This window comes from Streptomyces adelaidensis, from assembly GCF_016598475.1.
GTDB lineage: Bacteria > Actinomycetota > Actinomycetes > Streptomycetales > Streptomycetaceae > Streptomyces > Streptomyces adelaidensis.
In genome coordinates this window covers 1-112,596 of sequence record NZ_JAEMUX010000019.1, presented here as the reverse complement: position 1 = coordinate 112,596, position 112,596 = coordinate 1, and the positions used below count along the sequence as shown (strand labels likewise).

The window sequence follows — 112,596 nt, the reverse complement described above, 5'->3', positions numbered from 1 at the left end:
GGCCTGCTCACCCTGAGCGGCGGCGACCCGCTGAACGCGAGTTCCTGGGTCAAGAGCGCGGAGCCGGCCTTCCAGCGCGATGACGCGGCCGACGTGTACGGTCCGGGCCACAACGGCTTCTTCCGGTCCCCGGACGGCACCGAGGACTGGATCGTCCACCACGCCAACTCCTCCTCGTCCCAGGGCTGCGGCACCACCCGTACCACCCGGATCCAGAAGATCACCTGGAACGCGGACGGGTCACCGAACCTCGGCGTGCCGGTGGCCACGGGCAGCGCGCTCACCGTCCCGTCCGGCGAGCCCACGGTGACGTACTACCGGCTGACCAACCGCAACAGCGGCAAGGTCATGGACGTCCAGGCACCCAACACCGACGACGGCGCGAAGATCGGCCAGTACGCCTCGAACGGCATGCCCTGGCAGAAGTGGCGCTTCGTCGACGTGGGCGACGGCTACTTCCAGATCGAGAGCCTCAACAGCGGCAAGTGCCTGGACGTCAGCGGCGTGTCCACCGCCGACGGCGCCGGCCTCATCCAGTACCCCTGCCACTCCGGCCGGAACCAGCAGTTCCAGTGGGTCGCCGCCGACGGATACAACCAGCTCGAAGCCCGCCACAGCGGCAAGTGCGTCAACGTCGTCGGCGCCTCGACCGCGGACGCCGCCCCGCTCGAACAGCGAACCTGTGGCACCGCCACCAGCTCCCAGTGGTCACGCACGTGAAAGCCAGAGAAAGACAGGAAACGCCCATGCGCGCTCTACTCTCCAGACTGTCGGCGATATTGGTCGCCGCCTGTCTGCTCTTCACCTCCCAAGCCCTGATCACACCCGAGCGGGCCGCCGCCGCCGACCCGGGCTACCTGATGGTGCACTTCACGGGGGAGGGGTCGACCAATCAGCAGATGTACCTCTCGCACAGCACGGACGGCGTCAACTGGTCCGACCTCAACGGTGGCGGCATGGCCCTGCGCTCCACGGTCGGCACGAAGGGCGTGCGCGACCCCGCACTGGTGCGTTCTCCCGACGGCAGCAAGTACTGGATCATCGCGACCGACCTGTGCATCGACTGCGGGCAGACGTGGAGCTCGTCCATCAACAACGGCAGCCGCAACCTCGTGGTGTGGGAGTCGACCGACCTGGCCACCTGGTCGGCGCCGCGGCTGCTGAACGTCGCCGGCGCGATCCCCGACGGGCGCAACGCGTGGGCGCCGGAGGCGATCTGGAACCCGGCGACCAACGACTACGTCCTGTACTGGGCGACGAACGTGCCTCTCAACGGCGTGACGAAGCACCGCATCTACTACGCCCGCACCAGCGACTTCCGCACCATCACCACCCCGCAGACCTACATCGAACGCCCCGGCGCGCAGGAGATCATCGACACCCAGATCATCGAGGTGCCGTCCGGCGTCGGTAACTACCGCTACGTACGGGCCTCCGGCGACGGCCAGATCACCCTCGAAGGCAGCGACTCGATCCTCGGTACGTGGACCAACCTCGGCAACCTCTCCGGTATCGGCCTCACCGGGTCGATGGTCGAGGGCCCGATGTGGATGAAGTTCAACGGCACCAACAAGTGGGGCCTCTACCTCGACCAGTACGCCTCGGGCGGCGGTTACATGCCGGTCCTGACGACCGACCCGTCCAACCCCGCCGCCTACCAGAAGCAGACGTCGGGAAGCTACAACATGGGCGGCACCAAGAAGCGCCACGGCTGGATCCTCAACCTGACGGCCGCCGAGGAGACCCGCGTCCTGGCCCGCTTCGCCAACACCCCGGCCAACCGGCTCCAGTCGTACAACTTCCAGGACCGGTACGTCCGTCACAGCAACTTCGACGTACGCATCGACCAGAACATCACCAACGACGACGCCAAGTTCAGGCTGCGGCCCGGACTGGTCGGCTCCGGCACCGTCTCCTTCGAGTCGGTGAACTTCCCCGGGTACTTCCTGCGGCACTCCGGATTCGACTTCCAGCTCGTCCACAACGACGGCACCAGCCAGTTCGCCCAGGACGCCACCTTCAACAAGGTCGCCGGCCTCGCCGACGCGACATGGTCGTCCTTCCAGTCCTACAACCACCCCGACCGCTACATCCGCCACTACGCGTACGAGCTGAAGCTCGAGCCGATCACCAACGCGACGGGGCGCGGCGACGCCACCTTCCGCGTGACGAGCTGACCCGCACCGACAGCGATGCCGGCGCCCACCCTCCAGCGGGGAGGGCGCCGGCATCCCGCCCGTGAGCCATCCGGTACGCAGGATCCTGCGTCCGAGTATTTCCGTCCTCAGTGCCCAGGGTCCACATCACCGGGGGAGAGTGCCGTCGGCCGGAGCGCTGGTCCCCGCCCGGCGGTGGTGACCTACGCACGCAAGCGCTCAGCGGCCCGCCGCAGGGTCCAGCGGGTCCAGCCACCGCGGCGCGGCGTGAGGCATTTCTGATCTCCTGGTGCGGATCTCCTACGCGCCACTCACGCATCCGGCGGCCATGGGACGTCCAGGACGTGGACCATGCCGCCGTGCGGCGGCGTCGGCTGCACGGCGGTGATCAGCCGCCGAAGGCGGGTGCGTTGTCGTGTGCCCAGTCGGCGAAGGTGAGTGCGGGCCGGCCCACCAGGTCTTCCACCGTGCTGGTGGTGGGGCCCGGCCGGTCGGCGTAATCGGCGAGAGAGCCGAGCAGCCGGGCGGGGATTTCCTCGGGCAGCCCCTGGGCGAGCATGCCCTGCCGTACCTGCTCGGGCGGGAGCTCCTGGAAGGACAGCCTCCGGCCTGTGGCGGCGCCGATGAGCCGTACCTTCTCGACCTGGTCCAGTGACTGCGGCCCGGTCAGTGTGTGGACCGCCTTCATGCGAAGGCTGCCCCGCAGAGCGCGTACGGCGACCGCCGCGATGTCGGTCTCGTGGATGGGAGAGGTGGCGGCACGGCCGTACGCACCGCGCACCACGTCACCGGCCCTGATCTGGGGTGCCCAGGCCAGCGCGTTGGCGGCGAAGTCGGCCAGGCGGAGGATCGTCCAGTCCAGGCCCGAGCGCATGACGAGTTCCTCGGCCTGCTCGAACTGGGCGGCGAAGCGGGCCTCCCCCGCCGGGTACTCCACGGTGGTGGCCGACAGCAGCACCGCGCGCCGTACGCCTTGCTCGGCGGCGAGCCTCAGCAGTTCGCCGAGGCCGGGACCGGCGGCGCGCGGGCTGATCTGCAGTGCTTCCACTCCTTCCAGCGCCGCCTCGATCCACTCGGGGTGGAACAGGTCTCCGCGGACGGCTGCCACACCGTCGGGGAGCGGGGCCTCGCCGTTTCCACGCGTGACCGCGGTGACGGCCGTGCCCTCCTGCGCCAGCTGGTTCATCACCTGACGTCCTACGACGCCATTGGCTCCGGTGATCAGGATCATGATGGTTACCCCTTCGCTCGATGCGCGGATGTGTTGGGGCGAGGTGCGGTCACCACGCGACGGGGCCGAGGCGGTCGATGAAGATCCCGGTCGGGCCGTCCGCGTCGAGCGTCGCGAGTCCGACGATCGAGTCGGTGCCTTCGGTGACTGTCAGCCGGCCGGTGCGGTTGTTCCGGATGTTGATCAGCACGTCCAGCCGGTCGGTGTGCTCGCGGACGAGTCGTACGGCGTCGGCCACCGACGTGTCGGAGGTGACGTCCAGCGGGACCATGACCACCTTGGCGCCGAGTCCCTTGTTGGCTCCGGTGATCAGCACTGAGGTCCGTACCGAATCGATCATGTCCATGTCAGCATCCGTTTCGAGAGGCGGATGGTGGGTGAGTTGCCGCCGACGTGCCTACGCCACCGGCGCTTTGGGCGGCGGGGAGCCCGCGAGCGGGGACGAGTCCATGTACCTGACCTCGTAGACGCGTTCGCTGAACTTCCAGCCGTCAGGGGTGCGCTCGTAACGGTCGTGGTAGAGGGCGTAGTTCAGGTGCGAGCTGCCGTCACGCATCCGCCCGAACTCCTGGATGTACGCACGGCCGACCGCGGTGTCGCCGTCCAGCCGGATGACGCCCGGATGGACGTTCTGCACGAAGAACTCCCAGAGCCCCTGCCCCCATTCGATCCCCGCGCGGATCTCCTCCTGGCCGGCGAACTCCTTGTCGATGTGCGGCCAGCGCATGGCGCCCTCGGGAGTGAACAGCGATGCGACACGGTCGTAGTCGCGCATCATCACCGCGTCGGTGATCTCGGCGCGCAGCGCCTCGATCTCGAAGCGGTCAGCGAGGGCCTGCATGTCACTCATCGATACCCTGCCTCGTCGACGATGGGTCAGGCGCGCTCCGCCTGCCCGGTGGGGTCTGTGTTTCCAGCATCGATGCAGGTCAGCGACCGAACAAGATAAGATTCGTGGGGCTATCCATAATGCGGGGGTTATGTATGGAGCTGCGCGAGATAGAGATCTTCCTGACGTTGGCCGAGGAACTGCACTTCGGCCGCACCGCCGAGCGGCTTGGTGTGTCCCAGGCCCGCGTCAGTCAGGCCATCAGCAGGCAGGAACGTCGCCTCGGCGTCGCCCTGTTCCACCGCACCAGCCGACGTGTGGCCCTGACGCCCGTCGGCCGACGCCTCCGCGAAGACCTCCAGCAGGCCGTCGACCTCCTCCACGCCGGGCTCGCCCGGGCCCAAGCAGCCGGGGCGGGCGTGGGCCAGACGCTACGGCTGGGCGTGTTCGGTCACGCCGGACACGAACTGCGCCCTCTCGTCGACGCGTTCCGCACTCGCTGTCCCGGCAGCGACATCCAGTTCGGTGAGATCAACGGCAGCGATCCGTTCACCGCCTTGCGCACCGGCGAGCATGACGTCCACGTGCTGTGGCTGCCCGTCGCCGAGCCGGATCTCACGGTGGGACCCACCGTACTGACCGGAGTCCGCGTGCTGGCCGTGTCGGCAGACCATCCACTGGCCGCACGCGGCGCCGCGTCGCTGGAGGACCTCGGAGACAACCGCGTCGTCGACTTCGGTCCCAACGCCCCCGAGTACTGGGTGGCGTCCATGGTCCCCACGCGTACGCCGCTCGGCCGACGCGTCCCGCGTGGGCCGGTCGCCCGGACCTTCCACGAGATCCTTTCGCTGGTCGCCTCCGGGGAGTGCGTCCAGCCGCTGGGCGAAATCGCCGCCCGATACAACAACCCCCCTGGCATCGTCTTCCTGCCCGTCCACGACGCCCCCACCCTCCAATGGGCTCTCACCTGGCGGTCAACCGCCGACAACCCGACCATCCGCGCACTGGCCGAAACGGCCGCGGACCTCGGCCCCATCGCGTTGTGACACCGTTGGGTCAGGCCCTCCTCTCCGCGTGGCAGGTGCGGCCCGGACGACGGCCGGACAGGGGGCTTCCGGCTGATGACCATCTCTGCTCGTCATGCCAGCCGTCGATGGCGGTGATGCGGTCCAGCGCTGCCTGCTGCTCGTCTCCGTCACGGCGCCGTGCTCGTCTTCGAGACGTTCGGCCAACTCCCGCAGTCGGTCCATGGCGTCCTGATGAGCGGCGGCGGCCGCGATGTAGCCGGACACGTCACGCGCGTCAACGCGCTCCTTGATCGACTCCACCAGTAAAGGGTGCGGTGGCGTAGTGGACCGCTGGTGGCCGTGAGCGTACGCCGCCGTTGATGTCAGCCGTGGATGTCAGGCAGGCCGAGGAACGATGCTCACTGCGCGGTAGGTGTAGCCGTCCTGCTTGAAGCCAGGGGCTTCCCACCGGAGATCGACACGTTGTCCCGGCGACAGCGTATGGAAGCCCTTCGTCTGGATGTCGGCGTAGTGGCCCCAACAACCGCCGGGCGTCTCGGGAGAGTCGAGTACCCCCCACCCTTCCTCGTCGTGCCACTCACGGACAGTCGCAGTCACCATGGACGGAATCTTACGGCTGCCTCTACGCCGACGCGCCCGGCACCTCAGCTTGGGAAGCTCGGGTCATCTACGGGTGGCTGCTGGGCTGACATGCGGCGGAGCGGCTACGGGGCCTGACTGATCGGCGGCCTGGCCCCGCCATTGCCCGTGGTTCCCCGCACGATCTGGCACGGTTCTGGCACAGCGACTCGTCGACCGATCTTCAGCGAGCTGGGGAGTCGACGGACGGGGCCGCCGCTGGGCCCCACCGGGCACGGCCCCTACGCCCCTCCGGCGAACGGATTGCCGTGTCCGGGAAGCTGCCCGCCCGGCGGCACATACCGCAGCCGCCCGCTCGGGTCGATCGCCGGTGTGAACCCGGCAGCCTGCAGTTGAGTGGCGTACTTGGCTCTGTAACGTCGGCTGTAGACGAGCAGGACGGGCAGCAGGGCCATGAGCGCGGCCCAGACGATGCCGACGATGGCGACCGCGGCGGTGTCCGCTCGCAGCCTGAAGCAGATGGCCGCGGCGGACGCGGTGAGGAAGAAGACCAGTAGCCCCATCCGCAGCTTGTCGGTGTACTGACTGCCGGTGTCGACCACCATGCGGGCCTTGAGGAGATCGATCGCGTCCGGCACGACGGGCGGCAGCGCTATACCCTCGCCGGCGTCGGGGTACCGCGCCCGGTTCTGCGCAGCGCGCTGCCGGCCCTGCGGGCTGAGGTCGGGCACGATGAACAGGGCGAACTTGTTGTCACCGGTCAGCTGCAGGTCCGCGTACTCGTACCCGAACTGCTCGGCGATGAAGGCGAGTCGGGCGAGGCGCTTCCATGACCACGCGGAAACGGTCATCTGAACGGGCTCCCCGCTTGCCATCTCCCGCAGCATCTTCCGTACTTTCCTCTTGCTCACTGGCGCCCCCTGTCACTCACAGTCCCATGCAGTCTGCCACTAGCGACATGCTCATGCCGGACAGGGCGGAACCGGATCGGCGCGGCCCTGGCAGCCGCCACTGGGCGTGCCTCGCGCGGCGGAGCACCTTTGAGCCGGCGACGGTGTCCTGAGCCCGGATGCCCTGTGCTCGCCAGTCGGTAGGAGCCGTGCAGCTCCACAGCCACTTGATCCGGCTCATGCCGCCCTGCGTCGGGCCGTCCGCTCACGCATCGCTCACGCATCGCTCACGCATCGCTCACGCATCGCTCACGCGCTGCCGGCTGCTCTGCAGCGCGTGGGTCAGATCTGGCCGAGGTCGATCTCCACCGGGAAGGGGGCCGCTACCTTCAGGACGCCGGTGAACACGTCTCCGTCCCGGTAGGTCTTCGTCGCGGGGTCGAGAACGTAGGTGTACACGAGGGGAACGCCTGTCGCGGCCTGCTCGATCCGCCAGTAGAAGCCGATGCCTGCCTTGGCGTACTGGTCGACCTTCACGATCCGGTCGGTGGTCTCCGAACCCGGCGACACCACCTCCGCGACCAGCAGCACGTGCTCAGGACGGGTGGGGTTGATGTCGATCGTGTCTGCGCGGTACACGACGACGTCCGGGCGGCGATTGGTGAGCGGGACGTCTTGAAGGCGGACGTCGAAGTCCGTGTCGGCGTTCCACTCCGGGCCCGCGGTGGCATCCAGGGAGTTCGCCAGAATCCGGGCCAGACGGTTGTGCCGCTTGGACGCACTCGGACTCACGACGACCATCCCGTCCACGATCTCGATACCGGCGCACTGCTCTTCGGACCAGGACTCGTACTCTGCCGCCGTGATCTGCTCATGCATCCACGCAGGGGCCACCATCTCGGCCGTCATGAAGCACCTCCCGGACGCTGTTCTGCGGACCCGATCCCACTGGACTCAGCGTACTGTTTGACGTCCGTCCGGCATGCTGATCTCGCTCACACCCCTCCCCGTCGGCTGGCATCCGATCAGCCGGCCCACGACAAGTGAGGAGGCGGCGCGGTGGATTGTCACCAGGGGACGGAACAGGTCGGCGGCACCTCTGACCTGGTGACCAACGCGAGGAGCGCGGCAGCGGCCGGCCCGGCGCTCTGCTGATCGCCGGCGGCGTGGGGGATCACGTCGGTGCCGGGCCATGCTGGAGGAGGCGACTGGCGACGCCGTCGTGCTGTACCGGGTTCGCAGCGAGGCCGACGCCGTGCTGTTGAACGAGGTACGCCACCTGATCGCGCGACGGGACGGACGGCTGTGCATGCTCACCGGCAGAATCGGCGAGCGCGGCGCCCCACCGCCGTTCGGCTCGGACAGCCTGCACCACATGGTCCCCGACATCACCGAACCAGACGCGTACGTCTGCGGCCCGCCCGCCATGACCACGGCCGTGCTCGTCGGCCTACGAGACGCGCAGGTCCTCGCGAGACAGGTACATGCCGAGAAGTTCGGCCTGCCCCGAACCGGAAAGGGGCCCGACGCCAGACCTGCGCATACGGACCCGCTACAAGCCGAGCACTACCCGTCGCTCACGCAATCGGCCCCGGACGAGGAGTCCAAGGCCGAACAGAGCGCCTCCCCAGGGGAGAAACCCCAGGTCAGCGACGTATCGCGCTGTGCCCCCGGCAGGATTCGAACCTGCGACACCCGCTTTAGGAGTTTTCCCTGGGTGGGGCTGTGGCCTGCGTAAACGTCTGCTGCTAGCTGTCTTGCCTGGGGAAACTCCACTCGGCGGTTCTCACGTGTTCGCGAGGCTTCCCGGCCTCATGTGTGCCGAATCCGTTCTGGACGGGCTGGCGGCAGCGACCTTTTCGGGCGGGTGGAGGTGGCAGCGCGGCATGGGGCGGCGCAGCTCCGAGGTCCGCGGCGGCTTGCGTTATGTACTTGGAGGTATATACCGTTGATTGCATGACGGAGCGGTGGGAGATCGAGATCGAACCCGAGGTACGGGATTGGCTGGAGCTGCTTCCGTTCCGCCTCTATCGGCGGGTCGAGGACAAGACGGACCGACTGCTGGACGAGCCGACGACCCTCGGCGAGCCGTACTCGCGGCACCTGGGTGGCAAGCTACGTGAGCTCCGCTTCGAGTTGGACGGCGAAGCCGTACGCATTCCGTACTGGCTCGCGCCCGGGAAGCGGATCGTGCTGCTGACGGTCTTCCGTAAGACGAGGATGCGTGAAGCGGCGGAAGTCGAGCGTGGGCACCAGGCCCAGAAGGTCTGCGAGGCCGAGCATGGCCATGCCGAGCACAGGTACGAGCGGCGCAAGGAGAGCTGATGAATCACAGCACGTGGAGGACGCGCCGGATCCGGCAGCTTGCGGGCGAGGCGGTGGAGTACGACCAGGAGTACGTCGACGCGCGGCTGGCCGGCGATCTTGGGCAGGCGGTCTACAACCGTCGGATCGAGCTCGGCCTGTCCCAGGCGGAGCTGGCAGAGCGGGCCGGGATGACTCAGCCCCAGGTCTCCCGGATGGAGGGCGGCGACACCGTACCGACTCTCCCGCTGCTGCGGCGCTTGGCCAAGGCCCTGGACGGCACACTGAACCTGACCATCGACGAAGGCGACTCGCATGTCACCTTCACCCCGCACGCCGCCTGAGCCTCTGGCAAGCGGCCGTCGGCCCTGGATCCCGAAGGGCACCTACGAAAGTCCGTAGGTGCCCTCTTCTCTCTGTGCCCCCGGCAGGATTCGAACCTGCGACACCCGCTTTAGGAGTGGGGTCGAATCTCTGCCGGGTGGTGCTTGGTTGTGCCGCGTGGTGCTCTTCTGCCTGATCGGCGCTGCGTGGCACGGCCGGCTCATCCGACTCAGGACTGCTCCTGTTACGCAGTCCGCTCACGCGCCGCTCACGCATCCGGTGACCGTGGGGCGTCCATTGGCGGACCATGCTGGGGCGCGGAAGGCTGACCTTCTCCCGTGAGTGCACCGGGGGAGTAGCATCTCTCCGACTCCCATCCTGTAACTAACGTTAATGTTGCCAACTGTGATGTTAGTATCTGCGGGTTGCGTGGCACTGGGGAGGCAGCATGGCAGATTTCGTGGGCAGGCGGCACGAGCTCGAGACACTGGATCGCGAGCTCGGCAAGGTGACGGCCGGGGTCGGTGGGGAGCGGCCCGGGCGGTGCGTGATGCTTCGAGGGCGCCGCCGGGTGGGTAAGTCGCGGTTGGTGGAGCGGTTCGCCGAGAGGTCCGGTGCGCCGTTCCTCTTCTTTGCCGCCACAGGAGCGTCGCCGGGGGCGGACCTGGAGCGGCTCGGCCAGGATGCGCGGTCGTCCAGCCTTCCGCTGGCGAATCTGCTGTCCGCGGCCCGCCCGGCGAGCTGGGATGCGGCCTTCGACGTACTGGCGGCGGCACTGCCGCACGACCGGGCGAGCGTGGTGGTCATGGACGAGGTGCCCTATTTGATGGATGCGGAGGGCGCCTTCGAGGGCATGCTTCAGCGGGCCTGGGACCGCGTGCTGGAGAAGAAGCCGGTTCTCCTGGTGCTCATCGGTTCCGACCTGTCGATGATGGAGGCGCTGAACAGCTACGGACGCCCGTTCCATCAGCGTGGACGGGAAATGGCGCTGGGTCCGCTCAACCCGGCGGAGGTGGGCGAGATGCTCGGCCTCGATCCTGCCTCGGCCTTCGATGCGGCCTTGATCACCGGTGGACTGCCTCTGATCTGTGCGGAGTGGACGCGCGGCGCCGGAATGTGGGAGTTCCTGCAGGCGGCGCTCAGCGATCCGGTCTCGGCCTTGCTGGTGTCGGCGGAGCGCTCGCTTGCTGCGGAGTTCCCCCAGCAGGTCCAAGCCCGCACCGTCCTCTCGGCGATCGGCAGCGGTGAGCGGACGTTCTCCAATATTGCCCGCGCCGCCGGCGGGATCGGGGCGACCCCACTACAGCGGTCGCTGGGGATCCTTGTGGACAAGCGGGTGATCGCGGCGGAGCTTCCCGTGTCCACGCGGCCTTCGAAAGATCGTCGCTACCGGGTCGCGGATCCTTACCTCCGCTTCTGGCTGAAGCTCCTGGGTCCGTCGATGGACGAGATCGAGCGGGGCCGGGGTGACTTGACGCTGCGGCGCATCCGTGAAAGCTGGACCAGCTGGCGTGGCAGGGCCATTGAACCTCTGGTGCGCGAGGCGCTGGCACGGCTGCTGCCCGACGCGAACCTCCCCGCCGCCCCCGCCATCGGCGGGTACTGGACCCGTACCAACGATGTGGAGATCGACATCGTGGGAGCGGACCGCGCGCCGATCGCCAAGGAGCTGGTGTTCGTCGGCTCGGTGAAGTGGCTGGAGAACTCCCCGTTCGACCGGCACGATCTCGCGGCTCTGCACCGGCACCGCGCCGCGCTCACGCCTGCTCCCGTGCCTGTGATCGCTGTCTCGCGCAGCGGGACCGACTGCGCGGGGCTCGACGCTGCGTACGGCCCGGCGGAACTCCTCGCGGCGTGGCCCTCCTAGCATGCCGGAATACGTGCGGGTGCCAGGTGCCCATGGCCTGTCGCCCCAACATGGGTCGGCCGAGCCTCCGGCCCACTGCGACGGTGACGTCCTCCCGCTCACGCAAACGGCCCCAGACGAGGAGCCCGAGGCCGAATAGAGCGCCTCCCTGGGGGAGAAACCCCAGGTCAGCGGCGTAATGAGTTGTGCCCCCGGCAGGATTCGAACCTGCGACACCCGCTTTAGGAGAGCGGTGCTCTATCCCCTGAGCTACGAAGGCGGGGCTTGGGCGAAACCTTGCGCGGAACTCGGTGTACGGGTCGTGGCCAGGTCTCTCGGGCAAGCCCTGAGCGACCTGGGGCAGGTACTGCGGCGAGGTGGTGGGCGGAGCCCGCGTGACGCGCCGCAGCGCCCGCCGGGGCGCTCGATCCACAGGGTACCGGATCGGGGCTGCGACGGGCGCTGGTGTCTCGGAGCGGGGCGGAGGGGGCGGTCAGGCCGTGTGGCTGAACGTGGGGGCTCCCTCCTGGTGCGGTGCGCGGCCGGTCGAGTTCCGGGCGAGGACGAAGCCGGCCGGACACCCCGCCTCACCATCGGCCCCTGGTGGCCGAAGACCGTCCTGGACAGCCGGAACGGCCCTGGTCACACCGGGTGCGGCCGGGTTCCGCCGCCGGGGCGCTGAAGCAACTTCGGGTGGCTGCCAGGCCTCGACGCACTGGCGTCAGTCGGCACGCTCCAACAGCCGGTCAAGAGGGGCGAGGGAGGTTCGCCTGGCTGGTGGTGTGCATCTCACCGGGTATCTCCGGGCGCCAGAGATCCGGAGCCTGCGCCATCACGTCGGAGGGAGCCAGTTCCTGGCCCTTTCCCTCAACGGCAGCCACGGCCACCGTGGCCGACCGCAGTGTCCGGTCGATCTCGGACGAGACCTACATCGGCTGGAGCGGCGGCACGACCCTCGACAACGACCAGACGTACGTCCGTCTCGACGGGCCGTCCGCCTGGGTCGAGTTCTCCAACCAGTCCGGCGCTTCCACCGACGGCATCCACCAGCACACGATCTTCCGGGACGAGACTGCTGACTACGGCTGGGAGTGACGGTGTCCGGGACACACGCCGTGCGCCGACTCCTGGGTGTGCTCGCGCTCGCGGCAGTGATGCTGGTCGGCGGCCCGGTGCCGTCGGCCGGCGCCCATCCGATGAGCACCTCCGCTGTGCTGCTCGACGTCCACGAGGACCGCGTCGAGGGCGAGGTGCAGCTGCCCATCGACCGGCTGGCGATCGCAGTGCACCGCGAGCTCACGCCGGACAGTGTTCTCGGCGCCGACCGGTCTTTCCTGGAGCGGTACGCCGCCGAGCACATCGCCGCCGGAGGAGCCGACGGCACGTCCTGGACGGTGGCGCTCGGGACCCCGGCGGTCCGTACCATCGACGCGACAGCACACCTGGTCTACCCGCTGACGATCCGCCCACCGGACGGCCGGGTCACCGACTTCGACCTGAAGTACGACCTCGTCGTCGAGGAACTCCTCACCCACCGGGTCATCGTCACCGTCCGGTACGACTTCGATCGAGGCATCCTCAAGTCGGACGACGCCGAGACCCTCGGAGTTCTCGACTGGGACACCAAGAGCTTGAACGTCCCGGCCGGCGAGGGCTCATGGCTGCGGGGCTTCGTCACCACCGCGGGCCTGGGGATCGAGCACGTGGGCGAGGGCGCCGACCACCTGCTCTTCCTCCTCATGCTGCTCATACCGGCCCCGCTGGTGGAGGCACGCGGCCGATGGCGTACGCAGGAGGGGGAAGTGAGCACATTGGACACTGGATCGGATTCAGGGTCAAGGCTGCGTCTCATTTGCTGCCGCCTGCTCCGCCTCGCGCTGCTCCCACCAAGTGCCGCTGATTCGCTGCCAGTTGGCGCGGAGATCGAGGAGCAGGAGGCGGGCTCGCTCGCCGCTCCAGTCCGGCGGCAGCAGCGTCGGCGGTAGTCCCGGGTCGGCCAACAGCAGCCGCCGCCACTGATAGTTGAGGTGCAACAACTCGGCGAGCGCGTCGCCCGGTGTCTGCGGTCGGCTGTCGACGAACCGCTTGACGAAGGACTGGTACCGGTCGTTCAACTCCTGCACGTCCCATGCCTGGGCGGCCAGTCGGTGGCGTTCTCGGGGATCGTCGAGACGGGCGTGCAGCAGGGTGCCCGTCACCTGGTCGCCCAGGGAGCCCAGCACCCGGGGGGCCTCGTCCGCGTGCGAGGCGTGCGGACTGATCCACAGGTCCGGCCCGAGGGAACCGAATCCGGCCCAGCCCAAGGCGGTGTGCAGACGGCGCCGCAGCCGCCGGTCGCCCTCCGCAACGCTGGTGAGCAGCAACAGCCACTCACCGTCCCAGTCGTGCTCCGGCCCGGACGCGAACAGCCGTGCCTCGGCGGCGAGCAGATCCTCGCGGCCTCTCGGGGTGAGCTGCCACCGAGCCCGCCGGCCGACCCGCTCCGAGACCAGCACGCCGTCCAGGGCGCAGCGGCTCAGGGCCTTCCGGACGGCCTTGTCCTCGAACCCGACCAGGCCCAGGGCATCCACGAGGGTCTGCGTCCAGGCTCCGGCACCCTCGTCCAAGGCGTACTCACCCAGCACGAACAGCAGATAGGCATGGGCACTCGGCCCTCGCGGCGCGTCCGACGCCACGCCACCACTCGCCGTTGGTTCACCTTCACGGATGTCACCGAGCCCAGGTACCAGCCTCGCCACGTCGTCCTCCTCATCCCCTGCACTCCCCGCACGCGCTCACGCGGTTCACAGCACCCGGAGTTCTGGCAGGTGGCGGAACCGCAGTGGTACCTGGGTACCACTGCGGTCCCAAAGTGTCTCCCGTGGTCCCAGGGGTGGGACTGGTCGTGGCTCATAAGTTGGTGACACGGCCGACGAGCGCACGGAAGTCACGCAGAGACAGGGATCGACGCAGCCATGATCGAAGTACAGGAACTGACCAAGCGCTACGGCGACAAGACGGCGGTCGACGGTTTGAGCTTCGCCGTCAAGCCTGGTCAGGTGACCGGGTTCCTCGGGCCCAACGGGGCCGGGAAGTCCACGACGATGCGCATGATCATCGGCCTGGACCGGCCGACCAGTGGAACGGCGACGGTGGGCGGCAAGCGGTATGCCCGGCACGCCGCGCCCTTGCAGGAGATCGGCAGCCTGCTGGAGGCCAAGGCGGTCCACCCGGGTCGCAGTGCCTTCGCGCATCTCAAGGCCCTGGCCCTCACCCACGGCATTCCGCGTCGCAGGGTGGATGAGGTCATCGAACTGGCCGGTCTGCAGAAGGTCGCCCACAAGCGGGTCGGCGGGTTCTCCCTGGGGATGGGCCAGCGGCTCGGTATCGCGGCGGCGCTGCTGGGCGACCCGGAGATCGTGATGCTGGACGAGCCGGTCAACGGGCTGGATCCGGAGGGTGTGCTGTGGGTGCGCAACCTCCTGTCCTCGCTGGCCGACGAGGGTCGTACGGTGATGCTCTCCTCCCACCTGATGAGCGAGACCGCGTTGATCGCCGACCACCTGGTGATCATCGGCCGGGGCAGGATGCGCGTGGACACCACGGTCGAGGCGTTCATCGAGCAGGCGGGTGGCCGGGGTGTGAAGGTGTCCACCGCCGAGCCGGAGCGGTTGCGGCCGCTGTTGACCGGAGCGGATGTCACCGTCACGTCCACCACCGCCGAGGAGCTGGTGGTCAGCGGACTCGACTCGCGGCAGATCGGTTCGATCGCGCTGCAGCACGGGATCCTGGTCTACGAGCTCACGCCGCAGACGGTGTCCCTGGAGGAGGCGTTCATGGAGATCACCAGTGACGCCGTGGAGTACCAGAGCGCTCCCGTCGAGACCGCCACACAGAGGAAGGCCGCCTGATGACCACCGCAACCACTGACACCGCGGGCCGCACCTCGGCCCGGCCCACCTACAAGGTCACGCTGCTCGGAGTGCTCCGCTCGGAGTGGAGCAAGTTCTGGTCCCTGCGCTCCAGCTGGATCACCCTCGGTCTGGCCCAGGCCATGGTGATCGTCATCGGGACGCTGGCCTGCGCCGCCTACAGTCCGGGTTCCGGCGGTGAGAACGGGCCGCCCATCGGCGACAGCGCGCTCGGCCTGGCCCTGACCGGCGTGACGCTCGCCGCGCTCGCCGTCGGTGTGCTCGGCGTCCTGGTCGCGGCCGGTGAGTACAGTACGGGCATGATCCGCTCCACGCTGGCGGCCGTGCCCAAGCGGCTGCCGGTCCTGTGGTCCAAGGCCCTCGTGTACGGCGTGGTCGGCACGGCCGCGGCCACGATCGCCGTGCTGGGCGCGTTCCAGCTGGGCGGACTCACCCTCATGGACACCGACATCGCGCTCGGCTTCGGGGACGACGGTGTGCCGCGTGCGCTGTTCGGCGCGGGCGTCTACCTGGGCCTGGTGGGGATGTGGGGCGTGGCCCTGGGCGCGCTGGTCCGCTCCACCGCGGGCGGCATCGCCGTGCTGGCGGGTCTCCTGCTGATCGTGCCCGGTCTGGCCTCGCTGCTGCCGGACTCGCTCGCCGACAACATCACCCCGTACCTGCCCAGCAACGCGGGCAGCGCCATGTACGCCCTGGAACAGTCGTCGGATCTGCTCTCCCCCGGTGCCGGGCTGGTCGCGCTCGTCGGCTGCGTCGCCGTGACGCTGGCCGGGGCCGCGTACCGACTGGCCCGGACCGACGCCTGAGTGCCCGGGCGGGCGACCGATGACCACTGAGAGAGAGCCCGGGGCGGCCGGCCACCTCCCTGCCGCTCCCGAACCGCTGTCCCCGCCCCTGGGGCTGGAAGCGGCCTGGGCGCATCCGCTCGTGGGCCGTCTGCTGCGCGCCCAGCGCCTGCTGCGCCGGACCGACGGGCGCCACCCCTGGCTGCTCGATTCCCTGATCGTCTCCCTGGCCGCCACCGTGGCCCTGCTCGACGCACTGCTGGGGCGCGACAAGGGCCCGTTCGGCGCTGTGACCGGCCGCACCGATCTCTCCCTCGGCCTCCTGCTCGCGGTCACTGTCGTGCTCGTCCTGCCCCTGTGGTGGCGGCGCCGGGCGCCGACCGTCGTCTTCGCGCTCGTGGCCGTGGGGGCCTGCGTGCCATGGGTGCTGGATCTGTGGGTCCTGGCGGGAGTGAGTCTCCTCGTCGCCCTCCACAACGTGGCGCTGCGCGGCTCCTTGCGTGTACTGGGCTGGGCGGCCGCGGTCACCTGCGCCCAGATGTCCGTGGCGGTGTGGTTTCTTCTGTCGGCGGACGATCCTTGGGCGGCCCTGGTGATGCTGCTGAGTCAGGAGACCGCAGCCATCGCCCTGGGCCTGACTCTCCGCACCCGGCGGATCTACCTGGCGGCACTGGAGGACCGGGCGGCCCGGCTGGAGATCGAGCGGGACCAGCGGGAACGGCTCATCGCGGCCGCCGAACGTTCTCGCGTCGCCCGCGAGATGCACGACATCGTCGGCCACAACCTCGCCGTCATGGTCGGCCTCGCCGACGGCGCCGCCACCCTCGCCGCCAGCCAGGGTGAACATGCCGCCGAGCCCCTGCGCATCATCGGCGACACCGGCCGCCAGGCGATGGGCGAACTGCGCCGCGTACTAGGTGTGTTGGGCTCGAAGCCGGACGACGCGCCGCTCGGCCCGCAGCCCGGCCTCGCCGACCTGGACACCCTGCTGGCCCGGGTGCGCGCCGCCGGGGTGAGCGTCTCCTACCGGACGGAGGGCGACCTCTGCGCTCTGGGCAGCGGCGTGGAGCTGACCGTCTACCGCATCGTCCAGGAATCCCTGACCAACACCCTCAAGCACGCCGGGACCGATGCGGCGGCCCAAGTGACCGTGGCCGCCGGCCCGGACGGGATCCGGGTACGGATCACCGACACGGGTCCACCCCTGGGCCCCCGGCACGGGCCGACCGAGAGCGACGAGAACACCTCCGGCGGACACGGATTGGTCGGCATCCGCCAACGGTCCGAGATGTACGGCGGGACGGTCACCGCCGGACCGCGCGGCGACGGCCCCGGCTGGATCGTGGACGTCACCCTTGAGGCACCCTCCACCCCCCTTCCCACGCCAGGAGACCAGGCACCATGACCACCGTGCTGATCGCCGACGACCAGCCTCTTCAGCGGCTCGGCTTCCGCATGCTTCTGCAGGGCACCCCCGGGATGGCCTGCGTCGGCGAGGCGAAGCACGGCGCTGAGGCCGTCCGCATGGCCGCCGAGCTGAGTCCCGACGTCATCCTCATGGACGTCCGGATGCCCGGCATGGACGGCATCGAGGCCACCCGGCGGATCATCGCCGCGGGCGGCCGTACCCGCGTGCTCATCCTCACCACTTTCGACCTCGACGAGTACGCCTACGCCGGGCTGCGTGCCGGAGCCAGCGGTTTCCTGCTCAAGGACGCCGGCCCCGAGGAACTCGTCGCCGGAATCCGGGCGGTGGCGTCCGGTGATGCCGTGGTCGCGCCCCGGCTGACCCGGCGTCTGCTCGACGCCCATGCCCACCAGGTCCTCTCACCCGCCGCCGCCCCCGAACCACAGGACGACCCCCGGCTGCGCATGCTCAGCGAGCGCGAACACGAGGTCCTGCTCGCCATCGCCAAGGGCTGGACCAACACCGAGATCGCCGAACGGCTGGTTCTCTCGGAGTCCACGGTGAAGAAGCACGTCGGCCGCGTCCTCGCCAAGCTCGGCGCCCGTGACCGTATCCAGGCGGTGATCACCGCTTACGAAGCGGGGCTGGTACGCCCCGGCGCTTGAACTGCTCGGCAGATCGAGTGAGTTCGAGCAGTAGCCACCCCACGACCGGCTCCGATCGACGCGGAGCGGAAGACCGGGGAATCCGCCAGTCAGGCCCGTCAGGTCCGTCACGTCGCGGAGAACCCGTCGAAGCCGGCGGCCTCCTCGCGGATCTCCCGGGCGTCGGCGGGCAGCAGCCACCCCGTGTGCTCCAACTGGTTGGCCTGGCGGACAACCCGCTTCACATATGTGCCTTTACTGCCGTAGAGCGCTTCGAGTTCGTCCGCGGAAAGGTTCTCCTGGGCACCGGCACCGGTGCAGATCGAGTAGCGCTGCTCGTGGAGGCGGCGGCCGACCTGGTCCGACGGGAGCTGGTGTCGCGGGTCGAGGACGACACCGACACCTCGCGGGGCACTGTGGCCCTGGCCCGGCACTTCGCGGAACACCGCTCCTTCTACCGCGCGATGCTGACCGGAGCCTGCGCCTTCGACATGACCAGAACGCTCAACGCCCTGTTTGTCACGCTCAACCAGAACGTGCTGCGGGAGTTGCTCGGCGGGATGGAGGAGACCGCGGCACGGGACATGGCCCTCTTCCTGGCCGGCGGGGTCGGCGCGGTGGTCAACGACTGGCTGATCGAAGGGGCGGAACCTCTCGACCCCGAAGAACTGGCGGGCCGCCTGCTCCACCTTGAGTCTGCCCTCGCCTCCATGCCCCGTATCCGAGACGACGGAGAGTCCACCCGATGAACCTGACCAGCCACTTCCTCCAACGCCTGCTGCACCTTCCCCCGCCCCTCACCAGAGACGTGACCGTCGAGCACGACCTGCGCGTGCCGGTGCGCGACGGAGTCGAACTGTTGGCCAACCGCTGGCGGCCGAAGTCCGGAGGAGACGGCCTGCCGACCGCGCTCCTGCGCTCGCCGTACGGCAGGACCGGCATGATCGCCATACAACTCGCCCGGCCCCTGGCCGAACGCGGCTTCCAGGTGCTGGTGCAGAGCACGCGCAACACGTTCGGCTCCGGCGGCGACTTCGATCCGCTGCGCCGCGAGCGGGAGGACGGCCTGGACACCCTGGACTGGTTGGTCAAGCAGCCCTGGTGCGGCGATTCGGTCGTCCTGTTCGGCGGCAGCTACCTCGGCTTCGTCCAGTGGGCGGTCGCCGACGCCGTCCCCCGCAGGTCAAGGCGATCATCCCCTCGGTCTCCGAATCCGCCTTCACCCTGGAACAGCTCCGCGCGGACGGCTTCGCCCTGGAGGCCCCCTTCGGCTGGGGTGTCCAGGCCGCCGGGACGGAACGCCCCAGGGCGCGGCTGCGGCAGTTCCTGGAGACGGGCAAGGTCCGGAAGGCCATGCGGACGCTGCCGCTGAACGCTGCCGACACGGCGGTCCTCGGATACCCGTCCCCGTATTTCCAGAACGTCCTCGACCACGACGACGAGTCACCGTTCTGGAAGGTCGTGGATCGCAGCGACCAGGTCAAGGACATCGCCGTGCCGGTCAGCACGGTCGGCGGCTGGTACGACATCTTCCTGCCGGGCCAGCTCCGCGACTACCGCGCGCTCCCGGACGCGGGGCGGACCGCACGGGTCACCATCGGCCCCTGGGCCCACATCTCCATGGGCGTGGGCGGCGCGGCGGCCGCAGAGGCCCTCGACTTCGCCCTGCCCCTCACCCGCGGCGAACAGCCGCCCGAGCGCCCTCCGGTACGCCTGTACGTCATGGGCGAGGAGAAGTGGCGTGACGTCTCGTCCTGGCCGCCCCCGGGATACGAGCCGCGACGCTTCCACCTCCAGTCCGGCCGCGCCCTGGCCACCGAACCTCCGGCCGCGGTCTCAGTCCCCGACGGTTACCACTACGACCCGGCCGATCCCACCCCTGCGGTCGGTGGCGTCCGCATGGCCTTCGGCGTGAAAGCCGGCCGCGTCGACAACAAGGAGTTGGAGGCCCGGTCCGACGTACTGACCTACACCACGGCCGAGTTGGAGAAGGACGTGGAGGTGATCGGCGAGGTGAGCGCGGAGATCTTCTTCTGCTCCAGCCTGCCGCACGCCGACGTGTTCGTCCGTCTCTGCGACGTCGACGAGAAGGGCCGCTCCACCAACGTGTGCGACGGCCTGACCGGCCTCACCGGCGCCGACGAGATCTCCCGGGCCCAGGTACGGCTGTGGCCGACGGCGTACCGCTTCAAGCGCGGACACCGCATCCGCGTCCAGGTCTCCAGCGGTGCCTTCCCCCGCTACAACCGCAATCCCGGCACCGGCGAACCCCGGGCCACCGCTACCACCCTCCGCGCCGCCGACCAGTTGGTCTTCCACGACCCGGAGCACCCCTCCGCCATCGTCCTCCCCGTCCGAGAGACGGACTGAGGCGTCCGAGCCGACGCCTGGCCACCCACCAGAGGGCACCGGCAGTGCGGAACACCCGCCGCCTTGCCCGAGATGTCTCCGCGTTCCCCGCGACGCGACCGGGTTTCGTGTCTGCCGCCGACTGCCCGTGACGGAGTCGGGACCGACGAAGCGGACGCGGAGGACGACCGACGTGATGGGCGTACAGCGCCTGTCCGACATTTTCACCGAGGCACTGCCGACGGGCGCGCACTCGCGCCCTGCCATCGCCGAAACCGCTGGGGTCCCGCCTTCGCCTGATCCCGTGGACGAGCCAGGCCGGTACCAGCCGCTCACCACCGGCCCGGAGCTGGAGGTCGCCCGGCGCCCTACGGCGAGGAGGCCGGGATCGCCCAGGTGCGCCGGGCACCGGGTTCCTGAGGTTCCCTCACAGAGTCCCCATGTCGGGCAGAACCATGCCGCGTAGCAGTCGGCTGATGGTCGCGTGCGATACCCCCGCTTCGTCACCCAGGGCCCTCAGTCCGATCTCCTTAGGGGCAGGCGTCAATGAGCGACGCATGGAGCAGCTCCGCGACAGTCTCACCGGGCTCCGGGAGATCACCGATCCCTACCTCGACCGGTGGAGCCGTCCCCTGCTGATCCTGACGAAAGGCGAGTCCGAGGTGCCGGCGTCTCGTTGGCTCTCGGTGACGCGGCGATCGAGCGTTACCGGCTCATGGCCGAACGCGGCCCAGGAGAGGGAGCGCGCGGCCTGTGGACCGCCGCCGGAGCGGTCCCCGGCGCACGGATCGCCGACGTGGGAACACGTCGAAGGCGGGGCTGTTCGACGCCGCGGTGGCGGACGCGCTCGCGGAGTTCGGCAAAGCCTTCGATGAGCGCCTGCTGCGCTTCGATGAGCGCCTCCTGCCCTTTGGCGAGCGCCTCCTGCGAATTCGCCCCCTCAGCCGTCAGTCCCGCCCAGGGGCTCCCGTACGCAGGCCGTCCATGACCAGGTCCCGGAGGCGGGCGGCCTGGGACTGCCAGTCGCCGTTGACGTCGATCTGCCAGATACCGGCGATGGCCAGGATGAAGTCGTCGGCGGTCACGTCGGGGCGGATGGTGCCGGCCTCATGGTTGGCCACGAGCAGGGCTTCGATCGCCGCGACCACCGGCGCGTAACCCGGCTGCGCCGAGGCGGTCGACGTGCCGATGGTCTGGCGCATCGCGTCGGCGAGACCCACCTTGGCGACGGCGAAGCGGGCCAGGCTGTCCATCCACTCGCACAGGGCCTGGTCGGGCGCCTTGGTCCGGAGCAACTCGGCGGCAGCGTCGGTGAGTTGCTGAACCTCGTGGCCGTACACCTCCAGGATGAGCGCCTCACGGTTGGGGAAGTTCCGATAGAACGTGCCCTGCCCCACCCCCGCCTTCTTGGCGATCGCACTCAGCGGCGCGTCCGCCGAATGCGACAGCTCGACCAGCGCCACCTTCAGAATGCGCTCCCGATTGCGCTGCGCGTCCGAGCGCTGAGGCCCGTCGATCCTCAACTCCACTCACTCTCCTCCTGGGTTCACATCCCAAGTAGTGGACAGTAGTCCGCTAGTCCGCTCAGGAGTACCATAGCGGCGGATCCGCCCAGGGGCAGTGGTCCGCTCCCGGCCTTCGTCCCCAGTCAAACGTGAGGGCGACAGCGGCGAGACGGTTCCTGCCGTCGGCCCGGTGCGCCGTAAGCAGGACGTGACGTCCACGGGGTGTCGAACCGCCCCAAGGCGGACCGCCGCCATGAGCATCGTCGTGGTGACGGGCGTGACCGCCGGAATCGGTGTGCACGCGGCCCGTCATCTCGTCGGCCGCATCGCCGTTCCCGAACACCGACGGCGCGGTGCCGGTGACTGCGAGGCGACCTGAGCCGACCTCAGTTCTCCAGGACGAAGATCGGCTTGTGGCCGGCCCGGTCGGAGGTCAGCACGTCGGGGATCTCGTCCCAGTCGTGGATTGAGCTGGTGACCAGCTCGGGGTGGAGCGTGCCGGCGGCCACCGCCTCCAGGATCGGGGTCATGTTCGGCCGCGCGTGCCCCTTGCCGATGTGGAAGTCGGCGCCGAGCGGACCGGCGATCTCCTCGGCGACGAACCGGCCCAGGGTGCGCCCGTCGATCCGCCGGACCAACTCGCCGAGCAGATGACCGTAGTTGAAAAGGTGGTAGCCGGACGCCGTGCCCGGAGGCCACCACGGCGCCTGGGCGGCCAGCCGGGCCGTCGACACCGGTACGTCGAGAACGTCCGCGACGGTCACCGGCCGGTCCCACCCCGAGACGCCCGAAGTGTGCGACAGCAGGTGCCGGACCAGCACACCTTCCTTGCCGCGCGCTGCGAACTCCGGCCAGTACCGGGCCACCGGGGCGTCGACATCGAGCAGTTGGCGCTCGACCAGCAGCAGCGCCGCCAGGGACGTGACCGTCTTCGTGCACGACCAGACGTTGGTGATCGTGTCACGCCGCCACGGCGCCGTACGGCCCTGGTCGGCCCATCCGCCCCACAGGTCGACCACCGGCTTCCCGTCCACCAGGACCGCGATCGAGACGCCGAGTTCGTCGCCGGTGTCGAGGTTCCCGGACAGCCGCGCGGCCAGCTCCGCGAAGGGCTCGTCGCACACTCCGTGCAGATCCGCCATGGTCGGCCTCCGGTCCGGATGTCGTCGCCGGCCGGCCGCACCGACGCGCGGGGCACACCGCGCAGCTCGCGACGGAGACTCGCGCGCGCGATGTCGGCGGCGTCCAGCAGATAGGTCTGGCGCATCCGCCACGGGGCGCGGTGGCCCTGCCGGGGGAAGCTCTGGACGCCCCGTTGGACGTAGCCGGACGCCAGCTCGATCATGGGCCGCTCCCGGACGCCGGACTCGGCGGGCGGGGTGACCGCCGCGAGTTCGGCGCGGCGCATGTGGTTGAGGACCCGGCACACCAGCCGCGCGGTGAGGTCCGCCCGTATCGTCCAGGACAGATTGACGTAGCCGAAGCAGAGCGCGAGGTTCGGCACGTCGCTGAGCATGGTGCCCCGCCACGGCAGGTGGCGCGCGGGCTCGACCGGCTCGCCGTCGACGCTCACCGCGATGTGACCGAACGCCAGCATGCGCAGCCCGGTCGCGGTCACCACGATGTCGGCCGGCAGCACCCTGCCCGACCGCAGCCGTATCCCCTCGGCGATGAGATTGCGGTGCAGCAGTCCCAGACCCGCGTCGATAGTCTGCGGCTCGTAGGGAATATCCGGATGCAGCATCCGGTATTCGACGGCGCCCACCCCCGCATAGTGTTCGGGATCCTGCTCACGCGACAGACGAATGCCCTGGTTGTGTACGAACAGGAATCGCGATGCGCAGTCCAGCCCCTCTCCGACGGTGTCGCAGTTCCCGACCGCCAGAGCCAGCGGGCCGAGCATCGACATGTCCTGGTAGGCCGCCAGACGCAGCCCGAAATCCGGACAGTTCAGTTTCTTCGTGGCGCGGCGCAGCATCCGCCCGGCCGTCACCGCGGGCAACAGCCCGTGCTCGGAATCCAGATCACCGGGCGAAACGCCGAACTCGGACAACAGCCGCGCCCCGTCGCCCCCGAGGTCGTCGATCAGACGATCGATGCCGCGGATCGCAGCGGCTCGGATCTCCATCTGTATGTGCCAACCGTATCGGCGCCGGGCATTCGTGAACGATGCCGAGGTGTGAGTTCTCCCAGCCGGTCCCGGGCCGCCGAATTCGTTTCTCCCGGCCGCCTCGCCGGGCCTAGCATTGCCGCCGTTGTGCCGAATGATGTTCGGAATTTCGAACCGGTGAGGGCGTGATGCCGTTGTCCGCGGTGATCGAGGCGCGTGGGCTGTCCAAGGTGTTCCAGACGACGGTGCGGCGGCCCGGACTGGGCGGAGCGCTCAGGTCGCTCGTCAGTCCGCGGCGGGTGGCCAAGGTCGCGGTGCAGGATGTCGAATTCAGTGTGGGCAAGGGGGAGTTGCTCGCACTGCTCGGTCCGAACGGGGCCGGGAAGTCCACCACCATCAAGATGCTCACCGGGATTCTGACGCCCACCTCGGGCGAGGCGCTGGTCGCGGGGGTCGTGCCGCACCGGGACCGGGAGCGCAACGCCCACAACATCGGGGCCGTGTTCGGACAGCGGACGCAGTTGTGGTGGGATCTGCCGGCCCGGGAGTCGTTCGCGATTCTGCGGGACATCTACGGGGTTCCGGAGGGCCAGTACCGGGCCAGGATCGAGGAGTTCGACGGGCTGCTCGAACTCTCCGAGTTCTGGGACACCCGTGTCCGGCATCTGTCGCTCGGGCAGCGCGTCCGCTGCGATCTCGCCGCCTCGCTGCTGCACGACCCGCCCGTCGTCTTCCTCGACGAGCCCACCATCGGCATGGACGTGGTGGTGAAGGAGCAGGTACGGCGGTTCCTGCGGCACCAGGTCGAGGAGCGGGACCGTACCGTCCTGCTCACCACGCACGACATGACCGAGGTCGAACGGCTCGCCGAGCGGGTCGTGCTGATCAACCACGGCCGGATCGTGCTCGACGGCTCCCTCCACGAGATCCGGCGCCGCTTCGGCGGCACCTGGCAGGTCCGGGCCACCCTCGCCGACCCGGCCGATGTCGAGGAGATCGGGCGGAGCGAGGGAACGGGCGGCCCTGTCGCACTGCCCGGCTTCGCCGGCATCGGTGTGCTGCGCCGGGAGGGGCCGCGCGTCGTGTTCGGGCCGGTCGGGGCGGACTCGCCCAGCGTGCACGAGGCTCTGAAGGTGATCATCGGACGGTTCCGGGTCGCCGACCTGGCGCTGGAGGAGAACGACCTCGAGGACGTCATGCGCGCCGCCTACCTCAGCGACGTACCGGCCCAGGAGCCGGCCGCCGCCTCCACCTCCGCCTCCGCCTCCGCCCCCGCCCCCGCTTCCCAGGGCGGTTGAGCCATGACGGCCAGGACCACGCAAGCCCCCGCCCCCGCCGCCCCCACTGCCTTCGCGACCGCCGTCTCGCGTGCCCGGCGCATCGCGTGGATCACGCCCCGGGGCGAGCTGCTCGCCCCGCCCCGAATGACCGCCACCGCCGTACGGCTCCTCGTCCAGGTGTGCCTGGTCGTGTACCTCTGGCGGGGGCTGTACGCGAACACCGACTCCAGCGCCGGGCTCGACGAGACCCAGGCCGTCGGCTACGCCGTACTGGCCGTGCTCGCGAACCGCATCCGCGGCCTGGACCGGCGCGCGGGCCGCGACACGGTGATCCAGCATCTCCACTTCGGGACGATCGTCTACTGGTACCTGCGGCCGATGAGGCCCCAGCGCTACTACGCCCTGCGCGCCCTCGGCGACCAGCTGTACGGCTTCGGCTGGGTGCTCGCCGGATACGTGCTGTCCCTCGCCGTCGGTGTCGTCGCCCCGCCCGCCTCCCTCTCGGTGGCCGGGGTCTTCACGGTGAGCATGCTGCTCGGCCAACTCGTCCTGTACTACGTGATGATGCTGGTCGACCTGCTGTGCTTCTGGACGCTGCGCAACGAGGCGGCCCTGCTGATCCTCGTCTTCGCGCAGAACCTGCTCTCCGGTGTGTACGCGCCGCTCTGGTACTTCCCGGACTGGTTCATCACCCTGAGCATGTTCCTGCCGTTCCAGGCGACCCTCGGCGTACCGCTCTCCATCTACGTCGGGCGGATCGGCGTCGACGACGCCTTCGGCCAGATGGCGATCCAGGCCGTCTGGATCGTGCTGCTCGCACTGCTCACCCGCCGGCTCTGGGACCGGGCCGGCCGCCGCGTCGTGGCCCAGGGAGGATGAGGATGAACCCGACGACATCACCGAGCGCCTCTCCGGCAGCCGCCGAGTCGCCCACGTCCCGCCCCGGCCCGCCGCACGGTGCCGCGCACGCCTGGCGGGTCGTCTGGCGGATCACCAAGCTCAACTTCAAGGCCCGGCTGGAGTACCGGGGAGAGTTCCTGATGGGGATCGCCGTCGGGGCGATCTGGCAGGTCTCGATCGTCGTCTTCGCCTCGGTCCTGCTCACCCGGTTCCCCGGGCTCGGCGGCTGGTCCAGCTCCGACGTGCTGCTCATCGCCAGCATGCGCATGCTCGCGCATGGGCTGTACGTGCTGTTCCTCGGGCGGGTCCAGTACATGAACCTCCTCGTCCAGGAGGGGGTCGTCGACCCCTGCCTGATCCGCCCGATGCCGGTCTACCGGCAGATCCAGCTGGCCTTCTTCCCGGTCAACGCCATCGGGGACCTGGTCGTCGCGGTCGGGCTGTTCGTCGCCGCCCTCCAGCGCAGCTCCCACGACTGGACGGCCGGCCGGATCACGTACGTGGTGGCGGGGGTGCTCGGCGGCATGCTCGTCGAGGCCGCGCTCTTCACGGCCCTGGCCGCCGCCGCGTTCCACTTCCCGGCCACCTCGTACTGGAGCCAGTGGCTGGAGGAGCTGATGGGGACGTTCGGCAGCTACCCCCTCAGCATCCTTCCGAAGGCCGCGTCCGCCGCGTTCACCTTCATCGTGCCGCTCGCCTTCATCGCGTACTTCCCGGCCGGCGTGCTGACCGGGCACGGCGGGGCGATGGGCGTACCGGAGGCGCTGGCCGTCGCGTCGCCGTTCATCGGCCTCATGGCGTTCGTGCTGTCACGGCTGCTGTGGAGCTGGAGCCTGCGGCGGTACACGGGCGTCAACGGATGAGAACGGATGAGAACGGGCAAGGGCGCGGGGCGGGTCGGAGGCGCGGCCCTCTGTTCGGGCCGCGTCACTTGAGGCGGGTCTCCAAGCCGTCGAGGACCCGGTCCAGGCCGTACTGGAAACCCTCCTCCCGGGCCGCCCGGGGGTCCGTCCCGCGCTGTTCGGCGTAGCCCTCGCGCAGCAGCGGGTACTCCTGGGCAGCCTCCTCGGCGGCCGGCCACAGGTGCTCGACCATGGTCCGCTCGTCCTGGCCGCTGCGGGCGAGGACGTTGAGCCAGGCGGCCTCGCTCGTAGCCATGCCGGTGACGTACGCGACGACGGTGGACAGCGCGCGGTCGGCCTCGTCGGTGGGGAAGCCGGCGGTGGTCAGCACGTTCAGTGTGGCCTCGGAGGCGCGCATCCAGTTCGGGCCGAGGTAGGACATGCCCATCTCGCCCAGCACGGAGGCCAGCCAGGGGTGGCGGAGGATCGTGGTGCGCAGGCTGTGGGCGCAACCGGCCATGTCGGTACGCCAGTTCGCGGGATCGGGGTGGACGGGGGCCTCGATCTCGCCGTAGATCTCGTCGACCGCCAGCTCGATCAGTTCGTCCTTGTTGGCGACGTGGCGGTAGAGCGAGGTGGCGCCGGCGTTCAGGCGGGTGCCGAGTCTGCGCATGCTGAGGGCGTCGATACCTTCCTCGTCGAGCAGGCGTAGGGCTTCGGCCACGATGTGGTCCCGGCTCAGGGCGGGGTGCTCCCGGGTGGGCCTGGGGCGGGTCCATACGGACGGGAACGTCGACTGCTTCTCGGGGGGCGTGGGGGGCATTGGGGGGCCTTTCCGTTGCCTGCGTACGGGTGACGCGGCCAGCGTACGGTGTTCGCATCCGGGTGGCTTTCTCGCCCCCGCCGCCCCTACCCGTCCCATCCCCAGGGGCTGCGCCCCTTCGACCCTCTTGGGTTGTCAGTTGGCCGCGGGTGCGTTGTGGTTGCTCGCGCAGTTCCCCGCGCCCCTGAAAACCAGGGGCGCGGGGAACTGCGCGACCAGCCCCCACCGGGGCCGCGGCCGAAATCCGGGGTCAGATCCCCGCCACCCTCCTGAACATCCCCGCCACCCGAAGCTCCCCCTCGATCCGCCCGGCGGCCACCCGCAGCTCCGGCAGGACATCCGTCACGCACTGCTCGACCGTGCGCCGGCTGCTGTGCATGGCGACATTGACGGCGGCGACGACGCGCCCGTCGCGGTCGCGCACGGGTACGGCGATGGAGCGGAGCCCCTCCTCCAGCTCGCCGTCGACGAGGGCGTAGCCGTCGTGGCGGACGCGCTCCAGGAGGGAGAGGAGTTGTATGCGGTCCGTGAGCGTGTGCGGGGTCAGGGGGGTGAGAGGGGAGGGGAGGGGCACGTCGGGGAGGAGGTCGGCGAGCATCACGCGGCCGAGGGACGTGGCGTACGCGGGGAGGCGGGTGCCGAGGGTGATGTTGACGCTCATGACGCGGCTGGTGGCGACCCGGGCGGTGTACTGGATCTCCTCCTCGGGCCCGGTGAGGAGGGCGAGGGAGGCCGAGTCGTGGACCCGCGCGGAGAGTTCGGCCAGGTGCGGGGCGGCGATCCGGGGGAGAGGAAGCATGGAGAGGGGCGGGAAGCCCAGGCCCAGCACCCGGGGGGTGAGGCGGAAGACGCGGTCGGACGAGGCGACGTACCCGAGGTGTTCGAGGGTGATCAGGGCGCGGCGGGCCGTCGCGCGGGCGAGGCCGGTGGCCTGGGCGACATCGGTGAGGGTGAGCTCGGCCCGGCCCTCGCCGAAGGAGGTGATGACGGTGAGCCCACGGGCGAGCGACTCGATGAACTCCCGGCCCAGTTCCTGCTTGGAGGCACCCGTCCAGGCGGCGAGGCCGGCGGGGGCCGAAGACGCGTCCGGGGCGGGGGCGGTGGACACGCGCCGCCCCCGCAGCTCCCGCTCCATCTCCGCCACGGCCGCCCGCATTCGCGGCAGCAGCGTCGAGCGCAGCGATTGCGCGGTGTGCCGGCTGGTGTGGCTGACAACGCTCGCCACGCACGCGACCCGCCCCGTACGGGGATCCCGCACGGGTACGGACACCGCCACCAGCCCCGGCTCGATCAACTGGTCGTCCAGCGCCCACCCCTGGGCGCCCGCCCGATCCGTACGGGCCTCGAAGTCGTCGTACGCGCCGCCGCGCGGAGGGACCGCCGGGAAGCCGCGGCCCTCGGGGTCGGCGGTGCGGCGGGCCCGCCAGCGGGCCCAGTCGGCGGGGTCCCACTCGGTGGCGAAGAGCGGGCCGGGCCCGGTGCGTTCGGCGGGGAGGAGGTCGCCGATGCGGAAGCTCAGGGACATCGCGCGGCGCCGGGTGGCCTGGTGGATGAAACGGATGCCGTCCCGGTCGCCGACCGCCAGGGACACCGACTCGTCCAGCTCGTCGGCGAGGGCGTCCGCGTGGGCGTCGAGGAGGCGGGGGAGACGGATCGCGGCCAGATAGGCGTTGCCCAGCTCCATCAGCCGGGGGGCGAGGACCGCGTCCCGCCCGTCCAGCCGTACGTATCCCATGCGGGCCAGCGTCGCCGTGATCCGGTCGACCGTGGAACGCGCGAGCCCGGTGGCCTTCTCCAGCCCGCTCAGGCTCAGGGTCCCGTCCGCCTCGGTGAGCCGCCGCAGCACGGTGATCCCCCGCATGAGGGGGGCGACGGCCTCGGAGGGCGCGGGCGCGGGCGCGGAGGCGGCGGCTGCGGCGGAGGCCGCGGTCGTGACGTTCGGGAGCATGGGGTCACGGTAATGCCGCACGCCTGAGCCGGGCGCCTGGGAACTCGGGGACCACTTCGCTTCCGGGGGCGCGGGGAACCGCGCGACCAGCCCCCACCAACCCGCGGCCGAACAACCGACCACCACCCTCCCCTCCCCCTCCCCTCCCCCTCCCCTCGCGCACCTTTACCGCTTTACCGCCGGCTCACCACCACCCGATGGCCCCCACCCACATCCGCCTCCGTCACCGATATCTCGACCCCCGCCCGTACGTCCTTGAAGGACTCGCCGGGGACGAAAGGCGCGTCGGAGAGCTCGGCGTGGACGTTGGGGCTGCGCGTGCAGCCCCCGCTGTCGCGGCGGGAGTCGTACACCTTGACCGGCCCGTTCCCGGTGTCGACCGTCGCGTCGACCTTGTAGACGAGGACGCCGGGACGGCACACCGCGGCGTCGTTGCCCGCCTGCGTGCGCAGCTCGGCGGCGTACGCGGTGCGGGAGTCGAGGGGGACGACGACCAGCTTGCCGCCGCCGGCGTTGGCGAGCGGGGTCAGCGTGTACTCGGCGCTCCCGGGCGCGGCCACGCAGCCGACCTGGGTCTCGTCGAGCCAGCCGAGCTTCCACTTGTGCCAGCCGAGCAGATCGTTGTCGACGCCCCAGTCCTCGCTCATGATGTCCCAGTGCCCGACCGCGCCGCCGCCCTCGTGGGTGTAGAGGTCGGGCAGTCCGAAGACATGGCCGTTCTCGTGGGGGAGGACGCGGTAGCCGGTCTCCGTGTACGAGCCCGAGCCGTCGTCCTGGCGGCTGTAGACGAAGGACGCGTTGGAGACCGGGATACCGTCCGCGACCGGCGCCTCGCGGTTGCCGGCGAAGGTGACGGACAGGACGGTGTCGAGGGCGGAGGGGCCGGCGTTCGGGGTGACCAGGACGTTGACGAGGTCGTACGACCGGAAGTCCACGAGCGGATCGGCGGCCCGCACCATGTCCTGGACCAGCCGGCGGTAGCCGGGGTCGAAGGGGGCGCCGCGTTCGATGCCGTACGAGCGGAAGGACTTCGGCATCCGCAACCAGTCGGTGAGCGGGGCCTCGGGGCGGTAGTCGATACGGCCGTAACTGCTGGCCCTGAACCACTTCTGGGTCTGCGGGGCGAACTCCGCGAAGCGGTCCATCGCGCCGCCTTCGCCGGGCGCGTCGGAGAAGTCGATCATCAGGTGGAGGGCGCGGACCGTGCCGGTGGAGCGGGAGTAGCCCGGCGGGGTCGGGATGCCCTCCGACATCTGGGTGCCGAGCGGGCCGCGGATCATGCAGGGGCCGAGCGCCGAACCGCGGGCCAGGGCGGTGGCCCCCGCGGCCGTCGTCGTCTTCTTCTTCGCCATCAGGTGCCCGGTGCCGGCGGAGGTGCTGACCGCGAGCGTGAGGGCGGTGACGGAGGCGAGCACGATGACGCGACGCGGGCGTATCGGACCCGTCTGCGTCTGCGTCTGGGGCTTCGTCCGAGTCCGCGCACGCCGCTCCGCGCGGGACGTGCGCTCCCCGCGAGGCGTACGTTCCCCGCGCGCCGGCTGGGACGGAGACGGAGGTATTCGGCGTGGAGATATCAGGCGCCGAGTTTTCCCGCTTCTGCGGAACGGCTGCTGCATACACGCGCCCTTCGCTCCACGGCAGCCGCCCGGTGACGAGGCTGCACCCTTTCGATCACCCTGTGTCGAGGGGTGCGCGGGCGCGCGCTGGAAGGGCCGAACGTGGGTGTCACATTCGAGTACGGGAACCTGTGACCCAGGCCACACCAAAAGTCTTCCGGGACCGGAAATAACCGGGGATCGTTTCCCCGTTTAGCCATGTGTCCGAGCGAAACGGGGACTCCATCCCCGGATGGCTCGCAGCGCTGGATCCGGAAGCGATCCGGAAGCGATCCGGAAGCGATCCGGCAGAGAACCGGCAGAGAACCGGCAGAGAACCGGGAAGAGAAGAGGAGTACGCCGTGGAGACCGCGACCCCCGTGAGCCGCAAGGCGCCCCGCCCTCGGGCCGACGCCCTGCGCAACCGGGAGCGGATCGTCACCGCCGCCCGGGAGATGTTCGTGGAGTTCGGCCCCGAGGTGCCGCTCGACGAGGTCGCCCGCCGGGCCGGCGTGGGCAACGCCACGCTGTACCGCAACTTCCCGGACCGCGACGCGCTGGTCCGCGAGGTCGTCTGCTCGGTCATGGACCGCACGGCTCTGGCGGCCGAGGTCGCGCTCACCGAGACCGGCGACGCGTTCGAGGCGCTGTCGCGTTTCGTGCACACCTCCGCCGACGAGCGGGTGAGCGCGCTCTGCCCGATGGTCCAGACGGCGTTCGACGAGCACCACCCGGACCTGGAGGCGTCGCGCGAACGCCTTGAGGAGCTGATCGAGCACGTCATGCGGCGCGCCCGGGAAGCCGGCCAACTCCGCGCCGACGTGGGCGTCGGGGACCTGATGATCGCCGTCAGCCAGCTGAGCAGGCCCCCGGCCGGCACCCGGTGCGCGCGCGTCGACAGCTTCGTCCACCGCCATCTGCAGCTGTTCCTGGACGGCCTGCGGGCCCCGGCCCCCTCCGAACTGCCTGGCAGCCCCGTAACGATGGAGGACCTGCGCCGGCCCTGCCCGTCGTGACCTGACCGACTCGACCGGATCTGCCCGGTCGGCTCCACCGAGCCCCACGGCTGTCGACGAAGACAAGCCGCTACCCCTTGACGCTCTTTTCCCTCACTACCCCCACACCGGCGACTTCCTCGCCAGCGATCACGACACCGGTAGTCCTGTCATTTCTGTCCTTCCCGCTATTCCTTCCATTCCCGCTATTTCCGTCACGAAGTCCCGAAGTGGGTATCCCCATGTCTGAAACAGTCCGTAGCGCCCGTGGCGCCGGCAGCGCCCCCGAAGCGGGGGACGACGCGCACTCCAACCGCTGGAAAGCGCTCGTCTTCATCGCGCTCGCCCAGCTGATGGTCGTGCTCGACGCGACCATCGTGAACATCGCCCTCCCGTCCGCCCAGCAGGACCTGGGAATATCGGACGGCAACCGTCAGTGGGTCATCACCGCGTACGCGCTGGCCTTCGGCGGTCTGCTCCTGTTCGGCGGCCGTATCTCCGACCTGTGGGGCCGCAAGCGCACCTTCGTCACCGGTCTGATCGGCTTCGCCGGCGCCTCCGCGCTGGGCGGCGCGGCGACCGGTGAGGCGATGATGCTGGGCGCCCGCGCGCTCCAGGGCGCCTTCGGCGCGCTGCTCGCGCCCGCCGCGCTCTCCCTCCTCGCGGTGATGTTCACCGATGCCAAGGAGCGCGCCAAGGCCTTCGGCATCTACGGCGCGATCGCCGGTGGCGGCGGCGCCGTCGGCCTGATTCTCGGCGGTTTCCTGACCGAGTACCTGGACTGGCGCTGGACGTTCTTCGTCAACATCCCGTTCGCCGTGATCGCGGCGGTCGGCGCGTACTTCGTCATCCGCGAGCCGGCGGGCGGCCGCAACCGCTCCCCGCTCGACATCCCCGGTGTCGTCCTGTCCACCCTGGGCCTGGTCTCCCTGGTCTACGGCTTCACGCGAGCCGAGTCCGATGGCTGGGGCGACTCGATGACGATCACCCTGTTCATCGCCTCGGCGGCGCTCCTCGCGGCCTTCGTGTTCGTCGAGTCCAGGGTCAAGGCCCCGCTGCTGCCGCTGCGCGTGATCACCGAGCGCAACCGCGGCGGTGTCTACCTCTCGCTCGGCCTCGCGATCATCGCGATGTTCGGCCTGTTCCTCTTCCTCACCTACTACCTGCAGATCGTGAAGGGGTACTCCCCGGTCAAGACCGGCTTCGCCTTCCTGCCCATGATCACGGGCATGATCATCGGGTCGACCCAGATCGGCACCCGCCTCATGACCCGGGTGCCGCCGCGCCTGCTGATGGCCCCCGGCTTCCTGGTCGCCGGCCTCGGCATGCTGCTGCTCACCCAGATGGAGGTCGACTCCTCGTACACGACCCTGCTGCTGCCGGCCCAGCTGCTTCTCGGCCTCGGCATGGGTACGGCGTTCATGCCGGCCATGTCCCTCGCCACCTACGGGGTCGAACCGCGTGACGCGGGTGTGGCCTCCGCGATGGTCAACACGTCCCAGCAGGTCGGCGGCGCCATCGGCACCGCTCTCCTGAACACGATCGCCGCCTCCGCGACGACCTCGTACGTCACGGACCACATCGCCGGCGCCACCTCCAAGCCCGCCGCCCAACTGGTCCAGCTGGAGGGCATGGTCCACGGTTACACCAGCGCGATCTGGTTCGCCGTGGGCATCCTCGCCGCCTCGGCCGCGATCGCCTTCACCTTCATCACGACGGGCAAGCCGGACATGACATCGACCACCGGCGAGGGCGAGACGGCGGCGGACGAGATGAAGATCCCGGTCATCGCACACTGACGCAGTCATCGCACACCGACGCGTCGGAAGTAATGGGCTGGGCCGGAGTACTGGCTGAAGCATCGGGCGGCCTGCCGGCCGAGGGGCGGCCGAGGGGCGGCCCGGACGGCCCGGGCGCCCCGGGAGGAGAAGGGCGAAGTCTCTTCTCCTCCTACGGGCGCGGGGAACTGCTCGACCAGTCCCCACCCACCCGCACATTTCCACGACCGCCTGTTCCGCGACCGTCGGCGGCCCTCATCTCCACGACCGCCTGTTCCGCGACCGTCGGCGGCCCTCATCTCCACGACCGCCTGTTCCGCGACCGTCGGCAGCCCCCGTCTCGGCGGCTGCCACGTCACTCACGGCGGTCATGGCTACCTGAGCCAGGGCAGATCCGCCCCCGCCTCCGCCGGCTGAAGTCCCTCCGTGATGATCTCCATGATCTCGCCGAGGGACTTCTGCTGTTCCGGCGACAACCGGTCGAACAGCGCCTGCCGCACCGCGGCCACATGCCCCGGCGCGCACGTCGAGAGCATCTCGAACCCGCCGTCCGTCAGCACCGCGAACTGCCCCCGCTTGTCCGAGGGGCAGTCCTCACGCCGTACCCATCCGTTCTTCTCCAGCCGGGCGACGGCATGCGACAGCCGGGAGCGCGTGATCTTCGTCCGCATCGCCAGCTCGGTCATCCGAAGCCGCCGCTGCGGTGCCGCGGAGAGGACCACCAGCAGTTGGTAATAGAGGTGCGGCATGCCCGCGTCCCGCTGCAACTGGCGGTCGAGATGGTCCTCCATCAGGGTTGTGGCGTGTACATAGGCGAACCAGGTGCGCTGCTCCTCGTAAGTGAGCCATCGGGGTTCTCTCTCGGTGGATGCGGTGTTCATGCACCCACTGTACGAGGACCTTCTTGAAAATTGAACTATAGAGATGTAAGGTGAAACAGCAAATATTGAGACTTCAACTACTGGGGAGTTGGAAAAGGTCTCAAGTTCGAAACCCAGGAGACTGAGGCGACCACCGCGCCCGCTCAGGCGTGTGTGTCGTGTGCGTCGCGTGTGTATTGAGGGAGTCACCCTTATGTCCGCCGCCACCACCGAGCGTATGCCCGCCCTCTATCTGAGCCACGGGGCCCCGCCGCTCGCCGACGACCCGATCTGGCCCGGCCAGCTCGCCGACTGGTCCGCGACCCTGCCCCGCCCCAAGGCGATCCTGATGATCTCCGCCCACTGGGAGGAGGCCCCCCTCGCCCTCGGCGCGGTCGACCCCGTCCCGCTGGTCTACGACTTCTGGGGCTTCCCCGAGCACTACTACGAGGTGCGATACGAAGCACCGGGCGCCCCCGCGCTCGCCGCCTCGGTCCGCAAGCTCCTCCAGGCCCCCGGCACCCCGGTCCAGGACATCCCGGACCGAGGCCTCGACCACGGCGCGTACGTCCCCCTGGTCGAGATGTACCCGGACGCCGACATCCCGGTCCTGCAGATCTCCATGCCGACGCTGGACCCGGTCCGCCTGATGGACATCGGCCGCAAACTGGCCCCCCTCCGCGACGAGGGCGTCCTCATCGTCGGCTCCGGCTTCTTCACCCACAACCTCGCCGCGCTCCGCCAGTCCACCATCCCCACCTGGTCCACCGAGTTCGACGACTGGGGCCACCGCGCCCTCCAGGCCCGCGACTGGGACGCCCTCCTCGACTTCCTCCACAAGTCCCCGGCGGGCCGACTGGCCCACCCCCGCACCGAACACTTCGCACCACTGTTCGTGACGATGGGCGCGGCGGAGAGCGCCGGCGAACTGGACGCGCAGAAGTCGGTGATCGACGGGTTCTGGCTGGGGATGGCGAAGCGATCGGTGCAGTTCGGCTGAGACCTCGCGCCCGACCCTTGGTGGCCCGCTTTCCTCTGCCGAGGGGGGCGGGTCACCGCTGTCGCGGGCAGAGATCCTCCGAGGTGTCCAGGGACCCGCTTCGGGGGACTCGCTCCCGGTGGAACGGGACCCGCTTCCCGTGAAACGCGCTGCTCATGGCCTGCCTGAGAATCCGCTGTGACTCCGTGCGGGCGGCAACCATCGGGCGGCGCGGGCCGTCTTCAAGGTAGGAGGGGCGCCGAGGAGGGCGTGCTTCCGGGGCGAAGGCGGCGGTATCGGGTGTGACCGGCGTCTCGCGTACGGGGTGGCCGCAGAGGTCGGTGAGGTCGGTAGGGGTGGCGGGGCAGGTCTCGGCTCCTGGTCTGACCTGCGTCTCTGGGAACTCCCCGGCATCCAGCCGCCCCCTGTGGCGGGACAGGGTACTGCAAGATCAGAAAAATAGTGGGACGGGTTGGGAATTCTGTCCTGATTGCAGTCGTTGTTTCCTTCGGAAGCAGGGCACTCGGGAGAGTGTCCGAGCGGCCACCTCAAGACTCACGTAGGACCAGACACGACCCTGCCAGCCCACCATCGCAAGGGAGCACGCATGGCAACCCGTGCCGTCGCCGCTCGTCGTTCGTCCGCCTCCGGCGGGAGCGACGCGGCTCGCAGCGTTCGCGGCGTTCGCGCCTCTGGTGGCGAGATCGCCGACCGCGACCTGGTCGGCATGTACCTCGACGAGATCGCGCGTACGCCGCTGCTCGACGCCGCCAAGGAAGTCGAGCTGTCCCAGATCATCGAGGCGGGTGTGTTCGCGCAGCAGATCCTCGACGGCGAGGAGGAGGCCAAGGCGGACCCCACCCCCGAGGAGCTGGAAGCCCTGGTCGCCGACAGCGAGCGGGCCAAGGACATCTTCATACGGTCGAACCTGCGGCTTGTCGTGGCCGTCGCCCGGCGCTATCCCCGCAGCGGCCTCCCCCTGCTCGACCTCATCCAGGAGGGCAACGCCGGCCTGGTCCGCGCGGTCGAGAAGTTCGACTACCGCAAGGGCTTCAAGTTCTCGACGTACGCCACCTGGTGGATCCGTCAGGCCATCACCCGTTCGATAGCCGACCAGTCGCGCACCATCCGGCTGCCCGTCCACCTCGTCGAGGAGCTGGGGCGGATCCGCCGCGTGCAGCGCGAGTTCAACCGCGAGCACGGGCGCGACCCCGAGCCCCAGGAGATCGCCGCCGCGCTCGAATCCAAGCCGGAGCGCGTCGTCGACGTCCTCGACTGGGCCCGCGACCCCGTCTCGCTGAACATGTCGGTGGACGACGACGGCGACACCCAGTTCGGCGACCTGCTGGAGGACACCTCCGCGGTCTCGCCCGAGCAGTCCGTGCTCACGCTGCTGCGCAGCGAGGAGCTGGACAGTCTGATAGGACGCCTCGACCAGCGCACCGCCTCCATCATCAAGATGCGGTACGGCATCGAGGACGGCCGCGAGCGCACCCTCACCGAGGTCGGCAAGGAGCACGGGCTCACCCGCGAGCGCATCCGCCAGATCGAGAAGCACGCCCTCCTCGAACTGAAGAAGCTCGCCCGCGACACGGGCTTCGACGCGGTCGCCTGATCCGGTCCGACCGGCGGCCCGACGCCGGCGGCCAGGGCGTGGGTGTGCCGAACCGCCGTACGGCCATACAGCCGTACCGACGAGCACCCCATACGGCCATACCGCCCTACGTCGGCCACACCTTGGCCGTAGTACGCCGCTTGAACTCCCCGTTCCCGGGGCACAAGACTTCCGGGCCCACTCTTCACCGGGCCCGGAGCCGACAGGCCCGGGACCCGGAGTCGTCTGCGCGAGCCCGGCTCCACGACCACAACCGTTCCTCAGCACACGAGCGTTCCTCAGCACCGAGCGTTCCGCACCACCGAAGCCAAGTCCCGACGCTCTCCCCCCAGCGCCGGGACCCTCCCAGAGTCGGGCTTCGGCGCCACCCCCCCGGCGCCGAAGCCCGGCTCCTCGCGCGAGAAGGGCCACCCCGGACCTGAACCCCGGGGTGACCCGAATGGCAGATTGTGTCACAGAGGCGATGCGCGGCATCACCATCCGTGCACGTCAGAAGCCCGGCATCCGGTGCGCGTCAGAGATCCGGCGGCACCCTTCCCGCCGCTCCCCATGCCCCTCGACCCGCCTCATGCCTCGGCGCCGCCCGCCGCCCGGGCCAACCGTGAGCCCAACTCCCTTACGTAGCCGACCAGTTCCGGCGGCTCGTGCACCGTGAAGTCGCAGTCGACGACGGCGAGCCGTACCGCCAGCCACTCCATGGAGTCGCCGACCGAGGCCCGCAGCCGGCAGCTGTGCTCGTCGAGGGGCTCAGGTGTGCCGAACCAGCGGGGGAGCCGGGCCGCGATGAACTCGGCGGGCGCGGCGAAGGTGACGTCGAACTCGTACGTGTCCTGCCGTCGGTACATCGACTGCTTCAGATACTCCTCCGCACTCCCCGTCGGCAGCTCGCGCGGTGCGAACCGGGCGCCCGTGGCGAGAGGGTCCGTGACCCGGTCGACGCGGAAGGTGCGCCAGTCGGCGCGGTCGAGGTCGTAGGCGACGAGGTACCAGCGGCGGCCGGTCGAGACGAGGCGGTACGGCTCGCAGTGGCGGCGCGAGTCCGTGCCGTCGCCGGCGCGGTAGGCGAAGCGGAGGTGTTCGTGGCCCGCCACCGCCGAGGCCATCACGGTCAGCGTCTCGGGCGCGACGGTCGCCCCGTCGCCGATGGTCAGGGGCGTGGTGGCGGCCTGGAGCGTGGAGACCCGGTGACGCAGCCGCGAAGGGAGCACCTGTTCGAGCTTGGCGAGCGCCCGTACGGAGGCCTCGTCCACGCCCTCCACGGCGTGCCCGGCCCCGGCCCGCAGCCCCACCGCGATCGCCACGGCCTCCTCGTCGTCCAGCACCAGCGGCGGCATCGCCTTCCCGGCCACCAGCCGATACCCGCCCTCGGCCCCCTTCGTCGCCTGCACCGGATAGCCCAGCTCCCGCAGCCGGTCGATGTCCCGGCGGACCGTACGCCGCGAAACCCCGAGCCGGTCGGACAGCTCACCACCGGGCCACTCGCGAGGCGTCTGAAGGAGGGAGAGGAGCTGAAGCAGCCGCCCGGGGGTGTCGGTACTCATGAGACAGCCGCAGTCGTGGTTGTGGTCATGGATCCGAGGATGCCGCAGAACTAGGACACCGTCTGACCTACTCGGCCCCTGACTTCGAGACATGACCTCAAGCGAGCCCGATCTCCGAACACCACCCCAGACCCGCGCCCCCAAGGGGCGCGGGGAACCGCGCGACCAGCCACCCACGACCCGCGGCTCGGATACGGCAGTCACACAAGCGGCGCTCGACCCCGCCCCCGGCGGAGCCGACCGCCGCCGATGGATCGCCCTCGCCATCGTCATGACCGCCGCCTTCATGGACCTCGTCGACGTCACCATCGTCAACATCGCCATCCCCTCCATCCAGCGAAGCGAAGCCGCCACGTTCAGCCAGATCCAGTGGATCACCGCCGGCTACGCGCTCGCCTTCGCCGCGGGCCTGGTCACCGGCGGACGGCTCGGCGACATCCACGGCCGTAGGCGGATCTTTCTCCTCGGCATCGGCGGCTTCACGATCGCCTCCGCGCTGTGCGGCCTCGCCGCGAACCCGGAGATGCTGGTGGCGGCGAGGATCGCGCAGGGCGCGATCGCCGCGCTGATGGTGCCGCAGGTGCTGTCGATCGTGCACGCGACCTTCCCCGCGCACGAGCGGGGCAAGGTGTTCGGGCTGTTCGGCGCGGTCGTGGGACTCGGCGCGGTCTCCGGCCCGCTGCTCGGCGCCCTGCTCATCGAGTGGAACCCGCTCGGCCTCGAATGGCGGGCGATCTTCCTGATCAACCTCCCCGTCGGCGTCGCGGGCCTGATCCTGGGCCGCCGTTTCATCAGTGAGTCCAAGGCCCCGCAGGCCCTGAAGCTGGACCTCGTCGGCGTCGCCCTCGTCACCGGCGGCCTGCTGATGCTGCTCTACCCGCTCACCCGGGGCCGCGAGCTGGGCTGGCCGCTGTGGGGGTACGTCTCGATGGCCGGCTCGCCGGCCGTGTTCGCGGCGCTCGTGGCGTACGAGCGGCGCAAGACGGCCCGCGACGGGTCCCCGCTGATCGAACTGTCGCTGTTCAAGGTGCAGAGCTTCGCGGCCGGCATCGCCGTACAGACCGTCTTCCGTGTCGCCCTCGGCATCTTCTTCCTCGTCTGGACCCTCTATCTCCAGACCGGCCTCGGCTGGAGCGTCCTGCGGGCCGGCCTCACCGGCATCCCGTTCTCCCTCGCCGTCTCGGTCGCGGCCGGGGTCTCGGTCCAGCAGCTCGTCCCGCGCTTCGGCCGCAAGGTCCTCCAGTCGGGCGCACTGCTGATGGCGGTCGGCGTGCTGCTGTACCTGGCGGAGTCCGAACGGTACGGCCTCGCCATCACCCCCTGGCAGATGGCGCTCCCGCTGGTCGTGATGGGCGCGGGCATGGGGCTCATCGTCGCCCCGCTGACCGACGCGATCCTCTCCGAGGTGCCGCGCGAGCACGCCGGTTCCGCGTCCGGGCTGATCAGCACGGTCCAGCAGATGGGCAACGCGCTGGGTCTCGGCCTGGTCGCCGTGGTCTTCTTCGGCGTCATGGACGACCACCTCGTCCCCGCCGAGATCGGCCCCGCCTTCGTGGACGCCTTCGAGTACGCGCTCGGCTGGGTCGCGGCGGTCCTGCTGGCCATCTTCCTCCTGATGTTCGCCCTGCCGGGCCGGGCCCCGGGGGCGACCGAGCCGGCGAAGCCCGAGGACAAGGGTGAACACGCGGGCGAAGGTGAGCAGGAGGGCGAAGGCGAGCATGAGGGCGAGGACGACGAGCGGGAAGCGCAGCTCGTGCACTGAACGCCATGTGCCCGTTCATGTCCGCCGCATGCCCGAACCTGTTTACTTTCCGGAAATCCAGGCGTAGCCTCCGGTGCGAACCACAGAGTCGGGCATCGGTCGGAGGCGAACGGACATGTACGCACCGGAGCGGCAGCAGGAGATCCTCCGGCTCGCCCGTGACGGCGGCCGGGTCGACGTGGTCTCGCTGGCGGAGGAGTTCCAGGTCACGGCGGAGACGATCCGCCGGGATCTGAAGACTCTGGACCGCGCCGGCCTCGTCCAGCGGGTGCACGGCGGCGCGATCCCCGCCGGACGCCTGGACTTCGAGCCCGACCTCGCCGAGCGCGAGGGCACCGCGGCCGACGAGAAGGACCGCATCGCGCAGGCCGCCCTCGCCGAACTGCCCGGCGACGGCACGGTCGTCCTGGACGCCGGTACGACGATCGCGCGCCTCGCCGCCGCCATCCCGCTGGAGGCCACGCTCACCGCGGTCACGCACAGCCTGCCGATCGCGGCCCGCCTCGCCGACCACCCGGGCATCCAGCTCCACCTGGTCGGCGGCCGAGTGCGCCACCGCACGCGCGCCGCCGTGGACGCCTGGGCCCTGCGCGCCTACGGCGAGATCCGCGCGGACGTCCTCTTCGTGGCGGCAAACGGCTTCTCCGCCGACCGTGGCCTGACCACCCCCGACCTCGCCGAGGCCGCCGTGAAGCGGGCGGCGATGTCCGCCGCCCGGCGCGTGGTGCTGCTCGCCGACTCCTCCAAGCACGGCCAGGAGCACTTCGCCCGCTTCGGCGACCTGAGCGAGGTGGACCTGCTGATCACCGACAGCGGGCTGAGCCCCGAGGACGCCCTCGCCATCGAACGCGACGGCACGGAAGTGCTGCGCGTCCCGGGCACCGAGCCCATCAACGGCTCCGCCGCGGCCCGGACCACCGAACCCCGGACCAACGGCCGGAAAGACCGCTCATGATCCTCACCGTCACCCCCAACCCGTCCCTCGACCGTACGTACGAGGTCCCCTCCCTCGACCGCGGCGAGGTCATCCGGGCCACCGGCGAACGCATGGACCCGGGCGGCAAGGGCGTCAACGTCTCCCGCGCGGTCGCCGCCGCCGGACGCCGCACCGTGGCCGTACTGCCGCTGGGCGGCGCGCCCGGCGCGCTCGTCGCGGACCTGCTCGACGCGCAGGGCATCGAGGTCGCGCGGGTGCCGGTGGCCGGGGCGACCCGTTCCAACATCGCCCTCGCGGAGGCCGACGGAATCCTGACGAAGATCAACGCGCCCGGCCCCGAACTGTCCCCCGCCGAGCAGGAACTCCTCCTGGAGACCGTCCGCGCCCAGTCCGCCGACGCCTCCTGGATCGCCTGCTGCGGCAGCCTCCCGCGCGGACTCGCTCCCTCCTGGTACGCCGAACTCGTCGCCCGCGCCCACGCCGCCGGCACCCGCATCGCGCTGGACACCTCGGGCCCGGCCCTGCTCGCCGCCCTCCGGGAACGCCCGGACGTCGTCAAGCCCAACGCCGAGGAACTCGCCGAGGCCGTGGGCCGCCCGCTCGCCACCGTCGGCGACGCCGTCAAGGCCGCGGAAGAGCTCCGAGAGATGGGCGCCGACGTGGTACTCGCCAGCCTCGGCGCCGACGGGCAACTCCTCGTCGACGCCTCGGGCGCCTGGTTCGGCAGCGCCCGCGTCGACGCCGTACGCAGCAACGTCGGCGCCGGCGACTCCTCCCTCGCCGGCTTCCTCATCGCGGGCGGCCACGGCCCCGAGGCCCTCGCCTCCGCCGTGGCCCACGGCGCCGCCGCCGTGCAACTCCCCGGCAGCGTCATGCCGACCCCGGGCGACCTGGACCCGGCCGCGGTGACGGTCACGGCGCAGGTGCCGGTGGACCGGATGCTGACGGAGCCGGTCTCATGAGCACGACACCACCCCTCGGAGCGGTCCGGCACGCCGGCGGCGACCACGAGTTACCCGCCTCGCCCGCCACCGTCCCGCCCCACCACCTGCCGGCCGGCCCCAGCGGCCAGCGCCCCCCACACTTCCGTCCCCACCCCCGCCCGGCACACCCCCGGGCGATACGCGTGCGAAGGAGCCCGCGATGAGCGAGATGATCACCGCGGACCTGGTCGACCTCGACCTGTCCGCCGATACCAAGGAAGCGGCGGCGCGTGCCCTCGCCGAGCGCATGGTGGCCAAGGGCCGGGTCACCGACCTGGACGGCTTCCTCGCCGACGTGGCCGCCCGTGAGGCGCAGATGCCGACCGGCCTCGACGGCGGCATCGGCATCCCGCACTGCCGCAGCGAACACGTCACCGAGCCGACCCTCGCCTTCGGGCGCAGCGCGGCCGGCATCGACTTCGGCGCGCCCGACGGCCCCGCCGACCTGATCTTCCTGATCGCCGCCCCGGCGGGCGCGGACGACGCCCACCTCACCATCCTGTCCTCCCTCGCCCGTCAGCTGATGAACACCGAGTTCACGGACGCGCTGCGCGCGGTGGGCGACGCGGCCCACGCGGCGGCGCTCATCCGGGGCGAGGACGTGCCCGAGGGCACCGAAGACTCCGCGGCGGCACCGGCCGGAACGGCCTCCACCGGTGCCGCCGCGGTCAGCACCACCACCCCGGCGGACGACGAACGCGAAGTCAGGCCGGCCGAGGTCGAGGCCCGCCCGTTCCGTATCGTCGCCGTCACCTCCTGCCCCACCGGCATCGCGCACACCTATATGGCCGCCGAGTCGCTGGAGAACGCGGGCCGGGACGCCGGTGACGTCGAGATCGTCGTCGAGACGCAGGGCTCGGCCGGCTTCAGCCGCCTCGACCCGGCCGTCATCGCCGCCGCCGACGGCGTGATCTTCGCCCACGACGTGCCCGTACGGGAGAAGGACCGGTTCGCCGGGAAGCCCACCGTCGACGTCGGCGTGAAGGCGGGCATCAACCGCCCCGCCGCACTGATCGCCGAGGTCCGCGGCAAGGCCGAGCGCGGCGAGGTCACGGCCGCCGCCCGCCCCGGCACCCCCGTCGACCGCGCCGGCGAGCCCGGCGAGGGCTACGGCACCAAGCTGCGCAAGTGGCTGATGTCCGGCGTCAGTTACATGGTCCCGTTCGTCGCTGCGGGCGGTCTGCTGATCGCCCTCGGCTTCGCGATCGGCGGCTGGGAGATCAACCAGGCCAAGCCGGTCACCGAGCACTTCGACTGGCTCCAGATCGACAGCTGGGCGGCCCTGCTGTACCAGATCGGCGCCGTCGCCTTCGGCTTCCTGATCCCCGTCCTCGCCGGTTACATCGCGTACGGCATGGCGGACCGGCCGGGTCTCGTCCCGGGCTTCGTCGGCGGCATGATCGCCGCCGACATCAACGCCGGTTTCCTCGGTGGTCTGGCCGCCGGTCTGATCGCCGGTGGCGTCGTCCTCGCCATCCAGCGGATCAAGATCCCGCCGGTGCTGCGCGGCATCATGCCGGTGGTCGTGATCCCGCTGATCTCGTCGCTGGTCGTCGGCTTCCTCATGCTGGTGGTCATCGGCAAGCCCATCGCCGAGGCCCAGAAGGGCATGACGGACTGGCTGAGCGGCCTCTCCGGCTCCAACGCGATCCTGCTCGGCGTCCTCCTCGGCCTGATGATGTGCTTCGACCTGGGCGGCCCGGTCAACAAGGTCGCGTACGCCTTCGCCACCGCCGGTATCGCCGTGCAGGACCCCAGCGACTCCGCGATGAAGATCATGGCGGCGGTCATGGCGGCCGGCATGGTCCCGCCGCTGGGCATGGCCCTCGCCACCACGATCCGCAAGAAGCTGTTCACCACCGCCGAGCGCGAGAACGGCAAGGCGGCCTGGGTGCTCGGCGCCTCGTTCATCTCCGAGGGCGCGATCCCGTTCGCCGCCGCCGACCCGCTGCGGGTCATCCCCGCCTCCATGGCGGGCGGCGCGGTCACCGGTGCACTGGCCATGGCCTTCGGCTCGACCCTGCGCGCTCCGCACGGCGGCATCTGGGTGACCCCGCTGATCGGTCAACCGTTCCTCTACCTGCTGGCCATCGCGGTCGGTACGGCGGTCACGGCCGGCCTGGTCATCGCCCTGAAGGGCATGCGCAAGACCCAGCCGGGCGCCGCACCCGACGCCGCTCCCGCAACCGCCGAGGCGGCGACGAAGGAGCCGGTCGCGGCCTGAAACCCACGACCACGCACGTCGGCCGCAGCCCTCACGAATGAGGGCTGCGGCCGACGTGTGGTGAGAGCCCCCGCGCGCCCCTTTGGGCGCCTTTACAACCCCTGTGACTTGTACGCCGTACCTGCGAGATACGTCACGGTCCGGGCTCAAAGTCCCATCCGGTGGTGTCTACTGGACGACATGCCTGAGCACGTGTCGATCCTCCAGCTGGTGGGCGGGGTTGCCCTCGTCCTCGCGGCGGTCATCTGGGTCGCCGTGCTCGTCCGTGTGCTGCGCCGGGACCACCACGTGCACCGCGTCCGCTTCGCCGAGATGGCGCGGCACCGGGGCCGGCGGCTGAGGGCCCTGCCCCAGCAGCTCCGCAGGGGCCCGCACGTCGAGCATGTGGAGCTGACCCCGGCGGAACAGGACGCCTTCGCGTTCCTGGCCCGCCAGTTCAGCGACGACCGCCGGGCCTGAGCTCCACCTGGCCGTTTCCCTACCCGAGGCTCCCCGCCCGCCGCTCCATCGCGTCCCGGGCCGCGTCCTCCGTCGCGTACACCTCGCACATATGGCGTCCGTCCGGTGTGGCCGTGTGCTCGACCTCCCAGAGGGAGATCTCCTGTCCGTCGGTGAGCAGGAACGCGTGCTCATAGAGCGAGAAGCCCAGCCCGGGCCGCCCGCGCCGAGCGGGGCGGTGCGGGCGGCCGAAGGCCTGGGTGATCTCGTGCGCGAACGCCGTCCGCAGCAGCAGCGTGGAGACCTCGTCCCCCGGCAGGTCCGCGTTCTCCGCGCGCCGCAGCAGCCGGCGCGCGTGGTCCGCCGAGTCGTCCGGAACGTACTCGTGGCGCGGCTCGGGGAAAGCCGTCAGCTCCATCATCGTGGGCAGCTCGAAGTCGGGCGCGTCCGGCGGCAGCGGCAGGCGCGCGGTGGCGGCCCGCAGCTCCTCGTCGTCCGTGTACACCTCGTGCTGGGTGTCGCTGCCGGGCACGGTGTTGTGCACCAGCTCCCACAGCGTGACGGCGGAGCCGTCGGCCAGCAGCCAGGTGTGCCGGTACGTCGCCCGGTGCAGCCCCGAACTGTAGTGCGCGGAGTGCAGCGAGCTGTCGTGCGCGAGGGCGCAGTCGAGCTGCCGTATCGTCTCGTCGGGCAGTTCGAAGGAGTTCAGGGCGCGGCCGAGGAGTCGCGCGAGGTGCTCCTCAGGAGACTCGGGCGACTCGGGTGGCTCGTACGCTGCCGTCTCGTACGGAACGCTCAAGGTTTCTCCCGGCGTTGCTGCATGTCACCTTGTGGGTGCATACCGTAGCCCCTCGGTCGGACATCATGTCCAGGAACCGAGAAAACGTACGCCCAATAAAACGCCGGAGCCGCGCGGTTGGTTCCCGCGCGGCCCGACGAACTCCCAGAACTACGTGGTCAGATGGGGTCGGAGGGGGATCAGCCGGTGCTCTCCGCCGTCCACGCGTCCCATGACATGTTCCAGCCGTTGAGACCGTTGTCCGGCGAGACCGTGTCGTCGGGGGAGTTCTTGACGATCACCACGTCACCGACCAGCGAGTTGTCGAAGAACCACTTGGCGGTCGTGTCGCCGCTCGCCCCTTGGACGTCCGCGAGCCCGACACAGCCGTGGCTGGTGCCCTCCCGGCCGAAGGGCGGATTGGACCTGCTGTACCAGTAGTTGCCGTGGATGAAGGTGCCCGACGTCGTCAGCCGCATCGCGTTCGGCACGTCCGCGATGTCGTACTCACCGCCGAAGCCCACCGTCGACCCGTTCATCCGCGTCTGCCGGAACTTCTCCGAGATCACCATCTGACCGTTGTACGTCGGGTTCGCGGCGGCACCCGCCGAGATCGGCACGGTCTTGAGCGTCTTCCCGTCCCGGACGACCGTCATGGTCTGCGTGTTCACGTCGACCGTGGACACCTGCGAGCGCCCGACCGTGAAGGTGACGGTCTTGTCCTGCACGCCGTAGACGCCGTTCGCGCCCTCCACACCGTCCAGATCGATCTTCATCGTGACCTTGGACCCGGCCTTCCAGTACTCCTCGGGCCGGAAGTCGAGCCGCTGCTCCCCGAACCAGTGCCCCGCCACCTCCTGCCCGCTGCTCGACGTCACCGTGATGTGCGACTGCACGGCCTTCTGGTCCGTGATCGCCTTGTCGAAGGTGAACGACACCGGCATCCCGACCCCGACCGTGGTGCCGTTGTCGGGGGTGTACGTCCCGATGAAGCTGTTCGCCGTCGAGACGGTCGTGAAGATGGAGTTGGCGGCCGACATCTTGCCCTCGGCGTTCTTCGCGGTCGCGGAGATCCGGTACTTCGTCCCGCGCTCCAACTGCTCCTTCGGCTTCCAGGACAGCCCGTCCTCCGCCGTCTCGCCCGGTACGGCCGCGCCACCCTCCGCCACGGTCATCTTCACGTCGGTCAGCTTGCCGCCGCTGACCTTCACGCCCGTCGCGTTGATGGACGCGTCCGTCGCACCGTCCTTCGCCGAGATCGTGATCCGCGCCGCCGCGTCCTTCGCCGACGTCCCCTTGCCACCACTCTTGTCGTCGGCCTTGGCGTCACCACCACAGCCGGTGAGGGTCAGCGCACCGACCACCAGCACGGCACAAGCCCCCATCGCACGCCGTACAGCAATCTTCGGCCTCGTCACGATCTGCTCCAGCTTCTTCGCGTCCGCGTGATCCGCGTGATCTACGTGCTCCGCTCCGGTACGCGGAGAAAGAGCGAACGACGGCCCACAGGGTTCCCACCAACCCCGCCCGAGGGCATCACGTGACAGAACCGGGACAATCGCCTCCCCGGCACGCGACTCACCCCGAAGCTATCCGTACAACTCCCCATAGGACGGCCAGAGTCCACCCGGCCCGTCCACCGACTCGGCCGCCCGCACCGCCCGTACGATCGCCCGCGTCACCAAGTCGGCGCCCGCCTCCAGGAGTTCGTTCAGCGCGAGCGGACCCGCCTGGGGCGGCAACGGCCGGGCGCCCGTGGCCAGGGTGAACACCGTGTCCCCGTCGTTGAGCAGATGAACGGGGCGTACGGCGCGGGCGATGCCGTCGTGCGCCGTGCCGGCCAGCTTCTGGGCCTGGGCGCGGGTCAACTCGGCGTCGGTGGCGACCACGGCGAGCGTGGTGTTCATCGGGGGCGGAGGACTCTTCACGGCGGCCTCGGCGAGCCGCCGGCACGCGACCTCATGGACCTCCGGCGCCGGAAACGCCGTACGCCCCTGGAACAACTCCCCGTACAACACCCCCGTCCCCGGATCCATCACCGAGCCCGCCGCGTTGGCCACCACCAGCGCGGCCACCGTGATCCCCGAGTCCAGCACGGTGCTCGCGGTGCCGATGCCGCCCTTGAGCAGCCCGGCCGTCGCTCCCGTCCCGGCACCCACGCACCCCTCCGCCACCGGGGCACCGGGCCCGCTCGCCGCGGCGGCCTCGACGGCGGCCCGGCCCATGGCCGCGTCCGGTCTCGCCCGGAAGTCGCCGCCCCGGCCCAGGTCGAAGACACAGGCGGCCGGGACGACCGGCACGACATGCGCGGGGTCGAGGCCGACCCGCACACCGCGCCCGTGCTCCTCCAGCCAGGCCATCACGCCCGACGCGGAGTCCAGCCCGTACGCGCTGCCGCCGGTCAGCACCACCGCCTCGACCCTCTGCACCAGGTTCCGCGGGTCGAGCGCGTCCGTCTCCTTGGTGCCGGGCCCACCCCCGCGCACATCCACGGCCGCGACCGCACCGCCCTCCGGAGCCAGCACGACCGTGGTACCGGTGAGCCACCCGTCACCGCTTCGCGTGGCGTGGCCCACGCGCAGGCCGAGGACATCGGTGAGGGCGTCGTTCGGAGCGCCGACCGGTTCGGGTGTCCGGGGGGTCTTGGGCGTCTCGGGAGTCATAGGAGTCCTGGGTGTCCCCGGGGGAGTCGAGGGCTTGGAACTGGACGTCATGGCGCCCAGCAGACCAGAAATCCCGGCGGAATTCTCGCTCAGGTGTTCACAAGTGCGCGCGGGCCGGGCGGGGGGAGGGCGCGGATGGGACGGGAGCTGTTCCCGGCCGGGGTCGTACTCTGGGGGCATGAGTACCGCTCCCGCCCCCGAACCGCGTGACCCCAAGGCCGCGCTGGTCTTCGACGACCCGCTGAGCCGGCCGTCGTCCGACGACACGGACCAGGGGTGGGGCGAGCGGTCCGGCGACGGCGCCGACAGCGCGGCCGACCTGAAGCGCTTCCTCGACGAGAAGCCGCCCCACCACCTCTGACATCGCCGGCCGAACGCCTTGAGCGCCTTGACTGCCGTCGGCGCCGCTAGTCGCGGTCGTGACCCGAGCCGCGCTGGGCCACCAGGGCGTCGCGGATCTCCTTGAGCACCTCCAGCTCGCTCACCTCGATGACCTCGTGGGTGCCTTCCTTCGCCTTCCGGCGGGCCTCCTGGCGGGCCAGGTACTTGGCCATGGGGAGGACCATCAGGAAGTAGACGACGGCCGCGGTGATGACGAAGCTGAGGGTGGCGCCCAACACCGAGCCCCACCGGATCTGGATGCCGGTCGAGTCGACACCGCTGCCCGTGCACGGATCTTTGAGGCAATAGGCGTAGCTGTCGAGATCCTTGGTGCCGATGGCCCCGACCAGCGGGTTGATGATTCCTTGCACCACCGAGTTGACGATGTTGGTGAAGGCCGCGCCGATGACCACGGCGACGGCCAGGTCGACGACGTTCCCCCGCATCAGGAAGGCCTTGAAGCCCTCCCAGACGCTCGGCTTCTTCTTCTCGCTCACCACGAGGCCTCTCTGCGCTGGTTGTGGAACAAACGACTCCGCAACCTACGTCAGGGCCTGGCCCGGGTGTCCAATTGGGCCCCTCCGTTGAGGGACTTGACGGGCCGGGCTCGGTTCGAGTGCCGGTGCCGAGGGCCGAGGTCACCACAGTGTCACCGCCAAGCGGGACGTGGCGCCCGCGCCTGCCAGCCGGGTCGCCGTGCGGCGAGGCACGGTCAGGACGATCAGTGCGCCGCTCTCGGTGGCGCTCACGGTCGGCACCTTCGACACACGGGCGCCCCGTGCGACGACCCGTGCGGTGCCGGCGCCCGTCGCGGACTCCTCGGCCGCGATCACGTCGACACGGTCGCCGGGGCGCAGCAGCCGTACCGTCGCGCCGTCGGCGATCCGGACCGGTGCGGTCACCGTCTCGGAGGTGGGTCGCTCGGGGACGGGGTCGGCGACGGGGTGGCCCCTGACCCGTTCGGCGTCCTGCGGGCCCGCTCCCGTCGCCAGCAGGGCGGCAGCGGTCACCGCCAGCCCGGCGGCCATCGCTCGCCTCCGGCAGCGGGCGAGACGGCGCAGGCGGTGTGCCCCGCCGCGTACGCGCAGCGGCGCGAAGTGGGGGACCTCGCAGGTGGGCGGGGCGTCGGGGCCGGGTGGGCCGGCGGCCCAGGAGGGGGTTCGGCGTGGAGGCGCGGACGCGGATGAGAACGCGGACGCGGATGAGAACGCGGACGCCGATGAGGACGCGGGTACGGACGAGATCGCGGGTACGGACGAGGACGAGGGCGAGGGACGGGACATGGGGCCACCACCTGCTCTGTGAGATCGGCTTGCGGTCCCACGATGAGGCTTCGCGGCGGATCGTGTTGAGGGCGGTGGACGACCCACCGGTTGTGGATAACTCCGCCACCCGAACGGGGAGTTCCGCCCCCGCCGCCCCTGCCCGCCCCATCCCCAGGGGCGCCGCCCCTTCGACCCCGTCTCGACCCCGTCTCGATCCCGTGAGGGTAGGCGGGAAGCGCGCGGGTGGGTGGGCGCTGAGTCGCCCTTCGGGCTCGTCCTCAGACGCCGGACGGGCCGGAAGCGGCCGTGCCGCGCTGTGACGCGGAGCCCATCGGCCTTACGGCCTCGCTTTCAATCCCCCGCCCCACCCGACACCTCTCCCCTCACGGCAGCACGAACCCCGGGTCCATCCCGCCCAGCGCCTTCGTGCACAGGCAGTGCCGCGTCCCGCTCGGCGGCAGCGCGGCCACAGTGTCGAACAGGACACCCCGGAGGCGGTCGATGTTGGCGGCGAAGACCTGGAGGACCTCCTCGTGGGAGACGCCCTCGCCGGTCTCGGCGCCGGCGTCGAGGTCGGTGACGAGGGTCAGGGAGGTGTAGCAGAGTTCGATTTCACGGGCGAGGATCGCCTCGGGGTGGCCGGTCATGCCGACGACGGCCCAGCCCTGGGCCTGATGCCAGAGGGACTCGGCGCGGCTGGAGAAACGAGGTCCCTCGACCACGACGAGGGTGCCGCCGTCCACCGGTTCCCAGTCGCGTCCGCGAGCCGCTTCGAGGGCGGACTTGCGGCCGACGGGGCAGTAGGGGTCGGCGAGCGAGACATGGACGACGTTGGGGGTGGCGCCGCCGGGCAGCGGGAGGCCGTCGAAGTAGGTCTGGGCGCGGGACTTGGTGCGGTCCACCAACTGGTCCGGGACGAGCAGCGTGCCCGGTCCGTACTCCGGCCGCAGGCCGCCCACCGCGCACGGGCCGAGCACCTGGCGCGCCCCGACGGAGCGCAGGGCCCACAGGTTGGCGCGGTAGTTGATGCGGTGCGGCGGCAGATGGTGGCCCCGGCCGTGGCGGGGGAGGAACGCGACGCGGCGTCCGGCGATCTCACCGAGGAAGAGGGAGTCGCTGGGCGGCCCGTAAGGGGTGTCGACCTGTATCTCGGTCACGTCGTCGAGGAAGGAGTAGAACCCCGAGCCCCCGATGACACCGATCTCCGCCAGGCCCGCCCCGTCGGCCCCGCCCGCCGCCTTCTCCACATGCCCCGCGTGCTCCGTGTTCGCCATGCCCGCACCCTAACCGGGGCCCGGAGACGCCGAAGACCCCGCGGTCGTCGTACGACGACCGCGGGGTCTCGGAAGCCCATGAAGTCCCGGAGATCCCGGAGGCCCCCGAAAAAAGCGCTACGCGGCCGAGCTGCTGCTCGTGGAGGAAGAGCCCGAGGACGACGACTTCGAGTCGGAGGACGACGAAGACGACGAGGACGAGGTCGAAGAAGACGACGAGGACGACGAATTCGTGTCCGAGGAGGACGACGACTTCGACGACGCCGTCGCCGGGCTGCTGCTCGACGACGAGCCACGGCTGTCGTTCCGGTAGAAACCGGAACCCTTGAAGACGATGCCGACGGCCGAGAACACCTTCTTGAGGCGGCCATCGCAGCTGGGGCACACGGTCAGGGCGTCATCGGTGAACTTCTGCACCGCTTCGAGGCCCTCACCGCATTCGGTGCACTGGTACTGATACGTCGGCACTGGTCTTCCTCCTGGCACTCTCACTCGATGAGTGCTAACGACAGTCCATAGTGACCTATTCCCAGGGGATCAGTCCACTGGCACCGGCACTCGGTGACCGACGACACGCACGACGGTACGGCTCCGGGGCCTGCTCGCCAGCCGTGTGCGCAGCGCCAGCAGGGTCGCCAGGGCCAGTGCCGTACCGGCCATCGGCACCAGGAAACCCGCGCCGCTCCAGAGGCGGTCCTCCAGCTGTCCGGCGGCCGTGACGGCGGCCGCCTGGCCGAGGGCGACGGCGCCGGTGAGCCAGGTGAAGGCCTCGGTGCGGGCGCCCGCCGGGACGAGGTCGTCGACGAGGGTGTAGCCGGTGATGAGGGTCGGGGCGACGCACATGCCGACCAGGAGGCCGAGCGCGGCGAGGACGAGTACGGAGTCGGCGGTCCACAGGACGGAGGCCACGAGCGCCAGGGCCGTGTAGCCGACGACCAGGCGCCGCTGGGGAGCGACCTTCCACGCGATCGCGCCGCAGACGACGCCGGAGAGCATGTTGCCGGCGGCGAAGACGCCGTACAGGACGCCGTTCAGGCCGGGTTCGCCGATCGACTCGGAGAAGGCGGCGAGCGAGACCTGCATGCCGCCGAAGACGGCGCCGATGCCCAGGAAGGTGGCGATCAGGACGCGCACTCCGGGGACGGACAGGGCGGAGCCGTGCTCCACGCGCGCGTGCGCCGGGGAAAGGGCCTTGGGCTGGGTGCCGCGCTGGGCGGCGAACAGCAGGCCGCCGATCAGTGTGAGGCCGGCCTCCGTGAGCAGGCCGGCGGCCGGGTGCACGGCGGTGCACAGCGCGGTCGCCACCAGCGGGCCGAGCACGAAGGTCAGCTCGTCGGTGACGGACTCGAAGGCCGCCGCGGTGGTCGTCAGGGGCGAGTCCTGGAGCTTGACGCCCCAGCGGGCCCGCACCATGGGGCCGATCTGCGGCACCGAGGCACCCGTCGGCACGGCGGCGACGAAGAGCGCCCACAAGGGGGCGTCCGCGAGGGCCAGCGCCGTCAGGGACAGGCCCGCCACGACATGGACGAGGACACCGGGGAGGAGTACGGCGCGCTGGCCGTGGCGGTCGGCCAGACGGCCGCTGTACGGGGCGAACAGCGCCATGGAGACACCGGTGACGGCGGCGACAGCGCCCGCCGCGCCGTACGAGCCGGTGGTGTGCCGCACCAGCAGCACGAGGGAGATGGTCAGCATCGCGAACGGCTGGCGGGCCGCGAAGCCGGGGAGGAGGAACGTCCATGCGCCACGGGTGCGCAGCAGCTGCCCGTAGCCCGGGCGGGACGTCTTCGAGGTGTTCGAGGTGACCGTGGATGCCACGGCCGTGCCTTTCCGCCGCCTGGTAGCGCGGCCCCCGGTTCACGGGGATCGGGCGCCGAGAGCTGTCCTCTTGCGCTACTGCGGTAGATGCCGGGGCCCGGTGAGAGGGGCGGGACGGCCGCCATACGGTCGCGCCAGCTCTGCGTCAGACAGAGTTGGTCCGATCAAGTGCGCCTTCATCGTACAGGGGCAATGGGCGGGTCACCTGTGAAAATGAGCACCATGGACGGCCACGCCTGCGATTCCAGAGGGTGTGAACGGTACGAAACCTGCCCTTAACTCGCAGGCCGGCCTCACCGGTCGCCCCCATGGTGCCCGCCCACTCGCCGGGCCCGGCCGTTCCCGTTCCCCGTGCCCAGCCAGTCGGCCAGCTTGCCGCCCTGGCCGACAGCCCTGAGGCGGCGTTCCGCCTGGTCGCGGACGGGGTCCGTGGCGACCACGAGGAGTTCGTCGCCGCGGCGCAGGACGGTCGTCGGGAGCGGTACGAAGGACGTGCCGTCGCGGACGACGAGGGTGACGGCGGCGCCCGCGGGGAGCCGCAGCTCGTTGACCTCGACGCCGTGCATGCGGGACTTCTCGGGGATGGCGACGGACAGCAGATGGCCGCGCAGCCGCTCCAGGGGCGCCGATTCGATGCCCAGGTCGGCGGCCTCGTCGCCGGAGCCGCCGAGGCGCAGCTTGCGGGCCAGCCAGGGCAGGGTGGGTCCCTGGACGAGGGTGTAGACCACGACCAGCACGAAGACGATGTTGAAGATCCGGCGGCTGCCCTCGATCCCGCTCACCATGGGGATCGTCGCCAGGATGATGGGCACCGCGCCGCGCAGTCCGGCCCACGACAGCAGTGTCTGCTCGCGCCACGGCACCCGGAACGGCGTCAGTGCGACGATGACGCTCAGCGGTCGCGCCACCATGGTCAGCACCAGGCCGATGACGAGCGCGGGCCAGATGTCGTCGGCCAGATCGTGCGGGGTGACCAGCAGTCCGAGCAGGACGAACATGCCGATCTGGGCGATCCAGCCGACGCCCTCGGCGAAACCGCGGGTGGCCGGCCAGTGCGGCAGCTTGGCGTTGCCGAGGATCACGGAGGCCAGGTAGACGGCGAGGAAGCCGCTGCCGTGGGCCAGGGCGCCGGCCGCGTAGGCGGCGACGGCGATGGCCATGACGGCGATCGGGTAGAGGCCGGAGGCGGGCAGGGCGATGTGCCGCAGCCCCCAGGCGCCGAGCCAGCCGACCGCGAGGCCGATGGCGGCGCCGATCACCAGCTCCAGCGCTATCTCGCCGATCAGGACGTACCAGTGCTCGACCGGTCCCGCCATGGAGAGCGAGGCGACGAGGATGACCACCGGGGCGTCGTTGAAGCCGGACTCGGCCTCCAGGGTGCCCGTCACGCGCGCGGGAAGGGGGATCCTGCGCAGCACGGAGAAGACGGCCGCCGCGTCCGTGGAGGAGACGACCGCGCCGATGATGAGTGACTGCCGCCACTCCAGTCCGATCAGATAGTGCGCGCTCGCGGCCGTGACGCCGACGCTCACCGCGACTCCGACCAGTGCCAGCGAGCCGGCGGCCGGCAGGGCCGGCTTGATCTCCTTCCACTTCGTGCCGAGGCCGCCCTCCGCGAGGATCACGACGAGGGCCGCGTAGCCGATGACCCGGGTCAGAGCGGCGTCGTCGAAATGGATGCCGCCGATGCCGTCCTGGCCCATGGCGATGCCGATGCCGAGGTAGACGAGCAGGCTGGGGAGCCCGCTGCGCGACGAGATCCGGACCGCGGCGACCGCGATGAGAAGGACGAGCGAGCAGACGAGCAGGAGCTGGTTGAGGTCGTGGACAGTCAGGGGGCCGTACCTTTCTCGCCGAACCGCACGTGGTTTCCGAGTGTGGGATACCGAGCACCGGATGTGGGCACGCGCGCGTGGGGGCAGGGCGAAGCCGATCACGGAAACCGTGGAGTTGCGGTTACGTCAGTGCAAGTACTTCGTTACCTTACCTAACTCTTGACGATTTCTTGACGCTTCCCGAGGCAAGATCGAACAGTCGTCCGCGCCAGTTCCCGACTCCGCGTCAAGTCGCGCCGGGCCCTGCGCCTATGGTTGCTCCAGCGTTCAGTACAAAGCACAGCCCGACCTGCCGCTCGTGTTAGGACAGCAAGGACAGCGATGCCCACCGACACCACCGCCTCCTCCGGCCAGCAGACCGGCAAGTCCGGCAGGAAGAAGGGACGCAAGATCCGTCTCTTTCTGATCGTCCTGGTCCTGGCCATCATCGGAGGCGTCGGCTACGGGGCGTTCTGGTCCGTCAGCACCGTCCGCGCCTCCTTCCCGCAGACCAAGGGTTCGATAACCCTGGACGGCCTGTCCGGACCGGTCGACGTCAAGCGCGACGGCTACGGGATCCCGCAGGTCTACGCCTCCTCCGAGGAGGACCTGTTCATGGCGCAGGGCTACGTCCAGGCGCAGGACAGGTTCTACGAGATGGATGTGCGCCGCCATATGACGGCCGGCCGCCTCTCGGAGATGTTCGGCGAGAGCCAGGTCGACAACGACGAGTTCCTGCGCACCCTCGGCTGGCACCGGATCGCCGAGGAGGAGTACAAGTCCGTCCTCTCGGACGAGTCGAAGAAATACCTCGACGCGTACGCCAAGGGTGTCAACGCCTACCTCGCGGGCAAGGACGGCGAGGAGATCTCGCTGGAGTACGCGGCCCTCGGCTTCGCCAACGACTACAAGCCCGAGCAGTGGACCCCGGTCGACTCGGTCGCCTGGCTGAAGGCGATGGCCTGGGACCTGCGAGGCAACATGCAGGACGAGATCGACCGCGCCCTGATGACCAGCCGCCTCGGCCCCAAGCAGATCGCAGACCTGTACCCGCAGTACCCGTACGACCGCAACAAGGCGATCGTGCAGGAGGGCGAGTACGACGAGCTCACCAAGACCTGGTCGGACGGGTCGGGCAGCTCGCAGTCGTCGCAGGGCACCGAGGGCTCCACCGGTTCCACGCAGGGCACCAGCGGCACGGGAACGGAGGCGGGCACCGCCGCCGGGACCTCCTCCGACTCCGGGGCCCTCCAGACACAGCTGGACGGCCTCTACAACATCCTGGAGGACCTGCCCGAGGCCGTCGGTGTGAACGGCAACGGCATCGGCTCCAACTCCTGGGTCGTCTCCGGCGACCACACCATCACCGGCAAGCCGCTGCTCGCCAACGACCCGCACCTGTCGGCCTCGCTGCCCTCGGTCTGGTACCAGATGGGCCTGCACTGCAAGTCCGTCTCCGCCAAGTGCCGCTACGACGTCGCCGGCTACACCTTCGCGGGCATGCCCGGCGTGGTCATCGGCCACAACGCGGACATCGCCTGGGGCATGACCAACTCCGGGGCCGACGTCACCGACCTGTACCTGGAGAAGCTCACCGGCGACGGCTACCAGTACGGCGACAAGGTCCTGCCGTTCGACACCCGCGAGGAGACCATCGAGGTCGCCGGCGGCACGTCCAAGAAGATCGTCGTCCGCACCACCAACAACGGCCCCCTGCTGTCCGACCGCAACGACGAACTCGTCCAGGTCGGCAAGAAGGCCACCGTCGACCGGGACGCCCCCGACCGCGGCGACGGCTACGGCATCGCCCTGCGCTGGACCGCGCTCGACCCCGGCACCTCCATGGACGCCGTCTTCGCGATGAACCGGGCCGAGGACTGGGACGACTTCCGCGCGGCCGCCGCCCTGTTCGACGTCCCCTCGCAGAACCTGATCTACGCCGACACCGAGGACAACATCGGCTATCAGCTGCCCGGCAAGATCCCCACCCGGGGCAAGGGCGACGGCTCGGTGCCCGCGCCGGGCTGGGACACCAGGTACCGCTGGACCGGTTACATCGACCAGGACGAGCTGCCGTACGAGTACAACCCGGAGCGCGGCTACATCGTCACCGCGAACCAGGCCGTCGTCGACAGGGACGACTACCCGTACACGCTGACCACGGACTGGGGCTACGGCACGCGCGCGCAGCGGATCACCAGCCTCATCGAGTCGAAGATCAAGGGTGGCGGCAAGATCTCCACCGACGACATGCGGCAGATGCAGATGGACAACAGCAGCGAGATCGCCAAGCTGCTGGTGCCGCTGCTGCTCAAGATCGACGTCGACGACAAGGAAGTCCGCCAGGCGCAGAAGCTCCTGGAGGGCTGGGACTACACCCAGGACGCCGACTCGGCGGCCGCCGCCTACTTCAACTCGGTCTGGCGCAACATCCTCAAGCTCGCCTTCGGCAACAAGCTGCCCAAGGAGCTGCGGGTCGAGGGCCAGTGCCTGTCGGTCGAGCCGGTCGGCACCACGGGTCCCGCCGACGAGGACCAGCGGGTCCGCGAGTGCGGCAGGCGCGACGCGGACCAGGCGCAGCCGGACGGCGGCGACCGCTGGTTCGAGGTGGTCCGCCGGATCATCGACGACGAGGACAACGCCTGGTGGTCCACCCCGGCGGTGGGCCGCACCCAGAAGGCCGCCGACACCCGTGACGAGCTGTTCAAGCGGGCCATGCGGGACGCCCGCTGGGAGCTCACCGCCAAGCTCGGCAAGGACATCGACACCTGGAGCTGGGGCCGGCTGCACCGCCTGTTCCTGGACAACCAGACCCTCGGTACCGAGGGCCCCGGCTTCCTCCAGTACATGCTCAACCGCGGCCCCTGGAAGCTCGGCGGCGGCGAGGGCACGGTCAACGCCACCGGGTGGAACGCGGCGGGCGGCTACGAGGTCGTCTGGGTGCCCTCGATGCGCATGGTGGTGAACCTCGGGGACCTCGACAAGTCCAAGTGGATCAACCTCACCGGCGCCTCCGGGCACGCCTACAGCTCCCACTACACCGACCAGACGGGCAAGTGGGTCAAGGGCGAACTGCTGACCTGGTCCTTCTCCGACAAGGCGGTCGAGGGCAGCACCAGCGACACGCTGCTCCTGAAGCCATGACCCCCGCCTGAGCACCGAAAAGCGGCCTCCACGCGTGCGTGGAGGCCGCTTTCGCGTCCGGGTCACCGGAACCGTCGTACTCCCGAAGGGGTCACCGCCGCGTGCACCGGCAGGTCGTGCGGCTCGGCCGGGACCCGGTCGACGACCTCCGCGTCGTACAGCAGGACCACCAGGGCCGGATCGGCGCCCGCGCGTTCCAGCCGGGCCAGGACGCGGTCGTAGGAGCCGCCGCCCCGGCCCAGGCGCATCCCGCGCGCGTCGACGGCCAGGCCGGGCAGCAGGACGACGTCGGCGGTGGTCACGGCCCCGGGGCCGAGGCGTTCGCCCGCCGGCTCCAGGAGGGCCATGCGGCCGCCGCCGTGCCGCACGCGCGCGAGGGACTCCGCTCCCTCGTACGCGCCCCAGTCCAGGTCGTTGTCGGGGAGCAGGACCGGGAGCAGGACGCGCACCCCGCGCGCGCGGAGCGCGTCGAGGAGCGCGAGGGTGCCGGGCTCACTCCCCATGGAGACGTACGCCGCGACCGTGCGCGCGTGCGCCAGCTCGGGCAGATCCAGGGCCCGCCCGGCAAGGGCGTCCGTCGATTTCCGGACGTCATCCGGCGTCAACCCTCTCCTCACGAGGAGGAACTCTCCGCGCAACATTCGCTTGGCAGACTCCGGTTCGGGTCCCACCCTGCTCACAGGTTGCTCCAGTACTATTCGTAATCGGCTCATATGAGAGCGAATTCATCGGAGCCGCAGATTCCCCACAAAGGCACCGGATATGGTTGCGCCCATGAGTGAGGCGAACCCCAGGATCACCAAGGCTGTCATCCCCGCGGCGGGTCTAGGGACCCGGTTCCTGCCGGCCACCAAAGCGACTCCCAAGGAGATGCTGCCGGTCGTGGACAAGCCGGCGATCCAGTACGTGGTCGAGGAGGCCGCGTCGGCGGGGCTCGACGACGTGCTGATGATCACCGGCCGCAACAAGCGCCCCCTTGAGGACCACTTCGACCGCAACTACGAGCTGGAATCCGCCCTCCAGAAGAAGGGCGACGCCAGCCGGCTCGCCAAGGTCCAGGAGTCCAGCGACCTCGCGACCATGCACTACGTCCGCCAGGGCGACCCCAGGGGCCTCGGCCACGCCGTCCTGTGCGCCGCCCCGCACGTGGGCCACGAGCCCTTCGCGGTCCTCCTCGGCGACGACCTGATCGACCCGCGCGACCCGCTCCTCAAGCGCATGATCGAGATCCAGGAGCAGCACGGCGGCAGCGTCATCGCCCTCATGGAGGTCGCCCCCGAGCAGATCCACCTCTACGGCTGCGCGGCCGTGAAGCCCACCGACGACGCCGACGTGGTCAAGGTCACCGACCTGGTCGAGAAGCCGGACCCGGCCGACGCCCCGTCGAACTACGCGGTCATCGGCCGCTACGTCCTGGACCCGAGCATCTTCGACATCCTGCGCCGGACCGAGCCGGGCCGCGGCGGCGAGATCCAGATCACCGACGCCCTGCAGCAGCTCGCCGCGGACGAGAAGGTCGGCGGCCCCGTGCACGGCGTCGTCTTCAAGGGCCGCCGCTATGACACCGGTGACCGCGGCGACTACTTGCGTGCCATTGTCAGACTCGCATGCGAACGTGAGGACCTGGGCCCGGACTTCCGGACCTGGCTTCGCAGTTACGTAGCCGAGGAGATGTAGCGCTTTGAGCACCGCCGCGACCCGCAGCACCGACCAGGACAACCTCTGGTCGGTGACCGAACACCTGGAGGACATCCTCGCCACGGTCCGCCCCCTGGAACCCATCGAGCTGCAGCTTCTCGACGCCCAGGGCTGTGTCCTGGTCGAGGACGTCACGGTGCCGGTGTCGCTGCCGCCGTTCGACAACAGCTCGATGGACGGGTACGCGGTGCGGGTCGCGGACATCGCGGGCGCGAGCGAGGAGTTCCCGGCGGTGCTCACGGTGATCGGGGACGTGGCGGCCGGCCAGGCCGAGCAGCCCCATGTGGGTCCCGGCGAGGCCGCCCGCATCATGACCGGCGCCCCGCTGCCGCCCGGCGCCGAGGCGGTCGTCCCGGTGGAGTGGACCGACGGCGGCCTCGGCGAGGGACCCGTCTCGGGGATGCGCGCCCGCAGCGCGAGCCCCGAGGGCGCCACCGGGCAGGTCGCCGTCCACCGCGCCGCCGAGGCCCGCGCGCATGTACGCGCGCGGGGCAGCGACGTACGGGCGGGCGAGCGTGCCCTCGCCGCGGGCACGGTCCTCGGCCCCCCGCAGCTCGGCCTCCTCGCGGCCATCGGGCGCGCCACCGTCCAGGTGCGCCCGCGCCCGCGCGTGGTGGTGCTCTCCACCGGCAGCGAACTGATCCCGCCCGGCGAGGCCCTGGCCACCGGCCAGATCTACGACTCCAACAGCTTCGCGCTGACGGCCGCCGCCCGGGACGCGGGCGCGATCGCCTACCGCGTGGGCGCCGTCGCCGACGACGCCGAGACCCTCCGCTCCACCATCGAGGACCAGCTTGTCCGCGCCGACCTGGTGGTCACCACCGGCGGGGTGAGCGTGGGGGCGTACGACGTCGTCAAGGAAGCCCTGGAGTCCGTCGGCGACGAGGACGAGGAGGGCGCCGGCATCGACTTCCGCAAGCTCGCCATGCAGCCCGGCAAGCCCCAGGGCTTCGGCACCATCGGCCCCGACCACACCCCGCTGCTCGCCCTCCCGGGCAACCCGGTGTCGTCGTACGTCTCCTTCGAGCTGTTCGTCCGGCCCGCCATCCGCACCCTGATGGGCCTGACCGACGTCCACCGGCCCACGACCACGGCGACCCTCCGGACGACCAAGGCGCTGACCTCGCCCGCCGGACGCAGGCAGTACCTGCGCGGCACGTACGCCGACGGCCGGGTCACCCCCGTGGGGGGCGCCGGATCGCATCTCGTCGCGGCCCTCGCACAGGCCGACGCGCTGATCGTCGTCCCCGAGTCCGTCGAGTCCGTCGAGCCCGGTACGGAGGTCGAGGTCGTCCTGCTCGGCTGAACCGTCGAGGGTGGCGTACCGTGTCGCGCACAACAGGCCGCGCGCCGCACCGCGACGGGCACCGACCGGGAGCGCCACACCACCATGAGTACGCCGCAGGACCGACTCACCCACATCGACGAGGCGGGCGCCGCCCGCATGGTCGACGTCTCCGGGAAGGACGTCACCGCGCGCACCGCCCGCGCCAGCGGCCGCGTCCTGGTCTCCCCCGAGGTCATCGAACTGCTGCGGGGTGAGGGGGTGCCCAAGGGCGACGCCCTGGCCACCGCGCGCATCGCCGGCATCATGGGCGCCAAACGCACCCCCGACCTCATCCCGCTCTGCCACCCGCTGTCGGTGTCGGGCGTCAAGCTCGATCTGTCAGTCGCGGACGACGCCGTCGAGATCCTCGCCACCGTGAAGACCACCGACCGTACCGGCGTCGAGATGGAGGCCCTCACCGCGGTCTCCGTCGCCGCGCTCACCGTGATCGACATGGTCAAGGCGGTCGACAAGGCGGCGGTCATCACGGACGTCCGGGTCGAGGAGAAGACGGGCGGCAAGTCGGGCGACTGGAGCCGGGCATGACTCCCACCAGGACCTACCGCGCACTGGTCGTGACCGCCTCCAACCGGGCCGCCGCCGGGATCTACGAGGACAAGGGCGGGCCGCTGATCGCCGAAGGGCTCAGATCGTTCGGCTTCGCCGTCGACGGCCCGCAGGTCGTGCCGGACGGTGACCCCGTCGAGGCGGCGCTGCGGGCGGGCGTCGACGCCGGCTACGACGTGATCGTGACCACAGGCGGTACGGGCGTCTCGCCCACCGACCGCACCCCCGAGGCGACCCGTGCGGTCCTCGACCACGAGGTGGCGGGCATCCCGGAGGCGATCAGGGCGTACGGCCGGGACAAGGTGCCGGCGGCGGCGCTCTCCCGGGGGCTGGCCGGGGTCGCGCGCGGCACCCTGATCGTCAATCTGCCGGGCTCCACCGGCGGCGTGCGGGACGGCCTGGCCGTACTGGCGCCCCTGCTGACCCATGCCGTCGACCAGATCCGCGGCGGGGACCACCCGAGGCCGACCGGCGGTGGCGAGCAGCCGCCGGCCGAGGAGGACCCCTCCAGACCCCGTGGGGGTGTGAGCTGAACAGCCCATCCTGGCCTGTAGCGCTGGTGGACGGCGATGTGGTCCTCCGGCCCATAAGGATGCGCGACCAGCGGGCCTGGCGCGAGGTCAACCGGCGCAACCGGGACTGGCTGCGGCCCTGGGAGGCGACCATTCCGCCGCCCACGCCCAGCGGTCCCATCGCGCACCGGCCGACGTACCGGCAGATGGTCCGCCATCTGCGGGCGGAGGCGAACGCGGGCCGGATGCTGCCGTTCGTGATCGAGTACCAGGGGCGGCTGGTCGGGCAGTTGACGGTCGCCGGGATCACCTGGGGCTCGATGTGCTCCGGTCATGTCGGCTACTGGGTCGACGAGTCGGTCGCTGGACGGGGTGTGATGCCGACGGCGGTGGCGCTCGCCGTGGACCACTGCTTCCGGGCCGTCGGACTGCACCGCATCGAGGTCTGTATTCGCCCCGAGAACCGGCCCAGCCGGCGGGTGGTGGAGAAACTCGGATTCCGCGAGGAAGGCCTTCGTCCACGATATCTTCACATCGACGGCGCCTGGCGCGACCATCTCGTCTTCGTGCTCACCGCCGAAGAGGTGCCCGAGGGTCTGCTCGGCCGCTGGCGGCGGGAACGAGAGCGGGAACGGGCCCGGAACCCGCGGAACGCGGGCTCCGACGTGGGCAAACCCGGACAACCTCAATAGATTGAAATGCGTGTTCGAATATAAATGATCGGCGATCGATCGAGTTGGTCGATCGAGTTGAACGAGCCGAGGCGTTCTCGGCACGTTAATTTCACGCTCTCGGCGGCCTGCTGATCGGATCGGTCACAAAAAAAGCTCGAAATATCAGCCGGATCGTGCGACACACCGGCCCAATTGGCGGATGGCCTCACGCAAACCCCTCTACCGTGTGAGGCGTGAGCAGCAGCGGCCTCATCTACGCAGTCATCGTCGGGGCCTGGGCCGCCTACTTGGTGCCGATGTGGCTCCGTAGGCAGGACGAGCTGAACGAAGCCCGTCCGACGGAACGCTTCAGCACCGCCATCCGGCTGCTTTCCGGACGGGCGGGCATGGAGCGCCGATACGCCAAGGACCTGCGGGCGCGCTCCGCCGACGAGGGGGAGCCCAGCGCCGAACCGGACGGCGTCACCGACTCGGTGGACGTCCGGGCCTTCGCCATGCCCCCGCACCGGACGCACACGAAGGCTCAACTGCCGGTGGAGCGAGGTGAATCACCGCAGCAGCAGGCGCAACAACCCCAGCAGCAGGCCCAGTCGCAGCCCCAGGCGCAGCCTCATCAGCAGGCGAATCAGCAGGCGGCGCAGGCGAAGCCGGTGCCTCAGCAGGGCGGCCAGCCGTCCGCCAAGCAGGGCACGGCCGCAGGGTCCGCACCGTCCCGCGCGAAGCGCCCGGGCAGGCCGGGCAACCGGACGGCGGGCGCACGGCGGGGCGACTCGGCGGAGGCCGTCGCGCGGGCCCGGCGCTTGAAGGTGCTCGCGCGCCGGCGGCGTACGACGGTGATGCTCTTCTTCGCCTTCTCGCTCGGCGCGGTCGTCGCGGCGGTCGGCGGGCTCGCCCTCCTGTGGGCGCCGGCCGTACCGGCGGTGCTGCTGAGCACGTACATCGCGCATCTGCGCCGCCAGGAGCTGAAGCGGTTCGCGTACACGATGGACCGGCGGCAGGCCGAGGTGGCGGCGCAGCGGCTGCGGGAGCGGCAGCCTCAGCGCCGACGGCCGGTGCCGGACCCGGTGGACACCGACGAACCGGAGGACGGTCCAGAGAACGAGGAGGCCCGGGCCGAGCTGACCGCGCTCGCGGCCGACCGCCGTGCCCTCGTCGAGCAGACCGACCACGCCGAGTGGGTCGACCAGCAGCGTGAGCGCCAGCGGCGGCCCGGCCAGGGCGACAGCTGGGACCCGGTCCCGGTGCCGCTCCCGACCTACGTCACCGCGCCGGTGGCGCCCCGGGCCACGTCCGGTGTCGACCTCGGCGCACCGGACGCGTGGAGCTCCGCGCGCTCCAGTTCGGCCGACCCGCATGGCTCGTCGACCCCGTCCGCCCGTGAGCCGGAGGGGGAGTGCGGCACGGAGGAACACGCGGACGACACCGGTGCCGACGACGCCGCCGACGCTCCCGACGGCGGCCGTTCCGACGCCCGCCGCGCCGCGTCCGCCCGCCGCTCCCGCGAGCGGGGCCGCACACCTCTCTTCGACCAGTACGAGGACGGCGACCGCCCCCGCGCGGCCAACGAGTGACCTCGCCCCTCCGGATCCCCCACTCCTCTGACCAGCCACGAGCCGCTCCGAACGCGCTCGTAAGCCGCTCGGAAGGCGCTCAGGAACGGATTTCCAAGCACCGCGATGGGGATGCTAGAGTTTCACTCGTTGCAAGGGCCTGTGGCGCAGTCTGGTAGCGCACCTCGTTCGCATCGAGGGGGTCTGGGGTTCAAATCCCCACAGGTCCACCGCAGCTCAGAACCCCCGCCGGGGAAATCCGGCGGGGGTTCTTCTGTGTGGGTCAAACGGTCGGCGGGGGCTGCCCCTTGGCGATGCAGGCCGTGAGGTCGGTGCCTCGTTGTTCGGTGACTTGGATCGTGTCGTCGAGGGGCAGGAGGCCCAAGTGCTGGGCGAGGTCACGGGCGCGGAGGCGGGTTCCCGTGGCCGGAGCTCGGACGTTTCCGGCTTCCCGAGCCGTCGGCCGACGAGCGGGCGGTTACGGAGACGCGGTCACCGGCTCCGTGATCGCGTCGAAGTACGGCCACCCGTCCACCTCGACCGTCCGGGCCGTGGGGTGGAGGTCCAGGTTCGGGGCGGCGGCGTCCAGGAGGCGGCGGACTGTGCCGGGCTCGTGGAGGTTGAGGTAGGTGTGGTCGGGCTTGCGGACGAGGGCGCCGGAGTCGAAGTAGCAGTTCGATACGGAGCGGTCGTCGGCGGGGCTGAAGAGCAGGACGAGGCGGCGGCCTCGGCGGCCCTCCGGGTAGAGGGAGAGCTTGAGGTGGCAGTGGTCGTAGGCGACGCGGGAGCGTTGACGGACCGTCCAGTGCCAGGTGGTGTCGTCGACGACGAGACGGCGCAGGCGGTTGTTCTTGGTCACGGGGACACCGTAGGCGGGCGAGTGCGGGGTGGGCACGGGGTTTTCCGCGCGGGAGACGGCGCTGGGTCAGAGCGGCTTCGCGAAGCAGAGGCTCAGGTCGTGGAAGCGGTAGTAGCCGAACTTGGCGCAGGGCTCGTAGCCGCTGGAGGTGTAGAGGGCCACGGCCTCCGGCTGCTTGGCGCCGGTTTCGAGGACCATGCGGGTACGGCCGACGGCGCGGGCGTCGGACTCCAGTTCGGCCAGGATGCGGCGGGCCAGGCCCAGGCCGCGGGCCTGCGGGGTGACGTACATCCGCTTTATCTCGGCGTCCCCGTCGAGGTTGCCCTCGTCGTTGCTGTCCTGGGTGCGCCAGCCACTCGTGGCGAGGGGTCTGCCGTGCTCGTCGTAGGCGATCAGGTACAGCCCGGCCGGCGGTACGAAGTGCGCCGGGTCCATGTGTGTGGCGTCGCCGTCGTCGCCGTAGCGGACGCCGTACTCGGCCTGGACCTCGTCGTTGAGCTTGACGGCGTCGGGGTGGTCGAAGAGTACGCGGCGGATAATCATGTCATGCATCGTACATCTATGCGCTGCCCCGGTGTGATCTTCGTCGGGAACTGGACTCTGTCCAAGGTGCGGGTATCGTGCCCGGGTGCTCACTGTGACCTCTGTGAATGTGAACGGGCTGCGTGCCGCCGCGAAGAAGGGCTTCGTGGAGTGGCTCGCCGGGACCTCGGCGGATGTGGTGTGCCTCCAGGAGGTGCGGGCCGAGCCGCAGCAGCTGCCCGAGGAGGTGCGGCAGCCCGACGGGTGGCATGTCGTGCACGCGCCGGCCGTCGCCAAGGGGCGTGCGGGGGTGTCGCTGTACAGCCGTCGTGAGCCCGACCGGATCCAGGTGGGCTTCGGGTCGGCCGAGTTCGACGGCGGCGGACGGTACGTCGAGGCCGATCTGCCCGGCGTCACCGTGGCCAGCCTCTATCTGCCCTCCGGCGAGGTCGGGACCGAGCGGCAGGACGAGAAGGTCCGGTTCATGGGGGAGTTCCTCGCCTATCTGAAGGGGCTGCGCGAGCGGGCCGCCGCCGACGGCCGGGAGGTCGTGGTGTGCGGCGACTGGAACATCGCCCACCGGGAGGCCGACCTCAAGAACTGGCGGGGGAACCAGAAGAACTCCGGGTTCCTGCCGGAGGAGCGGGCGTGGCTCGGGCGGGTGTTCGACGACGGTGACGGGGCGTACGTCGATGTCCTGCGCGCCCTGCACCCCGACGTCGAAGGGCCCTACACCTGGTGGTCGTACCGGGGGCGGGCCTTCGACAACGACAGCGGATGGCGTATCGACCATCAGGTGGCCACGGCCGGGCTCGCGGAGAAGGCGGTCAAGGGGTTCGTGGAGCGGGCGGCCACGCATGCGGAGCGGTGGTCGGACCATGCGCCGGTGACGGTCGTCTACGACCTCTGACCGGCCGGGCCTCGGGGGTCTGTGACCTGTGACCTGTGACCTGTGAGCTGTGAGCTGTGAGCTTCTGGGACCGCTACGGCTTTTGGCCGTCGGTCTCGGTGCTCCGCAGGCGCCGGTCCAGGGCCAGGGAGAGTTCCGCCTCCGCCACGCTCTTCGCCAGGGGCCTCAGGCGGCGGAGGTCTTGGGGGGTTCGGGGGCCGTGGGTGAGGATGAGGTCGGTGAAGAGGGTGGCCAGGGCGTCGGCGTGTTCGCGTACGTGGCGGCCGGCGGCCAGGACGTCGGCGAGGGGGACGCCCTCGCGGACCAGGGCGGCCGAGACGTCGAGCAGGCGGCGGCTGATGTGGACGATCTCGCCGCCGTCGGTGGCGAGGTAGCCGAGTTCGAGGGCGGCGGAGAGGTTCTCCGGGGTCGCCTGGTCGCCGAAATGGTCGGCGAGTTCCTCGGGGGAGAGGCGGACCGGGACCTCCTCGGTGGGGGCGCCGAGGCCGAGCAGTTCGCCCACGTGACGGCCCTGGTCGAAGGCCTCGGCCAGCTCGGCGATACCGCTCAGGGTGTGGCCGCGCTCCAGCAGCGCCGCGATCGTGTGCAGCCGGGCCAGGTGCGTCTCGTCGTACCAGGCGATGCGGCCCTCGCGGCGGGGCGGCGGAATCAGTTTGCGCTCCCGGTAGAAGCGCAGGGTGCGGACGGTGATGCCGGCCTTTCCGGCCAGCTCCTCCATGCGGTACTCGCGTCGCGCGCCGTCTTCTGCGTGTTCTGCCGCGTCTTCTGCCACGCGGGAAGCCTATGTTGTACCGCCGGTAACTTCAGCGCTCCCGACCTCTACCCATGGGTACGGTACTGCCCTACGCTCCCCACTGCGCCAGCGATTACTGGCGTGGACGCGATGAGGCGTGGAGGTGCCGGGATGGCCGAGCATGAGCACGGGCACGAACACGTGCGGGTGGCGGTGATCGGGTCCGGGTTCGGCGGGCTCGGGGCCGCCGTGCGGCTGCGGCGTGAGGGGATCACCGACTTCGTCGTCCTTGAACGTGCCGGTTCCGTCGGCGGCACCTGGCGGGACAACGACTACCCGGGCTGCGCCTGTGACGTGCCGTCGCACCTCTACTCGTTCTCGTTCGCCCCCCACTACGACTGGCCGCGCGCCTTCTCCGGACAGGAGCACATCCGGGAGTATCTGGAGCATGTGACGGACGTCTTCCGGCTCCGGCCGCACCTCCGCTTCGACTCCGAGGTGCGGATGATGCGGTGGGACGGGGAGCGGTTGCGCTGGGAGATCGAGACGAGCAGCGGGCGGTTGTCCGCCGATGTCGTCGTCTCCGCCACCGGGCCGCTCTCCGATCCCAAGGTTCCGGACGTGCCCGGTCTCGACTCCTTTCCCGGCAAGGTCTTCCACTCCGCCCGCTGGGACCACGGCTTCGAGCTGCGCGGCAAGCGGGTCGCGATGGTCGGTACGGGGGCCTCCGCCATCCAGATCGTGCCCGCGATCCAACCCGAGGTCGGCCGGCTGACCCTCTTCCAGCGGACGCCGCCCTGGGTGCTGCCGCGCGTCGACCGGGGTATCGGCGGCGTCGAGCGGTGGCTGCACCGGCAGCTGCCCTTCACCGCGCGGGCCCGGCGCGGACTGCTCTGGGGCATCCGGGAGTTGCAGGTCCAGGCCTTCACCAAGCGGCCCAAGGAGCTGGGCCTGGTGGAGCAGCTGGCCAAGGGGCACCTCGCCCGGGCCGTCAAGGACCCGGCCCTGCGCGCCCGGCTCACCCCCGGCTACCGCATCGGCTGCAAGCGCATCCTGCTGTCCAACACCTACTATCCGGCGCTCACCCGGCCGAACGTCGACGTGGTCGCCGCCGGGCTGGCCCGGGTCGACGGCTCCACGCTCGTCGGCGCCGACGGCTCGACCGCCGAGGCCGACGCGATCGTCTTCGGCACCGGGTTCCATGTCACCGACATGCCCATCGCCGACCGGGTCGTGGGCGCTGACGGCAGGACCCTCGCCGAGGCATGGGCGGACGGCGGCATGCGGTCACTGCGCGGGGCCTCGGCCGCCGGCTTCCCGAACTGGATGACGATCATCGGGCCCAACACCGGCCTCGGGAACTCCAGCATGATCCTGATGATCGAGTCCCAGCTCAACTACATGGCCGACTTCCTGCGGCAGTTGGACGTCCTGGGCGGCCGGGTGGCCCTCGACGCCCGGCCCGCCGCGGTGACGGCCTGGAACGAGCGGGTCCAGCGGCGCATGGAGCGCACGGTCTGGAACACCGGCGGCTGCACCAGCTGGTACATGGACGCGCAGGGCCGCAACACCACCGTCTGGCCGGGGACGACGGCCGAGTTCCGCAAGGCGACACGGCGGGTGGACCTGGGTGAGTACGAGGTGCTGCGGAGGGCCCGGCCGGGTATGCCGGACACCGACAGGGTGAGTACGGCGAAGGTGGAGGCCGGAGCGTGACGCGACTGACGCAGGTGAAGTACGGGCCCTACGCCCCGCCCGTCGCCGCAGGGGAGTTGGCGGCCGTGTCCGCCGACGGGGCGCGGTTGCACGTCGAGGTGCACGGGCCGCAGGGTGCCCCAGCGGTGGTGCTCGTGCACGGCTGGACGTGTTCGACGGCGTACTGGGCGGCGCAGATCCGGGATCTCGCCGTCGACCACCGGGTCGTCGCCTACGACCAGCGCGGCCACGGGCGCAGTCCCGTCTCCGCCGTGTGCAGCGCGGACGCCCTCGCCGACGATCTGGAGGCGGTGCTCGCGGCGACGCTCGCGCCGGGCGAGAAGGCGGTGCTGGCCGGGCACTCCATGGGCGGGATGACGCTGATGGCGGCCGCCGGGCGGGCGGGTTTCCGGGAGCACACGGCGGCGGTCCTGCTGTGCAGCACGGGCAGTTCGAGGCTGGTCGCCGAGTCGCTGGTCGTGCCCATGCGAGCCGGGCGGGCGCGTACCTGGCTCACCCGGAAGGTCCTCGGCGCGCGGGCGCCGCTCGGGCCGGTCACGCCGATCTCCCGGTGGATCCTCAAGTACGCGACGATGGGCCCCGGTTCGTCGCCGGTGATGGTCGAGGTGTGCGCACGCACCGTACACACGTGTCCCACCCGGGTTCGCCATGCCTGGTCGCACGTCCTCGACACGCTCGACCTCGACCACGGAGTACGGGAGTTGACGGTGCCGACGGCCGTCGTCGTGGGTACGGCGGACCGGATGACCCCGCCCGTGCACGCGCGGGCGCTGGCCGCCGCGCTGCCCGACTGTGTGGGGGTGAGCGAGCTGACGGGTGTCGGACACATGGCTCCGGTGGAGGCGCCGGAGGCGGTCACCGCGCGGATACGCGAACTCGTGACCACGTATGTACGGACCAGGCGGGACGAGTTGGAGGAGGCGGGCGCATGAGCAGGGGCAGCACCTTGGAGGGGCGGGTCGCGGTCGTCACCGGGGCGGCGCGGGGCGTCGGGGAACTCCTCGCGCGCAAGCTCTCGGTGCGCGGGGTGAAGGTCGCGCTCGTCGGCCTTGAGCCGGAGGAGCTGAAGCGGGTCTCCGAACGGCTCTACGGCGGTGGGGGAGAGTACTGGCACGCCGATGTCACCGACCACGAGGCGATGGCGCGGGTCGCGGCGGAGGTCAAGGAGCGGTTCGGGCGGGTCGACATCGTCGTCGCCAACGCGGGCGTCGCCAACAGCGGGCCCTTCGTCGACTCCGATCCGGAGTCCTGGCGGCGGGTCATCGAGGTCAACCTCGTCGGATCGGCCGTCACCGGGCGGGTGTTCCTGCCCGCGCTGATCGAGAGCCGGGGCTATCTGCTCCAGATCGCCTCCCTCGCGGCGATCACGCCGGCCCCGATGATGACGGCGTACTGCGCGTCCAAGTCGGGCGTCGAGGCGTACGCGCACTGTCTGCGCGCCGAGGTCGGGCATCAGGGCGTGGGCGTCGGGGTCGGTTATCTGTCCTGGACCGACACGGACATGGTGCGCGGCGCCGACAAGGACGAGGCGCTGCGGGAGTTGCGGGAGCGGCTGCCCGGGCCGGCCGGCAAGACGTATCCGCTGGGGCCGGCCGTCGACCGGCTCGTCGCCGGGATCGAGCGGCGGTCCAGTCATGTGTACGGGCAGTGGTGGCTGCGCGGGACGCAGGGCGTACGGGGGTATCTGCCGGGGCTCATCGGGGCGTTCGCTCCGCGGGAGGTACGGCGGATGGAGTCCCGGCTTCGGGGGGTGTCCACCGGGCTGGTGGGGGCCGGTGGGGCGGCGGACGAGCGGAGACGCGGCTGATCGGGGGAGCCGGGGTCACCCAGCGTGACTGATCGAAATGCGTTGATTGTCCTGGCGTGTTTGTCTGGTCGAGGCCCGATCCCCTCACCCACTATGGGAGTGAAAACACATGGGCATGAAGGACCAGTTCCAGGACAAGGCCGAGCAGCTCAAGCAGCAGGCCAAGCGCAAGTCCGCCGGTCAGTCGCCGGAGGAGTCGTCGCCGGGGCGTTCCCCGGAGGAGCGTGCGCGGCAGGAGCGCGAGCGGGCTCAGCGGCCTGGTGAGCACGGGCAGCCGGAGCGTGGGCGGCCGCAAGAGAGTGAGCGGGAGCGGGAGCAGCGGGAGGCCGAGGAGCGGCTGCGGCAGGACTATGACATCTGAGTCCTGCTCGGCCTAGCGGCCGGCTTCTGGTGGGGCGCCCTTGATGGTGAGGGCGCCCCACCTCTTTGTGTTCGGGTGGGTCGGGTGGGTAGGGGGTGTGGTGTTCGGGTGCGGCTCCGGTGGGGGCTGGTCGCGCCCACGCGGCGGAGCCGCAAATCGATACAGCCCCGCGCCCCTGAAAGACACGGCCCTGCGGGCCGAAAAGCACGGGGCGCAGCTCCTGCTTTTCAGGGGCGCGGGGGCCGCTACCGCCCTCGACGCGGCAGCTTCGGGCGGGAGCGGTCCGGTGCGTTCGTGTAGTCCGGGGGGTCCGCCGGAGGGCGGGTCGTGAGGAGGTTCATGGCCAGGGTCACCGCGGCCGCCAGCTGGGTGGGGCGGCCCTCCGCCCAGTCGAGGGGGGTGCGCAGGAGCTCCAGGTCCGGGGTGACACCCCGGTTCTCGACGGACCACCCGTACGCGTCGAACCAGGCCGCGTTCATGGGAACGGTGATGACGGAGCCGTCACCCAACTGGTGGCGGCCGGTCATGCCGACGACGCCGCCCCAGGTGCGCAGGCCGACGACCGGACCCAGTTTGAGGAGTTTGAAGGCGGCGGTGATCATGTCGCCGTCGGACGAGGTCGCCTCGTCGGCGAGCGCGACGACCGGGCCGCGCGGGGCGCCGGAGGCGTACGACACCGGCTGGGCGTTTCTCGTCAGGTCCCAGCCCAGGATCGTACGGGTGAGTTTCTCCACCACCAGTTCGCTGATGTGGCCGCCCGCGTTGCCGCGTACGTCGACGATCAGGGCGGGGCGGGACACCTCCATGCGCAGGTCACGGTTGAACTGGGCCCAGCCGGAGCCGCCCATGTCCGGGATGTGCAGATAGCCGCAGCGGCCGCCGCTCAGCTCCCGGACGACCGCACGGCGTTTGGCCACCCAGTCCTGGTAGCGCAGGGGGCGTTCGTCGATGAGGGGGACCACGGCCACGCGGCGGGCGCGGCCCTCGCCCTGAGCCGGGGTGAAGGTCAGCTCGACGGTCGTACCGCCCGCGCCGGCGAGGAGGGGGTACGGGCCCGTCACCGGGTCCACCGGGCGGCCGTCCACGTGGGTCAGGGCCGCGCCCTCGCGGATGCCCGTGCCGGCCAGCGGGGAGCGGGCCTTGGAGTCGGAGGAGTCGCCGGGGAGGATGCGGCGGATCACCCAGCCCTCGTCCCTGCGGACGAAGTTGGCGCCGAGCAGGCCCTGGCGGCGCTGGTAGTGGGGCGGGCCCTCGTTGCGGCGCGCGGGGGAGACGTAGGCGTGGGAGGTGCCCAGTTCGCCGAGGAGTTCGCGGAGCAGGTCGGCGAACTCGTCGGGGGAGGCGACCCGTTCGACGAGCGGGCGGTACTGGTCGAGGACCCCGTCCCAGTCGATGCCGCTCATGCCCGGGTCCCAGAAGTACGCGCGGATCAGGCGCCCGGCCTCCGCGTACGACTGGCGCCACTCCGCCGCCGGGTCGACCTCGTGCAGGACGCGCCGCAGGTCGATCCAGACGGTCGAGTCGCTGTCGCCGGACTCGGTGGCGGGGACGGCCCGCAGATCGCTCTCGTCCACCACGACCAGTCGTGAGCCGTCGCCGCTGATCGCGAACCAGTCCAGGTGCTCCACGAGTTCGGACTTCTTCGCCTTGCTGATGTCGAAGTGTTCGAGGGTCGGCCGCCCGGTCATGTCGTCCGGGTTGGCGAAGGTCTCGCCGAGGGCGCCCGAGATCGGCCAGCGCAGCCACACCAGGCCGCCGCCCGCGACCGGGTGGAGCGCCGAGTACTTGGAGGCGGTCACGGGGAACGGGGTGACGCGGCTCTCCAGGCCCTCGGTCTCCACGGTCACCGTCCCGTCGGTGTCCTCGTCCGCCGTCGGGTCCATGCCCCCGGCCACCGGGCGGCCGTCGGGGTTCAGCGCGAAGGGGGACGGGGTCGCGGAGGAGAGCGGGACCAGGTACGGGCGGCAGCCCAGCGGGAAGGAGAGATCGCCGGTGTGGACGTCGTACACCGGGTCGAAGCCGCGCCAGGAGAGAAAGGCCAGATAGCGGCCGTCGCGCGTGAACACCGGGTTCTCGTCCTCGAAGCGGCCGTTGGTGACGTCGACGATGAGACGGTCCTTTATACGGGCCATCTTGATCTGGCGCAGGGTGCGGCCGATGCCCGGGTGGGACCAGGTCAGCCAGGCCCCGTCGGGGGAGAAGGCGAGGTCGCGGACGGGCCCGTTGATGGACGTGATGAGCTCGGTGACCTCGCCGCCGGAGCTGCCGGAGCTGCCGGAGCCGCCGGAGCCGCCGGAGCCGCCGGAGCTGCCGGAGCCGCTGGAGCCAGCGGAGCCGCCGGACTCGCTGGACTCGTCGGACTCGCTGGAGCCGTCGGACTCGCTGGAGCCGTCGGACTCGTTGGAGCTGCCGGAGCTGCCGGAGCTGCCGGAGCTGCCGGAGCTGCCGGAGCTGCCGGAGCTGCCGGAGCCGCTGGAGCCGCTGGAGCCAGCGGAGCCGCCGGACTCGTCGGAGTCGCTGGAGCCGTCGGACTCGTTGGAGCTGCCGGAGCTGTCGGAGCTGCCGGAGCTGCCGGAGCTGCCGGAGCCGCTGGAGCCAGCGGAGCCGCCGGGCTCGTCGGAGTCGCTGGAGCCGTCGGACTCGTCGGAGCTGCCGGAGCCGCCGGAGCCAGCGGAGCCGCCGGGCTCGTCGGAGTCGCTGGACTCGCCGGGCTCCTCGGTCGCGTCGAGGAGCAGTAGCCGGCCGTCGTGCGCGGCGATGGCGAGGCGTTCGCCGCGCGGGTCCGACACCAGTTCCAGTACGCGGCCCAGTTCGCCGGAGGCGAGGCGGCGGGGCTCGCGTTCGCCGGTGGCCCGGGGGAGGTGCGCGATCTCTACCGCGTCCTCGCCGTCCGTGTCCGTCACGTACGCCACCTGGCCGCCGGAGCCGAGCATCTCGGGCAGCCGGACGCGTACGCCCGGGGTGTCGGCGAGGGTGCGGGCGGGGCCGTCGCGGTGGGTCAGCCAGTACAGGCTGCCGCGTACGACGACCGCGCTCGCCCGGCCCGTCTCGTCGACCGAGATGCCGTCGACGTGCTGGGCGGCCGGCACCTGGTACGGCCGCCGCCCGGTGAGCGACCCACCGAGCCGTACGTCGAGGCGGCGGGGGAGGGATCCGGGGGCGAGGTCGTCGACGAGCCACACCTCGCCCGCGCACTGGTACACCACCCGCGTGCCGTCGCTCGCCGCGTGCCGGGCGTAGAAGGAGTCGTGGTCGGTGTGACGGCGCAGGTCGGAGCCGTCGTACGCGCAGGAGTAGAGGTTGCCGACGCCCTCGTGGTCGGAGAGGAAGGCGATCCGGCCGCCGACGAACATGGGTGAGTGGAGGTGTCCTTCGAGGTCGGCCAGCAGGCGCTCGCCGTGCAGCCAGAGACGGCCCGTGGCGCCGCCCCGGTAGCGCTTCCAGGAGGCCGGTTCGTGCGGGGGCGTACCGGTGAGCAACAGGGTGCGGCGCTCGCCGTCGATCTCGGCGACCTGGATGTCGGAGACCGGGCCCCACGGCAGCTTGCGGCCCGGGTCGCCGTCGGTGCGGACCTTGTAGGCCCAGGTGAAGTACGAGAACGGCTCGCCGTGGGAGGCGACGGCCAGGATGTCCGAGCGGCCCCCGGTGTCGGCGGCCGGGGGCGTCCAGCCGCGGACCTCGGTGTCGGGGCTCCCCCAGTGGGTGAGGCGGCGGGAGGGCCGGCCGCCGTCCACCGGGGTCAGATGGATCTCCGGGGCGATGCTGCGCCAGCTCGTGTACGCGATATGCCGGCCGTCGGGCGAGAAGCGCGGGGTGGCGACCTTCGTACGGTCGACGGTGAGCCGCCAGGCGCGGTCCGAGCCGTCGAGGGGGGCCAGCCAGAGATCGTCCTCGGCGACGAAGCAGAGGCGGTCGCCGCTCAGGTGGGGGAAGCGGAGGTAGCCGGTGTCCCGGCCCGTCCCTTGCCCGTGGGTCCCGTAGGTGTCGCTCACCTCCCCATGCTTTTACGTGCAGGAAGCACCGGCAACTTGTGAAACCGTCCTCGGGACGGTCGCGGGACGGTCACGGGGGACGGCTGCGTGACCCAGGGACACGTACAAAACGGTTTCGTTTCTTTGATTCTCAGGCTATCTTCATAAGCGTACGAAACCGTTTCGTTCGAGAAGCGGGGTGTCCGGCCCGTGCCATGCCCTACGGCAGGTCTGGCGGCCGGTAGCCTTGGCGCCTCGAACATGCAGCCGGAGTAAGGAGAGTGGGATGACTGAGACCGCAACGGTGCGCCGCAGTCGGATCACGCCCGAGCGCGAGGCCGAGCTCTACGCCGCCGTACTCGACCTGCTCCGGGAGGTCGGCTACGACGCCCTCACCATGGACGCCGTGGCCACCCGCACCCGGTCCAGCAAGGCCACCCTCTACCGCCAGTGGGGCGGCAAGGCCGAGCTGGTCGCGAAGGCGATCCGGAACGACAAGGCGATGAACCTGACGGACATCGACACCGGATCGCTGCGCGGTGACTTCCACGCCCTGGTGCGGCGCGAGGACGACTGTGCCATGGAGCAGAGCTCCGCGCTCATGCGTGGCCTGGCCATGGCGGTGCACACCAACCCCGAACTGCTCGGGGCGTTCCGCGAGTTCCTCATCGAACCCGAGATGGCGGGATTCGAGCAGGTACTGCAGCGCGCCGTCGACCGGGGTGAGGTCCGGCCGGACAACCCCGCGCTCGAATTCGTGATGCACATGATGCTCGGAGCCTTCGTCACCCGGACGCTGCTCGAAGAGCTGGCGCCGACCCAGGCCTTCCTCGTTTCGTACATCGACGCCGTGGTCCTCCCCGCCCTCGGTGTACCGACCGCCTGACACCTTGCCTCGCCTTTCCTTCTCCCTTTCGCTTTCGCTTTCCCTGAAGTCGCCACCCTCGGGCGGCTGAGCCCCACCTGACGCGACCGCTCACGTCGTCGGGCCGATCACCCCTGCCTGGCCTCGCCCTGCTTGGCCCTCCCTTCCCCATCCCCGCCTTCGGCACGGGCTGATCCGTCCTGCCCTCCTGCACGTCCACGACTTGAACGGGAGTACCACCCCGTGGCCACATTCCTCTACAAACTGGGTCGATTCGCCTTCCGGCGACGACATTTCGTAGCCCTGATCTGGGTGGCACTCCTGACGCTCGCGGGCGTCGGCGCCGCCTCCGCGCCCGCCGCGGGCTCCACTTCCTTCTCCATCCCCGGCACCGAGGCGCAGAAGGCCTTCGACCTGCTGGAAGAGCGTTACCCCGGCATGAGCGCCGGCGGCGCCACCGCCCGGGTCGTCTTCAAGGCGCCCGAGGGCGAGAAGATGGCCGACGCCGCGAACAAGGCGACCGTCGAGAAGACCGTCAAGGAACTGGGCGACGCCTCCGAAGTCGTCTCCGTCAGCGACCCGTTCACCACCAACGCGGTCAACAGGGACGGGACGGTCGCCTACGCCTCGGTGACGTACAAGGTCCCGGCCATGGAGCTGAAGGACTCCTCGAAGGAGGCTCTGGAGGCCACCGCGCACAAGGCGCAGGACGCCGGGCTGACCGTCGAGATGGGCGGTGACGCCCTACAGGCCGAGCCCGAGACCGCGGCCACCGGCGAGATCATCGGCCTCGCCCTCGCCGCGGTCGTCCTCGTCGTCACCCTGGGCTCGCTCGTCGCGGCCGGGCTGCCCCTGCTGACGGCGATCATCGGCGTCGGTATCGGCGTCTCCACCATCACCGCCCTCGCCAACGCGCTCGACCTCGGCGACACCACCTCCACCCTGGCCCTGATGCTCGGTCTCGCGGTCGGCATCGACTACGCGCTGTTCATCGTCTCCCGCTACCGGTCCGAACTGGCCGAGGGCCGCGAACGCGAGGAAGCGGTCGGCCGGGCCGTCGGCACCGCCGGCTCGGCGGTGGTCTTCGCGGGGCTCACAGTCGTGATCGCGCTGGCCGGTCTCGCGGTCGTCAACGTCCCGATGCTGACCAAGATGGGTCTCGCCGCGGCGGGCACGGTCGTCATCGCGGTCCTCATCGCCCTCACCATGATCCCGGCGCTGCTCGGCTACGCGGGCCGCAGGGTCCGGCCGGCCAGTGAGAAGGGCAAGCTGCTCGGACGCGGCAAGGCGAAGGACTCCACCACGGAATCCACGAAATCCACGGAATCCAAGGAGTCCACCAGGGAATCCACCAAGGAATCCGCCGTGGTCAAGCCCGACATGGGCTCCCGCTGGGCGAGCTTCGTCGTCCGCCGTCCGGTCGCCGTGCTGCTGTTCGGCGTGGTCGGCCTGGGCGCGATCGCACTCCCGGCCACCCAGCTGGAGCTGGGCCTGCCCGACGACGGCTCGCAGCCGACATCCACCACGCAGCGCCGGGCGTACGACCTGCTGTCCGAAGGCTTCGGGCCTGGCTTCAACGGCCCCTTGATGGTCGTCGTCGACGCCAAGGACAGCGCGTCCCCGCAGGAAGCCGCCACCGCGGTGACTGACGAGATCAAGGGTCTCAAGGACGTCGTGACGGTGACTCCCGCGACGTTCAACAAGGCCAACGACACCGCGATGATCACGGTGATCCCGAACTCCAAGCCGTCCTCGACACAGACCGAGGACCTGGTGCACGCCATCCGTGACGCGGGTGCCGAGGTGACGGCGGACACGGGCGCGAAGGTGCTGGTCACCGGCGCCACGGCGATGAACATCGACTTCTCGCAGAAGCTCACCGACGCGCTGCTGCCGTATCTGGCGCTGGTGGTGGGTCTCGCCTTCCTCCTGCTGATCGTGATCTTCCGGTCGATCCTGGTTCCGCTGAAGGCGGCCCTCGGCTTCCTGCTCTCGGTGATGGCGGCGCTCGGCGCGGTGGTCGCGGTCTTCCAGTGGGGCTGGCTGGCGGGACTCATCGGCGTCGAGGAGACCGGTCCCATCATGTCGATGATGCCGATCTTCATGGTGGGCGTGGTCTTCGGTCTGGCGATGGACTACGAGGTGTTCCTGGTGACCCGCATACGCGAGGCGTACGTCCACGGCGAGAAGCCGAACCAGGCCGTGGTGACCGGCTTCAAGTACAGCGCCCGGGTGGTCGTGGCCGCCGCGGCGATCATGATGGCCGTCTTCTCCGGATTCATCGGCTCCGGCGAGTCGATGATCAAGATGATCGGCTTCGGCCTCGCCATCGCCGTCTTCTTCGACGCCTTCGTCGTCCGCATGGCCATCGTCCCGGCCGTCCTCGCCCTCCTCGGCGACAAGGCCTGGTGGCTGCCGAAGTGGCTGGACCGCGCGCTGCCGAACGTCGACGTGGAGGGCGAGGGCCTGCGGACCCAGGACGACGCGAAGGGCTCCGCGGAGAACGACGAGGACAGGGAGCTGGTCCGCGTCTGACGCGACAGCCGCGTCCGGACGCGACAGCTTCCGAGCAGGACCGCCGGTGAGGGCCCGTGGGGACGGGAGCCCTCACCGGCTTCTGGTTCGGGTTCTGCTCGGTGCCAGAATTTCAGTCACTCTCCGACAACCTCCGACAACCTCCGACAACCTCCGACGGCCTCCGACGGCCTCCGACAACCTCCGACGACTGACATGAGGAGCGCGATCAGTGGCTGACGACCACCGCACGGGACCGCCCCACTTCGGTACCGAACGCGAAACGCTCCGGGCCTTCCTCGACTACCACCGAGCGACCCTCGCCATGAAGTGCGAAGGCCTCACGGACGAGGAGTTGCGCCGGCGGTCGATGCCGCCGTCCACGCTGTCGCTGCTGGGCCTGGTCCGGCACATGGCGGAGGTGGAACGCGCCTGGTTCCGCCGTGTCTTCGAGGACCACGACGCCCCGATGGTGTGGTCGGAGGAGATCGACTTCCAGACGGCGTACGACGCGAGCGCCTCGACGAGGGCGGACTCCGGGGAGGCCGCGGACGGCACCGTCCTCCACGCGGGCACCGCCCCCGACGGCGTGCGCCGGGCACGCCAACTCATCGACGAGGGCCGCGAGTCGGCCGGCCGCACCGACCCCCACCAGCTGATCGTCTACCTCCTCACCGCCACCGGCCCCGACGCCCACGCCCGCCTGCACGCCGAGCTGACCACCGAGGGCCTGGCCTCCGTACCCGACCTCGGAGCCGCCGGCGACACCACCGCCGTCGCCAAGGCCGTCCAGCGCCTCACGGAGGCCGGCGCCGATACGGTGATCCTGCAGCCGACTGCCGACGAACCGGACCCGGAGGGGTTCATCCGCTTCGTGGCGAAGGAGGTCCGGCCGCTGGTGCCTTCATGAACAGGCCGGACCGGTCACTGCCCACCGTCGGACACGTCGTCACCGAACACCTCGGCGACGGAGCCGGCGGTGATGGCGCGGGCGAACCAGCGGTCGAGGGTGTGGAGATCGGTGCAGGAGGTGATGCGGTGGCGGTCGGTGTCGGACAGGGGGACTTCGCGGCCGTCGAGCAGCATCAGGATGTCGTGGATCTTCGTCTTGACGATCCCCTTGGCTTCGCCCTTGGCTTCGCCCTTGGCTTCTCCCTCGGCCCTGATCTCCTGGGACAGGGGTGACGTGAAGAACGAGAGTGTCGGTGCGGTCTTGCCGTGCTCGCTCGGGTTCGAGGTCATTGCTCAGTGCTGGGCTGGTCGTCGAGGAAGACGTCGGTGGCTGAGGTGGCGGTGATGGCGCGGGCGAACCAGCGGTCGAGGGTGTGGAGGTCGGTGCAGGAGGTGATGCGGTGGCGGTCGGTGTCGGACAGGGGGACTTCGCGGCCGTCGAGCAGCAGCTGGATGTCGTGGATCTTCGTCTTGACGATCCCCTTGGCTTCGCCCTTGGCTTCGCCCTTGGCTTCGCCCTTGGCTTCCCCCTCGGCCCTGATCTCCTGGGACAGGGGTGACGTGAAGAACGAGAGGTCGGTCACGAGGTGCCTCCAGACGTCGGCGGCCGGTGCGTCGCCCAGCCCCTGGGATGTCAGTTCTACGAAGATCGTCGCGGTGTCCGGGTCGCGTGCTTCCATGCGTTTCAATGCGCTTACCAGTACTTTCAGTATGGCATCGACACCCGGCTCGTGGCGGTGAAGTACGGCGGACAGAACGGTCAGCGGTACGTCACGGGCGGCCTTGATCGGGTCGTCGATGACCGGCACGTCGTCCGGGCCGAGGACGAGGGGGCGCAGCGCGATGGCGGACGGCCACTCGGGTGGGCCGAGCCCCACGGTCTCTGACGCCCACGCGGCCGTACTCCTGTCGTCGCACACCACGAGCAGGACGGCCGGCATTTTGTACTTCGCGATCAAGTGGGCCAAGTAATAGGCCCAGTTCCTCGGCTTGTCGGCGACTTTCTTTCCCTGCGCCTCCACGGCCAGGAGGAATTCGCTCTTCTCCGTCTCGATCCGGAGCAACGTGTCCACCCGCCGCTCCAGCGGACGGTTCTCCGTCAGATCGGTCGAGAACGGGACCGCGGAAACGGGATCGTCGAAGGGAACGCCGAGCGCTCGTAGCGCGCGGGTGAACACGCCGGGGTCCTGCTGGAAGATCCGGTGCATCGCTTCATGCGGGGAGCTGACCATCGTGCCGTCTGGGCCTCTCGTCGTGAATTGCGCTGAGCATATGACGGACAACTAGTCTGAAATCCAGTCGAGTTGGGAATGATCGCTCGGACGAGTGACAGTCGCGCTTGTGTTCACTTCGGCCCACACGGTCTTCCGTGGTCTTGGCCCCTCCGCGACGCCCCAGCGGTCGGCCAGCACCTCCACGAGGATCAGACCTCGCCCCGACTCGTCGTTGGGCATGGGCAGTTGGGCGCGAGGCAGTCGCTCCGGGCGGGTGTCGGTGACCTCGACGCGAAGCGTGTCGCCGATGACGTAGAGGGTGAGCCGGAAGTCCCGCCCCGGTACGCGGCCGTGCGTCACCGCGTTCGCCGCCAGCTCGGCGACGACGTGCTCCGCCCGGTCCAGCGGCAGCCCCCAGGTGTGGAGTTGTTCCCTCGCCAACAGCCGTGCGAGGCGGGCGCCGCGTGGGGTGGGGGACAGGAGCACGCTGAAGTTGCGGGTGCGGCAGTCGAGTTTGACCTCGGGGATGGCGGTCTCTCGGGTTTCTCGGTTCACGTCACTCAGGGTGGCCGACTCTGCCTACTCTGACCTGCGGTGACGCCTATGCGTACGGGGGCCGTCCGGTGTTTGTCCTGGCTTGTATCGGCTGTCCCGGGTGTCGTACGGGTACGGGTGCGCGTTGGAGGTGGACATGAACGAGGTTGTGGATGAGGCGGGTTGGGACGTTCAGCCGGGGGACGAGATTGCGTCCTTGGTGGAGGCGGTGGGGCGGCTGATCCGGCACTGCCGGGAGGCCGCCGGCATGCGGGTGGCCGACTTCGCGGAGGCCATCGGGTACGGCGAGGATCTGGTCCGGAAGGTGGAGCGTGGGGCGCGGATTCCCCGCCCCGAGTTCCTGGACAAGGCGGACGATGTACTGGGCGCGCGGGGCCATCTCAAGGCGTTCAAGGAGGACATGAGGAGGGCCCGGTATCCGAAGAAGATTCGGGAACTGGCGCAGTTGGAGGAGCGGGCGGTCGAGATGCTCCTCTACAGCAATCACAACATCCATGGCTTGTTGCAGACGCCGGAGTACGCGAATGCGTTGATCGGTATGCAACAGCCCCCGCTTACAGCCGACGAGGTGGAAAGGGGGGTCGCCGCACGGATTTCCCGCAAGTCGGTCTTTGGGCGAGAGCCTGCCCCGGCTCTCAGTTTCGTCCAGGAACAGGTGACTCTGGAGCGTCCGCTCGGAGGGACAATGGTGCTGCGCCGACAGCTGGAACACCTGCTGGAGTTGGGGCACTTGCGGAACGTCTCGCTCCAGGTCATGCCTACTGACCGAGAGGAGCACTCCGCTATGCAGGGCCTGATCGAGGTGCTGAAATTCGGCGATGGCACCGCGCTCGGACGTTCCGAAGGCGCGTTCAGCGGTCGCCCGGTCTCGGACCCCAAGGACCTGCGGATCCTTGAATTGCGATATGGGATGATCCGGGCGCAGGCCCTCCCGCCGAGGGAGTCGCTGGCCTTCATCGAGCAAGCGCTGGGGAGACTATGAGCGCCACCGAACTCCACTGGTTCAAGAGCAGCTACAGCAGCAGCAGCGACCCCAACGACTGCGTCGAAGTGGCCGTAGCCTCCACCAACATCCACGTACGCGACTCAAAGACCCCCCTCACCCCCCACCTCACCCTCACCCCCACCGCCTGGACCCACTTCGTGGCGCACGCCGCCCGCGCCTGACAGAGTCGGCCCCGTGAGCGCGGCGATACGACTTCGGCGACGGGCACGTCAGGCGGACAGGCCGGTCGCGGTCGGCGTAGGGGCGGGGGACCTGCTGCTGTGCGGGGTGCTCCTGCTCGTGGCGGTCGGAGTGCTGGGCTTCGAGCCCACGACCCGTGAGGAGGAGGCCGACGCCTGGGGACTCGCGGGCCGGATCTACGGTTACTGGCTCGCGGGCGGGCTGGTGGTCTTCTCGGTGCTGGGGATGGTCCGGTCGCTGCTCACCCATCTGGTCATGATGCTCGTCGCGCCCGTCGCGCTCTTCCTGATCCTGGTCCTGCCGGCTTAGAGATCGCGCGGACAGGCCTTGGTCGGGCGTCGAGGAGTGCGGCGGCCGACCCGGACTTGTCGCCGAAGCGGCGGTACAGGGTCCGCGCCGGACCTGACAAGGGACCCATGGCAGACACCTGGGAATCACACAGGAACCGCTCATAGAGTCACGCGCATTCCATGACGGGAACCATCAGAGAACGCGCGGGCCCACCATGAGCGACAAAACGAACAGCCACGGCCACAGCCACGGTCACGACCACCACCACGACGACGAGTTCGACAGAGGTCTCTCCTACGACCTTCCCGTGTTCGCCCGCCGCCGCATGATCAGACTGCTGGCCGGCGCGAGCATGGTCCCGCTGGTGGCGGCGTGTTCCACGGACGACTCCAGCGGTACGGCGTCCTCGGACTCGTCCTCCTCCGGTTCCTCCGGCAGCTCTTCCTCGTCCTCCTCGTCGTCCGGTTCGGACTGCGAGGTCATACCGGGCGAGACGGCCGGCCCGTACCCGGGTGACGGTTCGAACGGCCCGAACGTCCTCAAGGAGAGCGGCGTCGTCCGGCGGGACATCACGAAGAGCTTCGGTTCGGCCGGCGGTGTCGCCGAAGGCGTCCCGCTGACGATCACGCTGACCGTCGTCGACCAGGCCTCCGGCTGTGACACCCCGAAGGAGGGCGCGGCCGTCTACCTCTGGCACTGCGACCGGGAGGGCAACTACTCCCTCTACTCCGAGGGCGTCACCGAGGAGAACTACCTGCGCGGCGTCCAGGAGACCGACGCCAAGGGCCAGGTCACCTTCACGTCGATCTTCCCCGCCTGCTACACGGGCCGTTGGCCGCACATCCACTTCGAGGTCTACGGCAGCCTGGACGACGCCACCGCCGCCCAGAGCATCGTGGCCACCTCGCAGCTCGCGTTCCCCAAGGACGTCTGCGACACCGTGTACGCGACGGACGGGTACAGCCAGAGCGTCAGCAACCTCGGCCAGCTCTCCCTGGAGACCGACAACATCTTCAGCGACGGCTACGACCAGCAGCTCGCCACCCTTGAGGGCGACACCGACAAGGGCTACACGGCCACCCTCACCGTGCCCGTGTGACGACCGGCTCAGTCGAGGTGCGCGGTGTCGCCCCACCGCGCCAGCCGCAGCCGTCCCCCGTCGCTGTCCCAGCGCGAGACCGAGGCGTTGGGGACGGGTGGCAGCCGGTCCGGGAACGTCGCGCCGAGCCCGGCGAGCACGAGGCGCAGGGCGACGGCGATCGCGTCGTGGGCGACCAGCAGCACGTGCCGGCCGGGGGCGGCCCGGTCCAGCTCGGTGACGAAGTCCCGTACCCGTAGCACCACATCGGTCAGCGCCTCGCCACCCGGCGGCCGGTAGGACCATTCGCCCAGCAGGGCCTGCCGCGCCGCCTCCTCGGGCGACCGGGCCCGCAGCGCCGTCGGCGGATGCAGCTCGAACGCCCCCATCTCCCGGTCCCGCAACCGCTCGTCGACGAGGAGCGGCGGCGGGACCACACCGGGATGGGCGGCCATCAACTCCCAGGTCTGCCGGGCCCGTACATACGGCGAGCAGACCACCAGGTCGGGAGCGCCCGCCCCGGCACCGGCCCGCCCGGCGAGCCAGCCGCCCAACGCCTCGCCCTGCGTACGCCCGAGCGGCGACAACGGCACATCGGCACCCCGCCCCGGCAACGGCACCGTGGACCCCGTCCGCTCGGCCTCCTCATAGGCGACGTTCGCGGTGCTCTGTCCATGCCGCACCGCCCACATCCCGCCGAGCGAACACGGGGCCGCCGGCCCCTCACCGTCACTGATCCGCGCTGTCATGCATGACCCTCTGCCCAGCGGCCGCGGACGGCATTCCGCGGAAGGGACTCAAGGGAGCCGAGGGACTCCAAGGGAGCCGAGGGGCTCGAAAGGAGCCGCTACGCATCGAACTCAGCGCGCCACCGGCGTCGCCGTATAAGTCCGCCGCAGGAACCGCATCAGCGCCTTCGTGTCGAACTGCATCACCTCGACGCCCCGCGCGGAGTGGAACTCCATGACGGCCTGGACCCGGCCACAGGGCCAGATGCTCACGGGGCCGGAGGTGGTGGGGGTGCGCAGGCCGCGTTCGAGGAGGTCGCGGGGGAAGGTCCACTCGTCGGGGCCGGGGAGGCCCACGCGGACCGCGGCGGCGTCGGGGTCGTAGCGGAGGATCACGGGGACCGTGTCCCGGTCCTCGGGGGAGTCCGTGACGACATGGGCCCGGGCGTACTGCTCGACCGTGACAGACATCGTGCGGCTCCTCGCGCTGAGTGACCGGAGCAGAAGCTGTGAATCCGCTGTCCGCTGCCTCTCCAATGTCGCACAGTTTTCGCCCCGCGCTCGCGGAGAGGGGTCCCTCCGTCCCGGCATCTCAGCGATCCGTTCGCTATCGGCTACGAAGCGCTCTTGCGAGCAAGTCGCAATAAGGCTCTATCATCGTAAGGTTCCAGCCAGCCGCGTACCGAAACCGCGCCCCACCGGTCGCCCGGCCCCGACCAGGAGAGCGAGCCCTCGCATGCACGTCCCCGACGGATTCATCAATGCCCCCGTCTCGGCGGTCGCCGGAGTCGTCGCCGCCGGTGCGGTCGCCGTGAGCCTGCGCGGAGCGCGCCGGGAACTGGACGAGCGGACGGCGCCGCTCGCCGGGCTCGTCGCCGCGTTCATCTTCGCCGTGCAGATGCTGAACTTCCCGGTCGCGGCCGGGACCAGCGGACATCTGCTCGGCGGAGCGCTGGCCGCGATACTCGTGGGCCCCTATACGGGGGTTCTGTGCGTGTCCGTGGTCCTCCTCATGCAGGGCATCCTCTTCGCGGACGGCGGCCTCACCGCCCTCGGCGTGAACATCAGCGTCATGGCCGTGGTCACGACCGTCGTCGCGTACGTCGTCTTCCGCGGACTCGTCAAGATCCTCCCCCGGACGCGGCGCTCGGTCACCGTCTCCGCCTTCGTCGCCGCCCTGCTCTCCGTGCCCGCCGCGGCCGCCGCCTTCACGCTCGTCTACGCGGTCGGCGGCACCACCGACGTACCGCTCGGCTCGGTGTTCACCGCCATGGTCGGCGTCCACGTCCTCATCGGCATCGGCGAGGCCGCGATCACCGCCGCCACGGTCGGCGCCGTCATCGCCGTACGCCCGGACCTCGTCCACGGCGCCCGCGGCCTGACCGCCCCCCTCAAGCTCCGTGTCAACGGCGAACTCGTCGACGCGTCGGCCCCCGCGTCCGTCCCCGTCGCCGTCCGCTCGACCCGCAAGCTGGTGCTCGCCGGCCTCGGCACCTCCCTCCTCCTCGCCGGTGTCGTCAGCTTCTACGCCTCCGCCAGCCCCGACGGTCTGGAGAAGGTCGCCGCCGACAAGGGCATCGACGCCAAGGTCGAGGACCACGCCGCCGCCGACTCCCCGCTCGCCGACTACGGGGTCGAGGGCCTCACCGACACCCGGCTCTCCGGCGGCCTCGCGGGCGTGATCGGTGTCGGCGTCACGGTCGTCGCCGGCACCGGGATCTTCTGGGCCGTACGCAGGCGCCGTACGACCGAGGCCCCGTCGCCCTCCTCGCCCTCCTCGCTTCCCGAGAACGCCTGACATGGGCGCCGGCCACGCCCACAAGCTCTACCGGCACGCGCACTCGCCCGTGCACGCCCTGCCCCCGCACACCAAACTCGCCGCCGTCTTCGCCTTCGTGGTGGTCGTCGTGTCGACGCCGCGGGAGGCGATGTGGGCGTTCGGGCTGTACGCCGTGCTGCTGGGCACGGTCGCGTACGTGGCCCGCGTGCCCGCCGGGTTCCTGCTCCGGCGGCTGCTGATCGAGATCCCGTTCGTCGCCTTCGCCGTGCTGATGCCGTTCGTGGCGCGGGGCGAGCGGGTCGAGGTGCTGGGGATGTCGCTGAGCCTCAGCGGACTGTGGGGCGCCTGGAACGTCCTCGCCAAGGGCACCCTCGGCGTCGCCGCCTCCGTCCTCCTCGCCTCCACCACCGAACTCCGCGAACTCCTCCTCGGACTGCAACGCCTCAAACTGCCGCCCCTGCTCGTCCAGATCGCGTCCTTCATGATCCGCTACGGCGATGTGATCACGGACGAGATGCGGCGGATGCGGATCGCCCGCGAGTCACGCGGCTTCGAGGCGAGCGGCGTACGGCACTGGGGCGTGCTCGCCCAATCGGCCGGGGCGCTGTTCATCCGCTCCTACGAACGCGGGGAGCGCGTCCATCTGGCCATGATCAGCCGGGGGTACGCGGGCACCATGCCCGTCATCGACGAGGTGACCGCGTCCCGGGCACAGTGGTCGTACGCCTTCGCCCTGCCCGTCGCCGCGCTCGTCGTATGTCTGCTGGGATGGACCTTGTGACCCCTGTGACCCCCGTGAGCCCTGTGAGCCCTTCCGCGGACCCCTTGGCCCCCTCCCTCGAAGTCGCGGGCCTCGCCTTCGCCTACCCCGACGGCCACCAGGCCCTCTTCGGCGTCGACTTCACGGTCGGGCGGGGCGAGCGCGTCGCCCTGCTCGGGCCGAACGGCGCCGGCAAGACCACCCTCGTCCTGCATCTCAACGGCATCCTCACCGGCGGCGCGGGCACGGTCACCGTCGCCGGGCTGCCTGTCGGCAAGCGGCACATGGCCGAGATCCGGCGCAAGGTCGGCATCGTCTTCCAGGACCCCGACGACCAGCTCTTCATGCCGACCGTGCGGGAGGACGTGGCCTTCGGGCCGGCCGCGGCGGGGATGAAGGGGGCCGAGCTGGAGGCCCGGGTGGACCTGGCCCTGCGGCAGGTCGGCATGGCGGAGTTCAAGGAACGGCCGCCGCACCATCTCTCCTTCGGGCAGCGGCGCCGGGTGGCCGTCGCCACCGTCCTCGCCATGGAGCCCGAGATCCTCGTCCTCGACGAGCCGTCCTCCAACCTCGACCCCGCCTCGCGCCGCGAACTCGCCGACATCCTGCGGTCCTTGGACGTCACCGTCCTCATGGTCACGCACGACCTGCCGTACGCCCTCGAACTGTGCCCGCGCGCGCTGATCCTCAGCGAGGGCGTCATCGCGGCGGACGGCCCGACCGGCGCCCTCCTCGCCGACGACGAACTGATGGGCGCCCACCGCCTGGAACTCCCCTTCGGCTTCGACCCGCGCGCGGTCACGTCTCGACGGTGACCGGGTGCGGGTCGGTCCGTGGTTGCTCGCGCAGTTCCCCGCGCCCCGTCATTCAGGGGCGCGGGGCACTGCGCGAACAACCCCCACTCACCCGCGGACGACACGCTCCCCCGGCAGGGCAGGGCAGGGCATCCGAGACAATAGGCCCGTGACGAATCAAGCGGATGCGCAACGGCACGGTTCGCAGCTCCTCGACGAGCAGCTGTGCTTCGCGCTGTACGCGGCCCAGCGCGCGGTCACCGCCGCGTACCGCCCGCTGCTCGACGAACTCGGCCTCACCTACCCGCAGTACCTGGTCATGCTCTGCCTCTGGGAGCGTGGCGAGACCACGGTCAAGGAGCTGGCGGGCGCCCTGCGGCTCGACTACGGCACGGTCTCGCCGCTGCTGAAGCGGCTGGAGTCGGCCGGGCTGCTGAGCCGGGAGCGGTCGGCGCGGGACGAGCGCTCGGTGCGTGTCGCGCTCACCGGACGCGGCGAACAGCTACAGGACCGCGCGGCGGCCGTCCCCGCCACCCTCGCCGCCGCCACGGGGCTGCGCGGCCCGGAGGCGGCCCGGATGCGGGAGGAGCTGTCGGGGCTGGCGGCGCGGGCGACCAAGGCGGCGGGGCGCTGACCCGGGTGACCTAGGGTTACCCGTGGTTACTACCCGGGGGTAACCGGCGATCACCTACCAGCCAGTACCTTGTGCACGATGTATTCGTGCGCGCCTGTCCTGGGGAGGCCACGCGCCCGCCCTGGGGGAGGCCAGAGAATGACCGACGGCGCCACTGCCGAGACCCGCACCGAAGACGTCGCCGCTGACGCCGCGCGTTCCGACACCCGCCCGACGAAGATCATGTACGTCGCCGAGGCCACCGCGCACGGCGGGCGAGACGGGTACATCAGCAGCCAGGACGGCCAGATCGACCTCAAGGTCGCGATGCCGCCGGAGCTGGGCGGCGACGGCGACGGCACCAACCCCGAGCAGCTCCTCGCCGCCGGGTACAGCTCCTGCTTCCACAACGCGCTGGTCCTCGTCGGCCGCCGCGAGGGCTTGGACCTGACCGGTTCCACCGTCGCCGCGAAGGTCGGCATCGGCCCCAACAAGCAGCGCGGCTACGGCCTCGCGGTCGCTCTCAGCGTCTCCCTCCCGGTCATCGACCAGGACATCGCGGCCAAGCTGGTGGACGCCGCCCACCAGGTCTGCCCGTACTCGAACGCGACCCGCGACAACATCGAGGTCACGATCCTCCTGGGCTGACCCGCCCCCGGGAGGAATCCCCACCTCCGCGCGGGCGTTGCACCCACGGTCACAGGTGAACGGAAAAGGGAGCAACGGGCGTGGACGTAGGCGGAGGCGCGGGCGTGGAGGTGAACGGCACGGTCGCCGAGGGCTTCGAGCCGGTCAGGGCCGTGTTCGTACGCAACTTCGAGACGCTCGGCGAGCGGGGCGCGGCCGTCGTCGTGTACCGGCACGGCCGCAAGGTCGTCGACCTGTGGGCCGGCACCCGGGACGTCGACGGCACCGATCCCTGGCAGCCCGGCACCGCCCAGATCATGCGCTCGGCGACGAAGGGCGTCGCCGCCGCCGTACCGCTGATGCTGGCCGAGCGCGGGGAGCTGGACCTGGACGCGCCGGTGGCCCGGTACTGGCCGGAGTTCAAGGCGCACGGCAAGGACCGGGTACTGGTCCGGCACATCCTGAACCACCGGGCAGGCCTCCCGGTCCTCGACCACCCCCTCACCCCCGCCGAGGCGCTGGACCCGCGCCGGGGCCCCGAGGCCGTCGCCGCGCAGGCCCCCGCGTGGGAGCCGGGCACCGCCCACGGCTACCACCCGCTGACGTACGGCTGGCTCCTCGACGAGCTGGTCCGGCGGGTGACCGGGCAGGGGGCCGGCGAGTGGATCGCGTCGGAGATCGCCGGGCCGCTGGGCCTCGACCTGTGGCTGGGACTGCCGGAGACGGTGGCGGCGATGGACCGGGTGGGCCGCGCCGGCCGCCTCGAATCGGCGCCCGACCCCTCCGGCGGGCTGCGCGTCCGCGCCAAGCGCGCGGTCACCGAGGCCTACGACGACCCGGACTCCCTCACCCGCCGCGCCTTCGCCGCGATCACCCCGTTCCCGGACCAGAACGACCCCGCGTACCGCGCGTCAGCCCTCCCCGCGACCAACGGCATCGTGACGGCGGACGCCCTGGCCCGCTTCTACGCGGCACTCATCGGCGAGGTCGAAGGCGTACGGCTCATCACCCCCACGACCATGGAGGCCGCCCGCACCGAGGAGTCCGCCGGCCCCGACCGCGTCCTGGTCATCAACACCCGCTTCGGCCTCGGCCACATGCTCCACGGCAGCGCCTCCCCCCTCCTCGCCCCGGGCTCCTTCGGCCACCCCGGCCGAGGCGGCCCCCTCGGCTTCGCCGACCCCGACTCCGGCACCGCATTCGCCTACATCACCAACGGCTACCGCAAAACAGTCACAGCCGACCCGAGGGCCCAGGCTCTGGTGAGCGCGTTGAGACAGACCCTGCGGGCTTGAGAAGAGCTGCGGGCCCCTTCAGGGGCGGCTTCGACGAGGGCGCCGAGGCGGACTCGGGCTCGGACTCGGAGATCCCGAACCGGTCGTGCAGTGCGCGGAGCGGCGCGGGCGCCCACCAGTTGGCGTGGCCGGCCAGCCGCATGAAGACCGGCACCAGCACCGCCCTGATCAGCGTGGCGTCCACCAGGATCACCACGACCATGCCCAGGCCCAGCATCTTGAGGAAGACGATGCCCGACGAGGCGTACGTCGCGAACGAGGCCGCGAGAATGACCGCCGCGGAGGTGATCAGCGGGCCGCCGCGCTCCAGACCGGCGGCCACCGCGCCGACGTTGTCACCGGTCCGGTCGTACTCCTCCTTGACGCGGGACAGCATGAAGACCTCGTAGTCCATCGAGAGGCCGAAGGCGACGCAGAACATCAGGATGGGAATGCTGGGCTCGATCGAGCCGCTCGGGGTGAAGCCCAGCAGACCGGACACCGCAGACGCCTGCGTCGACCTCTACATGTACGAGCGGCTGGCATCGGCCGGGGCCACCGCGGCGCGCGAGGGCGAGATCCTCAAGGCGGCGGAACTGCTGGAGCGAGCCCGCGTCATGTCCACCGGACCGCTCGTCGAGGGGCTCAAGGGCCCCATGCTGCAGCGCGAGCGGCTGTACCGCCAGGAGCGCTTCCTCTCCGACATGGAGGTACGCGCGGAGCTCGAACTGGAGCTGGGCCGACACCGCAACGCCGTCCCGTACCTGCATTACGCGGTGCACAAGTACCCGCTGCGTGAACGGTTCGTCTGGCTGCTGATGCTGGCGCTCTACCGTTCGGACCGCGGCAACGAAGCGCTGAAGCTGTACTCCGACCACCGCGCCCGGATCATCGAGGAGATGGGCGCCGAACCGGGACCGAGCCTACGCGCGCTCCACGCCCGTTTGCTGTCGCAGGACCCCGAACTGATGGTGCTGCCGGTCCTGCAGCCGAAGACCCTGCCTCGCGCCAACGCCGGGCCGCAGGCCCTTCAGGGGCGCTGAGGCGCCCCGCTCACCGCGCGGAGCGACCGTCGCGGTGAGCGGCCGGACCGCTCCAGGGCTCCCCCGTGGTGTCCTGGAGCGGTCCCGGTTTTTCCGGACGGCCGCCCTCCGCGGCGGCGATCACCAGGATGCGTGGAAAACCGGCCAATGTCGTTGGCTGACGGTCCACTGTCACTTGGCAACGCGTCCACTGTTTCTCAGTTCGCCGGGCGGCACCCCGTACGCCGTACGGAAGGCCCTGCTGAACTCGGCGGCACGCGGAAACCCCCAGCGCGCCCCGATCGCGTGGATCGGCGTGGCCCGCAGCACAGGGTCCGGATCGGTGAGGTCGCGGTACGCGTTGCGCAGGCGCTGCTCGCGGACGTACGCGGCGACGGTGAGGCCCTCGGCCTGGAAGAGCCGGTGCAGATAGCTGCGCGAGATGTGGTGGGCGGCGGCGATCGAGACGGGGGTCAGCTCGGGGTCGGCGAGGTTGCGCAGTATGAACGCCTTGACCTTCAGGACCAGCGTCCGCCCGCGGGCCTCCGGAGTCAGCCGCGGCTCCGCGTCCATGGTCTGCGCGAAGAGCGCCGTGACCAGGTCGGCGACGACCGTGCCGAGGCGGGGCGCGTCGGCCGGCCGGTACGGGCCCGTGTCCGCCGCCAGCTGCACCAGGAACTGCGCCAGCAGCGCGCCGACCCCCTCCCGGCCCGACAGCCGGCTCCCGATCACCCCGTCCGCCTTCCGCGCGGGCAGCGCGACGAGCGAGCGCGGTATCTCCACGCCGACGGTGGTGACCGGTTCGGTGCCGGTGAGGATCTCGTACGCCATCGACGTGCAGTTGATGTGGAAGTCCCGCGCCCCGTACGCGACCTGCTGTCTGCCCCAGGTGGCCGCGCCCTCGCCCCTGAGGAGGAGGGAGAGATGGAACGTCTCCGGGTCGGACTGGCGGATCATCTTCGGGGTGCGCCGGAAGACGATCGGGTCGAACGTGGCCGGCCACACCGTCACCTCGCCCAGGCCGATCAGGCGCTGATGGGCGTGGTAGTCGGCCGCGGCGGGGACCCTGCCTGCGGTGCGATCCGTGCGGTCGGCCCGCGCCGCCGACAGCGGCATCGGCTCGAGCCCCATCGGCGCGTGCGTCCGTCGCAGCAGCTCCGCCCAGGCCTCGAACCGGTCACCGACCGGGAGATCCACGGTCCGGAAGACCGACTCGTGCAACACGCGAACCAGTCAATCACAGGGCCGGACACGGGCATTGGGCACCCGGTGGCCGAGCCGGTGCGGGGCCACCGGGCGCCCGCCGACCGTGTACGACCGCGTACGACCGCGTACGACCGCGTACGGCCGCGTACGACCGCGTACGGCCGCGTACGACCGCGTACGGCCGCATACGACCGCGTACGGCCGCATACGGTCGCGTACGCCCGTGTCCAGTCGTGCGTACGGCCGTGTTCAGAGGGCGATCGGGTGCGAGGTCCGCCCCGACGCCTCGTCGATCTCGTCGTGGGCCTTCGTGAGGAGCTTCATGGCGAGCTCGTTGAGGGCCCTCGCCCCCGCTATCTCCTCGCCGACCCGTGGCTGATTGGAATCGGTGTGGTGGCGGCTGGCATAACCGTTGGCACGTACTTCCCTCCCGTCGGGAAGCCGTACGAGGGCCGCCGCCCGGGTGCGCTGATCGTCCTCCTGGAACTTCAGCTCGATGTGCCATCCCACAGTGGTTTTCATCATGACGATCACCTCCGGAATCGCTCTTTCCAGAGTGCTCCTCCAGACCCGAGGACGCACGGCCTGACGGCCACGGACTCGCTACCCGGCCCGCAGCATCAGCCCGATCCCCACCACCAGCAGCCCCGCCGCCACGATCCGGGGCGTCCCGAACCGCTCCTTGAAGAACACCGCCCCGATCGCCGCCCCCACGATGATCGAGGACTCCCGCAGGGCCGCGATGGGCGCCAACTCGGCCTTCGTCTGGGCCCACAGGACCAGCCCGTACGCCGCCACGGACAGCGCGGCTCCGAGGAGCCCCACGGTGGCGAAGGGCCGCAGCAGCTCGACCGTCCGCCCGCGCCAGCGCCAGACCGCGTACGCCGGGATCGCCAGCCCCTCCAGGGCCATCAGCCAGGCGATGTAGCCCATGGCGGACCCCGAGGCCCGTACGCCGAGACCGTCCACCACCGTGTAGGCCGCGATCGACAGGCCCGTGGCCAGCGCCGCCCCGATCGCCGCCCAGTGCGGCCGGCCGCCGCGCAGGCCCCACAGCGCGACCCCGGTCAGCCCGGCGCAGCTCACCAGGATGCCGGCCGCCGCCCAGCCGTCCGGCACCTCGTGCGCGAAGACGGCGGCGAGGACGGTCACCACGAGGGGCGCGGAGCCGCGTGCGAGGGGGTACGCCTGGCCGAAGTCGCCCAGCCGGAAGGACGTCATGAGCAGCACGTAGTACACGAGGTGGACGACCACCGAGACGATCAGATACGGCCACGCCGCGGGCTCCGGGACCGGTACGAACGGCAGCATCGCGAACCCGATCAGCGCCCCGCCGCCGGCGATCAGCGTGAAGCCGACCAGCTTGTCCGTGATCTTGTGGGCGATCGCGTTCCAACTGGCATGCGTGACAGCGGCGAGCAGCACCGCGGCACCGACGGCCGGCGTCACGCGTGCTGCTCGCGGACATCCACCAGCGCGGCGTGGTCCAGCGGCGGGTCCGGGTTCTGCGCGACGTCGGTCATGCCCGGCACGCTAGCGGTGTGTGTAGCGGGCACGCGAGCGGGTTCTTCGGCTGCGGGTCCGGTGGGGGCCGGCCGTGAGCAACCATGACGGACCCGCACCCGGCCGACAGCCCATGCCCTCCCATCCAGCCACAGAGACGCCACTGGACCCAGGTGATCGGTTTCGTCGACGATCGGGGGATGACAGAGACTCCGACCGCCAACGATGGACGCGCCTTCCTGATCCTGCACGGCTGGCAGAACCACCGCCCGGCCGCCCACTGGCAGCACTGGCTGGCCGACCGCCTCACCGACCTGGGTCACGAGGTGGCGTACCCGCAGCTCCCGGAGCCGGACGACCCGGATCTGGAGCGCTGGCTTGCGGAACTGGACGCGCTGCTGGAGGAGTTGGCGGGCAGACGGATCACGGTGGTCTGCCACAGCCTGGCCTGCCTGCTGTGGCTGCACGCGGTGGCGCGGGACGGTTTCCTCTCCACCCCCGTCGACCGCGTACTCCTCGTCGCCCCACCCGCCCCGGAGGTCCTCCTGGAGTACCCGGAGGTCGCCGAGTTCGCCCCGCCGGGGCCGGGGCCCGCGCGGCCGGCCGAGGCCGCCTCGTACACCCGGGTCGTCGCCACCGACAGCGACCCGTACTGCCCGCGCGGCGCGGCCACGGCGTACGCCGAACCGCTGGGTCTGCCCGCCGACATGCTCCCGGGTCAGGGCCACCTCGACCTGGACGCGGGCTACGGATCCTGGCCGTCGATGCTCGACTGGTGCCTGGACCCGTCACCCGAGTCGTACGAGAAGAAGCCCATCACCGGCCGATCCTGAGCCGGTCCCGAGGGGAGCGGCCGGGCTCAGCTGCCGGCCTTGAGCAGCGCCGCCACGATCGGCCCCGCCGACTCGCTGCCGTGGCCGCCCTGTTGGACGACTCCGGCGGAGGCGAGGTCGCCCTTCCAGGCGGTGAACCAGCCGTTGGGCTGCTTCTGGCCGTCGACCTCGGCGGAGCCGGTCTTCGCGCCGTAGTCGGGGCCGAGGCCGGACATCGCCTCGGCCGCCGTACCGGCCGCGGCGGTGTACCGGAGCAGCTCGCGCAGCTGGGAGCGGACGGTCTCGGACATGGGCCGGGAGGCGGTCGCGAGCGTGCGGCCGTCGACGGACGCGGGGACCAGGTAGGGCTGCTTGAAGACGCCCGTCTTGGCGGTGGAGACCACCGACGCCATGTTCAGCGGGTTCATGCGCACCCCGCCCTGCCCGATCAGCGAGGCCGCCATCGGGGCGTCGCTCTGCACCGGCACCGAACCGTCGAAGGTCGGCACACCGATGGCCCAGTTGTTCATGCCGAGGCCGAAGACCTGCTGGGCCTCCAGGGTCAGGGAGTTGTCGTCCAGCTCCTTCGCCTGGGAGATGAAGGCGGTGTTGCAGGAGCGGGCGAAGCTCGCCTTGAACGTGCCGCCGTCGATCTGGAACTTGTCGTCGTTCTGGAACTTCCAGCCGCCGTACGACGAGTACTTGGGGCACGGGTGGACCTTGTCCGCCGAGGCCAGGCCCTTGTCGATGAGCAGCGCCGACGACACGATCTTCATCGTGGAGCCGGGGGCCAGGGAGCCCTGGAACGCGGTGTTGAAGCTGCTGGAGTTCGCCACGGCCAGGATCTCGCCGGTCGAGGGGCGCATCAGCACCACCGAGGCCCGCTCCGTGGCCGCCACCTGCTCCTCGGCGACGGCTTGGAGCGCCGGGCTGAGCGTCGTTCTCACCGTCCCCGGTGTGCCCTCGCTCAGCTCCAGCAGCGTCTTGTCGGCCGCCTTCTCGGACTTCCCGGACGCCTCGCTCTTCTCCGCCGACTTCTCCGCGGCCGGCTCCGCCCGTACGACGCGCAGCTCGACGCCCGCCTTGCCGCCGGCCTTCTTGCCGTACTTCTCCCTGAGGCCGTCCAGCACGGTGGCGAGCGACGGGTACTCCTTCGCCGTCAGCTCCCCGCCGTCCCGGTCGAGGGCCTTCACCGGGGGCGTACCCGCCTCACCGGTCACCAGGCGGTCGCCCTCGTCGAGGTCGGGATGGACGACGGACGGCTGCCACTCGACGACCGGTTCGCCGTCCTTCTTCGCCCGTACGACGGTGAGGGCGGAGTCGTACGTCAGCGGCTTGCTGGTCTCCTTGTAGGCGACCGTGCCCTTCACCGAGAAGGCCACCTTCTCGCCCGAGCGCTTGCCCCGGGTGAGGGTCACGTCCTTGATGCGGGCGTCCTTGGTGAAGCCGGTCAGCGCGGTCTTCGCGGCCGCCGAGTCGTCCGTGGCGGCGGCGGCCTTGGTGACCGAGCCCTTCTGCCAGGCGGTGAGGAACGCGGTCGCGGCCGTACGGACCTCGGTGGCGGACAGCGGCCCGCTCTTCACGGCCTTGGCGTCGCCGGACGCCGAACCGTCCTCGGCGGCCGCGCCCGCGCCGAACACCGTGTAGACGGCGAACGCGCCGCCGCCGAGGGCCACGACCGCCATGCCGGCCAGTACGGCAGGCCGCCGTGACCTCCCGGACGCCGCGGCCTTCCGCTCGTCGACCCGCCTTCTCTTACCCACGCGTTCCCGACCTTCCGCTACCCCCGACTGCCTCTCGTCCCTCAACGAGAACCACCACAGTAGAGTCCCGCACCGACATGGGTGACGTGCTTCACCCCTGTCTCACAGTGCGGGCAGAGGTGACCGAGGGTCGGCCGGGGCTGGTCGCGCGGTTCCCCGCGCCGCTCGAAGCCTGAGGGACCCCCGTGCTTTCAAGGGGCGCGGGGAACCGCGCGACCAGCCACGGACAGCCGTCACTCCGCTACGAACCCCTCAACCCCTATGGCGCTTCCCGAGACTCCCGGAACTCCCGAAAGCTCACCCATTCGCCCCAAGCACATCCACCACGATCGGCCCCGCGGCCTCACCCCCGCGTCCACCGCCCTCCGACATGGCCGCCGCGGCGACATCCCCCCGGAACCCGGTGAACCAACTGTCCGCCACGGCCTGCCCGTCCACCTCCGCGGACCCGGTCTTCGCCCCGATGTCCCCACTGAGCCCGGACATGACCGTCTTGGCGGTCCCCTGCGTCGCGGTCAGCCTCATCATCTGCTTCAACTGCGACGACGTGTTCGCCGACAGCCCCTTCGCCGTGGCCAGTTCCCGGTCGTCCAGTTCCGGCGACACCAGATACGGCTGCCGGAACGTGCCCGTGATCGCCGTGGCCGTCACGGACGCCATGTTCAGCGGGTTCATGAGGACATCGCCCTGCCCGATGGCGTTGGCGGCCCGGTTCGGTCCGGCGGAGGCGGGCACCTTGCCGTCCATGGAGACGATGCCGGTCTGCCAGTTGTCCTTGCCGAGGCCGAAGCGTTCCTGCGCCTCCTCGGTCAGCGAGGCGTCGCTCAGCGGCTTCTCGTCGATGAGCTTGATGAAGGCCGTGTTGCAGGACCGCATGAAGCTGTTGGCGAGCGAGGCGCTCTCGTCGGCCTTGAGCCCCGGCAGGTTCTTGAAGGTCTGGCTCTGCCAGGTCGCCGTGTCGGGGCAGGGGGCGGGGCCGTTCATCGAGGTCACGCCGTTGTCGATGAGCATCGCGGCGGTGACGATCTTCATGGTGGAGCCGGGCGGCAGCTCACCCTGGAAGGCCGCGTTGAAGCCGTCCTCGCGGTGGTTGGCGACCGCGAGCACCTGACCGGTGCTGGGCTGCACGGCGACCACGGACGACTCGGTGTACTTCTTGACCGCCTTCTCGGCCGCCGCCTGCACCGGTGCGCTGATCGTGGTCTTCAACTTGCCCGCCTTGCCCTCGGCGAGGGTCAGCAGCGGCGTGTCGCCGGCCTCCGTGGTGGTGTGCCGGATGCCCAGCTCGATACCGGGCGTACCGCCCGCGTCGGCGCCGTAGCGCTCGCGCAGGGTGTCGAGGACCGGCCCGAGGGAGGGGTACTTCTCCTTGGTCAGAACCTTGCCGTCCCGGTCCACGGCCTCGATGGACGGCGCCGCAGCCTCCCCCGTGAACAGCGTGTCACCGGCCTTCAGCTCGGGATGCACGACGGACGGCTGCCAGTCGACCAGCGCCCGCCCGGTCGTCTCGCCCCGTACGACGGTCAGTTCGCTCTTGTACGCGAGCTTCTTGCTCTTCCCCTCGTACGCCACGGTCGCCTCGACGGAGAACGGCACGGTCCGGCCGCCGGTCCCGGTCGGCTTCCCCGGCGCGATCCTCACGTCGTCGATCCGCGCCGTGTTGACGTAGCTGCCGAACACGTTCCCCGCGTCCACCGCGTCGTTCGTGTACGACGCCGCGGTGACCGCGTCCCCCTTCTCCCACGCCGCGAAGAACTTCTCCGACGCCTCCCGCACCTCGTCGGCACTCGGCGGCCCGCTCCGCTTCTCCGCGCTCGCACCGGTCTCACCGTTGAGCGCGGTCACGAAGTTGTACCCGCCGTACCCGGCGCCCCCCACCATCACCGCGAACACCCCGCCGACTATGGCGACCTTGGCCCCCTTGCGCATGACGCGATCCTCCCCCTAGCTACCCCGTTGTGGCCCCTGCCGATCGGTTCCCCCGCACTTTGAACGCGTTCAGAAACCGCTTGCTGCGGCTCACTGTAAACACGAGGGAGTAACGCGCGGGAAAAAGCTCCCTGTGTGTTCCCTGATTGTTAGCCGAGGGGGCCGGGCGGCCAGGTTCAGGCCACCAGGCCCAGCTATCCAGCCACATACAGGGTGTGGGCCTCGGGGCCTCGGCCTACCAGAGGGAGTTGCGGACCCGCCCGTCGTGGAGCGTCACGACCTGGGTGCCGGGCCGCTTCATCCAGTCGACGAGGGCGTTGAAGTCGTGCCATTCCGCGGCGGTCTTCCGCCAGTGCCTCTGGATGTCCGCGCTGGTCCGGTAGCACTCGGTGAGCGCGTACGTGACCCTGCCCGTCGGCGCGGACGCCGGGTCGAGGGGGTCCGACAGCTCCGGGCCCTTGGCCAGGCTGTAGGTCACGAGGAGACCTCGGTGGCTGGCCCGGATGTAGCCGGCGTGGCTGTCCCAGAGCCGGTCCCCCTCCGCGACATTCCTCTTTTCGGTGGTGACCATGATGGTGAGCTGCTTGTACGCCGCCTTGCACGGGCCGGCCGCCACCGCGGGCTGCGCGCTCGCCGCCGGGGCCGCGGGCAGCGCGAGTGGGGACATGGCCAGAGCGAGAACAGCGACCGCCGCACGCACGTTTTTGGTGATCATGGCTGACTCAACGACACCGTGACCAGCGCGTCACCGCACCTGCCCGGGGGAGTGTCCGCCCGGCTACACCCACGTATCCAGCCACATCCGCGACCGCCACGAGTCGATCGGAATCGCCTGCCCGGTGTAGATCGGCCAGAAGTAGATGAAGTTCCAGGCGATCAGGAGGACGAGGACGCCGGCGGCTGCGGTGCCGGCGACGCGGCGGCGTTCGGGGGAGCCCGGGGGGCCGAGGACGGCGCCGATCAGCATGGCCACGGCGAGGCAGAGGAAGGGGAGGAAGACGACGGCGTAGAAGAAGAAGATCGTGCGTTCCTGGTACATGAACCAGGGGAGGTAGCCGGCGGCGATGCCGCAGGCGATGGCGCCGGCGCGCCAGTCGCGACGGAAGAACCAGCGCCACAGGACGTAGAGGACGGCGAAGGCGGCGGTCCACCACAGCAGCGGGGTGCCGATGGCGAGGACCTCGCGGGCGCACTTGTCGGCGGTGTCGGCCGCGCAGCCGTCGTTGCCGGGGGACGGGGACTCGTAGAAGTACGAGACCGGGCGGCCGGCGACGATCCAGCTCCACGGGTTCGACTGGTACGTGTGCGGGGACGACAGGCCGATGTGGAACTCGTAGACCGCGTGCTCGTAGTGCCACAGGCTGCGCAGCCAGTCCGGCAGCCAGCTGAACCAGCCGCCCTTGCCGTCGGTCGCCGCCCAGTTGCGGTAGTAGCCGCCGGTGCCGTCGTCCGGGGAGAGGATCCAGCCGGTCCAGGAGACCAGATAGGTGACGATCATGACCGGGAACGTGGACAGGAACGCCAGGCCCAGGTCGCGCTGGAGCGTCGCGATCAGCGGCTGGCGGGCGCCGGCGACCTTGCGGGCCGCGTAGTCCCAGAGCACCGCCATGATCCCGAAGAACACCAGGAAGTACAGGGCGTTCCACTTGGTGCCGAGGGCCAGGCCCAGGCAGAGGCCGGCCAGCCAGCGGTACGGGCGCCAGCCGAGGCGGGTCGTCTCGGCGATCAGGGAGTTGGGGCGTACGATTCCGTCCCCGTCCGGGGGGAGCGCCTCGGCCAGTCGTTTGCGGGCCCGGTCGCGGTCGATGACCAGACAGCCGAACGCGGCGAGGACGAAGAACATCAGCACCTGGTCGAGCAGCGCCGTGCGGCTCATCACGAAGTGCAGGCCGTCCACCGCCATCAGGGTGCCCGCGAGGCAGCCGAGGAACGTCGAGCGGAAGATGCGGCGGCCGATCCGGCAGAGCATGAGCACGGAGAGGGTGCCGAGCAGGGCCGTCATGAAACGCCAGCCGAACGGGTTGAACCCGAACATCAGCTCGCCCAGCCCGATGACGTACTTGCCGACCGGCGGATGGACCACGTACGCCGGGTCCGTCGGGATCGGGACGTTCCCGTTGTTCTGGAGGATCAGCTCATTGGCGTTCTTGGCCCAGTTGACCTCGTACCCGCGGTGGACGATCGCCCACGCGTCCTTGGCGTAGTACGTCTCGTCGAATATCACCGCCTTGGGGCTGCCCAGGTTCCAGAACCGCATCAGCCCCGCGGCCAGGGTGACCAGCAGCGGACCGCCCCACGCCGACCAGCGCGTGATGAGCGCCCCCACCTCCTCGCGCAGCCCGAGCACGGCCCAGACCCGCGGACTCGGCCGGGTGTACGGAGGCACCAGCCGCTCGCGGACGTCGCTTCTCGGTGGCGCCGCGTAGCCGAATCGGCGCAGCCGCTGCTGCCACGACGGCCGCTGCTCTTCGGTGGCCTGGTCCTGCCGGGTGTCCGTGGAGGACGCGGTACTGGTCACCGCGCCATCGTAGGGAACACGGCTGTGGGAGTCCCGTGCATGGGGGTTGTGGGGGCGGATGAGGACAACCGGATACGGCTCCGGCGCCCGGGACGGGCGGGGCGGCGGGTGGCTGGGAGGATGGGGGCGTGACAGGAATCCTTGTGTTGGCAGGCACCCCCATCGGCGACGTCGCGGACGCCCCGCCCCGGCTCGCCGCGGAGCTGGCCGGCGCCGACGTGGTCGCCGCCGAGGACACCCGGCGGCTGCGCCGGCTCACCCAGGCGCTGGGCGTGCAGCCGGGCGGGCGGATCGTGTCCTACTTCGAAGGCAACGAGGCCGCGCGCACCCCGGAACTCGTCGAGGCACTGGTGGGCGGCGCGCGGGTGGTGTTGGTCACGGACGCGGGGATGCCGTCCGTCTCCGACCCCGGGTACCGGCTCGTCGCCGCGGCCGTCGAGAAGGACATCCGCGTCACCGCCGTACCCGGACCGTCCGCCGTACTGACGGCCCTCGCGCTGTCCGGGCTCCCGGTCGACCGCTTCTGCTTCGAGGGGTTCCTGCCGCGCAAGGCCGGGGAACGGCTGGGCCGGCTGCGCGAGGTCGCGGACGAGCGGCGCACCCTCGTGTACTTCGAGGCGCCCCATCGCCTGGACGCGACGCTCACGGCCATGGCCGAGGTCTTCGGCACGGAGCGGCGGGCCGCCGTCTGCCGCGAGCTGACCAAGACGTACGAGGAGGTCAAACGGGGGGCTCTGGGGGAGCTGGCCGCGTGGGCCGCCGAGGGAGTGCGCGGGGAGATCACCGTGGTCGTCGAGGGGGCGCCGGAGAAGGGGGCGGAGGAGCTCGACGCGGAGGAGTTGGTGCGGCGGGTTCGGGTGCGGGAGGAGGCGGGGGAGCGGCGCAAGGAGGCGATCGCGGCGGTGGCGGTCGAGGCGGGGGTGCCCAAGAGGGCGGTCTTCGACGCGGTGGTCGCCTTTAAGCGGGGGGCGCCGTAGGGGTGGGGCGCGTTTTCGGGTGCGGGTGGGTCGTGGTCGCTCGCGCGGTTCCCCGCGCCCCTGAAAGACGCGGCCCCCGCGGGCCGAGAAGCACGGGGCGCGGCCCCTGCTTTCAGGGGCGCGGGGGACTGCGCGACCAGTCCCCACCGGACCCGCACCCGAGAACGCACGCCCCCGCGCCCCATGCCCCGGCAAAGCCGGGCAAAGAGCGGCTCTCGTATCGACGCGCTTCCCACAAGGGAAGCCCAAATCGGCTTCAAGGGACGGCAGGTGGGGTGCGCTCGGGGTCGGCCGAGGCGTCCACTGGGTGGTGAGGGCGTACTCGTCCTCACCGTCCAGCGGACAAGAGGAGCTGGCAATGACCGAGATCGCAGAGCGGGCCGTACTGCGCGACACCGCCACCGCCGTCGTCAACGAGTCGTATTCCTTCGCGTGCATGCGCTGCGGGCACGGCTGGGAGCAGTCGTACGAGATCGAGCACCACAACGACGCCCAGGGGCGCGACTTCGTGATGTACGTGGCCGACGGGCAGGTCGTGCCGTCCCCGCTCTCCAGGCCCACGTGCCAGAACTGCGACGGTCATGTCGTCCGGATCATGCGGGCGGGCCAGGTGTCGTCGGTGCGGGACGCCGAGCGGCGGCGGCACGTGCCGAAGCCCCGCATGGCGGAGGAGACGGCGGCGGAGCCGCGGGAACACCACCACTGGCACCTGTCCGACCTGCTGCACCCGTTCCACCGCAAGGCGAGCTGACCCTCCCCCGGCGCGCCTCGAAGGCATGCCCGATCCGTACGATTCGGGCATGCCTTCGAACGACTCCAGCAACGCCTCCGGCAGCGACTCGGCCGACGCGTCCGGCAAGAACGCCGCCCCGCCGCTCCCCGCACCCCTCCGCGTACCGGTCGCGGATTCGCACACGCATCTGGACATGCAGTCCGGCACGGTCGAGGAGGGCCTGGCCAAGGCCGCCTCGGTGGGTGTGACGACGGTCGTGCAGGTCGGCTGTGACATCAAGGGCTCGCGGTGGGCCGCCGAGACGGCCGGGCGGTACGAGGCCGTGCACGCGACGGTCGCCCTGCACCCCAACGAGGCGCCGCGCATCGTGCACGGCGACCCCGACGGCTGGTCCCGGCAGGGCGCGCGCACACCGGGCGGGGACGCGGCGCTCGACGAGGCCCTCGCCGAGATCGACCGGCTGGCCGCGCTGGCGCAGGTCAAGGGCGTCGGAGAGACGGGGCTCGACTACTTCAGGACCGGGCCGGAGGGCAAGGCGGCCCAGGAGCGGTCGTTCCGCGCGCACATCGAGATCGCCAAGCGGCACGGCAAGGCGCTGGTCATCCACGACCGCGACGCCCACGACGACGTGTTGCGCGTCCTGAAGGAGGAGGGCGCGCCCGAGCGGACCGTCTTCCACTGCTACTCCGGCGACGCCGCGATGGCGGCCGTCTGCGCCGAGCACGGCTACTTCATGTCCTTCGCCGGGAACATGACCTTCAAGAACGCCCAGCAGCTGCGCGACGCCCTCGCCGTCGCCCCCCTCGAACTCGTCCTCGTCGAGACCGACGCGCCCTTCCTGACACCCGCGCCGTACCGCGGACGGCCCAACGCGCCGTATCTCATTCCGGTCACGGTTCGCGCGATGGCCGCGGTGCGGGGCATCGACGAGGACGCGCTGGCGACAGCCCTCGCGGCGAACACCGCGCGGGCGTTCGATTACTGAGGGATCACGTTTCATCAGCCGTTGGAGGGACCCAAAAAGATGATCAGCGGCCCGTGTCGCGACACTGCGTGACCACGTTGCTGTGGAGGGTGACCGCCGTCCGCTAGGTTCACGTCGCCCGACCCGGACCCGGATCCCCTCTGGAGCGTGTCGTCGTGAGCAACGTGCAGTCGTCCTCTTACGAGACCTATGGCCCGGACGGTACGAACCGGCAGCCGGCGTACGACGTCGAGACGCTGCCGTACGGCGTCTACGAGGACACGTACCGGCCCGCCTACGAGGCCCAGCGGCCCGAGCCGCCCCTTCCCCTCCCCGATCCCGATCCCGATCCCGTGCCCGTGCCCGTCGTTCCTCTCGCGCAGCCGGCCGCCGGTGGTGGGCGTTCCGGTGGGCGGCGGGCCGTGCGGCGCAGACGGGCCGCCGACCGGCACACGCCGCTGCGACGGCTGGTGCCGCAGGCCCTGGTGGTGGCGTTCCTCGCGGGCGGCACCTCCGCGTTCGTGGCGAAGGACAAGGTGATCGAGCTGACCGTCGACGGGCGGCCGCGCATGCTGCACACCTTCGCCGACGACGTCACCGAGCTCCTCGCCGACGAGGGCGTCCCCCTCGGCTCCCACGATGTCGTCGCCCCCGCCCCCGGCACCGCCCTGAGCAGCGGTGACGAGATCGCCGTGCACTACGGGCGGCCCGTCGCCCTCACCCTCGACGGCCACCGGCGCAAGGTCTGGACGACCGCCCGCACGGTCGACGGGGCGCTCCGGCAGTTCGGCGTGCGCGCGGAGGGCGCGTACGTGTCGACCTCGCGCTCCCGGCCGATCGGGCGGCAGGGGCTGGAGCTGGACGTCCGCACCGAGCGGACCGTCACCATCTTGGCGGACGGGCGGACCCGGACGATCCGTACGAACGCGGCGACCGTCGGGGAGGCCGTGGAGCAGGCCGGGGTCACCCTGCGCGGGGAGGACACCACCTCCGTCGACCGGTCGAGCTTTCCCCGGGACGGGCAGACCGTCACCGTCCTGCGGGTGACCGGGTCCAAGGAGGTCCGCGAGGAGCCGATCCCCTTCCTGGTGCACCGCACGGCGGACCCCGACCTCCTCAAGGGCACCGAGGTCGTCGAACGCGTCGGACGCCCGGGCGCCCGCCGCCTGACGTACGCGATCCGTACGGTCAACGGGGTCAAGCAGCGGCCCCGGCTGGTCCGCACGGAGATCGTGCGTGAGCCGCAGCATCAGATCGTCAAGGTCGGCACGAAGGCGATGCCGTCGTCCGTGCGGGGGGCGGAGGGGCTGAACTGGTCGGGGCTGGCCACGTGTGAGTCCGGGGGGCGACCTGGCGCGGTCGATCCTTCGGGGACGTACGGGGGGTTGTACCAGTTCGATACGCAGACCTGGCAGAGCCTCGGGGGGCAGGGGCGGCCGCAGGACGCGTCGGCGGAGGAGCAGACGCTGCGGGCGAAGAAGCTCTATGTGCAGCGGGGGGCGAGTCCTTGGCCGCACTGTGGGGCACGGTTGCGCGGCTGAGTTCGGGGGTTCGGGTGCGTTGGCGTCTGCGGGTGCGTCGTGGTTGCTCGCGCAGTTTCCCGCGCCCCTGAAAAGCAGGGGCTGCGCCCCGTGCTTTTCGCCTTTGGGGGCGCGGGGAACTGCGCGACCAGCCCCCACTCACCCGCACCCGAACAACCCGCTCCCGCACCCCCGTACCCTGGTCCGGTGAACAACCCCCCCTCCGACGCCCTTCTGGGCCCCACCGAAGTCCGTGAGCTGGCGGCAGCCCTCGGCGTGCGGCCCACCAAGCAGCGTGGCCAGAACTTCGTGATCGACGCGAACACGGTCCGGAGGATCGTGCGGACCGCGGAGGTCCGCCCCGAGGACGTGGTCGTCGAGGTGGGCCCGGGACTCGGTTCCCTCACGCTCGCCCTGCTGGAGGTCGCGGACCGGGTCACGGCGGTCGAGATCGACGACGTACTCGCCGCCGCGCTGCCCGCGACGATCGCCGCCCGGATGCCCGCCCGCGCCGACCGTTTCGCCCTGGTGCACTCCGACGCGATGCATGTCACGGAACTCCCCGGCCCGGCGCCCACCGCGCTCGTCGCGAACCTGCCGTACAACGTCGCCGTCCCCGTGCTGCTGCACATGCTGGACACCTTCCCGACGATCGAGCGGACGCTCGTGATGGTGCAGGCGGAGGTCGCGGACCGGCTGGCCGCGGGGCCGGGTTCACGGGTGTACGGCGTGCCGTCGGTGAAGGCGAACTGGCACGCGCGGGTGAAGCGGGCCGGGTCGATCGGGCGGAACGTGTTCTGGCCGGCGCCGAACGTGGACAGCGGGCTCGTCGCGCTGGTCCGCCGGACTGAGCCGGTGAAGACGACCGCGACGAAGGCGGAGGTGTTCGCCGTCGTGGACGCGGCCTTCGCCCAGCGGCGCAAGACGCTGCGGGCCGCCCTCGCCGGGTGGGCCGGTTCCGCGGCCGCCGCCGAGGCCGCCCTCGTCGCCGCCGGCGTCTCCCCGCAGGCCCGCGGCGAGTCCCTGACGGTCGAGGAGTTCGCCGCCGTCGCCGAGAACCGCGTGACCGAGACCGCCGACCACGAGGAGCCCAGCCAGCCGTGAGCGTGACCGTCCGCGTTCCCGCCAAGGTCAATGTCCAGCTCGCGGTCGGCGGCGCCCGCCCCGACGGCTTCCACGACCTGGCCAACGTCTTCCTCGCCGTCGGGCTGTACGACGAGGTCACCGCCACCCCCGCCGACGAGCTGACCGTCACCTGCGAGGGCCCCGGCGCCGACCAGGTCCCCCTGGACCGCACGAACCTCGCGGCCCGGGCCGCGCTCGCGCTGGCGCGGCGGCACGGCATCGAGGCCGCCGTGGGTCTGCACATCGCCAAGGACATCCCCGTCGCCGGCGGCATGGCCGGCGGCAGCGCGGACGCGGCGGGCGCCCTCCTCGCCTGCGACACCCTCTGGGGCACGCATGCCTCGCGCGACGAACTCCTCGCCATCTGCGCCGAGTTGGGCAGCGATGTGCCGTTCAGCCTGGTGGGCGGGGCGGCGCTCGGCACAGGGCGGGGCGAGCGGCTCCGGACCCTCGACGTGGGCGGCGCCTTCCACTGGGTGTTCGCGGTGGCCGACGGGGGGCTCTCCACGCCCGCTGTCTACCGGGAGTTCGACCGCCTCCACGAGAACGAGAACGAGGCCGTTGCCGAGCCCGTCGCCTCGCGGGTGCTGCTCGACGCGCTCGCCAAGGGGGACGCCGACGCGCTCGCCGCCTTCCTGCCCGGCTCCAACGGCCTCCAGCCCGCCGCCCTTTCGCTGTTCCCGAAGCTGGCCGACACCCTCGCGGCGGGCCGCGCGGCCGGTGCCCTCGCCGGGCTCGTCTCCGGCTCGGGGCCGACCACCGCCTTCCTCGCCCGGGACGCCGAGTCGGCGCACACCATCGCCGAGGGGCTCCTCGCGTCCGGCACCTGCGAGGCGGCGCGCGTGGCCGCCTCGCCCGCGCCGGGGGCGACGGTCATCGACTGACCGGGCGTACTCAGACATGAGTTGAGTACGCGAGCGCTGATGCCCGGCCGGATGCCGGCGCGACCGTACTCCCATGAGTGCAAGCGTGAGTGCGAGCGAGCTGGCCGCCGCCACCCCGGCCACCCGTGACCGGTACGTCGACCTGCTGCGGGTCGCCTCCCTCGGCACGGTGGTCCTCGGCCACTGGCTGATGGCGGCCGTGACCACGGGAAGTGACGGCGGGGTCGAGGTGGGGAACCTGCTCGCGGTCGAGCCCCGGCTCCAGATCCTCACCTGGGCGCTCCAGATCATGCCCGTGTTCTTCTTCGTCGGCGGCTTCTCGCACGCCCTCTCCTACCGCTCGCTCACCCGGAAAGCCGCGGACGAGGGCTCCGTCTACCCCGCCTTCCTGCGCGCCCGGCTCCAGCGGCTGCTGCGGCCCACCATGGTGTTCATAGGTGTCTGGGGCGCCGCCGCCGTCCTCCTCCAACTCATGGGCCAGGGCGGCGGACTGCTCGACGTGGCACTGCGGCTCGTCGCACAGCCGCTGTGGTTCATCGGGATCTATCTCGCGATGGTCGCCTTCACGCCGCCCCTGCTGAAGCTGCACGAGCGCTGGGGCTGGGGCGCGTTCGGCGGGCTGGTCGCGGCCGCCGCACTCGTGGACGTACTGCGCTTCGCGCTCGACGTGCCCTTCGTCGAGTTCCTCAACTTCGCCTTCGTGTGGCTGGCGGTCCACCAGCTCGGATTCCTGCGCGCCGACGGGCGGTTGACGCGGCCGTATCTGCTCGCCGGTGCCGGGCTCGCGGGGGCCGCGCTGCTGGTGGCGTACGGGCCGTATCCGCTGTCGATGGTGGGGATGCCGGGCGAGCAGGTGTCGAACATGGCGCCGCCGACCTTCGCGCTGCTGTGTCACGGGCTGTGGCTGGTCGGCGCGGTGGAGTGGCTGCGGGGGCCGGTCGGACGGTGGCTGGAGCGGCCGAAGGTGTGGCGGTCGGTGGTGGCGGCGAACGGCATCTCGATGACGGCGTTCCTATGGCATCTTTCGGCCATGCTCGGGGTGTACGGCGTCCTGCTCGCGCTCGATGTGTCACTGCCCGCGCCCGCGACGGGCGCCTGGTGGGCCCAACTGCCCCTCCGTATCGCCGCCGCGGCCGTCCTGACGGCGGTCCTCGTCGCCGCCTTCCGGGGCTTCGAGCGACCCGCGGCGCGGCGGCCCCGAGGGGGCGGTTCGCGCAGTTCAGGGGTGTTTTCCAGTCCCGCCGCCGCCCTCGGGGTGACCTTGTGCCTCTTCGGTGTGCTCGGGCTTTCCATGGTCGGGTTCGGCGGGCTGTTCGAGGGTCGTTCGGCTCTCCTGATCGCTGTTCACGTGACCGCTCCGGCGGCGGTGGCGATGACGCTCGTAGGGTGGCTGCTGGTGGAGCGCATTGGTCGTGCAGAGCGGTCAACTGCTTGACCCGGGCGGCAGCGTGGAGAAAGTGTGCAGGTCAGGCAATGGTCGGGCATACCTGCGGGTTTGTAATCCACGCCACAGTGTTTTAATGTTCGGCGAAATCCTATTCCGGACCCTTTTCGGGCGATCTGACCGTCGATTTCGAGTGGCATGATCTCGATCCCCGGTGACTCGTTATCGGCGGTACTTCCCGTGCGCGCGGTGTCGTCCGCGCGGCGGGCGAGAGGGGTTCCTTCATGGGACACATGGACCACTTCAGCGCCGGATGGGTCACCCCCGTCCTCTCCTACGTCATGGCCTGCGTCGGCTCGGCACTCGGACTGCGTTGCACCGTCAGGGCACTTGAGGCCGACGGCGCCTCGAAGCGGAACTGGCTGGTGCTGGCGTCGTTCGCCATCGGCTCGGGCATCTGGACGATGCACTTCGTCGCGATGATGGGCTTCGGCGTCGAGGGCACACCCATCCGCTACGACGTACCGATGACCGTCCTCAGCCTGGTGATGGCGATCGCCGTGGTCAGCGCCGGTGTCTTCATCGCCGGTTACGGCCGCTCCCGGATCCGGGCGGTCGCCTTCGGCGGCCTCGGCACCGGTCTCGGCGTGGCCGCCATGCACTACACCGGCATGGCCGCGCTCAACCTGCACGGCGAGATCAACTACGACCCGTCCCTGGTCATCGCCTCCGTGGTGATCGCCGTCGTCGCCGCGACCGCCGCGCTGACGCTCACGCTGATCGTGCGCGGGGGTGTCCTCGCCGCGATCGCCGCGCTGGTCATGGGGCTCGCGGTCAGCAGCATGCACTACACCGCGATGTTCGCCGTGAGCATCGACCTCGCGCCCAGCACCGCCGAGCTGGGCGGGGCCACGGCGACGGAGTTCCTCTTCCCGCTGGCCGTACTGCTCGGCTCGTTCCTCTTCCTGACCTCGGCGTATGTGGCGCTGTCGCCGACCGGCAAGCGTGCGGAGTCCTCTTTCGCCGAGGAACTGCTCCGCGAGGTCGAGCTTTCGACGGCGTGAGCGTTCCGCTCGACGTCCAGTGAATACCTGCGGGCCCGGTGGGGGCTGGTCGCGCAGTTCCCCGCGCCCCTTGACGGGGCGCTTGAGCCGCCCTCTCCGAGCGAGGTCCCCAGAATGAAACTTCTCCGTGTAACCGCCCGGCTGCGCCCCAGGTCCGTCCGGGCGAAGATCGTCGCCCTGCTGATGCTGCCCATCGTCTCCCTCATGGCGCTGTGGAGCTACGCCGCCGTGACGACCGTGGCCGCCATCGGTGACACCGAGCGGGCCAAGGACGTCAACAGCGAACTGCTCGCGCCGGCCGCCGAGTTCGTCAGCGCCGTCCAGTCCGAGCGGACCGCCGCCATCCGCTACGCGGCGAAACCCACCGAGACCGGTCTGGACTACACACGGGCCGCGCAGCGGACCACCGACAAGGCCGTGTCGGCGCTGCGCGACGGCCTCAACTCGTCCGGCTCGGACGCCGGCCTCATCGACACCGGCCTGCCCGCCCGCCTCGACACCCTCGAGACCGACTTCAGCGACCTCGCGGCACTGCGCGCGGAGACCACCGGGTCCGACGCGAAGGACCCGGTCTCGGCGGCGTACACCAAGTACTCGACCGTCATCGAGCACGCGTTCGCCGTGGCCGGCGCGCTCACCAGCGAGAAGGGCACCGACGCGAGCTCCGAGGCGCGTGTCGTCCTCGAAATCTCCCGGGCCCGCGACGCCGTGGCCCGCGAGCAGGCGCTGCTGGCCGCCGCGACCGCCTCCGGGACGCTCGGCAAGGAGCAGTACGCCCAGTTCATCGGCGCCGTCGCCACCCAGCGCGAGCTGCTGGAGCCGGCCGTCGCCGACCTCAAGGACGAGCATCGGCCCGCGTACGACGTGCTGCTGGAGAGCGACAGTTACACCACCCTCGCCAAGGTCGAGGACCGGGTGACGGACGCCGGGCCGGGTGCCGTGTCGGCGGCCGTGCTGAAGGACTGGGACACCTCCTCGACCGCCGTCCTCAGGGGCCTCGCCGAGGCGGTGGAGGTCGCGGGTACGGGCGCGGCGGCCAAGGCGGACGTCTTCGGCTGGGACACCCTCGGCGCCTCCGGCATCGCGGTCGTCCTCGGTCTGGTCGGCGTGCTCCTGTCGCTCCTCGTCTCCGTGAGCGTCGGCCGCGGCCTCATCGTCGAACTGCTCGACCTGCGCAACTCAGCCCTCGAAGTCGCCGGCCGCCGCCTGCCGCAGGCCATGCGCAGGCTGCACGCGGGACAGGGCGTCGACATCGACGTCGAGGCCCCGATGCGCCGCCTCGCGGGCGACGAACTCGCCCAGGTGGGTACCGCGCTCACCGCCGTGCAGCGGGCCGCGCTCAAGGCGGCCTCCGAGCGCGCCGAACTCCTCAGCGGCATCTCCGGGGTGTACGTCAGCCTCGCCCGCCGCAGCCAGGTGCTGCTCCACCGCCAGCTGGACCTGCTCAGCGTCATGGAGCAGCGCCAGCGCGAAGAGGCCGAGCTGTACGACCTCTACCGCGTCGACTACCTCGCCACCCGGATGCGGCGCCACTCCGAGTCGCTGCTCATCCTGTCCGGGATCGCCCCCGGCCGCGGCTGGCGCGACCCGATCGCGCTGTCGGACATCCTGCGGGCCGCCGTCGCCGAGATCGAGGACGCGACCAGGGTCCAGATCTGGGCAGCGCCGCGGGTGTCGTTGAACGGCGGTTCCGTCGCCGACGTCATCCATCTGCTCGCCGAACTCGTCGAGAACGCCGCCGCTTTCTCCCCGCCCTCCACCAAGGTTCAGCTGCGCGCCGCCCGGCTGCGCGACGGCGTCCTCATCGAGGTCGAGGACAGCGGCTTCGGCATGAACGAGGAGGCGATGGCCGACGCCAACGGCAAGCTCCGGTCGGAGAAGGTCGACCTCCTCGACGCCAGGCAGATCGGCCTCGTCGTGGTGAGCCGTCTCGCCGGCCGCCAGGGTCTGCGGGTCGAGCTGCGCGAGTCGACCAGCGGCGGGGTCGCCGCGGCCGTGTTCATCCCCGAGAACCTGGTGCGCGACGACATGCCGGTCCACCACGAGGCCGCCGCCGACGGCCAGGGCGACTGGCGTTCACCCGCTCCGGCCCCGGCGCTGATCCAGCGGCGGCGGCGGTAGCGGCGGTAACCGCACGGCCGGGCACACGAGCTGCCGTGCGCCTCGGGTGATGGTGTCCCCGGGGCGCACGGCGTCGTTTCCGCTAACTCGCCTGCCTG

Annotated in this window: 106 protein-coding genes, 2 tRNA genes and 3 pseudogenes (1 of these 111 only partly in view); 67 read left to right on the top strand and 44 right to left on the bottom strand. The window is 70.7% G+C overall.

Annotated elements, in window-relative coordinates:
* Together I8N67_RS14080 and I8N67_RS14075 are read left to right on the top strand one after the other, a co-directional pair.
* On the top strand, window positions 1-720 hold the 3' end of the coding sequence (locus tag I8N67_RS14080; RefSeq protein ID WP_234045649.1) for a family 43 glycosylhydrolase. 801 nt of this gene lie to the left of the window's left edge; only the last 720 of its 1,521 coding nucleotides appear in the window; the start codon falls outside the window, past its left edge; the stop codon is at window positions 718-720.
* 26 nt (window positions 721-746) lie between these two features.
* Entirely contained in the window at window positions 747-2,177 is a 1,431-nt protein-coding gene (locus I8N67_RS14075; protein ID WP_200303391.1) for a glycoside hydrolase family 43 protein, read from the top strand.
* A gap of 367 nt (window positions 2,178-2,544) precedes the next feature.
* Here I8N67_RS14075 and I8N67_RS14070 read toward each other — a convergent pair whose 3' ends face one another.
* Genes I8N67_RS14070 through I8N67_RS14060 form a run of 3 tightly spaced genes read right to left on the bottom strand, consistent with a single transcriptional unit; the run spans window position 2,545 to window position 4,237 of the window.
* Window positions 2,545-3,387 carry an NAD(P)H-binding protein gene (locus I8N67_RS14070; RefSeq protein ID WP_200303390.1) on the bottom strand — a complete coding sequence of 281 codons (843 nt, stop codon included), beginning with the start codon at window positions 3,385-3,387 and terminating at the stop codon, window positions 2,545-2,547.
* A gap of 49 nt (window positions 3,388-3,436) precedes the next feature.
* Window positions 3,437-3,733 (bottom strand): Rossmann-fold NAD(P)-binding domain-containing protein, encoded by a 297-nt coding sequence (locus I8N67_RS14065; protein WP_234045648.1) that lies wholly within the window; start codon window positions 3,731-3,733, stop codon window positions 3,437-3,439.
* A 51-nt stretch (window positions 3,734-3,784) separates the two neighbouring features.
* Complete coding sequence (locus I8N67_RS14060) at window positions 3,785-4,237, bottom strand: nuclear transport factor 2 family protein (RefSeq protein ID WP_200303389.1); 453 nt, start codon at window positions 4,235-4,237, stop codon at window positions 3,785-3,787.
* A 134-nt stretch (window positions 4,238-4,371) separates the two neighbouring features.
* On the opposite strand from I8N67_RS14060, the gene I8N67_RS14055 reads away from it, so the two are divergent.
* Window positions 4,372-5,262 carry a LysR family transcriptional regulator gene (locus I8N67_RS14055; RefSeq protein WP_200303388.1) on the top strand — a complete coding sequence of 297 codons (891 nt, stop codon included), beginning with the start codon at window positions 4,372-4,374 and terminating at the stop codon, window positions 5,260-5,262.
* Between the two features lie 357 nt (window positions 5,263-5,619).
* On the opposite strand, the gene I8N67_RS42595 is transcribed toward I8N67_RS14055, so the two are convergent.
* The 3 genes from I8N67_RS42595 to I8N67_RS14045 form a co-directional block, all read right to left on the bottom strand.
* A complete protein-coding gene (locus tag I8N67_RS42595; protein WP_234045647.1) occupies window positions 5,620-5,844 on the bottom strand; it encodes a cold shock domain-containing protein in 225 nt (74 codons plus the stop codon).
* A 260-nt stretch (window positions 5,845-6,104) separates the two neighbouring features.
* Window positions 6,105-6,674 carry a hypothetical protein gene (locus I8N67_RS14050; protein ID WP_200303387.1) on the bottom strand — a complete coding sequence of 190 codons (570 nt, stop codon included), beginning with the start codon at window positions 6,672-6,674 and terminating at the stop codon, window positions 6,105-6,107.
* Between the two features lie 381 nt (window positions 6,675-7,055).
* Window positions 7,056-7,622, bottom strand: coding sequence for a Uma2 family endonuclease (locus I8N67_RS14045; protein WP_200303386.1), 567 nt, complete (start codon window positions 7,620-7,622; stop codon window positions 7,056-7,058).
* Between the two features lie 283 nt (window positions 7,623-7,905).
* On the opposite strand from I8N67_RS14045, the gene I8N67_RS14040 reads away from it, so the two are divergent.
* The 4 genes from I8N67_RS14040 to I8N67_RS14025 all read left to right on the top strand — a co-directional run bounded on the left by I8N67_RS14040 (window position 7,906) and on the right by I8N67_RS14025 (window position 11,208).
* Window positions 7,906-8,451: a ferric reductase-like transmembrane domain-containing protein gene (locus I8N67_RS14040; RefSeq protein WP_200303385.1), complete on the top strand. Its 546-nt coding sequence runs from the start codon at window positions 7,906-7,908 to the stop codon at window positions 8,449-8,451.
* 218 nt (window positions 8,452-8,669) lie between these two features.
* Window positions 8,670-9,038, top strand: a complete 369-nt coding sequence (locus tag I8N67_RS14035; protein ID WP_200303384.1) for a type II toxin-antitoxin system RelE/ParE family toxin — start codon at window positions 8,670-8,672, stop codon at window positions 9,036-9,038.
* The gene (locus tag I8N67_RS14030) at window positions 9,038-9,361 is read left to right on the top strand and encodes a helix-turn-helix domain-containing protein (RefSeq protein ID WP_200303383.1); all 324 of its coding nucleotides are present in this window, start codon (window positions 9,038-9,040) and stop codon (window positions 9,359-9,361) included. The genes I8N67_RS14035 and I8N67_RS14030 overlap by 1 nt, the downstream gene beginning before the upstream one ends.
* 428 nt (window positions 9,362-9,789) lie before the next feature.
* A complete protein-coding gene (locus tag I8N67_RS14025; RefSeq protein WP_200303382.1) occupies window positions 9,790-11,208 on the top strand; it encodes an ATP-binding protein in 1,419 nt (472 codons plus the stop codon).
* Window positions 11,209-11,394: 186 nt separating this feature from the next.
* Here the strand turns inward: I8N67_RS14025 and I8N67_RS14020 are convergent.
* A tRNA-Arg gene (locus tag I8N67_RS14020) sits at window positions 11,395-11,467 on the bottom strand.
* A gap of 608 nt (window positions 11,468-12,075) precedes the next feature.
* On the opposite strand from I8N67_RS14020, the gene I8N67_RS44195 reads away from it, so the two are divergent.
* Together I8N67_RS44195 and I8N67_RS44990 are read left to right on the top strand one after the other, a co-directional pair.
* Window positions 12,076-12,282, top strand: coding sequence for a DUF3500 domain-containing protein (locus I8N67_RS44195; RefSeq protein ID WP_307835233.1), 207 nt, complete (start codon window positions 12,076-12,078; stop codon window positions 12,280-12,282).
* Between the two features lie 59 nt (window positions 12,283-12,341).
* Window positions 12,342-12,929 (top strand): annotated as a pseudogene (locus I8N67_RS44990) (HupE/UreJ family protein); the annotation flags it as partial.
* Between the two features lie 93 nt (window positions 12,930-13,022).
* On the opposite strand, the gene I8N67_RS14005 reads toward I8N67_RS44990, so the two are convergent.
* On the bottom strand, window positions 13,023-13,925 hold the full coding sequence (locus tag I8N67_RS14005) for a PaaX family transcriptional regulator (protein WP_200303381.1): 903 nt from the start codon (window positions 13,923-13,925) through the stop codon (window positions 13,023-13,025).
* Window positions 13,926-14,141: 216 nt separating this feature from the next.
* Here I8N67_RS14005 and I8N67_RS14000 point away from each other — a divergent pair, with 216 nt between their 5' ends.
* Genes I8N67_RS14000 through I8N67_RS13985 form a run of 4 tightly spaced genes read left to right on the top strand, consistent with a single transcriptional unit; the run spans window position 14,142 to window position 17,956 of the window.
* A complete protein-coding gene (locus I8N67_RS14000; RefSeq protein ID WP_200303380.1) occupies window positions 14,142-15,077 on the top strand; it encodes an ABC transporter ATP-binding protein in 936 nt (311 codons plus the stop codon).
* Window positions 15,077-15,904, top strand: coding sequence for an ABC transporter permease (locus I8N67_RS13995; RefSeq protein ID WP_200303379.1), 828 nt, complete (start codon window positions 15,077-15,079; stop codon window positions 15,902-15,904). Before I8N67_RS14000 ends, I8N67_RS13995 begins: the two co-directional genes overlap by 1 nt.
* A 19-nt stretch (window positions 15,905-15,923) precedes the next feature.
* Window positions 15,924-17,288 (top strand): sensor histidine kinase, encoded by a 1,365-nt coding sequence (locus tag I8N67_RS13990; protein ID WP_200303378.1) that lies wholly within the window; start codon window positions 15,924-15,926, stop codon window positions 17,286-17,288.
* The gene (locus I8N67_RS13985; protein ID WP_200303377.1) at window positions 17,285-17,956 is read left to right on the top strand and encodes a response regulator; all 672 of its coding nucleotides are present in this window, start codon (window positions 17,285-17,287) and stop codon (window positions 17,954-17,956) included. Before I8N67_RS13990 ends, I8N67_RS13985 begins: the two co-directional genes overlap by 4 nt.
* A gap of 107 nt (window positions 17,957-18,063) precedes the next feature.
* Here the strand turns inward: I8N67_RS13985 and I8N67_RS13980 are convergent, their stop codons facing one another.
* Entirely contained in the window at window positions 18,064-18,381 is a 318-nt protein-coding gene (locus I8N67_RS13980) for an alpha/beta hydrolase domain-containing protein (protein ID WP_200303376.1), read from the bottom strand.
* Between the two features lie 45 nt (window positions 18,382-18,426).
* On the opposite strand from I8N67_RS13980, the gene I8N67_RS13975 reads away from it, so the two are divergent.
* Together I8N67_RS13975 and I8N67_RS13970 are read left to right on the top strand one after the other, a co-directional pair.
* A complete protein-coding gene (locus tag I8N67_RS13975) occupies window positions 18,427-18,684 on the top strand; it encodes a TetR family transcriptional regulator C-terminal domain-containing protein (protein WP_200303375.1) in 258 nt (85 codons plus the stop codon).
* Window positions 18,681-20,305 (top strand): annotated as a pseudogene (locus tag I8N67_RS13970) (CocE/NonD family hydrolase). Before I8N67_RS13975 ends, I8N67_RS13970 begins: the two are co-directional and overlap by 4 nt.
* A 926-nt stretch (window positions 20,306-21,231) precedes the next feature.
* On the opposite strand, the gene I8N67_RS13965 reads toward I8N67_RS13970, so the two are convergent.
* Entirely contained in the window at window positions 21,232-21,813 is a 582-nt protein-coding gene (locus tag I8N67_RS13965) for a TetR/AcrR family transcriptional regulator (RefSeq protein ID WP_200303373.1), read from the bottom strand.
* A 229-nt stretch (window positions 21,814-22,042) separates the two neighbouring features.
* Between I8N67_RS13965 and I8N67_RS43830 the strand changes: the two genes are divergently transcribed.
* The gene (locus tag I8N67_RS43830; protein WP_267912740.1) at window positions 22,043-22,168 is read left to right on the top strand and encodes a hypothetical protein; all 126 of its coding nucleotides are present in this window, start codon (window positions 22,043-22,045) and stop codon (window positions 22,166-22,168) included.
* A 7-nt stretch (window positions 22,169-22,175) separates the two neighbouring features.
* Here I8N67_RS43830 and I8N67_RS13960 read toward each other — a convergent pair whose 3' ends face one another.
* Both I8N67_RS13960 and I8N67_RS13955 read right to left on the bottom strand, forming a co-directional pair.
* Window positions 22,176-22,931 carry a serine hydrolase domain-containing protein gene (locus I8N67_RS13960; protein WP_372443701.1) on the bottom strand — a complete coding sequence of 252 codons (756 nt, stop codon included), beginning with the start codon at window positions 22,929-22,931 and terminating at the stop codon, window positions 22,176-22,178.
* 566 nt (window positions 22,932-23,497) lie between these two features.
* A pseudogene (locus I8N67_RS13955) lies at window positions 23,498-23,917 on the bottom strand (AraC family transcriptional regulator ligand-binding domain-containing protein); the annotation flags it as partial.
* A 170-nt stretch (window positions 23,918-24,087) separates the two neighbouring features.
* Here I8N67_RS13955 and I8N67_RS13950 point away from each other — a divergent pair.
* The 3 genes from I8N67_RS13950 to I8N67_RS13940 are packed head-to-tail and all read left to right on the top strand — an operon-like array spanning window position 24,088 to window position 26,942.
* Window positions 24,088-25,197: an ABC transporter ATP-binding protein gene (locus I8N67_RS13950; RefSeq protein WP_200303372.1), complete on the top strand. Its 1,110-nt coding sequence runs from the start codon at window positions 24,088-24,090 to the stop codon at window positions 25,195-25,197.
* A gap of 3 nt (window positions 25,198-25,200) precedes the next feature.
* Window positions 25,201-26,058, top strand: a complete 858-nt coding sequence (locus I8N67_RS13945) for an ABC transporter permease (RefSeq protein WP_200303371.1) — start codon at window positions 25,201-25,203, stop codon at window positions 26,056-26,058.
* 2 nt (window positions 26,059-26,060) lie between these two features.
* Entirely contained in the window at window positions 26,061-26,942 is an 882-nt protein-coding gene (locus I8N67_RS13940) for an ABC transporter permease (RefSeq protein ID WP_234045646.1), read from the top strand.
* Window positions 26,943-27,006: 64 nt separating this feature from the next.
* Here I8N67_RS13940 and I8N67_RS13935 read toward each other — a convergent pair whose 3' ends face one another.
* From I8N67_RS13935 to I8N67_RS13925, 3 genes are all read right to left on the bottom strand, one after another.
* Window positions 27,007-27,744, bottom strand: a complete 738-nt coding sequence (locus tag I8N67_RS13935) for a TetR/AcrR family transcriptional regulator (protein ID WP_200303370.1) — start codon at window positions 27,742-27,744, stop codon at window positions 27,007-27,009.
* A 250-nt stretch (window positions 27,745-27,994) separates the two neighbouring features.
* Window positions 27,995-29,692 carry an IclR family transcriptional regulator domain-containing protein gene (locus I8N67_RS13930; RefSeq protein WP_200303369.1) on the bottom strand — a complete coding sequence of 566 codons (1,698 nt, stop codon included), beginning with the start codon at window positions 29,690-29,692 and terminating at the stop codon, window positions 27,995-27,997.
* 173 nt (window positions 29,693-29,865) lie between these two features.
* On the bottom strand, window positions 29,866-31,308 hold the full coding sequence (locus I8N67_RS13925; protein WP_200303368.1) for a M6 family metalloprotease domain-containing protein: 1,443 nt from the start codon (window positions 31,306-31,308) through the stop codon (window positions 29,866-29,868).
* Window positions 31,309-31,649: 341 nt separating this feature from the next.
* On the opposite strand from I8N67_RS13925, the gene I8N67_RS13920 reads away from it, so the two are divergent.
* A complete protein-coding gene (locus I8N67_RS13920; RefSeq protein WP_200303367.1) occupies window positions 31,650-32,303 on the top strand; it encodes a TetR/AcrR family transcriptional regulator in 654 nt (217 codons plus the stop codon).
* Window positions 32,304-32,524: 221 nt separating this feature from the next.
* Complete coding sequence (locus tag I8N67_RS13915) at window positions 32,525-34,081, top strand: MFS transporter (RefSeq protein ID WP_200303366.1); 1,557 nt, start codon at window positions 32,525-32,527, stop codon at window positions 34,079-34,081.
* Between the two features lie 353 nt (window positions 34,082-34,434).
* Here I8N67_RS13915 and I8N67_RS13910 read toward each other — a convergent pair whose 3' ends face one another.
* Window positions 34,435-34,941 carry a MarR family winged helix-turn-helix transcriptional regulator gene (locus tag I8N67_RS13910; protein WP_200303365.1) on the bottom strand — a complete coding sequence of 169 codons (507 nt, stop codon included), beginning with the start codon at window positions 34,939-34,941 and terminating at the stop codon, window positions 34,435-34,437.
* A gap of 193 nt (window positions 34,942-35,134) precedes the next feature.
* On the opposite strand from I8N67_RS13910, the gene I8N67_RS13905 reads away from it, so the two are divergent.
* The gene (locus I8N67_RS13905) at window positions 35,135-35,920 is read left to right on the top strand and encodes a dioxygenase family protein (RefSeq protein WP_200303364.1); all 786 of its coding nucleotides are present in this window, start codon (window positions 35,135-35,137) and stop codon (window positions 35,918-35,920) included.
* A 586-nt stretch (window positions 35,921-36,506) separates the two neighbouring features.
* The gene (locus I8N67_RS13900) at window positions 36,507-37,514 is read left to right on the top strand and encodes a sigma-70 family RNA polymerase sigma factor (protein WP_200303363.1); all 1,008 of its coding nucleotides are present in this window, start codon (window positions 36,507-36,509) and stop codon (window positions 37,512-37,514) included.
* Window positions 37,515-38,080: 566 nt separating this feature from the next.
* Here I8N67_RS13900 and I8N67_RS13895 read toward each other — a convergent pair.
* Window positions 38,081-39,055, bottom strand: a complete 975-nt coding sequence (locus I8N67_RS13895) for a helix-turn-helix transcriptional regulator (protein ID WP_200303362.1) — start codon at window positions 39,053-39,055, stop codon at window positions 38,081-38,083.
* A gap of 271 nt (window positions 39,056-39,326) precedes the next feature.
* Here I8N67_RS13895 and I8N67_RS13890 point away from each other — a divergent pair, with 271 nt between their 5' ends.
* The 5 genes from I8N67_RS13890 to I8N67_RS13870 all read left to right on the top strand — a co-directional run bounded on the left by I8N67_RS13890 (window position 39,327) and on the right by I8N67_RS13870 (window position 45,420).
* Window positions 39,327-40,817, top strand: coding sequence for an MFS transporter (locus I8N67_RS13890; protein ID WP_307835236.1), 1,491 nt, complete (start codon window positions 39,327-39,329; stop codon window positions 40,815-40,817).
* Window positions 40,818-40,932: 115 nt separating this feature from the next.
* A complete protein-coding gene (locus tag I8N67_RS13885; protein ID WP_200303360.1) occupies window positions 40,933-41,772 on the top strand; it encodes a DeoR/GlpR family DNA-binding transcription regulator in 840 nt (279 codons plus the stop codon).
* Window positions 41,769-42,716, top strand: a complete 948-nt coding sequence (pfkB, locus tag I8N67_RS13880; RefSeq protein WP_200303359.1) for a 1-phosphofructokinase — start codon at window positions 41,769-41,771, stop codon at window positions 42,714-42,716. Before I8N67_RS13885 ends, pfkB begins: the two co-directional genes overlap by 4 nt.
* 181 nt (window positions 42,717-42,897) lie before the next feature.
* Entirely contained in the window at window positions 42,898-44,961 is a 2,064-nt protein-coding gene (locus I8N67_RS13875) for a PTS fructose transporter subunit IIABC (protein ID WP_200303358.1), read from the top strand.
* A 180-nt stretch (window positions 44,962-45,141) separates the two neighbouring features.
* Window positions 45,142-45,420, top strand: a complete 279-nt coding sequence (locus I8N67_RS13870; protein WP_200303357.1) for a hypothetical protein — start codon at window positions 45,142-45,144, stop codon at window positions 45,418-45,420.
* 19 nt (window positions 45,421-45,439) lie between these two features.
* Here I8N67_RS13870 and I8N67_RS13865 read toward each other — a convergent pair whose 3' ends face one another.
* The 3 genes from I8N67_RS13865 to I8N67_RS13855 form a co-directional block, all read right to left on the bottom strand.
* Window positions 45,440-46,198 carry a DUF6227 family protein gene (locus I8N67_RS13865; RefSeq protein ID WP_200303356.1) on the bottom strand — a complete coding sequence of 253 codons (759 nt, stop codon included), beginning with the start codon at window positions 46,196-46,198 and terminating at the stop codon, window positions 45,440-45,442.
* Between the two features lie 179 nt (window positions 46,199-46,377).
* Complete coding sequence (locus I8N67_RS13860) at window positions 46,378-47,595, bottom strand: L,D-transpeptidase (protein ID WP_200303355.1); 1,218 nt, start codon at window positions 47,593-47,595, stop codon at window positions 46,378-46,380.
* Between the two features lie 171 nt (window positions 47,596-47,766).
* Entirely contained in the window at window positions 47,767-48,840 is a 1,074-nt protein-coding gene (locus tag I8N67_RS13855; protein ID WP_200303354.1) for a P1 family peptidase, read from the bottom strand.
* Window positions 48,841-49,018: 178 nt separating this feature from the next.
* On the opposite strand from I8N67_RS13855, the gene I8N67_RS13850 reads away from it, so the two are divergent.
* Complete coding sequence (locus I8N67_RS13850) at window positions 49,019-49,201, top strand: hypothetical protein (protein ID WP_200303353.1); 183 nt, start codon at window positions 49,019-49,021, stop codon at window positions 49,199-49,201.
* Window positions 49,202-49,247: 46 nt separating this feature from the next.
* Here the strand turns inward: I8N67_RS13850 and mscL are convergent, their stop codons facing one another.
* Together mscL and I8N67_RS42580 are read right to left on the bottom strand one after the other, a co-directional pair.
* Complete coding sequence (mscL, locus tag I8N67_RS13845) at window positions 49,248-49,718, bottom strand: large conductance mechanosensitive channel protein MscL (RefSeq protein ID WP_200303352.1); 471 nt, start codon at window positions 49,716-49,718, stop codon at window positions 49,248-49,250.
* A gap of 141 nt (window positions 49,719-49,859) precedes the next feature.
* Window positions 49,860-50,309: a hypothetical protein gene (locus I8N67_RS42580; protein WP_307835235.1), complete on the bottom strand. Its 450-nt coding sequence runs from the start codon at window positions 50,307-50,309 to the stop codon at window positions 49,860-49,862.
* Window positions 50,310-50,334: 25 nt separating this feature from the next.
* Between I8N67_RS42580 and I8N67_RS44190 the strand changes: the two genes are divergently transcribed.
* A complete protein-coding gene (locus I8N67_RS44190; RefSeq protein WP_200303350.1) occupies window positions 50,335-50,526 on the top strand; it encodes a hypothetical protein in 192 nt (63 codons plus the stop codon).
* A 343-nt stretch (window positions 50,527-50,869) separates the two neighbouring features.
* Here the strand turns inward: I8N67_RS44190 and I8N67_RS13830 are convergent, their stop codons facing one another.
* The 4 genes from I8N67_RS13830 to I8N67_RS13815 form a co-directional block, all read right to left on the bottom strand.
* Entirely contained in the window at window positions 50,870-51,760 is an 891-nt protein-coding gene (locus tag I8N67_RS13830; RefSeq protein WP_234045644.1) for an S-methyl-5'-thioadenosine phosphorylase, read from the bottom strand.
* Window positions 51,761-51,877: 117 nt separating this feature from the next.
* A complete protein-coding gene (locus I8N67_RS44185) occupies window positions 51,878-52,228 on the bottom strand; it encodes an FmdB family zinc ribbon protein (protein ID WP_200303349.1) in 351 nt (116 codons plus the stop codon).
* Between the two features lie 69 nt (window positions 52,229-52,297).
* Window positions 52,298-53,578, bottom strand: coding sequence for an MFS transporter (locus I8N67_RS13820; RefSeq protein ID WP_200303348.1), 1,281 nt, complete (start codon window positions 53,576-53,578; stop codon window positions 52,298-52,300).
* A gap of 293 nt (window positions 53,579-53,871) precedes the next feature.
* A complete protein-coding gene (locus I8N67_RS13815; RefSeq protein WP_200303405.1) occupies window positions 53,872-55,476 on the bottom strand; it encodes a potassium/proton antiporter in 1,605 nt (534 codons plus the stop codon).
* A 258-nt stretch (window positions 55,477-55,734) separates the two neighbouring features.
* On the opposite strand from I8N67_RS13815, the gene I8N67_RS13810 reads away from it, so the two are divergent.
* The gene (locus I8N67_RS13810; RefSeq protein WP_200303347.1) at window positions 55,735-58,536 is read left to right on the top strand and encodes a penicillin acylase family protein; all 2,802 of its coding nucleotides are present in this window, start codon (window positions 55,735-55,737) and stop codon (window positions 58,534-58,536) included.
* A 62-nt stretch (window positions 58,537-58,598) separates the two neighbouring features.
* On the opposite strand, the gene I8N67_RS13805 is transcribed toward I8N67_RS13810, so the two are convergent.
* Window positions 58,599-59,177, bottom strand: a complete 579-nt coding sequence (locus I8N67_RS13805) for a 5-formyltetrahydrofolate cyclo-ligase (RefSeq protein WP_200303346.1) — start codon at window positions 59,175-59,177, stop codon at window positions 58,599-58,601.
* 133 nt (window positions 59,178-59,310) lie between these two features.
* On the opposite strand from I8N67_RS13805, the gene galU reads away from it, so the two are divergent.
* The 7 genes from galU to I8N67_RS13770 all read left to right on the top strand — a co-directional run bounded on the left by galU (window position 59,311) and on the right by I8N67_RS13770 (window position 65,094).
* Entirely contained in the window at window positions 59,311-60,213 is a 903-nt protein-coding gene (gene galU, locus I8N67_RS13800) for a UTP--glucose-1-phosphate uridylyltransferase GalU (RefSeq protein WP_200303345.1), read from the top strand.
* A gap of 4 nt (window positions 60,214-60,217) precedes the next feature.
* On the top strand, window positions 60,218-61,540 hold the full coding sequence (gene glp, locus I8N67_RS13795; RefSeq protein ID WP_200303344.1) for a molybdotransferase-like divisome protein Glp: 1,323 nt from the start codon (window positions 60,218-60,220) through the stop codon (window positions 61,538-61,540).
* 84 nt (window positions 61,541-61,624) lie between these two features.
* The gene (gene moaC, locus I8N67_RS13790) at window positions 61,625-62,107 is read left to right on the top strand and encodes a cyclic pyranopterin monophosphate synthase MoaC (RefSeq protein WP_200303343.1); all 483 of its coding nucleotides are present in this window, start codon (window positions 61,625-61,627) and stop codon (window positions 62,105-62,107) included.
* Entirely contained in the window at window positions 62,104-62,661 is a 558-nt protein-coding gene (locus I8N67_RS13785) for a MogA/MoaB family molybdenum cofactor biosynthesis protein (protein WP_200303342.1), read from the top strand. Before moaC ends, I8N67_RS13785 begins: the two co-directional genes overlap by 4 nt.
* Window positions 62,658-63,332: a GNAT family N-acetyltransferase gene (locus I8N67_RS13780; protein WP_267912741.1), complete on the top strand. Its 675-nt coding sequence runs from the start codon at window positions 62,658-62,660 to the stop codon at window positions 63,330-63,332. Before I8N67_RS13785 ends, I8N67_RS13780 begins: the two co-directional genes overlap by 4 nt.
* 215 nt (window positions 63,333-63,547) lie before the next feature.
* Window positions 63,548-64,885: a divisome protein SepX/GlpR gene (gene sepX, locus I8N67_RS13775; RefSeq protein WP_200303341.1), complete on the top strand. Its 1,338-nt coding sequence runs from the start codon at window positions 63,548-63,550 to the stop codon at window positions 64,883-64,885.
* A gap of 135 nt (window positions 64,886-65,020) precedes the next feature.
* A tRNA-Ala gene (locus I8N67_RS13770) sits at window positions 65,021-65,094 on the top strand.
* Between the two features lie 248 nt (window positions 65,095-65,342).
* On the opposite strand, the gene I8N67_RS13765 is transcribed toward I8N67_RS13770, so the two are convergent.
* Together I8N67_RS13765 and I8N67_RS13760 are read right to left on the bottom strand one after the other, a co-directional pair.
* Window positions 65,343-65,723, bottom strand: coding sequence for a hypothetical protein (locus I8N67_RS13765; protein WP_200303340.1), 381 nt, complete (start codon window positions 65,721-65,723; stop codon window positions 65,343-65,345).
* A gap of 66 nt (window positions 65,724-65,789) precedes the next feature.
* The gene (locus I8N67_RS13760) at window positions 65,790-66,266 is read right to left on the bottom strand and encodes a GNAT family N-acetyltransferase (RefSeq protein WP_200303339.1); all 477 of its coding nucleotides are present in this window, start codon (window positions 66,264-66,266) and stop codon (window positions 65,790-65,792) included.
* A gap of 94 nt (window positions 66,267-66,360) precedes the next feature.
* Here I8N67_RS13760 and I8N67_RS13755 point away from each other — a divergent pair, with 94 nt between their 5' ends.
* Window positions 66,361-67,155: an exodeoxyribonuclease III gene (locus I8N67_RS13755; protein ID WP_200303402.1), complete on the top strand. Its 795-nt coding sequence runs from the start codon at window positions 66,361-66,363 to the stop codon at window positions 67,153-67,155.
* Between the two features lie 73 nt (window positions 67,156-67,228).
* Here the strand turns inward: I8N67_RS13755 and I8N67_RS13750 are convergent, their stop codons facing one another.
* Entirely contained in the window at window positions 67,229-67,873 is a 645-nt protein-coding gene (locus tag I8N67_RS13750; RefSeq protein WP_200303403.1) for a MerR family transcriptional regulator, read from the bottom strand.
* Window positions 67,874-68,059: 186 nt separating this feature from the next.
* Between I8N67_RS13750 and I8N67_RS13745 the strand changes: the two genes are divergently transcribed.
* The 4 genes from I8N67_RS13745 (at window position 68,060) to I8N67_RS13730 (ending at window position 71,772) form a co-directional block, all read left to right on the top strand.
* Window positions 68,060-69,604: a flavin-containing monooxygenase gene (locus I8N67_RS13745; protein WP_200303338.1), complete on the top strand. Its 1,545-nt coding sequence runs from the start codon at window positions 68,060-68,062 to the stop codon at window positions 69,602-69,604.
* Window positions 69,601-70,536, top strand: coding sequence for an alpha/beta fold hydrolase (locus I8N67_RS13740; protein ID WP_200303337.1), 936 nt, complete (start codon window positions 69,601-69,603; stop codon window positions 70,534-70,536). Before I8N67_RS13745 ends, I8N67_RS13740 begins: the two co-directional genes overlap by 4 nt.
* Complete coding sequence (locus I8N67_RS13735) at window positions 70,533-71,411, top strand: SDR family oxidoreductase (RefSeq protein ID WP_200303336.1); 879 nt, start codon at window positions 70,533-70,535, stop codon at window positions 71,409-71,411. The genes I8N67_RS13740 and I8N67_RS13735 overlap by 4 nt, the downstream gene beginning before the upstream one ends.
* 109 nt (window positions 71,412-71,520) lie before the next feature.
* Complete coding sequence (locus I8N67_RS13730; protein WP_200303335.1) at window positions 71,521-71,772, top strand: hypothetical protein; 252 nt, start codon at window positions 71,521-71,523, stop codon at window positions 71,770-71,772.
* 245 nt (window positions 71,773-72,017) lie between these two features.
* Here the strand turns inward: I8N67_RS13730 and I8N67_RS13725 are convergent, their stop codons facing one another.
* Complete coding sequence (locus I8N67_RS13725; protein ID WP_307835231.1) at window positions 72,018-75,764, bottom strand: S41 family peptidase; 3,747 nt, start codon at window positions 75,762-75,764, stop codon at window positions 72,018-72,020.
* Window positions 75,765-76,029: 265 nt separating this feature from the next.
* Here I8N67_RS13725 and I8N67_RS13720 point away from each other — a divergent pair, with 265 nt between their 5' ends.
* The 3 genes from I8N67_RS13720 (at window position 76,030) to I8N67_RS42565 (ending at window position 80,032) form a co-directional block, all read left to right on the top strand.
* On the top strand, window positions 76,030-76,629 hold the full coding sequence (locus I8N67_RS13720; RefSeq protein ID WP_200303334.1) for a TetR/AcrR family transcriptional regulator: 600 nt from the start codon (window positions 76,030-76,032) through the stop codon (window positions 76,627-76,629).
* A 222-nt stretch (window positions 76,630-76,851) separates the two neighbouring features.
* Window positions 76,852-79,143 (top strand): MMPL family transporter, encoded by a 2,292-nt coding sequence (locus I8N67_RS13715; protein ID WP_200303333.1) that lies wholly within the window; start codon window positions 76,852-76,854, stop codon window positions 79,141-79,143.
* Window positions 79,144-79,354: 211 nt separating this feature from the next.
* The gene (locus I8N67_RS42565; protein ID WP_307835230.1) at window positions 79,355-80,032 is read left to right on the top strand and encodes a mycothiol transferase; all 678 of its coding nucleotides are present in this window, start codon (window positions 79,355-79,357) and stop codon (window positions 80,030-80,032) included.
* Between the two features lie 14 nt (window positions 80,033-80,046).
* On the opposite strand, the gene I8N67_RS13700 is transcribed toward I8N67_RS42565, so the two are convergent.
* The 3 genes from I8N67_RS13700 to I8N67_RS13690 are packed head-to-tail and all read right to left on the bottom strand — an operon-like array spanning window position 80,047 to window position 81,842.
* Window positions 80,047-80,364 (bottom strand): hypothetical protein, encoded by a 318-nt coding sequence (locus tag I8N67_RS13700; RefSeq protein ID WP_200303332.1) that lies wholly within the window; start codon window positions 80,362-80,364, stop codon window positions 80,047-80,049.
* Complete coding sequence (locus tag I8N67_RS13695; protein ID WP_200303331.1) at window positions 80,361-81,305, bottom strand: hypothetical protein; 945 nt, start codon at window positions 81,303-81,305, stop codon at window positions 80,361-80,363. Before I8N67_RS13695 ends, I8N67_RS13700 begins: the two co-directional genes overlap by 4 nt.
* Before the next feature lie 51 nt (window positions 81,306-81,356).
* On the bottom strand, window positions 81,357-81,842 hold the full coding sequence (locus I8N67_RS13690) for an ATP-binding protein (RefSeq protein WP_307835229.1): 486 nt from the start codon (window positions 81,840-81,842) through the stop codon (window positions 81,357-81,359).
* A gap of 136 nt (window positions 81,843-81,978) precedes the next feature.
* Between I8N67_RS13690 and I8N67_RS13685 the strand changes: the two genes are divergently transcribed.
* The 4 genes from I8N67_RS13685 (at window position 81,979) to I8N67_RS13670 (ending at window position 84,418) form a co-directional block, all read left to right on the top strand.
* The gene (locus I8N67_RS13685) at window positions 81,979-82,824 is read left to right on the top strand and encodes a helix-turn-helix domain-containing protein (RefSeq protein ID WP_200303330.1); all 846 of its coding nucleotides are present in this window, start codon (window positions 81,979-81,981) and stop codon (window positions 82,822-82,824) included.
* Window positions 82,821-83,009, top strand: coding sequence for a DUF397 domain-containing protein (locus I8N67_RS13680; protein ID WP_200303329.1), 189 nt, complete (start codon window positions 82,821-82,823; stop codon window positions 83,007-83,009). Before I8N67_RS13685 ends, I8N67_RS13680 begins: the two co-directional genes overlap by 4 nt.
* A gap of 13 nt (window positions 83,010-83,022) precedes the next feature.
* Window positions 83,023-83,337, top strand: coding sequence for a hypothetical protein (locus tag I8N67_RS13675; protein ID WP_307835228.1), 315 nt, complete (start codon window positions 83,023-83,025; stop codon window positions 83,335-83,337).
* 196 nt (window positions 83,338-83,533) lie between these two features.
* Window positions 83,534-84,418 (top strand): intradiol ring-cleavage dioxygenase, encoded by an 885-nt coding sequence (locus I8N67_RS13670; protein ID WP_200303328.1) that lies wholly within the window; start codon window positions 83,534-83,536, stop codon window positions 84,416-84,418.
* Window positions 84,419-84,426: 8 nt separating this feature from the next.
* Here the strand turns inward: I8N67_RS13670 and I8N67_RS13665 are convergent, their stop codons facing one another.
* Together I8N67_RS13665 and I8N67_RS13660 are read right to left on the bottom strand one after the other, a co-directional pair.
* Window positions 84,427-85,089: a histidine phosphatase family protein gene (locus I8N67_RS13665; protein ID WP_234045659.1), complete on the bottom strand. Its 663-nt coding sequence runs from the start codon at window positions 85,087-85,089 to the stop codon at window positions 84,427-84,429.
* Window positions 85,090-85,257: 168 nt separating this feature from the next.
* Complete coding sequence (locus tag I8N67_RS13660; RefSeq protein WP_200303326.1) at window positions 85,258-85,596, bottom strand: SsgA family sporulation/cell division regulator; 339 nt, start codon at window positions 85,594-85,596, stop codon at window positions 85,258-85,260.
* Between the two features lie 265 nt (window positions 85,597-85,861).
* Here I8N67_RS13660 and I8N67_RS13655 point away from each other — a divergent pair, with 265 nt between their 5' ends.
* The 6 genes from I8N67_RS13655 (at window position 85,862) to I8N67_RS13630 (ending at window position 90,994) form a co-directional block, all read left to right on the top strand.
* Window positions 85,862-86,923 (top strand): energy-coupling factor ABC transporter permease, encoded by a 1,062-nt coding sequence (locus I8N67_RS13655; RefSeq protein ID WP_200303325.1) that lies wholly within the window; start codon window positions 85,862-85,864, stop codon window positions 86,921-86,923.
* A 1-nt stretch (window position 86,924) separates the two neighbouring features.
* Window positions 86,925-87,686, top strand: coding sequence for a cobalt ECF transporter T component CbiQ (cbiQ, locus tag I8N67_RS13650; RefSeq protein ID WP_200303324.1), 762 nt, complete (start codon window positions 86,925-86,927; stop codon window positions 87,684-87,686).
* Window positions 87,674-88,480: an energy-coupling factor ABC transporter ATP-binding protein gene (locus I8N67_RS13645; RefSeq protein ID WP_200303323.1), complete on the top strand. Its 807-nt coding sequence runs from the start codon at window positions 87,674-87,676 to the stop codon at window positions 88,478-88,480. The genes cbiQ and I8N67_RS13645 overlap by 13 nt, the downstream gene beginning before the upstream one ends.
* Before the next feature lie 148 nt (window positions 88,481-88,628).
* Window positions 88,629-89,093 carry a MarR family winged helix-turn-helix transcriptional regulator gene (locus I8N67_RS13640; protein ID WP_200303322.1) on the top strand — a complete coding sequence of 155 codons (465 nt, stop codon included), beginning with the start codon at window positions 88,629-88,631 and terminating at the stop codon, window positions 89,091-89,093.
* Window positions 89,094-89,231: 138 nt separating this feature from the next.
* Window positions 89,232-89,720 (top strand): organic hydroperoxide resistance protein, encoded by a 489-nt coding sequence (locus tag I8N67_RS13635; RefSeq protein WP_307835227.1) that lies wholly within the window; start codon window positions 89,232-89,234, stop codon window positions 89,718-89,720.
* 104 nt (window positions 89,721-89,824) lie between these two features.
* The gene (locus I8N67_RS13630) at window positions 89,825-90,994 is read left to right on the top strand and encodes a serine hydrolase domain-containing protein (RefSeq protein ID WP_200303397.1); all 1,170 of its coding nucleotides are present in this window, start codon (window positions 89,825-89,827) and stop codon (window positions 90,992-90,994) included.
* Here I8N67_RS13630 and I8N67_RS13625 read toward each other — a convergent pair.
* Window positions 90,933-91,475, bottom strand: a complete 543-nt coding sequence (locus I8N67_RS13625) for an MMPL family transporter (RefSeq protein WP_307835226.1) — start codon at window positions 91,473-91,475, stop codon at window positions 90,933-90,935. The two genes, I8N67_RS13630 and I8N67_RS13625, sit on opposite strands and share 62 nt — an antisense overlap.
* On the opposite strand from I8N67_RS13625, the gene I8N67_RS13620 reads away from it, so the two are divergent.
* Window positions 91,453-92,016, top strand: coding sequence for an AfsR/SARP family transcriptional regulator (locus I8N67_RS13620; RefSeq protein ID WP_200303321.1), 564 nt, complete (start codon window positions 91,453-91,455; stop codon window positions 92,014-92,016). The two genes, I8N67_RS13625 and I8N67_RS13620, sit on opposite strands and share 23 nt — an antisense overlap.
* A 171-nt stretch (window positions 92,017-92,187) precedes the next feature.
* Here the strand turns inward: I8N67_RS13620 and I8N67_RS13615 are convergent, their stop codons facing one another.
* From I8N67_RS13615 to I8N67_RS13605, 3 genes are all read right to left on the bottom strand, one after another.
* A complete protein-coding gene (locus I8N67_RS13615; RefSeq protein WP_200303320.1) occupies window positions 92,188-93,219 on the bottom strand; it encodes a helix-turn-helix domain-containing protein in 1,032 nt (343 codons plus the stop codon).
* Between the two features lie 231 nt (window positions 93,220-93,450).
* Window positions 93,451-93,726: a DUF1876 domain-containing protein gene (locus I8N67_RS13610; RefSeq protein ID WP_200303319.1), complete on the bottom strand. Its 276-nt coding sequence runs from the start codon at window positions 93,724-93,726 to the stop codon at window positions 93,451-93,453.
* Between the two features lie 78 nt (window positions 93,727-93,804).
* Window positions 93,805-94,650 (bottom strand): EamA family transporter, encoded by an 846-nt coding sequence (locus I8N67_RS13605; RefSeq protein WP_200303318.1) that lies wholly within the window; start codon window positions 94,648-94,650, stop codon window positions 93,805-93,807.
* Window positions 94,651-94,904: 254 nt separating this feature from the next.
* Here I8N67_RS13605 and I8N67_RS13600 point away from each other — a divergent pair, with 254 nt between their 5' ends.
* On the top strand, window positions 94,905-95,537 hold the full coding sequence (locus I8N67_RS13600; protein ID WP_200303317.1) for an RBBP9/YdeN family alpha/beta hydrolase: 633 nt from the start codon (window positions 94,905-94,907) through the stop codon (window positions 95,535-95,537).
* Window positions 95,538-95,563: 26 nt separating this feature from the next.
* Here the strand turns inward: I8N67_RS13600 and I8N67_RS13595 are convergent, their stop codons facing one another.
* The 4 genes from I8N67_RS13595 to I8N67_RS13580 form a co-directional block, all read right to left on the bottom strand.
* Window positions 95,564-97,279 carry a penicillin-binding transpeptidase domain-containing protein gene (locus I8N67_RS13595; protein WP_200303316.1) on the bottom strand — a complete coding sequence of 572 codons (1,716 nt, stop codon included), beginning with the start codon at window positions 97,277-97,279 and terminating at the stop codon, window positions 95,564-95,566.
* A 297-nt stretch (window positions 97,280-97,576) separates the two neighbouring features.
* Window positions 97,577-99,208, bottom strand: a complete 1,632-nt coding sequence (locus I8N67_RS13590; RefSeq protein WP_200303315.1) for a penicillin-binding transpeptidase domain-containing protein — start codon at window positions 99,206-99,208, stop codon at window positions 97,577-97,579.
* A 235-nt stretch (window positions 99,209-99,443) separates the two neighbouring features.
* On the bottom strand, window positions 99,444-99,923 hold the full coding sequence (locus I8N67_RS13585) for a hypothetical protein (protein WP_200303314.1): 480 nt from the start codon (window positions 99,921-99,923) through the stop codon (window positions 99,444-99,446).
* Window positions 99,924-99,986: 63 nt separating this feature from the next.
* Window positions 99,987-101,726 (bottom strand): dolichyl-phosphate-mannose--protein mannosyltransferase, encoded by a 1,740-nt coding sequence (locus I8N67_RS13580; RefSeq protein ID WP_200303313.1) that lies wholly within the window; start codon window positions 101,724-101,726, stop codon window positions 99,987-99,989.
* A gap of 128 nt (window positions 101,727-101,854) precedes the next feature.
* Between I8N67_RS13580 and rsmI the strand changes: the two genes are divergently transcribed.
* The 9 genes from rsmI (at window position 101,855) to I8N67_RS13535 (ending at window position 112,498) form a co-directional block, all read left to right on the top strand.
* The gene (gene rsmI / locus I8N67_RS13575; protein WP_200303312.1) at window positions 101,855-102,703 is read left to right on the top strand and encodes a 16S rRNA (cytidine(1402)-2'-O)-methyltransferase; all 849 of its coding nucleotides are present in this window, start codon (window positions 101,855-101,857) and stop codon (window positions 102,701-102,703) included.
* Between the two features lie 358 nt (window positions 102,704-103,061).
* Complete coding sequence (locus I8N67_RS13570; protein WP_200303311.1) at window positions 103,062-103,454, top strand: hypothetical protein; 393 nt, start codon at window positions 103,062-103,064, stop codon at window positions 103,452-103,454.
* A 49-nt stretch (window positions 103,455-103,503) separates the two neighbouring features.
* A complete protein-coding gene (locus I8N67_RS13565) occupies window positions 103,504-104,421 on the top strand; it encodes a TatD family hydrolase (protein WP_200303310.1) in 918 nt (305 codons plus the stop codon).
* Between the two features lie 155 nt (window positions 104,422-104,576).
* Entirely contained in the window at window positions 104,577-105,941 is a 1,365-nt protein-coding gene (locus I8N67_RS13560; RefSeq protein WP_200303309.1) for a resuscitation-promoting factor, read from the top strand.
* 186 nt (window positions 105,942-106,127) lie between these two features.
* Window positions 106,128-107,024 (top strand): 16S rRNA (adenine(1518)-N(6)/adenine(1519)-N(6))-dimethyltransferase RsmA, encoded by an 897-nt coding sequence (gene rsmA, locus I8N67_RS13555; RefSeq protein ID WP_200303308.1) that lies wholly within the window; start codon window positions 106,128-106,130, stop codon window positions 107,022-107,024.
* Window positions 107,021-107,929 carry a 4-(cytidine 5'-diphospho)-2-C-methyl-D-erythritol kinase gene (locus I8N67_RS13550; RefSeq protein WP_200303307.1) on the top strand — a complete coding sequence of 303 codons (909 nt, stop codon included), beginning with the start codon at window positions 107,021-107,023 and terminating at the stop codon, window positions 107,927-107,929. The genes rsmA and I8N67_RS13550 overlap by 4 nt, the downstream gene beginning before the upstream one ends.
* Before the next feature lie 73 nt (window positions 107,930-108,002).
* Window positions 108,003-109,364, top strand: a complete 1,362-nt coding sequence (locus tag I8N67_RS13545; RefSeq protein WP_200303306.1) for an acyltransferase family protein — start codon at window positions 108,003-108,005, stop codon at window positions 109,362-109,364.
* Between the two features lie 233 nt (window positions 109,365-109,597).
* Window positions 109,598-110,377 carry an MHYT domain-containing protein gene (locus I8N67_RS13540; RefSeq protein WP_200303305.1) on the top strand — a complete coding sequence of 260 codons (780 nt, stop codon included), beginning with the start codon at window positions 109,598-109,600 and terminating at the stop codon, window positions 110,375-110,377.
* A gap of 114 nt (window positions 110,378-110,491) precedes the next feature.
* A complete protein-coding gene (locus I8N67_RS13535; RefSeq protein WP_200303304.1) occupies window positions 110,492-112,498 on the top strand; it encodes a sensor histidine kinase in 2,007 nt (668 codons plus the stop codon).
* Window positions 112,499-112,596 lie beyond the last annotated feature (98 nt).

Excerpts from the sequence above, each read along its gene's own strand:
- I8N67_RS14075 (WP_200303391.1), top strand. The coding sequence starts at position 747 with ATGCGCGCTCTACTCTCCAGACTGTCGGCGATATTGGTCGCCGCCTGT.
- I8N67_RS14070 (WP_200303390.1), bottom strand. The coding sequence starts at position 3,387 with ATGATCCTGATCACCGGAGCCAATGGCGTCGTAGGACGTCAGGTGATG.
- I8N67_RS14065 (WP_234045648.1), bottom strand. The coding sequence starts at position 3,733 with ATGGACATGATCGATTCGGTACGGACCTCAGTGCTGATCACCGGAGCC.
- I8N67_RS14060 (WP_200303389.1), bottom strand. The coding sequence starts at position 4,237 with ATGAGTGACATGCAGGCCCTCGCTGACCGCTTCGAGATCGAGGCGCTG.
- I8N67_RS14055 (WP_200303388.1), top strand. The coding sequence starts at position 4,372 with ATGGAGCTGCGCGAGATAGAGATCTTCCTGACGTTGGCCGAGGAACTG.
- I8N67_RS42595 (WP_234045647.1), bottom strand. The coding sequence starts at position 5,844 with ATGGTGACTGCGACTGTCCGTGAGTGGCACGACGAGGAAGGGTGGGGG.
- I8N67_RS14050 (WP_200303387.1), bottom strand. The coding sequence starts at position 6,674 with ATGACCGTTTCCGCGTGGTCATGGAAGCGCCTCGCCCGACTCGCCTTC.
- I8N67_RS14045 (WP_200303386.1), bottom strand. The coding sequence starts at position 7,622 with ATGACGGCCGAGATGGTGGCCCCTGCGTGGATGCATGAGCAGATCACG.
- I8N67_RS14040 (WP_200303385.1), top strand. The coding sequence starts at position 7,906 with ATGCTGGAGGAGGCGACTGGCGACGCCGTCGTGCTGTACCGGGTTCGC.
- I8N67_RS14035 (WP_200303384.1), top strand. The coding sequence starts at position 8,670 with ATGACGGAGCGGTGGGAGATCGAGATCGAACCCGAGGTACGGGATTGG.
- I8N67_RS14030 (WP_200303383.1), top strand. The coding sequence starts at position 9,038 with ATGAATCACAGCACGTGGAGGACGCGCCGGATCCGGCAGCTTGCGGGC.
- I8N67_RS14025 (WP_200303382.1), top strand. The coding sequence starts at position 9,790 with ATGGCAGATTTCGTGGGCAGGCGGCACGAGCTCGAGACACTGGATCGC.
- I8N67_RS14000 (WP_200303380.1), top strand. The coding sequence starts at position 14,142 with ATGATCGAAGTACAGGAACTGACCAAGCGCTACGGCGACAAGACGGCG.
- I8N67_RS13995 (WP_200303379.1), top strand. The coding sequence starts at position 15,077 with ATGACCACCGCAACCACTGACACCGCGGGCCGCACCTCGGCCCGGCCC.
- I8N67_RS13990 (WP_200303378.1), top strand. The coding sequence starts at position 15,924 with ATGACCACTGAGAGAGAGCCCGGGGCGGCCGGCCACCTCCCTGCCGCT.
- I8N67_RS13985 (WP_200303377.1), top strand. The coding sequence starts at position 17,285 with ATGACCACCGTGCTGATCGCCGACGACCAGCCTCTTCAGCGGCTCGGC.
- I8N67_RS13975 (WP_200303375.1), top strand. The coding sequence starts at position 18,427 with ATGACCAGAACGCTCAACGCCCTGTTTGTCACGCTCAACCAGAACGTG.
- I8N67_RS43830 (WP_267912740.1), top strand. The coding sequence starts at position 22,043 with ATGAGCATCGTCGTGGTGACGGGCGTGACCGCCGGAATCGGTGTGCAC.
- I8N67_RS13960 (WP_372443701.1), bottom strand. The coding sequence starts at position 22,931 with ATGGCGGATCTGCACGGAGTGTGCGACGAGCCCTTCGCGGAGCTGGCC.
- I8N67_RS13950 (WP_200303372.1), top strand. The coding sequence starts at position 24,088 with ATGCCGTTGTCCGCGGTGATCGAGGCGCGTGGGCTGTCCAAGGTGTTC.
- I8N67_RS13945 (WP_200303371.1), top strand. The coding sequence starts at position 25,201 with ATGACGGCCAGGACCACGCAAGCCCCCGCCCCCGCCGCCCCCACTGCC.
- I8N67_RS13940 (WP_234045646.1), top strand. The coding sequence starts at position 26,061 with ATGAACCCGACGACATCACCGAGCGCCTCTCCGGCAGCCGCCGAGTCG.
- I8N67_RS13935 (WP_200303370.1), bottom strand. The coding sequence starts at position 27,744 with ATGCCCCCCACGCCCCCCGAGAAGCAGTCGACGTTCCCGTCCGTATGG.
- I8N67_RS13930 (WP_200303369.1), bottom strand. The coding sequence starts at position 29,692 with ATGCTCCCGAACGTCACGACCGCGGCCTCCGCCGCAGCCGCCGCCTCC.
- I8N67_RS13925 (WP_200303368.1), bottom strand. The coding sequence starts at position 31,308 with ATGCAGCAGCCGTTCCGCAGAAGCGGGAAAACTCGGCGCCTGATATCT.
- I8N67_RS13915 (WP_200303366.1), top strand. The coding sequence starts at position 32,525 with ATGTCTGAAACAGTCCGTAGCGCCCGTGGCGCCGGCAGCGCCCCCGAA.
- I8N67_RS13910 (WP_200303365.1), bottom strand. The coding sequence starts at position 34,941 with ATGAACACCGCATCCACCGAGAGAGAACCCCGATGGCTCACTTACGAG.
- I8N67_RS13905 (WP_200303364.1), top strand. The coding sequence starts at position 35,135 with ATGTCCGCCGCCACCACCGAGCGTATGCCCGCCCTCTATCTGAGCCAC.
- I8N67_RS13900 (WP_200303363.1), top strand. The coding sequence starts at position 36,507 with ATGGCAACCCGTGCCGTCGCCGCTCGTCGTTCGTCCGCCTCCGGCGGG.
- I8N67_RS13895 (WP_200303362.1), bottom strand. The coding sequence starts at position 39,055 with ATGAGTACCGACACCCCCGGGCGGCTGCTTCAGCTCCTCTCCCTCCTT.
- I8N67_RS13890 (WP_307835236.1), top strand. The coding sequence starts at position 39,327 with ATGACCGCCGCCTTCATGGACCTCGTCGACGTCACCATCGTCAACATC.
- I8N67_RS13885 (WP_200303360.1), top strand. The coding sequence starts at position 40,933 with ATGTACGCACCGGAGCGGCAGCAGGAGATCCTCCGGCTCGCCCGTGAC.
- pfkB (WP_200303359.1), top strand. The coding sequence starts at position 41,769 with ATGATCCTCACCGTCACCCCCAACCCGTCCCTCGACCGTACGTACGAG.
- I8N67_RS13875 (WP_200303358.1), top strand. The coding sequence starts at position 42,898 with ATGAGCGAGATGATCACCGCGGACCTGGTCGACCTCGACCTGTCCGCC.
- I8N67_RS13870 (WP_200303357.1), top strand. The coding sequence starts at position 45,142 with ATGCCTGAGCACGTGTCGATCCTCCAGCTGGTGGGCGGGGTTGCCCTC.
- I8N67_RS13855 (WP_200303354.1), bottom strand. The coding sequence starts at position 48,840 with ATGACTCCCGAGACGCCCAAGACCCCCCGGACACCCGAACCGGTCGGC.
- I8N67_RS13850 (WP_200303353.1), top strand. The coding sequence starts at position 49,019 with ATGAGTACCGCTCCCGCCCCCGAACCGCGTGACCCCAAGGCCGCGCTG.
- I8N67_RS13830 (WP_234045644.1), bottom strand. The coding sequence starts at position 51,760 with ATGGCGAACACGGAGCACGCGGGGCATGTGGAGAAGGCGGCGGGCGGG.
- I8N67_RS13810 (WP_200303347.1), top strand. The coding sequence starts at position 55,735 with ATGCCCACCGACACCACCGCCTCCTCCGGCCAGCAGACCGGCAAGTCC.
- I8N67_RS13805 (WP_200303346.1), bottom strand. The coding sequence starts at position 59,177 with ATGTTGCGCGGAGAGTTCCTCCTCGTGAGGAGAGGGTTGACGCCGGAT.
- galU (WP_200303345.1), top strand. The coding sequence starts at position 59,311 with ATGAGTGAGGCGAACCCCAGGATCACCAAGGCTGTCATCCCCGCGGCG.
- moaC (WP_200303343.1), top strand. The coding sequence starts at position 61,625 with ATGAGTACGCCGCAGGACCGACTCACCCACATCGACGAGGCGGGCGCC.
- I8N67_RS13785 (WP_200303342.1), top strand. The coding sequence starts at position 62,104 with ATGACTCCCACCAGGACCTACCGCGCACTGGTCGTGACCGCCTCCAAC.
- I8N67_RS13760 (WP_200303339.1), bottom strand. The coding sequence starts at position 66,266 with ATGATTATCCGCCGCGTACTCTTCGACCACCCCGACGCCGTCAAGCTC.
- I8N67_RS13750 (WP_200303403.1), bottom strand. The coding sequence starts at position 67,873 with ATGGAGGAGCTGGCCGGAAAGGCCGGCATCACCGTCCGCACCCTGCGC.
- I8N67_RS13745 (WP_200303338.1), top strand. The coding sequence starts at position 68,060 with ATGGCCGAGCATGAGCACGGGCACGAACACGTGCGGGTGGCGGTGATC.
- I8N67_RS13735 (WP_200303336.1), top strand. The coding sequence starts at position 70,533 with ATGAGCAGGGGCAGCACCTTGGAGGGGCGGGTCGCGGTCGTCACCGGG.
- I8N67_RS13730 (WP_200303335.1), top strand. The coding sequence starts at position 71,521 with ATGGGCATGAAGGACCAGTTCCAGGACAAGGCCGAGCAGCTCAAGCAG.
- I8N67_RS13720 (WP_200303334.1), top strand. The coding sequence starts at position 76,030 with ATGACTGAGACCGCAACGGTGCGCCGCAGTCGGATCACGCCCGAGCGC.
- I8N67_RS13700 (WP_200303332.1), bottom strand. The coding sequence starts at position 80,364 with ATGACCTCGAACCCGAGCGAGCACGGCAAGACCGCACCGACACTCTCG.
- I8N67_RS13695 (WP_200303331.1), bottom strand. The coding sequence starts at position 81,305 with ATGGTCAGCTCCCCGCATGAAGCGATGCACCGGATCTTCCAGCAGGAC.
- I8N67_RS13685 (WP_200303330.1), top strand. The coding sequence starts at position 81,979 with ATGAACGAGGTTGTGGATGAGGCGGGTTGGGACGTTCAGCCGGGGGAC.
- I8N67_RS13680 (WP_200303329.1), top strand. The coding sequence starts at position 82,821 with ATGAGCGCCACCGAACTCCACTGGTTCAAGAGCAGCTACAGCAGCAGC.
- I8N67_RS13670 (WP_200303328.1), top strand. The coding sequence starts at position 83,534 with ATGAGCGACAAAACGAACAGCCACGGCCACAGCCACGGTCACGACCAC.
- I8N67_RS13665 (WP_234045659.1), bottom strand. The coding sequence starts at position 85,089 with ATGTGGGCGGTGCGGCATGGACAGAGCACCGCGAACGTCGCCTATGAG.
- I8N67_RS13660 (WP_200303326.1), bottom strand. The coding sequence starts at position 85,596 with ATGTCTGTCACGGTCGAGCAGTACGCCCGGGCCCATGTCGTCACGGAC.
- I8N67_RS13655 (WP_200303325.1), top strand. The coding sequence starts at position 85,862 with ATGCACGTCCCCGACGGATTCATCAATGCCCCCGTCTCGGCGGTCGCC.
- cbiQ (WP_200303324.1), top strand. The coding sequence starts at position 86,925 with ATGGGCGCCGGCCACGCCCACAAGCTCTACCGGCACGCGCACTCGCCC.
- I8N67_RS13645 (WP_200303323.1), top strand. The coding sequence starts at position 87,674 with ATGGACCTTGTGACCCCTGTGACCCCCGTGAGCCCTGTGAGCCCTTCC.
- I8N67_RS13635 (WP_307835227.1), top strand. The coding sequence starts at position 89,232 with ATGACCGACGGCGCCACTGCCGAGACCCGCACCGAAGACGTCGCCGCT.
- I8N67_RS13610 (WP_200303319.1), bottom strand. The coding sequence starts at position 93,726 with ATGATGAAAACCACTGTGGGATGGCACATCGAGCTGAAGTTCCAGGAG.
- I8N67_RS13600 (WP_200303317.1), top strand. The coding sequence starts at position 94,905 with ATGACAGAGACTCCGACCGCCAACGATGGACGCGCCTTCCTGATCCTG.
- I8N67_RS13590 (WP_200303315.1), bottom strand. The coding sequence starts at position 99,208 with ATGCGCAAGGGGGCCAAGGTCGCCATAGTCGGCGGGGTGTTCGCGGTG.
- I8N67_RS13585 (WP_200303314.1), bottom strand. The coding sequence starts at position 99,923 with ATGATCACCAAAAACGTGCGTGCGGCGGTCGCTGTTCTCGCTCTGGCC.
- I8N67_RS13570 (WP_200303311.1), top strand. The coding sequence starts at position 103,062 with ATGACCGAGATCGCAGAGCGGGCCGTACTGCGCGACACCGCCACCGCC.
- I8N67_RS13565 (WP_200303310.1), top strand. The coding sequence starts at position 103,504 with ATGCCTTCGAACGACTCCAGCAACGCCTCCGGCAGCGACTCGGCCGAC.
- I8N67_RS13545 (WP_200303306.1), top strand. The coding sequence starts at position 108,003 with ATGAGTGCAAGCGTGAGTGCGAGCGAGCTGGCCGCCGCCACCCCGGCC.
- I8N67_RS13540 (WP_200303305.1), top strand. The coding sequence starts at position 109,598 with ATGGGACACATGGACCACTTCAGCGCCGGATGGGTCACCCCCGTCCTC.
- I8N67_RS13535 (WP_200303304.1), top strand. The coding sequence starts at position 110,492 with ATGAAACTTCTCCGTGTAACCGCCCGGCTGCGCCCCAGGTCCGTCCGG.